Source organism: [Clostridium] scindens (assembly GCF_019597925.1).
In the GTDB taxonomy this organism is placed as follows: Bacteria; Bacillota; Clostridia; order Lachnospirales; family Lachnospiraceae; genus Clostridium_AP.
Genome location: NZ_CP080442.1, coordinates 222,672 through 338,014 on the forward strand (window position 1 = coordinate 222,672; position 115,343 = coordinate 338,014).

Here is a 115,343-nt window from a genome sequence, read left to right on the forward strand (position 1 = left end):
AACTGTCCGACCGGGTTACGGTCATGCGTGACGGGCAGATGATCAAGACGGCTGAGATACAGGATATTACGAAGAATCAGCTGATCTTTGACATGGTGGGACGCGAACTTACCGAGACCTATCCGAAGCGTAATCCCAAATATGGGGATAAGCTGCTGGAAGTCAAAGGCGTATGCGGGCCTTCCAACCAGGAGACATCCTTCTGCGTAAGAGAAGGGGAGATCGTAGGGCTTGCGGGCCTGGTGGGCGCGGGCAGAACCGAGATGGCCAGGCTCATTATCGGAGCCGATAAGAAATATTCCGGCGAAGTCTATGTAAAGGGAAAAAAGGCTGTCATTAATTCGCCCAAGGATGCAATCGAGAATGGGATTGCCTATGTGTCGGAGGATCGGAAGAACCAGGGAGTACTGCTTAAGATGTCCATCCGCTGGAATATTACCCTTCCCATACTTAGGAAACTGTCGAAATTTATATTCATCAGCCAGAAAGAGGAAAATGCGTGCGTAAATAAGTATAAGGATGCACTGCGGATCAAGACGCCATCTGTCAACCAGCTGGTGGGAAACCTGTCCGGAGGCAACCAGCAGAAAGTAGCAGTGGCAAAGTGGCTTGCCAGCGAATCAAAAATATTGATTCTGGATGAGCCCACGCGGGGGATTGATGTGGGGGCTAAACAGGAAATCTATGAATTGATCAATCAGCTGACCCAGGAAGGCCTTGGAATCATCATGATATCCTCGGAGATGGAGGAGATTATGGGGATGTCCGACCGTATGCTGGTAATGGCGGAAGGAAACGTGGTAGGGGAACTGCAGAAAGAGGAGTTCTCACAGGATAAGATTCTTAGATATGCATCGAATATAACGACTTAGGAGGAACGCAAAATGGATAAGTTTAAAAGTTTTATAAAGCAGTATTTCGTATTGGTGATATTAATATTCTTGATTATACTATTTGGCTGCCTGCAGCCGGAATCATTTTTGACGATGTCAAACTTCTTTACCGTAGTCCGGCAGTCTTCTATCATGGGAATCGCCACTATTGGCCTGCTGTTCGTCATGATCGCGGGAGGGATCGACCTGTCCCTGGGATCAGTGATATCATTGGAATCTGTCCTGGCAGCAGTCCTTTTGACAAAGTTCGGGATGGGGCTATTCCCGGCATACGCCCTGGGCCTTCTGGCGACTACGCTGATCGGGCTGGTAACCGGGATCATCATCGTAAAGACCAACATTTTCCCGATGATCGGAACCCTGGCTTTGCAGATCATCTTGCAAGGCGCCGCGTATCTGATCTGCGGAGGAATGCCGGTATCCAATCTGCCAAGTTCTGCCAAGGTGGTTGGGCAAGGCTATGTGGGGATGATTCCTCTGCCAGTGATCCTGTTCATCGTTGTCATTATCATTGCTGGAATTGTGCTGAACCGAACCTACATTGGAAGGCATTTTTACGCAATTGGAAGTAATGAAGAGGCGGCAAGGCTCTCCGGCATCAATACAGGCAAATTAAAGGTGGCCACCTATGCGATCGGAGGATTCCTGTCAGGGCTTGCGGGACTTATCATGCTTGCCAGAATCAGTTCCGGACAGCCTACGGCAGGAAAGAATATGGAAATGGACTGCCTGACAGCCGCGGTAATCGGCGGCGTCAGCCTGACCGGCGGAGAAGGGCGCATCTCTACGGCTGTGTGCGGCGTATTGATCATCGGCGTGCTGACCAACGGCATGACGATCCTTAATATCAGCGAATATTACCAGCTGATCATCAGAGGATGCATCTTCCTTGGCGCGGTATGCCTGGATGGAATCCAGAAGCAGCTGGCGGGCAGGAAGAAAGTGAAGAAGGTGGCCTAGTATGGGAGATTATCGAAAGTATTTGGAACCGGAATATGGGGAAGTAGCACCGGAAGTCGAAATTATGGAGCCGCAGGCCATGGATATGGAGCACAAGAAGGAGTGGCGGACGAAGAGCAACTACGAATCCGTGGCGGCAATGACGGCGGCTTACCAGCGGTGCAGCTGCTATGAGAAGATTATGACGGTACATACGGAAGAGACGCTGCTAAATGGAAACGACGGGCCCATACGCCTTCGGATCTATACGCCGGAAGGGAAGAAGCCGTGCCCGACAGTCGTATTCTACCACGGCGGCGCGTTCTCTATGAACAGCATTGATGTATACGAGTATGTGTGCAGATACCTGGCCTGCTACGGAGGCATGATCGTGGTGGCTCCCGATTACCACCTGGCCCCGGAATACAAGTTTCCGAAGGGACTTAACGAGGCATATGATACGCTCGTATGGACCAGCGAGAATATAAGGGATTACGGAGGAGACCCCAAAAACATCAGCGTCTGCGGCGATAGTTCCGGCGGCAACTTCGCGACCGTAGTCTCCATGCTGGCAAGAGACCGGAAAGGCCCGGCTGTCCGCAGGCAGATCTTGTACTATCCATTGACAACGAATGTGGAGAGCGAGATGACAGATTCTGAAAAACACTATGGCAAGGGGTATTTCCTAGAATATAACTGTATGGAAGACCCGATGGACTTTTATTTTAACAGCGAGGAAGAGAAAGAAAGCCCGCTGGCTTCTCCGCTCCTATCCGGAAATCTGAAAGGACTGCCTCCGGCCTGCTTCATATCTGCCCAGTGCGACCCGCTTCTGGATCAGGGGCTGATGTATGCGGCAAAGCTAGAGGACAGCGGCGTAAGCGTGGAGTACCATATCATGGAAGGGATGGTACATGGATTCCTTAACTGGACGTACGGGAAGACATTCGATGCGTTAAATCATGCTATCCGGTTTATCCATGGGACGGATTGACGGATCAAAGGAGGAATTATATATGTCAGTATTTCAGGAAATCTCAGATTATATAGATACCATATCCGTGATAGATACCCATTGCCATAAACTGCCCCGGCAGGTAGGATTTCCCGCGGGAATCCAGGATCTGGTGGAACATTCCTACCTGGGATGGTGCCACCGCGACTGGGACGGCACGAAGGAGGCTGCTGCGGAATTTGTAAGAGGCTTAAAGCATAATTCCTATTTTTTCTGGATCGAGAAGAGCCTTCAGAAACTGCTTGGTACAGAACAAAGGCTGGATGAAAATACGTACCCTTGGTTTGACCAGAAGATTAGGGAATTCTCTTCTTCCCTTGCATCGGATGATGAATTTCTGCGGAATGTCTGCCATTATGACAAGATCGTCCTGGACGGATATTGGGAGCCGGGGACGAACCTTGGCAATCCCGGTCTGTATACGCCGACCTACCGGATCAACCAGTTTCTGTTCGGATATCAGCCGGATACGGTGGATGATAACGGCAACAATCCCTTCCTTGTATATGGATGGCCCAAAGACCTGGAGTTCGACCAGTATTTAGACAAGATTGAGGAGAAGATCACAGAGAAGATGGCGCAAGGATGCGTGGCGTTAAAGTCATCCCTTCCCTATGACCGTTCCATTCATTTTAAGGAGCGGACCTATGACGAGGCGAAAAGAGGATACCAGAATCCAGATGCCTCCCGGGAGGATATCGTGGCATTCCAGGATTATATCTATTTTTATATCTGCAGGATTGCGGCAAAGTATGATATTCCATTCCAGAACCATACCGGGCTTGGCAATCTGGAAGGCAGCAATGCCATGCTTCTAAAGGAAGTCATCAGCAAGAATCCCAAGACCAGGTTCATCCTGTTCCATGGAAGCTTCCCCTGGACGGACGACGCGCTGGCGCTGATCCACAATTATTCCAACGTGTACGCGGACCTATGCTGGCTCCCCAGCATATCCACTACTACGGCAATCTACTTCCTGAAGCAGCTTATAGAGACCGGAAAGGCAGATGCCATCACCTGGGGCTGCGACTCCTGGACGGTGATAGAAAGCTACGGCGCATATCTGGCTGGCCGCTATGCGGTGGCAAAGGCGCTGGCGGACCTGATCGAAGATGCGTTCATGACCTTGGAGGAAGGGAAGGAACTGGCGGATAATATATTCCGAACAAATGCAAAGAGAATTTATAATATATAAGATATTTTAGGCGAGGCGTGGGCATTCATATAGTGGATGCCTGCGTTTTTTGTGACATACGAAATTTGCTGCCTATATCATAAAAACCCTCCGGGAGACGGGCTGGCATTTTATTGACTTGTACGGTATAATATAGTGCAAGTGTGAAAGGAGTTTTTATGGAAGAGAGAGGATATACGCCACCGTATACTATTTCGGATAAAATTGTAAATCTTATTTCTGATATATCAGAAATTCTAACAGAACTGACTATCGATAATAAAATGAGTCCAAATCCAAGGCTAAGAAGAGATAATCGAGTGAAGACGATCCATGCATCGCTTGCGATAGAAAATAATTCATTATCATTAGAGCAGGTAACGGATATAATTAATGGAAAACGGATTCTGGGAGCGCCAGATGAAATCTGCGAAGTAAAAAATGCATTTGAAGTTTATGAACATTTGCTGGAAATGAACCCTTATTCCAGAAAAGATATGCTCAAGGCACATAAAATGTTAATGCATGATTTAACCAAAGAGGCAGGTGCCTTTAGACAGGGAGGCGTTGGAGTGTTTGCTGGCAAGAGATTAGTACACATGGCCCCTCCGGCAGAAAGAGTTCCGCAGTTAGTGAAAGAGTTGATGGATTGGGTGAAGAAAGATCCGGCCCATCCGCTGATAAAGAGCAGTGTATTTCACTATGAATTTGAATTTATTCATCCATTTGCGGATGGAAACGGGAGAATGGGGCGTATGTGGCAGACACTTCTTCTGTATCAGTGGAAGCCTATTTTTGGATGGCTTCCAATAGAAACCTTGATCAGAGAGAGGCAGGAGGAATACTATAGAGTTTTGGGCGAGGCTGATCATAAGGCTGATTCCAGGGTGTTTATAGAGTTCCTGCTCCAGGCAATTTATGATACGCTTGTAGAGGTCGAGAGCACCGAACAAGTGAGGGTACAAGTGAGCGAACAAGTCCAACGCTTATTGGACGCTTTGGAAAATGATACCTTAACAACAAAAGAGTTGATGGATAGACTGGGGTTAAAGCATAGGCCGACCTTTCGAAAGAACTATCTTTTACCATCAATGAAACTTGGATTAGTTGAAATGACAATTCCGGACAAGCCAAACAGCAGCAGGCAGAAATATAGAAAGAAGGCAGTTATATGACAGAGATTCAGAAGCATAGGGCCGACGAGATGACGCCCGTAGAAAGAAAAAAAGCAATCGAGGAGGGGAAATCCTACGACCGCGTGCCCTGCGTCCCTTTCATGGGAGAACTGAAGGGAGCGCTTAGCGGCATCAGCGTGTGGGATCTGTCCCATGACCCGGAGAAGATGGCGGAGGCGGAGATCATTCCTTTCAACCGCTATGGATATGACCGGATGGATATCGGGCCTAATTCCAGAGGGATCACAGAGGCTCTGGGCGGCAAGGTGATCTATCCCGAGAAGGGAGTTCCCTATATGGATGCGCCGCTCATCCAGGATTATGGAAGGCTCGACTCTATGGAACCAGTAGATGCCCGGACGAATGCCAGAATCCGGGACTTTGCCCGGACGGCGCAGATTCTTGCAGATAAGGCGCTTCCCATCGTCCCTGTGGAAATGAGCATCGGCGGCCCGCTTACGATTGCATCCAACCTGCGGGGCGTGGAGCGGCTGCTGCGGGACTTAAGGAAGTGCCCGGACGACGCGCTGAGGCTGATTAGGCTGGTTGCGGACAGCGAGAGAAGCTGTATCGATCTGGCGGCGCAGTACGGCATGGGGATTGCCATGGCTGACCCGGTGGCGAACCCCGCCCTTATCGGCCCTAAGATGTATGAGCGGTTCGTATATCCATTTACGAAGGAACTGACGGATTACGCGTATGAAAAGACCGGGAAGAAGGTATCGCTGCACATGTGCGGGCAGACGGAGCGGATTTGGGACTATTTTAAAAAATATGAACTGAATGAGGTAAGTCTTGATAATATCGTTGATCTTGAAAAGGCGGCGCAGGAATTAGGCCCGCATATCCCAATCGCAGGAAATGTAGACCCGGTGGAGATCATCTTGAACGGAACTAAGGAAGAGATTACGCAGGCGGTCAGATCCTGCATCAGCGCTGGCCTTAAATCCCGGAAGGGGTATGTTCTGGCATCAGGCTGTGATATTCCAGAGACCACCAGGCCGGAGCAGATTGACAGTTTCATGGAGGCGGCGAGAGCATATTTTCGCAGGAAGGAAGCGCGATGATTTCTAGTTTGAAAGACAGCCCCTTATTCCGTGGCATGACGGGGGAGGATATCGAATGCTGCTTGAAGTGCAGCCATGCGCAGTCAGTCAGGTATGACAAGGATGAGATGATCTTCTGCCAGGGCGATGCTCCGGAAAAACTCTCGGTGCTTATAGATGGAGCGGTGGCAGTATGTAACGATTCCACGGATGGGAGGCGGAGCATTGTGGCATCCATTGAAAAGCCCGGGGAATTATTCGGAGAGGTCTTTGTATTCCTGGGCCAAAAGGAGTATGAGCACTATGCCCAGGCGGCGGTTCCCTCAAGAATCCTTCATATCCCCAGGGAGTATTTCTACTCTACCTGTGGGAAAGCCTGCGTCTATCATGCGAAATTAATTGCCAATATGCTGGCGATCTTCGCGCAGAAGGCATACTATCTGAATCAGAAGATACAGATTATCTCCTGCGCGACGCTTCGGCAGAAGATTGCGAAGATTCTGCTGGAGTATGGCAAGGCAGGCGAAAGTCCGGCCATTACCATGAACCGGGAAGAGATGGCGGACTTCCTGAATGTAGCCCGTCCGTCACTGTCCAGAGAGTTGATGAGGATGCAGGAGGAAGGACTTGTCAAGGTGACAAAGAGAGGCATCTTTGTCCCAGATTCGTTGGCATTGCGGAAAATTTTATGATTTTGCGATCCGTAACATATGTTACGGATTTTTTTTGACATTATTGGTAGCATTAGGACATCAAAGCAAACCAGCCATTCAAAAATCAAGGAGGAAATTACTATGGAGAATAAAATGTTCTGTTACCAATGTCAGGAAACCGCAGGCTGTGCGGGCTGCACGCAGATAGGGGTCTGCGGCAAGAAGCCGGAGACTGCAGCCATGCAGGATCTGCTGGTCTACTTGACGAAGGGGCTGTCGGCAATTACGACGCAATTAAGAGCCGAAGGCAAGGAAGTGCCTGCGGATGTAAACCATCTGATTACTTTGAATCTGTTCATTACCATCACCAATGCCAACTTTGACGAGGAGGCAATTGTGGAACGTATCGATAGGACCCTGGCAAAGAAACGGGATCTGCTGGCGCTTACAGGCAGTAAAGACTCGCTGCCAGAGGCAGCCCGATGGGACTGCAAGGGACGTGAAGGCTATATGGGCAAGGCAGTCCAGGTAGGGGTATTGTCTACGAAGGATGAAGATATCCGCAGCTTGCGGGAACTGATTACCTATGGATTAAAGGGGCTATCCGCCTACAGCAAGCATGCCAATGCACTGCTTGAAGAAGATGAGGAGGTGGACGCATTTCTCCAAAGCGCCCTGGCTAAGACGCAAGACGACAGGCTGGGCGTAGAGGAACTAGTGGCGCTTGCGCTGGAAACCGGGAAATACGGAGTCAGCGGCATGGCGCTTCTGGATAAGGCCAACACATCGGCCTATGGAAACCCAGAGATGACCAAGGTAAATATCGGCGTCGGTACCAGACCCGCAATCCTGGTGTCCGGCCATGACCTTAGAGACCTGGAGATGCTGCTTGAGCAGACGAAAGGGACAGGGATTGATGTCTATACCCATTCTGAGATGCTGCCGGCCCACTATTATCCGGCCTTTAAGAAATATTCCCACTTTGTAGGCAACTATGGAAATGCATGGTGGAAGCAGAAGGAAGAATTTGAAAGTTTCAACGGGCCCATCCTGATGACCACCAACTGTATCGTTCCGCCGAAAGACAGTTATAAGGACCGCCTGTATACCACCGGCGCTGCAGGTTATCCCGGCTGCACGCACATTCCGGGAAAGATTGGAGAGGAAAAGGACTTTTCTCAGATCATCGCCCATGCCCGGACGTGCCAGCCTCCGGTAGAACTGGAACGCGGAGAGATTATCGGCGGATTTGCCCACAATCAGGTGCTGGCTCTGGCGGATACGGTAGTGGAGGCAGTCAAGTCAGGCGCGATCAAAAAGTTTGTCGTGATGGCAGGATGCGACGGCCGGGCCAAGTCCCGCAACTATTACACGGATTTTGCGAAAGCGCTGCCAAACGATACGGTAATCCTCACGGCCGGATGTGCAAAGTATAAGTATAATAAGCTGGATCTGGGCGATATCGGGGGGATTCCACGAGTGCTGGATGCAGGGCAGTGCAACGATTCCTATTCTCTGGCGGTGATCGCCCTCAAGCTCAAAGAGGTCTTCGGCCTGGATGATATCAACGATCTGCCGATTATTTACAATATTGCCTGGTACGAGCAGAAGGCGGTCATCGTCCTGCTGGCTCTGCTTTACCTGGGTGTCAAGAACATCCATCTTGGGCCTACGCTTCCCGCGTTTTTATCTGAGAATGTGGCAAAGGTACTGGTAGAGAACTTTAACATCGCAGGGATAGGAACTGTGGAAGAAGATATGCAGCTTTTCTTTGGAGAGGAACGTTAGAAAAAGCCTGGATAGAACAGGTTCGTAATTATAGAAACAATCAATAAGTACGATTATTTATAGCAGTTAGCAATTTGTGCGCGGCAGCATGCCAATGGTAGAATGTTCTTGAACAGTATAATAAAATGATAGGGAGAGGACGAAAGATATGAAAAAGAAAGTCATTAGCATGCTGCTGGTTTCCGCCATGGCCATGACATTGATCGCCGGCTGCGGGAATAACGGGGCGGATGAAAAGAAGTCCGAGGGAGACGGAAAGACGCTGGAGGTGTGGGTCGCTCCGCTGGACGACGACACGGTGAACAACTGGAAGCCCCTTCTTAAGGATTGGGAGAAGGAGAACGACTGCACGGTTAACGTAAAAGTAGTGCCCTGGGACAGTTATGAGGAGACATATACGACAGCGCTTAACTCAGGCGAAGGACCGGACGTGGGATATATGTATAATGAGATGTTCCCGTCATATATCGATTCCGGAGCGGTTGTTGATATGTCAGAATATGTTACCGATGAGGACAAAGAAGAGTATAAATATCTGGAAAACGGATATATGATGGATGGACAGTATGGCTGGCCGCTCGTGACGGGAGTGCCTTTCGTGCTGTACTATAATGAAGACATTCTGGCAGACCTGGGAGAGACAGCTCCCGAGACTTGGGATGATTTCGTAAGAATCTGCAAAGCGGCAACCAAGGATACGGATGGCGACGGCAAGATTGACCAGTACGGCTATGCAGCTGGAATGAGCACCAGCGATGTGGGAGCCATGCAGGTGCTGAACGCATACTATTACAGTGCGCTGTGGCAAAACGGCGGACAAGTCTATAAGGATGACCTGAAGTCCGTAGCTTTTGCTGATGAAGCCGGAACGGAGGCATTGACATGGATCAAGGCTCTGACCCAGTATATGAATCCTGATTTCATGTCCCAGTCATGGTCAGAGGCATTTGCCAATGTGTTTGGAGAAGGCAAGGCGGCATTCGGCGTATACCGCTCATCCCAGACGGATGAAACCATGTTTGCCGAGACATATCCTGACCTGAAATGGGACTATGTGACTTCCCTTAAGAATGTGGACTATGGAACATTCGGAGCAACCGACTGCCTGACGCTGATGTCCGCGGCAGATGATAAAGACCTTGCAATGGATTTCATCAAATACGTGACGGGTGCTGAATTCATGAAGCAGTACCATGCAAAATGCCCCGGCGCGGCACTTACCGTCAGCGAGCCATATGTAGGCGACGAGAAGATGGAGCGTATCTATACAGAGGACATTGATAAATGGCATGGCCTTCAGGTAGGCCCCTGCGGAGTGGACATCTTAACGCAGCTTTCCGCTGACTTCCAGGGCGTGATGACGGACGAGATGACGGTGGAAGAGGCACTGAAGGAGGCCGAAGATTACGCAAACGGCCTGCTGGATGATTACTGGGCAGATAAAGAATAATCAATGAGATACAAAAAATGTCCGCTTTTATTGCGGGCATTTTTTTGAGAGGAACGGTATGGAAAAGAGAAAGACAGGAATCAAAAACATAGCGCCATATGCTTATATTACGCCAATCACCCTGATCCTTGTGACATTTGTAATTGGCTCCGTCATCATATCCGTCGTGCTTGGGTTTACCAAATATAATATTATGACGGAGCCGGTTTTTTCGGGACTTGACAATTATAAAAGGCTGCTTACTGACAGCAAGTTTATTAAGGCGCTGAAAAATACGCTGGAACTGATCGTCATCATTGTTCCGCTGCAGACGGTGTCGGGCATCCTGGTATCTTCCTTCCTGGTGGCAAACCGCAAGAAGGTGCTTGGGAAGCTTGCCAATTGCATCGTGTTTATTCCGGTGCTCTGCGCGGATGCGGTGGCCGGAGTCGTATGGAGGGAATTTCTCAATGGAAAACTTCCGGTGGTGGAACACTTCTTTGGATTATTCGGGATAGAGCCATCCATGCTCCTGGGCGATGCCAAAAAGGCGCTGATCGTCGTGGGGCTTGTGGCAGTCTGGAAGTATATGGGTTATTACGTGGTCATCTATTCTTCCGGCCTGCTATCCATATCCGATACCTATTATGAGGCGGCAAAGGTAGATGGGGCGGGCAGGATCCGCTGCTTTTTCAGCATCACGCTTCCAATGTTGAAGCCGACCATAATACTGGCTGTGTTCTTATCCCTCACCAATTCTCTGCGCTGCTTTGATCTGATCTTCAACCTGACAGGAGGAGGACCTAATAATGCCACGACAACGCTGGTGCTGTATGCATACTCCTCCTGCTTTGGAAGCAGCAAGGCAGGCTATGCCATGGCAATATCCAACATGCTCTTTCTCGTGGTGCTCTTGATCGCATTGATGCAGAGAACGTTGATGAGAAGAGATGTCTCGGAACTATAGGGAGGGAATATGAAAGCAGTAGCAAAAGGTTTAAGAAATGGAATAGATTCCATATTGCTGATTGGAATTATCGTGGTGAATGTGGTGCCTTTCGTGTACATGTTCATGATGTCATTCAAGTCAACGATCAATGCACGCGACTTTGATTTTTCGCTGGATAAGCTTTCTTTCGTCCAGTACCAGAAGATATTCGCGATGGACAACTTTGAACGGTATATCTTCAACAGCGTCTTTGTGGCAGTGGCCGGGGTGATATTGACGGTGACGGTGTGCTCCTTGGCGGGCTATGCATTTGCGAAAATGAATTTTAGGGGAAATGACCGGCTGTTCCTCTTCCTGATACTGACCATGATCGTGCCGTCGGAGGTGATAATCGTGCCCCTGTTCCTGATTACAAAGAGCCTGGGGTGGCTGAATACATTTCGGGCCCTGATTCTGCCTCTTCCCACGGCATTTGGCATATTTATCATGCGACAGGCAATACTGGATGTGCCGCAGGACTTGATCAATGCGGCGAAGATTGACGGCTGCGGAAATATCAGGACATTTTTTAAGGTGGTGCTGCCGATGGTAAAATCATCCGTGCTGGCATTGTCTATATTTACCTTTGTGGGCGCATGGAACAACTTTATCTGGCCCCTGGTGGCGTGTACCAAGCAGGAGATGAAGACCCTGCCTCTGGCGCTGAGTCTTATGAAGACCCAGTTCAATACGGACGTAGGGCTTACGATGGCCTGCGCTGTGGTGAATTTCCTGCCGCCCTTTATCTTCTACATTTTTATGCAGAGTAAGTTCAAGGAAGGCATTGCGCTCAGCGGCATAAAGGGATAAAGTAGAAGTATGTCAAAGATTATATACGTAAACGATATTCCGATAACAATTGAATACAGGAAAGTAAAGAATATCAATCTCTATATCAAGCCGCCGGATGCGCATGTGCTGATCACCGCGCCGCGACAGGCAGCGGAAAGCAGAATCCGCGAATTTGCCGAAGGCAGGGCGCAGTGGATTGAAAAGAGCAGGAAGCGTATGCTGGATTCCAGAGAGAAGATGGCGGACGAACTATCCGGAGCCATCACGAAGGAGCAGATGGAGAGGATTACGGAAATGGTGGAAGCGTATGCACGCAAGTGGGAGCCGGTGATGGGCGTGCACGCTACCCACTGGACCTTCCGGTATATGAAGACCCGGTGGGGCAGCTGCACGGTGAATACCGGGCGTATCCGAATTAACACGAGGCTTGCCTACTACCCGGACGAATGCCTGGAGTATATCGTGGTGCATGAACTGTGCCATCTGATAGAGCCAAGCCATAACAAGAGATTCCATGCATATATGACAAAGTATCTTCCAGACTGGAAGGAAAGAAGGAAGAAGCTTTGTGAAAAAGGAAGTGGGCAGGGACGGTCCTGGAACTGAAGGGACAGCCCCACGCCCACTTCTTTTATTTCCATATGCTTCATCATCTCTGCCTTGGCTCTTAAGGAGACGCAGTGGCAGGGATACATAGATTCTACAGAGGACGATTCTAAGAAGTCTATCGTCTTATAAAGACGCGCATCTGCGTCAAATAAATGAAATCCCCCGATAATGCCGGCGATCCGGCTGCAGCCAAATACTTGCCTCGCATATTCTACGATGTTGCAGATGCCGCTGTGAGAGCATCCGGTGATGATGAAAAGCCCTTTCCCGGTCCGGCATACGACGGCAGAGTCATCCAGGACGCGATCCGGCACTTCTTTCCCGTCCAAGAGAACGGTTCCGGTGCCGGGACGTTCTTCAAACGGGTTCGAAGATGGAATCTCGCCTAAAAAGCAGCAGTTTTCAGATATGTAGCAAGGCGTCCGGGAAGGCTGATACAGGCAGAGTTTGGCAATCTCTTCTTCGGAGAAGGGCGAGCCGATGTAGCGGCCCTGCTCCCACCTGGGCGCAAAGCAGCCCGGGTGCGCGACCAGCGTCGCGTTTGGCAGGCTGAACTGGCTAAACAGGTATTTCAGCCCTTTGCTGTGGTCATCGTGGCCATGGGACAGTACAATATGCGTGATCTTTTTCAAATCCACTCCCAACGAGTGCGCGTTTCGAATCATAATATCGGAGTATCCGGCATCGAATAGGATCTTCTTATCATCAATCTCCACATAATAGCTGACGCCTGGCTCTCCCAGGTAATAATGGTCAATGTAGGTGTTATTGTCTACCAGAACTTGCAATTTCATAACGAATTCCCCCTTTTCATCCGGTATCTATGCATAAGCGCTTTATCTGTATAAAGTATATCAGATTCCAGAGGGAAAACATAGACAAAAGGAGGGATATATAGGGACATATTGAGTTTTGAACTTGATTATGATATAATACTGAAATATATGTGGACAGAGTTTGGGGTCAGTCCTTGGATGGGAAATTAGAGGAGAATACGTCATGAAGAAGAAAATAATGGCAATTGCGGCAGGAGTCCTGGCTTGCGCACTGATAGCCGCCGGATGCGGTCGGAGCGGCGAGGTCGTAAGCTACGACGCGCAGGAGGAAGAGGTCACGACCATTACCTTTTTCGGATATAAATACGAGCCGGAGAATGTGAAGGTCATCGAAGAGATCATCTCATCGTTCATGAAGCGGAATCCGGATATCCGGGTCTCTTATGAGAGCCTGAAGGGAAATGGCTATTACGATGCCCTTGCAAAGCGCATGGCTTCAGGGAAAGGTGATGATGTGTTCATGGTGAATCATGATATACTGCTTGATCTGGAAGCCCAAGGCCAGGTGGCGGATCTGTCCGATCTTGATACGATAGAGGAATATACAGGCCAGATGCTCAGCCAGATGCAGGATGAAGGCGGAATCTATGGTGTGCCGACCATTGTCTCTGCATTCGGATTATACTGCAACCTGGATCTTTTGAAAGAGCATAAGCAGGAAGTTCCCCGGAATCTGGAAGAATGGAAAGAAGTATGCGAATATTTTAAAAAAGAAGGGATTACGCCCATTATCGCCAACAATGATATTTCCCTGAAGACATTGGCGATCGGACGAGGGTTCTTTTCTGTGTATCAGCAGGAGCGCCAGGAGGAAGTCTTTGCCCGGCTCAACAGCGGGGAAGAGAACATAAGCCAGTATTTGGAGCCGGGATTTGCCCTGGTGCAGGAACTGATTGATGAAGAATATATAGATGCAGAAAAAACGCTGGATACGATGAAGACATCCGATGATCTGGAAGAATTCGCAAAAGGCACGTCGCCCTTTATGCTGACAGGCGCCTGGGCCGCCGGACGTATGGAAGGAATGGAGTCGGACTTTGCGTTCGAGGTTGACCCGATTCCCGCGCTGGAAGATGGCGGATTTCTGGTTATTAATGCAGATGTGCGTCTGAGCGTAAACGCGGACAGCAAGCACATGGAGGCTGCCAAAAAGTTCGTCGAGTATTTTACGCAGGAGGATAATATTCAGAAGTTTGCCGGCCAGCAGTCATCCTTTAGTCCGTTAAAGAGCGGAAAGGCTTCGACGGTGAGCGAGATGCAGCCCTTGGTGCCATGCTATCAGGCAGGGCGCACCGTGATAGGCGCGGATGGACTTTTGAACCTTCCCATCTGGAATCTGACGGCAGAGGCCTCGCAGATGCTGCTGTCAGGGGAAAGCCTGGATGAGACGCTAATGTGGCTGGATGAGCAGGCAGCGCAGGAAAGGAGAATGCCAGAATGAAAAGCGGGTCTTCCGGAAAGATAAAGAAAAAGATTGCCCTGATGGCCATAGGTGTTGGAGTTATTTTAAGCATGATCGCCATTATCTTTGTCCAGGGAGTAAGGGAGCAGCTGTGGCAGCAGTCTGTCAGCACGATAATGGAAAGTACGCAGCAGGGCTGTAATACGCTTAAGGTACAGCTGCGTGATGAATATGAGTCCATGAACTCGGTGGTAGGATATGTAAAGGAAGTTCCGGCAAATCAGAAGGAGATGCTGGAAGACATAATAGGGGACTATGGAAAGGTCGACTCAGGCATCAGCCTGTACCTGGCGGATGGCAGCGGCTACCCTTCCGGCATCGGGCTGGATGAGGAGGTGCAAGAGGCGTTGGTGGGCGGCGGCAAGGAGAATGGGATTATCAATCCTCATATCAGCAGCGTTACAGGCATCAATGTATTTGATCTGTATGTAAAAGCAAACTTGCAGGATGGAACAGAAGGCTACCTTGTAAAGGAATATGAGATCAGCCACATTGTAGATACGTTCAGCCTGTCATTTTATAATGATTCTGGTTTTTCGTATGTCATTGACGATGAGGGGAGCGTCCTTATCAGGCCGCCTCATCCGAACAGCAATAAGACGGTGAAGAACCTGTTTGATATGCTAAAGGAGTCCGAGAACGATTCGGCAAGCCTTGAAAAATTTTCAAAAGCACTTAAAAATTCCAAGAGAGGGTGGGCGGTCTTTGACTATCAGGGGGAGGAGACCGTATTCTGCTACACGCCTCTGCAGCTGGAGTCCAACTGGCTTGTTGTATCCATCATCCCTAAGAAGGTGGTTGATGAACAGACCAACCAGATACTGGCCCGTACGCTGATCCTGATCGTGTGCATTCTGATGGGGCTCGCCCTCTTGGCTGCTTATTATCTGCGCTATGCCAGCCGTACGAACCGGAAGCTGCGTAATCAGGCGGAGTATATCGGCCACCTGTATAATGCAGTGCCGGAAGGCGTCGCGCTGGTGACGGTAGAGCAGCCATACCGTATTCTCCAGTTAAACCAGGAGGGACTCAGGCTTCTTAACTACCCTGAGGATGCGCTGAATGACACGCCAAAAGGAAAGAGCCTTGAAGAAATACTCCATCCTGATGATTACGGCTCGATTGCAGAGATTTTCTGTAATGCTGCCGAAACGGAAGGAAAGCATATATACGAGAGCAGGCTTAATAAGGAAGACGAAAGCCTTTTCTGGGTGTCGGGAATTGTCGAAAAGACACGAAATGAGAATGGAGACCCGATCCTGATCGCCACATTCCATGACATCACAGAAGAGAAGCTGGCAGAAGAAGCGGCAGAAAAGGAAAAGCAGCAGGAGCGGATGATGCTGGTGGGCGCAGTCTCTAATATATATCCTGTCATTATCAGCATTAACCTAAGCAAGGATACGTTAAAGTTTATCTATATCAAGCCAGGGCTCATGGCAAGTCTTGGGCAGCAGGAATCCTATACCCAGCTGTACAGGGAATTTGCAGGGATCGTGCACCCGGATCATCTGGGAGAATTTGAACACAGGTTTGAGCCGGACTGCCTCAAGGCCGCCTTGAATGGGGGCAGGGAGGAAGTATTCCTGGAAGCCAAGCAGATGCTGGAAGATGGAAATTATCATTGGACATCCACACAGATCATCCATGTGGACAATCCATATTCCGAGGATAAGCTGGCAATCCTGATATCCCGCCGGATTGATGAGCAGAGGCATGAAGAAGAACAGCAAAGACAGATGCTGCAGAGCGCCCTTGACAGCGCCCGCGCGGCCAACGTTGCAAAGAGCCAGTTCTTGTCTAATATGAGCCATGATATCCGTACGCCTATGAATGCCATTGTGGGCATGACTACGATTGCAGCGACGCACCTTTATGACCTTGACCGGGTAAAAGAATGCCTTGGCAAGATCGCTCTTTCCAGCAAGCATCTGCTGAGCCTGATCAATGATGTGCTGGACATGTCCAAGATCGAGAGCGGAAAACTGTCGCTGGGAGAAGAGCCATTCAACTTTGCGGAACTGATATCAGATGTCGTGGAATTAATGCGTTCCCAGGTGGATTCGAAACGGCTTATGATGGATGTCCATATGTCGGTGCTGGAGAACGAGAAAGTAATCGGGGATCCCTTGCGTATAAGGCAAGTTTACATTAATATATTAAGTAATGCAGTCAAATATACGCCTGCGGGTGGAAGCCTGCATATAGAAGTAAGCCAGGAAAAGAGTTCCATTAGAGGGCGGCAGAAATATATATTCAAGTGCTCGGATACGGGAATCGGCATGAGCCAGGAATTTTTAGATAAGTTGTTCCAGCCTTTTGAACGGGCAAAAGACTCTACGATCAGCCGGATTGCCGGAACCGGCCTGGGAATGGCCATCACCAGGAATCTTATTGATCTGATGAATGGAGATATCACCGTAGAGAGCGAGCCAGGCAAAGGATCTGTATTTACAGCGTCTATTCCGCTTGAAACTCAGGATGCCCGTCAGGAAGATATCCCGGAAGAGTGGCTGGGGGTCCACAGCCTGATTGTAGATGATGACAGGCAGACCTGCGAGAATGTGACGGACCTGCTCAAGGATATGGGGCTTCGGGCACAGTTCGTTACAGATGGGGCGTCTGCTGTTGAGAAGGTAATAGAGGAAAAGGATACGCAGGATCCTTTCCAGCTGGTAATCATTGACTGGAAGATGCCGGATATGGATGGCATTGAAGTGACCAGGCGCATACGCAGGGAAGTGGGACCTGACATTCCTGTAATCATACTGTCTGCCTATGATTGGGGAGAGATCGAGCACGAGGCGAAGATGGCCGGTGTCAATGCATTTCTTGCCAAGCCGTTCTACCGTTCCAAAGTGTGTTATCTTCTTCAGGGGCTGAGTGAGGAAAAGAAGCCTATGGAACAGATGGAGGACCAGAGCGGGCAGTTAGAGTTTAAGGATAAGCGGGTGCTTCTCGCAGAGGATAATGCCATGAACCGGGAGATTGCCCATACGCTGATTGAGGAGATGGGCGTTCAGGTAGAGGATGCCTGTGACGGGGAAGAAGCGGTAAAGATGGTGGCCGCATCCGGGGAAGGCTATTACCACCTCATATTTATGGATGTCCAGATGCCAAATATGGATGGCTATGAGGCTACCAAGGCAATCCGGGCATTAGACAGAGAAGATGTTTTAAAGATGCCAATCGTGGCTATGACGGCCAACGCTTTTGAAGAAGATGTCCGGGACGCCTTAAGCGCAGGGATGGATGCCCACTTTGCCAAGCCCATCGATATTCGGATATTGGAGCAGATTCTCTATAAATATCTAGGTTCCCCATCCTAAAATACAAAGGAAAAGTTACTGGAGAAAGAAGCATATGAAAAAGGATACAGGATTCTATGGAATCGTGCAGGAATATTTTGAGACAAGGATTCTATATGGATTCTACGTGTATGGAGACAGGCTCCCATCAATACAGAAACTCTGCGTCATCTTTGCCATGGCGCCGGCCACCATCCGGTCAGCGCTGGGACAGCTGGAAAAGCAGGGATATATAAAAGTGGATGCAAGAAAGGGATCAGAAGTCATCTATCAGGCATCGCCCGCTAAGTTCAGGGAAAATGCGGCAAGATATTTCGGTGTCAGAAGGGAAGGGATCGCGGATCTGTTCCAGTCGGCCGAACTGCTTTTTGAGCCTCTGTGGGAGACGCGGATCATTATGAGCAATGGCCTGGCGCAGAATCTTTACTGGGAGGTCATACGATATCTGCGGTTTCCGTATCTCATGGATATAGAAAAGCAGAGGGTCATCTGCGAGAATCTTATGAAACGGTCAGTAAGCGACATCATCGCCTATTTGAGAAATGAATTTGAAAGCGCTTACAGGCCGGCGGCAGAAGAGATTCTGACATTTATTGAGGAAGCCTGCAAGGAGTATCCCCTGGATGAGGAAGAACCGATTCCGTTCTGGTGGAGCATCTACCGGCAAAGGCCCCAGATACGGTATACGCTGGTGTCCGATATCATAAGGGATGTCATAAGGGGGCGATATCCACAGGGCTCTTATCTGCCATCTCTTCCGCGGCTTGCGGATCAATACCAGGTATCTGTGAATACTATCCGCCGCGCGCTGGATATTCTGGAGGGGCTTGGAGTGGCCAGCTCTCTCCAGGGAAAAGGGACGCTGGTACGAAAGGAACCGGGGGAAATCAATATGGAGAAGACGGAAATACAGGAGGGAATGCGTCTGTTCCAGGACAGCATGGAACTGCTGGAAGCCACGATCCGGCCGATATCCGTCTATACGCTTAAAGCGGCAGGGGGGGCAGAAAAAGAGAAAGACTGGCAGAGAGGCTGGAGAGGCTGGAGCGAGAAAAAACTAGTTATGTATGTTTTGAGGCGTATCTGTCGTTTATAGAAGAAGAATGCCCATCCGGCGTCATTAGAGAATGCTACAGCAAACTCAGGGAACTGCTGGTATGGGGATATCCATTTGCTGTAATCCGGGCAAGGAAGCGGGGGCTTCATGAAGAATTCCGGGAGGTCATCAAGCAGATGGCAGCATTCCTGAGGCAGGATAAGATTGAAGAATTCGCGGATACTTGGGAGCGGCTGATTCAACATGAAGAAATACAAAAAAGGTCTTGAAGTAAAACTTCAGGACCTTTTGTTTAAATAATCTAGAGATTGGATTAGGAATAGCAAAATCTTGGGGGTGCTTCTAAAGCATATTTTGTATTCCAAGAACAATATATCACGGAGAAACTTCTTTGAAAATAGTTTTATGTTACATAAATTAGTAAAAAAATTGTGCCTGAAGCACAAAGATGCTATAATAATGCGGACGAAAGAAATGAAAAGACAGACAGGCGGGTGTATATACGTGGCAGTAGAATTGAAGGAACTTTATGCAAAGATCAGTCCGCAATATGACGTGAAACTGCATACGACAGGGTGCTTTGAAAAAATGATTGGATGGGTCCATATGGTGGAGGATCCGGAATTTGCAGAACTGCTGCATGGAGATGAACTAATCTTTAACTCAGGCCTGAACTATACTTCGGATGAATGGCTTCGCAGATTCGTGGAGGCGCTGAATAAGGTTCATGCAGGAGGGCTGATCGTATCCCTCTGGGGGACGAGGACCATCTCGCAGGAAATCATTGATTATTGCAATAAGATAAAGTTTCCGCTTTTTTCTGCATCGTGGAAGACGCCTTACATCGACATTATGCGGATGTTCTCCGTGATTCTCCTGAAAAACGAGCAGAGGGAGACGAATCTGATCGCTGCATTAAAGAACGCCATCTACTATCCGGAGAATGAAGAACTGTATCTCAGCCATTTTGAGAGAAATGGATTCTTTCGGGATATGTCCTATACGATCGTCATACTCAGCTGCCATGCCTACGATACGGACAATGGGAATGAAAGGCTGCTGAGGATAGAGAAGTCTCTCCATTATATCCTGAAAAATGTGATCGTATATGAAGAGAAAGGCTGCCTGATCATCCTCGCCGCAGGCTACTCTCTTTCAAAGATCCGCTCCGATTTCCAGCGGCTGTGCCAGAGAGATTCTAACATATACGTGGGAATCGGCACGACAGCGGATCAGATCCGGGATATCCACAAGTCTTATCATAACGCCAATACAGCCTACCAGCTGACTAAGACAGCCATTCCTAAGAATCTGCTGGATTACGACGAGCTGGGCATCTATAAGATATTGGCGGATGTAAAAGAGGTATCCATCTATCCGGCGTTTGTAAAGGAGACCCTGGGGGCTTTGATAGACTATGACAAACAGAATCAAAAGGAGTATATGAAGATTCTGGATGAATATTTCCGCAATGATTGCAGCGTCATTGAGACCTCAAAAGCGCTGTACTGCCATAAGAACACGCTGACCTACAAGATTCATAAGATCCGGGATATTCTGGGATATGATATTCATAGCAACGAGAACCGTACAAAGATTATGATAGCGCTCTATATCATGAGGCTGGGGGAGATTGGAATATAACACGCATTTAGAACTGTCTGACTTTTAAATTTGTGGTATAATGTTGGGAACAGCAAGATAAAATACATAGGAGGCGGATGCAATGAATGAGAATCGGATAAAACGGAATCAATTATTAGGCGGGCGTATCGTTCAGGGACTGAAGTCCCGCAATATGAATGGCTATTACGCCGAGACGAAAGAAGACGCGCTTAAGAAAGCGCTGGAGTGGATACCAGAAGGAAGCACGGTCGCCTGGGGCGGCTCTATGTCGATTGCAGAGATCGGGCTTAAGAAGGCAATCTGTGAAGGCAATTATAAGGAATATAACCGCGATGACGCCAAGAATCCGGAAGAAAAGCGTAAGATCGAGCTGGCAAGCTATGACTGCGACTTTTTCCTTACAAGCGCCAATGCTATAACGGAAGACGGAGTGATGGTCAACATAGATGGCTTTGGCAACCGGGTATCTGCCATAGCCGCAGGCCCGCGCAATGTCATCATGATCGTAGGGATGAACAAGGTGGTAAGGGATGTAGAGAACGCTGTATCAAGGGCCAGGAATGAGGCTGCGCCGATCAACGCGCAGAGATTCGATATTGATACGCCTTGCCACAAGACAGGAGCCTGCTTTGACTGCAAGTCTCCTGACACCATCTGCTGTCAGATGCTGGTGACAAGATTCTCCAAAGTTCCCGAAAGAATAAAAGTTATTCTGGTAAATGAAGAATTAGGCTTTTAAGATGTTGACTAAATCCCGGGCATTTGTTATAATACAAATGCTCGATAAGGCGCCATAGCCAAGCGGTAAGGCAAAGGTCTGCAACACCTCTATCACCAGTTCGATTCTGGTTGGCGCCTCTACAATAAGAAGCCTCGGAGACTTAATGTTTCCGGGGCTTCTTTCATGAATTTCTTTTTTAGGCGATGGAGACGTCCATGTCATCCAGCAGCCTTCTTATGCCTGCGATATCCAGATTCGTCTCTGCCGCGAGGAATTCCACCTCTTCGGCGGTCAGATTGTCAAATCCTTTATCCTTGACGTTCATCTTTATATACTTGCGGCGCATCTCATCCATGTCAACAGGAATTGTACGAATGTCCTGAGGCGTGGCTGGAATGATGATGTTCGTGCCTGGAATCTCTTCTTCATGCTGCCCGATCCTGACATCTACGCCGTGATCTTCCGCAAAGGTCAGCTGGGCGGTGTGGGCCTTTCCGGCTCCTGTATATTCAGATTCCTCCACCACTATGATCTGATCCTCATCCATGGTGCGTGCGAGGCTGATCGCCGCTGCAAGCCCGGTATTTCCTGCCGGTCCTCTCTGCAGGCCTTCCAGCTGGTTGAGAAGTTCGGTAGCATAATAGACTTCGCCTTGGGTGACCGTGTAGAATTCGTCCATGTATCTTAACGGCCTCGCTGCATTCAGCGGCACATCCACGCTCTCCGGGTTATAAAGGGATGGGAATCCATAGCCTGTATGCCCGGTGGAGAAAGACTTTCTGGCAAATACAGCATCGTCATGGGAGTCAAGATCTGCCAGATTGACGGAAACGCCCACCATCTTTCCGGTGTAGCCGGACTTGCGCAGGCCTCTTGCAGCACCGGTAAAGTTACCGCCTCCGGCGTGAGTTACCAGGACGACATCCGGCTGGCGTCCAGCCTGCGCTTTGGCCTGCTCCATGATCTCTGCGCCGATGGTCTCGATTCCGGCGATGCTAAAGGGGAGATACAAAGAAGCGCTGAAGTAGCCAAGGTCATCCAGCAGTTTTAATATGACATAGGTAAATACTTCCGGGCCGACGGTATATTGCTGGACCTCTGCCCCGTATGACTCGCATGCCCGCCCCTTTTCCAGGGATTCGGGCTGCCCATTGCCGGCATCATCGTAGACTTCCTGGCAGATGATAGCCTTTAAGCCGCGGCGGGCGGCCTGAGAAGCTACGGCAGCACCGTAGTTGCCGCTTGTAGATGCGATGACTCCGGGGTAGCCGGATTTTTTCGCCTCATAGACAGGAAGCAAGGCTCTGCGGTCCTTGAAGCTTCCTGTTGGGTTATCGGCCTCGTCCTTTAAGAAGATTCTGGCGCCCTTGCCCTTGGGGGAAATGGAGCGGACCAGCCGGTTGATATTGTTGAGTTCGATCAGCGGAGTGCTGCCCACGTAAACTTCGGCTGCAATTTTGCGTATCTCATCCATGGAAAGGCCAACAATGTCCATGAATTTCTCATAATCCCAAGCCAGGCGCCCGGATTTGAATTCATCATAATTAATATTGACTGAATGGAACAAAATGTCTTTGTTCTTGCATGTAATATCGGAAACTGCCTGATTACTCATTCTTATTCGCCTCCTTCATAATTTTGCGTACTTCATTTCCGGCGTGCATCAGGGTTGGCTGCTGACGCCCGAAACTGTGATCATACTGGGGCCACAGCTGGTAGAGCGTGCCGCTAACCACACGTCCGGCCAGAGTCTCAATGTTCACCGTATCCCCGATTGAGGCCGACTCATCCATTAGGAATCCATTGATCCAGCATTTCAAAGGTACCTTTCTGGTGCTCTCCGGCAAGGATTTAAGCCGTTCCTCCGGGGTCAGGATGATCTGCATGATTCTGACCCAGTCATTTTTTTTCGCAACTTGTTTCATATGATTATTCTCCTTTCATAGTAGTATCGTTTGCTTGCTCCTTCTTTCCGGGACGTTTAATTACCGTCTTATAGAAGCCTACCGCCATAATTACGAGGCCAAGATAGCCGAGCAGCGGATATACAGTTCCTACCAGCTTGCTGAATGGAACCAGCCCAGCCACGAAAGCCACGCATCCTGCTACGAGCGTCAATATCTTGAACTTGGTAGTTCCATCCTCAGCGAACCTGACAGAAAACCCATACAGGATGGGGACAGAAGTGGTATAGACGGCAAAGAGCAGGATGAATGCAAAGATACCGCCTATGACAGGACTCATCTGTCGGGCAACTTCCAAAAATGGCACCTCCATGGCAGATACATCCACGATTCTGGATAAGGTGGCCAGAACCATGAACAGAATCGCAACGCCAAGAAGCGAGCCTCCGAGAATGCCGGATTTGCGGATTAGTTTTTCATCTTTCTCCCCGTTGCCGATGGAAGCCAGCGCTGGAACTGCTGGCAGTACGCAGTAGGAGATGTAGATGAATGCGGAAGACCACCAGAAGGGGGTTGCCTTGGCGATCGTAAGCCCCTGCATATTAGCGCCTGCCTGCGAGATGCCTGAGAGATTCGTGCTAATGGTTCCAATGGATATGGCCAGTGTGGCGATAATGATCAGCGGAGATAAGAATCCAAGCGCATTGAGGGCGGAATTGAATCCCAGGATTACGGTTCCGACGGTGAGGACGGCGATGATGACTCTGCCAAACATCAGATTGATTCCGAAATACTGGTTCAGCGATGCGCCCCCGCCGGCAATCATGATTGACAATACGCCGAACAAGAAAAATACGAGTATCCAGTCAAATACTGCTCCTACCTTCGGCCCGCACAAATAAGTAAAGACTTCTTTGTGCGAATTGGTATGCAGCTTATGACCAAGTTCCATAAACATCGTCCCGTACCAGGCGAATAATACGACTGCTATGATCGTGCCCACGATGCCTATGTATCCGTAACTGACGAAGAACTGCAGCGTTTCCTGCCCGCTGGCGTAGCCTGCTCCGATAATCGCGCCTACATACATGCCTGCGTAACGAATGCAGTTTATGATCCATTTGTTTGCATGGTGCTGTTTCGTTTCCATAGATTCCCTCCTCTTTCAGAACTTTTTATAGTCGCTTTCAAAACGTTTTGAGTGATATAAGCGTAAACGATATAAGAGTAAGGTGTCAAAATTTAACCCGGATCTGGCCAGAGAGAAGAAATTGGACGGCAAAATGAGCAGAAACGACCGGTTTTAAAAAAGTTGGATTTATGTAGAGACTATTTTGTGCGATAATTTATTAAAACAGGGGGAATATATTGCTGATTTGGATGAGTTTATAATAAAATTGTGACTGTTGGCATACATTGTGCTATTATTATGACATTATAAGAAGTCAAGGGAAAGGAGGAAATCCGATGAATAAACATGAACTAGATGAAATGCTCGCAGAAAATCCGTTTTTAGTATTGAGCGATGTCATCTACCAGTCTCTCTATAATGACATCATACAGTTGAAGATGCCCCCGGATTCACGACTGAACGAAAGCAAGATCGCGGAAGAACTAGGGATAAGCAGAAGCCCTGTAAAGAGCGCCTTGTCGAAACTTGAGAAGGACGGGCTGGTATATAAGAAAAGCGGCAAGATACTTGCGGTATCCTGGATGACGAAAGAGGATGGCTATAGCCTTTATGAGGCGCGCAGCGCTTTGGAAGGGTTTGCCGCCTCCCTTGCGGTAATTCGGATCACTGCAGAACAGATGAAGGAACTGGAAGAATTGACCAGGCAGTATGTGGCGGTATGCAATGGCAGTAACAAAGAACTGAATCCGAATGACTATGCGGATATCGACCATAAGTTCCACTCTCTGATTGTAACGGCTTCCTGTAATCCTTACATCATGCGAATGTACAGAAGCCTGGAGGGCTATCTTCTGCACTACAGATACTGCCTGTATTACTCGCTTGGACCGGAGAAGCTGCAGCGGATACTTTATCAGGCAGGAAAGCGTCACCAGGCTATTTTCAATGCCTTCCAGATGGGCTTTACCGATATCGTCCGGCACGAGGTGGAGGAGGATGTCCACAGCATGCTCAATGCCTTCAACCAATGGGAATAGATGGGATACGGCCGATGACAAAAAATGCCGAAAAAATGTAATCTTCTTTATTCTTAAAATGGGAGACAGTATTAAAAAAGCACGGTGTCCGTAAAAAGACGAAACCGTGCTTTCTTATGCTTATGCGGAAATACTCTATACATCCAGGGGCGGCGCAGCCAGGCCGCGGCTCTGGTAAACGGCGTCCCGGTTGGCGATGGTAGTATCATAGTGCGTCTTGTCTGCCATTTCTTTATAGTTGTGAAGCAGTATCCTCCAGGCACTGTCGCAGAACTGGTCGACCTCAAGCGCCAAGGAAGCCTGCTGTGCGGATTCTTCGTATTTCCCGATGGATGCGTAGTAGGAGGCCAGCGCAACGCGCAGGCTGGCATAGCGGATATCATACTGATCCCGCAGCAGATTGGCCCAGTCGCACTTGACGTCCTCAAAGTATTTGCCCCGGTACAAGGAGGCTCCATAGAGGATGGAGTCAAGATTGCCGGAAGTGATGGAGCCGGCCTGTTCTTCGGCATCCGCGAACAGATCGGCATCACAGGTGACGCTTCCAAGATCCAGGGAATAGTAGCCGCTTTTATACTTTAAAGAGATATCAGTTCCGGTCTCTTTCAGAAACTGGCGCAGGTAGTAGTTGCAGGTGTTGAGATTGGACAGGGCCTTTTCTTCTGGAAGGGTGCTAAAGAGAGTATCCAGAAGATTCTTCCGGAAAACGCCGTGAGGGCGGTTCTGGAGATAAAGCGCGAATAATTCCCGCACCTTTGCGGTCCGCCACTCCGGCTGTGGCGCGCCCGACCCGGTAATCTCAAGTTTTCCGAACGCATGAAGCATAGGGGAAGAAGACGGTACTGCCTGCGGTGCTGTGGACAGGGCACCCAAAGTATTCTTGATGCGGTGAATGGATTTTTGAAACCGTTCTTTGCTGACTGGCTTTAACAGATAATCGGTGGCATCTAAGTCAAAGGCCGATACGGCATATTGGTCAAAAGCGGTTACAAAGATGATCTCTATCTTATCTGCAAGCCTGGACTGAAGGTCCGAGGCCAGTTCCATGCCATTGCGCCCGGGCATGGCGATATCAAGGAAGGCCACCTGAGGCTGCACCTCCCTGACGGATTCCAGGGCATCATCGGCGTTATCGAACGAGCCCACCAGTTCAAAGTCTTCATAATCTTTCAGCAGATAACTTAATTTGGCCAACGCAGGCGGCTCGTCATCCACGATGATGGTGCGGTATTTAGGGGTGCTGTTGATTGCTGCTATATCCATATTCTAGTTCATCCTCCTGAAATTTTGAATTCAGCGGTATGCGAATCAGGATTGTGGTGCCCGCTCCCGGGGAAGTCTGAATATCCAAAGGAATGCCATAGTGGAGCTTCAGGCGCCGGCTGACATTGCGAAGGCCGATGCCGCCCTGATATCCATCCTGTTCTTCGTTTAGCAGGTTGGCGATCTTTACCGGCTCGATTCCGACTCCATTATCCTGAATCTCAATGTGAATGTATTCATTTTTTTCTGTAATCGTTACCTGGATCTGAATCTCCTGGTAACTGTCTAATGTGGCATGGCGTATCGCGTTCTCCACCAATGGCTGTATGGTAAGCGGCGGAAGAGAGAAGCTGCGCCCGGTTTTTTGGACCAGTTTAAATTGCAGCCGTCTGCCAAAGCGGGCCTGCTCGATATGGACGTAGGAATTTACGATTCCAAGTTCCGTGTCAATCGTGACAAGTCCGCGGTTTACGTCGTTGCCAAAGCATCCTCGAAGATAGATTGCCAGATCATCGATCAGCTCGCTGGCTTTGACGCCGTCCGTAAGCGCAATGGCGCTGATGGTATTAAATGCGTTGTACAAAAAGTGGGGCCTGATCTGAGCCTGAAGGAACAGCATCTCATTATCAAGCGCGGATTTGACAGACTGCTTCAGCGTAATCAGGCTGAAAACCCTGGTGCGAAGCTCGATCCGGTCGGCCGGCTTTACCACATAATCATTCGCCCCTGACCAGAAGCCGGTCAGGATTTCCTCCGCCCCATCGCAGGCGGTAAGCAGAAGCACCGGAAGTTCGAAGTGAGAGTAGCGCTTCCGGATGATCTGGCACAATTCAAACCCGCTCATCTCTGGCATCATTACATCTAATATGATGATATCATAAGAAGATTTCTCAAGCAACTCTAATGCTTCTTTTGCACTCTTTACGCAATCCATGGAAAAACTGCAGTCTTCGAAAATGGTACGTATGATATTCAGGTTATCCTCGTTGTCATCTACGACCAGAAGGGAGGCTGACGTTCCTTTGAAGTCCTCCAGATAATTCTGGCTTTTGTAGGCAGAACCGGCCTGGGCTGCTGCTGCGTTTTCCATGGAATTGTGATCTGGCGTGCAGGCATCCAGACAGAAGGTAATGCAGGTCCCCTGCCCCGGCTTAGTCCATTCCACGTACACGCTTCCGTTCATCTGCTCGGTCAGCTGGCGGACCAGGTATAGCCCTAGCCCTACGCCCTCTGCTTTCCGGGCGGTATCATCCAGACGCACGGACTTGTCAAAAATCCGGCTGATATCTTTAGCCGACATGCCAATCCCGGTATCAGACACAGAGACGTATACCTTCCCATTCATGCGCTTGCTTGAAATGGTAATGGTGCCGGAATCCGTATATTTTACGGCGTTTCCAATGATATTGTTCAGGACTTCCCACAATTTTGACTCGTCCGCGTTCACCCACAGGGCGTTTTTGGAGAGATTGTTTTTAAAGATCAGCTTCGTATTATCGGAAGTATAGTAGAATACTTCGATTACGGCATTTACCTCAATGTCCAGGTTGACGGGCTTTAGGCTTACGCTTCTGTGCTCGGAGGAATAGAACCCGTACAAGTCGTTCAGGACACTGTTCAGTTTCCTGGCAAGCATTAGGGCGAGACTTAACTGTTCTTTGGCGGTATCCGGCTCTCCAAGCTTGGAACTGGCGGATTCGATAATGTTGATAATGCCATGCAGAGGCGTCCGCAGTTCATGGGACGTTGCGGATATGAACTCGCTTTTAAGCTTGTCGGTGACTACCATCCTGCGGGCAAGCCTTGCATTGCCGGTATAGATCCGGGAGACCTTGAGGGCCACGTAGGCAAGCTGGGATGTGACATAGGCGACCAGGAGGAAGATGTAGTTGCTGGCATATGCGTCTGCAGAGACCATTCCCCGGCTGTTAAAGTATAGGAGCGCGAAATAGCTGGAGCAGAAGGAGAGCGACAGCATCAGCATCAGCGCGCTGTAACTCTTATTCCAGATCCGCCCCAGGAGGATGATGGAAGTATGAAGGAGGGAGGCGGCAAAGTAGGTTCCGGTCAGGATCTTCATCATTGGCAGATACTTTCCTGGGCAGAGCAAGGTAAGGACCAGAAGAAACGGAATGATATACAGGTATATCTTCAAGGTCCTTTGCAAGATGCCCTTGGTGTAGCAATTCTGCCTGGCAAGAAGGATCATGCACAGTCCCATCAATGCAAAAGACAGGACGTAGATCTTGGTAAATATGGCATAAGTCCACGACTGTACCGGCTGGGTCAGCAGGTTATTGCTGGAATAGACCAGATGGAAGGAAAGCATAATAGTGAACAGGAGCAAATAAGCGGTGCTGCCCATCTGAACCTTAAAAAACAAAAGGAAGATCAGGAGGATCGCAAGGATTCCTATACTCATAAGCCCAACGGATTCAGCGAACTTAAACTGAGAGGCAAGGCGGTAGCCGTCTATCTGGGTGCCAAAATATATGGGGCTTGTAATGCCGGTATGATAATTGCTGAAATTCGATACCTGGATGATGATCTCATGGGTCTGCCGCATAATGTCCAGCGGAAATACGATATACTGGTTGTCCTTTTCCGTCTCGGAACTGGCCTTTAAGGAAGAAGTAAATCCAATATCCGACAGAAGCCTTCCATCCACATAGATGCGCGCGGTTCCCTGTACTCCGGCAAGGCGCAGGGAATACAGGTCGGTGGTGCCAAGGAAGGTGAAGGTAAGCCGGTAGGTGCCATAGCCGAAGGTGTTCGGAAGGGTTCCCGGAAGCTTCCGGTATTCGGGTGAATAATGTTCCGCGCTGGATGCGGAAAAGTCGGAGGAAAACAGGAAGCGGCTGTCATAATATTCCCACTCCCCATTCAGCGCCACTGGCAGCCTGTTCTCGATATAGGCGGCGTTCAGCCTTCCGGATCTTGCCTTGCCGGCGTAATCCGGATTGATGATAAAGAGTGTAAAAAGCGCCAGAAGCGATACGACAGACAGGACCCATATATGGAAAGGAGCCAGTTTCCTGCCTCGCAGACGGTTGATTGAAGAAGATAGCCTGTGATTTGATTTGTCCATAAGTACCTCCAGTCAGATATAATGTCACATTTGGTAATATTATAGCATGTGTCAGTTAAAATGAAAAATTGATTGTGCAATTTTGATAAAAAGGTTGTGCGCGAATTGTCTAATATGTAGATGTTTAGTAAAATGTTTATTGTTATATTGACTATTCTGTATATTATTGTATAATGAAACCATCAAAAATACAAGGAGGAAAGAAAATGAGAAAGGTAAAAAAGTGGTGTGCCCTTCTGATGGCCTCTGTCATGCTGGCCGGCACCCTGACCGGATGCGCTGTAGATGAAAAGACGCAGGAAAATGGCAGCGAGCAGGCGGGAGACGAAGGAAAAAGCGACGAAGGCGGCAAGATTACAAAGAGCGAGAAGGAAGGCAGCTTCAAGGTAGGCATCGCAGCCAGGGAGATTACCAATGACTACAACCGCAACATCGTATCAGCTTCCCAGAAGATGATCGAAGATGCAGGCGGAAGCGTAGTCATCGCGGATGCCCAGGCAGATGTGCAGAAACACAATGAGAACATCGAGAATCTGATCAATTCCGGAATTGACGGCCTGATCGTCCATCTTGGAGACCCGGAGCAGATGGCTCCTTTGATGGAAGAGGCTGAAAAGAAAGGAATCCCGGTCATCACCAATGGCGTAGGCTCTCCGGTAGCGCATACCATCGGAGATGTAAATGGAGATGATCCGCTGATGGCAACCCTGGCATCCGACGCGCTGCTTGCAAGCATCGGATATGCAGGAGACGTATACGTTGTGTGGGTTCCGGGAGCGCCGCTTCTGGAGACGAGAAAGAGAATCTTCGAGGCCGTTGCCGCTGATTATCCGGATGTTAAGATCCATGAAGTGCCGGCAGAGCATAATCCTGCAAAAGTGCAGACGCAGATCGAGGAGATTCTGACAGCAAACCCGGACGAAGGCAGCATCGCAGGCATTTTTGGAACGTATGACCAGCTGGTATCCGGGGCAAGCGAAGCAATCCGCCGTGCAGGAAGAGGCCAGGAGATCAAGATGGTAGCCATTGACGGGGACGTGCTGGGATTCCAGATGCTGTTCCAGGAAGACAGCCCATTCATCTCTACCGTTGTAATGGATACGGAAAGCATTGGCAAGCAGTCTGCGGAACTTCTGCTTGGCGTGATGGATGGAAGTGTAGATCCTAAGACGATTTCTCCAAAGATTCCTGCCAGCTGCTATGTAGCAACAAGAAAGAATGGCGTAGAGGCAGCAGAGATGAAGTGGGGCAAGAATTTCTGGGAAGATGCCGGACTTGTGAAAGAAGATGTAGAAAAGCAATTCCCGAAAAAGGAAGACGTGATCGTAGCGCTTCCAAGTATTCCATAGAGACTTGAGGATTCGGGCGAGAGTAATCTCGCCCGTAGCAATTTGAAGGCATATATAGAAGGCATATATTTAAGAAAGTTGGTGAACGAATGGAGGAAAACCAGGTATTACTGGAATGCAGGGGCATATACAAAAGCTTTGGCAAGAATAAGGTGCTCCAGGATATTAACCTGCGGGTAAGAAAAGGCGAGGTTCATGCCCTGCTGGGACAGAATGGGGCGGGGAAATCAACATTGGTAAAGATTATTACAGGCGTGTATTCCATGAATGCAGGGGAAATATTCATGGACGGCGAGCCAGTTCGGATAAATTCTCCCAAGGATTCGGAAAATGCGGGAATATCAATCATTCATCAGGATCAGCAACTGGTTCCATTTTTCGATGTTACCAGGAATGCGTTCCTGGGCTCGGAGATCAGAGGAAAAGGCGGGAAGCTGAACTTTAAGAAGATGAAGGAACTGGTAGACGAAAAACTGAAGCTGATCGAATCTGATTTCACGTCAGACCAGCAGATATCCTCCTTAAGCGTTGGGCAGAGAGAGCAGGTGGCCATCGTCACGGCCCTTCTGCAGAATCCGAAACTTCTGATCCTGGATGAGCCGACGGCATCCCTGAGCAGCCGGGAAATCGAGAAACTATTCGAGGTCATCGGGAAACTGAAGAAGGAAGGCGTAACTGTCATCTACATATCGCATCATCTGGACGAGATCTTCCGGATTACAGACAGCATAACCGTGCTGCGGGACAGCCGCATGCAGGGGACATTTTCGACAGAAAGCATCTCCCGCAAGGATGTGGTGAGCCTGATGATCGGTAAGGAACTGAAGGATTTCTATCCAAAAGAAGAAGCCGTGATTGGCGATACGGTCCTGGAGGTAGAAGATGTCTACTCAGGAACGCTGGTAAAAGGTGCCAGCTTCAAGCTTCGAAGAGGCGAGATCCTGGGACTTGCGGGCTTGGTGGGCGCAGGGCGTACGGAGACGATGCTGGCTATGTACGGAGTAGAGAAGATGAAGAGCGGCCAGGTAAAGATTGACGGTAAGCCGTTTGCTCCCAAAACGCCGCTGGAAGCGTGCCGGGCAGGAATCGCGTTTATCCCAGAAGACCGAAGGAACGAGGGGATCGTATCACAGATGGACATTGCAGAGAATCTCTCCCTTGCTTCCACGGATCTGTGGGCCAGAAAAGGAATCATTGACAAAAAGAAGGAGGGCAGCAGGTTTGAGGAGATCCGGGATGCGCTGAATATCGTGTGTACCGGACAGAAGCAGCTGGTGGGCGAACTCTCCGGTGGAAACCAGCAGAAGGTAGTTATCGGAAGATGGATGACGGGCGACTTCAAGGTGTTTATCTTTGACCAGCCTACCACGGGAGTGGATATCGGGGCGAAGACGGAGATCTATAAGCAGATGGTCGCACTGGCGAAAAAGGGCTGCGGCATCATCTTTATTTCTTCGGAAAATGAAGAACTGATGGGGATCTGCGACCGCATTGCCGTGATGACAAAAGGAAGGATCGTCAAAGAGTTCGATGCCGGAAATGTTACAGAGCATGACATCCTGTACTGGTCGGCAGGCGGAGAGGAAGAAGAGAAAAAGGAGGCAGGAAATGTTGGACAAGAAGAATAAATCTAATTCGGCAAATATCGGGGCGCTTCTTCTCAGCAGGGGAACCGGCCTTGGAATGATTGTCATATTGTGCCTGCTGGGACTTAGAGCGCCGCTGTTCTTTGAGATGACGAATATCATGACGGTACTGAAGCAGGGAAGCGTGCTGACGATGATCGCGCTGGGACTCACGGCAGTCCTGATCGGGGGCGGGTTCGACATGGGCGCAGGGGCTCTGGTGCAGCTTACCTGCAACCTGGCGGCAGGACTGCTGATTGCAGGCACCAGCGTGGCGGCGGCAATCACATCAGGGATCGCGGTAGGGTTTCTGGTAGGCCTCATCAATGCGTTTCTGGTGATCATCGTCAAGATACCAACCTTTGTGGCGACCCTTGGAACGATGTTCGTCATGCAGGGGGTTACGTCCTGGTATAATGACGGAAAAGCGCTTACCATCAAGGCAATCCCTGGATTTTCCGTACTGGGGCAGGGCAGGATCGCCATCATACCGGTAATTTTCCTGATCGTCATTGCCGTGTGCGCTGTGCTGCATTATTTCTTCAAGCACACCAGAACGGGGCTTCGGATGTATGCAACCGGCGAGAATCCGGCGGCAGCCACCCTTAGAGGATTGAATACGAAGAAATATCTTCTTCTGTCATACCTGCTGTCGGGGCTGATTCTTGGTTTTACCGGGGTTCTTCAATGCTCTTACAATTATGGCGCGTCCGCTATCACCAGCGGAATGGATTTCCTGATCCAGGCGCTGTCGGCGGCATACCTTGGAAGTACATTTTCCAAGACAGGCGAGTTGAGCGTGATTGGAACGGTCATTTCCGGCATGTTTATTGCGGCGCTATCCAATGCGCTGATCATCAACGGGATATCCAACCAGCAGATATCGGGAGTACTTGGAATCATTCTCATCCTGTCAATCTTGCTGACGGTAATCAAGAAACGCGAAATTGGACAGGTAACGATATTCTAGAAGGGAGGGACAGACGGTGGAACAAGTAAAGAAAGAGACATCTTTTTCAAAAGAAAAAGTGTTGGCATTCATAGCAAGACATGGCGCGATTATAGGTATCTGCTGCGTGTTGATCGCATTTCAGATCATCGAGCCAAGATTTATGAGGATAGACAATATATTGGGCGTGCTTAATTCCAGTTCCTTATTGATCGTTATGACCTTTGGAATGACGATGGTAATGGCGGTTCGGGGGATTGATCTGTCCATCGCCCAGGTGGCGGACGCGGCGGGCGTTGTTGCGGCAATGCTGATTCTGTCGGGCAAGAATTTCATAGTCGCGATTCTGGGAGCCATGCTGTTTGGCCTGCTGGTGGGCATCATCAACGCAGTGCTGATCTCCTACCTGGGGGTTCCGGCGATCATCGGGACGCTGGGCATGATGTTCATCGTGCGGAGCGTGGAACTGACCCTGACGGATGGGGCGCAGCCCCAGATACTTTTTACCCTCCCCACGGAGAGAGTAAAGAACTTCTTCTTCATCGGCCAGGAGAGTGTCGGCCCCATCTCCATCCTGATCTTGCTGACGATTCTCATCATCGTTGCCATGTACTTTGCCAAAGAACGTTCTACATTCGGAAGGCATATGGACGCGCTGTGCGGCAATGTAAGGGCGTCGCTTCTTGCGGGAATCAACGTGCGCAAGGTATTTGCGGCAACCTTCATCATAAGTTCCCTGCTGGCGGCGCTGGCAGGCGTCATGCTGGTATCCCGGTCGGGAAATGCGGTGCCGCGCGGCGTGGAGACGTATCTGACGGATTGCTTTGTGGCGGTCTACATCGGGACCCTGGTGTCGGCCAGGAATAAGTTCAACATCATCGGAAGCGCCATCGGAGCGCTGTTCGTAGGCTTCATCAGCAACTTTATTACATTGATGGGCATGGGGATCGCATATAAGAATATTTTTAACGGCGTGTTTATTATCTTAGCCGTGGCACTGGGCGTATTAAAGAGCAAGGTAAATTCATAGGAGGGATGACGGATGCTGAAAGTAGATGCACATTCGCATGTAGGAAAAGGGGCCGCGGTCTGGAGCGGCCAGGATGTAGTGAACCGGATGGATACCATGAAGGTAGACAAGACCATCATATTTCCGTTTACGGAAGGATACTTTAACAATGACGAGATCATGGATTACGTGAATGAAAATCCGGACCGGCTGATTCCGTTCTGCGCGGTAAATCCTTGGAACGGGCAGGAGGCACTGGACGATCTGGAGAACTGCTTCCAAAAAGGATTCAAAGGGGTGAAGCTGCACCCTACGCTGTGCGGATTCCCGCTCAGCAATAAGAAGCTGGTGAACCCGATCTTCGAGATTGCCCAGGCCTATGACGCGGTGGTGATCGTGCATGGCTCGGCGGATCTCTATAACTGTCCGCTGGAATTCGACCGGATGGCCAGGAGATTCCCGAAGGTACCGTTGATCATGGCGCATTGCGGCTTCTTCTGGGAGTGGGAGCTTGCTATCGAGGTAGCCATGGAGAATGACAACCTGTACCTGGAAACTTCCAGAGTACCGGGATTCGAGACCAGCAAAGTGATTCAGAAGCTAGGCGGAGACAAGGTGATCTGGGGAACGGACGGGCCGTTCTGCGATTATGAATGGGAGTTCAACAAGATCCGCCGCTATGCGAAAAACGCGGAGGAATTTGATAAGATCATGGGAGGAACGGTGCTGAGTCTTCTGAGGAAAGAGTAATACAGATTAAGGAAAAGATGAAACAGCCCCTTCCCTGCATTTTCAGCGGGGGAGGGGCAAGTTGGTATCCTGGCCGGCCTGAAATCTATGGCTGGCTTTCCAGTTTCTTAAGTACTTTTTCTACGAATACTTTGGCGTGTTCTACATCCAGGCTGTCGGGATGGGTGATGGCCTCGTCGAAATTATGGATATACATGTCCATCTGGCCGGCGTTCTGGTCATTTTTCATGGATTCGTATTTCTGGCGTACCTTCTGGGGCATCTTGCCCTGGCAAATGAAGGAGCCCAGATAATCGTTGTCCGTCTCGATCCAGGCGCTGACGCTGTTCTCGATCGCCTTATAATATTCCGGCGCGTTTCCCATTCCGCAGGTGCCGAAAAGAGCGATCTGCTTGCCGCTTAAGTCATTGATAAAGTCGCTGACCGCCATGCTGCAGGTTCCCCGGTGCACGCAGAATCCGATGAAATAGACCTCGGCTTCCGGGATAGGCTTATCGGTGGTAATGTCAATCAGGTCTTTGGAGTTGCCGGGAAGGTGCGAGAAGATAGTCGCGGCTATTTTCTTGGTGTTACCGGTCTCGCTCTGATAAAGAACTAAATAATCTAACATATCAATCATACCTCGCTTTCTTAAGAGGCAGCGTTCCTGATCAGGACTGTCTCATGATTATATATATCCTCCGGGGGCTCCGCCACCGCAGCATAGGCCGCTTCCGCCGCAGCACAGGTTGCATACGATGTTGGCGATGCACAGCTTCATGCACCAGCTGCTCCCGCCGGTAAATGTGGTCTGGTAAGGGCCTTGCTGCTGCTGGTACCAGGTTCCGCCGCTCTCAAAGCGGTTTACCAGCATCTGATACTGTATGTTGTCCGGGTCCAGACGAAGCGCCTCTTTGGCGTGCTGGAGGGCAATCACATTATTGCCAAGCCCTGAGTTGGCAAGGGCACTGTAATAATACCACTGGGCATTGCGCCCGGACATGCCGTTTAATAGATTCAATGCTTCCTGATAGTGTCCGCTGTTGATAAAGTTGGCCGCGGCACGCATATGGAGGTCCTCTTCATTTTCCGTAGGGTTTGGGCCAGCCTGCTGGTATTGGCCCCGGAAGCCGCGGAAGGTGCCGAAGTCGCCGAATCCTCCAAATCCGCCAAAGTCCCCGAACGGGCCATAGCCGCCGGATGAGCCGTATCCGCCGGAAGTGCCATAGCCGCCGGATGAATAGCTGCTGTCGGCTGTTCCGTATTCCCGCTCGTGCATGATCTGCTGGTATGCCTGCTGGATTTCCTTGAACTTGGCCTCCGCCTGGTCCTTATTCGGATTGTTGATGTTGGCGTCCGGATGGTATTTTCTGCTCAGGTTTCTGTATGCCTTTTTTATTTCTTCGTCTGAGGCGCTTCTTGGGATGCCTAAGACGCTGTAGGGATCTATCATAATTTATACTCCTGTATCTGAATTGTCGCGGTCAGAGTCGGCTGTGTCCTTTGGACTGCTGCTGCCAGAACCTGTCACATTCTCTGCGTCATTGCAGCCAGTATCTGCGCTTTCGCTGGATTCCTGCCGCTTGGCGGTAACTGCCGTATAGCGGCACCAGACGCCGGAATATAAGACGTTTCGCAGGATCTCCGCATGCAGAAGAATTGGCAGCTTTTCGAATTCCCTGGAACACTCTGCCATCATAAGTGTCAGCAGTCCCCGGCAGTTTCCGGCAAAGTCGCTGTCATTTACGAACGCTTCTTTCAGAGGATTGTAACTTCCCGATGCGATATCTTTTTCTACATCTTCATAGGCATCCATCAGATAGATGAATTTGCCCAGGAAGAATCCGATCTTGCGAAGAGAGGCCTCCCATTCGTCGGGCTGCCATGCAAAGATCTCCGCCATAATATTGCCAAACAGTCCGGCCATCAGGTCGATATTCTGCTCATTTTCCTGCTCCAGAGACGAAAGGCGCTTCAGATTGGAAGCGATGCCGGCTACCTTTTCCGGATATCTGCCGCGAATGGCTTCCACTTTCGGCTTCAGCATTCTTGCCGCCATATACCCCTTCCTGCTGCGCTCGTCGTCCCAATCATCCTTGCATTTATAATAAGTAAGGACAATGTTGACGGCAGCGGCGTAATCGGTAAAATGATTGGTCCGCGCAACATGCTTTTCGAATGGATGGGCTATGCAGTTTACGACCTCCCGCTGGGTCTGCGGCTCGTAGAGGCCGGTGAGAAGTACGATGAGAAATGTCATGTCAAAGGATAAAGTCATCTGACCTCTTATACCATAACATTCTTTCAGACATTTGCAAAGACCACAATAGTACGAATGGTACATATCATAGTCTTTGAATTTCATCTCGGCTTTATTGATTGCAATATATCCAAACATAAGAATTCCCCGCTAGCTGTTCTTGATGAATGTGGTATTACATTTGGGGCAGCGGATCTCTATACGGCCTTTTCCTTTCGGCACGCGGATCTTCTGCCGGCAGGTAGGACATTTGTAGATGTGGTGCGTCTTGCGCTGGGCCATCATATTTTTCTGGCGGGCGAAGAAGCAGCGGAGCTTGTAGGTCTTATTCAAATACCATTGGTTCTCGGAGGAACGCTTGTAGATGTTCCGGGAAAACATGCGGAAATATGCGTATATAATGCAGAACCAGGCTACCAGGGAAAGGATAAAGCTATTCTTCCAGCCCGCGATCAACATGACGATCAAGCCTGCGATGATCGTGAATTTCCCCAGGGAATCCATCCCATATCTTCCATACATAAAACGAATCAGTTTTTCTTTCAAAATAATCACCTTCCTAATATATTTACAATCATACGCTATCGCGCCCATAAGTCAATAAACTGCCGATTAAAAATATATAAAGTTTTTGAGGCTGCATTCCCATATTTTATATAAATATGATATAATACCGACAGGTATTGCCTGCGTGTGCGGGTATGTTTGCCAGGTTCAGGAAAGGCAGGGAGCATCCATGAGAGAATTAACCAGGTTGATTAAAGAAGATATGAAGCCGGCGCTTGGAGTGACGGAGCCGGGGGCCATTGCCTATGCGGTGGCGAGCGCAAAATCCCATGTGAACGGCGAAGTGAAGAAGGTTCATGTGGCATTGAATTCCGGCATGTATAAGAACGCATTTACCTGTGGAATTCCGAATTCGTCCCGGTTTGGCAATCTGTATGCCGCAGCGCTTGGGGCAGTGGCGGCCGACGCGGCTAAGGGACTGGAATCGCTTGCGGATATTACGCCGGAGGATGATGAGAAGGCTTCAAAGATGGTGGATGACCATAAGGTGGAAGTGGTGCTGGATCATATTGGATCCGAGATTACAATAGATGCCACGGTGGAGACGGAGACAGACTCCTGCACGGTACATATCCGCCATAGCCACACCAATATTGTTTCGATAGAAAAGAATAACGAGATTATATATCAGGCGGATGCGGGTCGTGCATCTGAAGCCCAGGCGGAAGATGAGGTGCCTGCGATCCACCGCTATACCTTGAAGGAACTCCTTCAATATGTCAGGGAGGTTCCGGTATCCGAGATAGACTTTATCCGGGAGGCATTTTCCATGAATATGGATCTGCTGGAAGAAGGCATCCAGTCAGACCGGACAACGATCACACGGCAGCTTCTGAAGGAGAACGGGCACAAGATTATCTCCGAGGATGCTAAAAGCACCGCCCAGCTGCTGTGTAACGGCGCCATCGAGGCACGGGTGCTGGGACTTAGCCGTCCGGCCATGAGTATTACCGGAAGCGGGGCTCATGGAATTATTGCGACGATGCCGCTGTTTGCCTATTATCAGGTGAACTACGAAGTAGTGGATGACGACATTCTTCTTCGGGCCGCCGCCTTAAGTTACCTGATTACCATGTATATCAAGGAATATTCCGGGAAACTGTCCGCATTCTGCGGATGCGGGATCGCGGCAGGGACAGGGATGGCCTGCGCGCTTGCGTTCATGAGGAACGCGGATGAGGAAGCGATCACGATGGTGATCCAGAACATGGCAAGCGGCCTTACGGGCATGATCTGCGACGGCGGGAACCATGGGTGCACCATGAAAGGAATCGTGGCGGTAGACGCGGCGTTTCGTGCGGCAGACATGGCGATGGATGGCGTATGCATTGAGGACATCCATGGAATCAACGGGCGTACCCCGGAGGATACCATGAGGAATATGGGACTTATCGCGTCTCCGGGAATGGTGCAGACGGAAAAGACGATCGTGGAAATTATGGAACAGAAGTAAACGAGCGAGAGGGTTGGCATGAAGGAAGACAAGAAGCACGGAAGCAATAATAATAGCAGTAGAAACAATAACGGCGGTAATAAGAGCGGCAAAAATAGCAGCAGCGTAGACCGCATGAGAAATGATGAAGGCCGGGGAAGGGACATCCGGGATAAACGGTATCATAGAGGAAGAAAGAAAAAGAAGAAGAAAGCAGGGATTTTCTCTACGATCATATTGGTAGTCGCGCTTGCCGTATTCTGCTTTTCGGCGTTCCAGCTCTTCAAGATCCTGAAGGGCTATCATGACGGCAGAAGCGAATATGACAAAGTCCGGAAACTTGCGGTGGAAGAAAAGAAGAGCGATGGGGAAGATCAGTTCAGCGTCAATTTTGACGAGCTGATGAAGATGAATCCAGATACCATCGGGTGGATAAGATTCCATCCGGAGCCGTCCCAGATCAGTTATCCGATCGTAAAAGGAAAGGATAACAGCGAATATTTGAAGAAGACATTTTCGGCAAATGAGAATACTCTTGGGGCAATCTTCCTGAATGTCGATAACAACGCGGACTTTATGGACAAGAATACCATCATCTACGGACATCGCATGAAGGATGGCTCCATGTTCCGGCATTTGCAGGATTATGAAGAAAAGTCTTTCTGGGAAAGCAATCCATATTTTTATATCTATACGCCAGATGGCAGGGAGATTACGTATCATATTTATTCAGCAGGACAGGTAGAGGATACTTCAGATACCTATCTTACGTCCTTTGAGTCGGAGGAGGCCTACCAGTCGTTCCTGAATATGACGAAAGAAGCGTCCCTGTATGATACAGGGATGGAACTGAATGCGCAGAGCGCCATCGTGACTCTGTCCACCTGTACCAGCGCCAGCGACAATCACCGCTTCGTGGTACGGGGAGTAAAAGAAAAAGAGGTGAATCTGAAGGAGCAATGAAAAATGGGTATATCTATGAGGTAGGGGACATCGTAACCATGAAAAAACCACACCCTTGCGGGAGCAAGGACTGGGAAATCCTAAGGGTCGGAGCGGACTTCCGGCTGAAATGTACAGGGTGCGGGCACCAGATTATGATCGCCCGCAGACTGGTGGAAAAAAATACTAAGGATTTAAAGAAAAAGTCTTGAAACAAGCACCGAATTATGCTATCATATTAACTTGTGATACATTAACATCCGTAGGCTTTAGCCAGCGGATATCCTTGCTCCCACACAAGATGAGCGGGGGCCAAAAGACCAGAAGGAGGTGCAAGACGACATGAACAAATATGAATTAGCAGTTGTTGTCAGTGCAAAAATCGAAGATGACGAGAGAGCACAGGTTATCGAAAAAGTTAAAGCATTAGTTGAACGTTTCGGTGGCAAGATCTCTGACGTCGATGAATGGGGTAAGAAGAGATTGGCTTACGAAATTCAGAAGATGAAAGAAGCATATTACTATTTCATCCACTTCGAATCTGAAGCTGATGTTCCAGGCGAGATCGAACAGAGAATCCGCATTATGGACAACGTGCTCAGATATTTATGCGTTAGACAGGAAGCATAAGCAGGAAGTAGAGGTAATTATATGAATAAAGTAATTTTGATGGGACGCTTGACAAGAGATCCTGAAGTAAGATATTCGCAGGGAGATAATCCAATGGCAATTGCCAGATATACGCTGGCTGTTGACCGCAGATTCAGACGGGGCAACGACGGAGACCAGACAGCAGACTTTATCGGATGCGTGGCATTCGGAAAAAGCGGGGAATTTGCAGAGAAGTATTTTCGCCAGGGCCTGAAGGTTATCGTAACCGGACGTATCCAGACGGGAAGTTATACGAACAAAGACGGACAGAAGGTATATACCACCGATGTCGTAGTCGAAGACCAGGAATTTGCAGAAAGCAAGGCTGTAAGCGATGCTAACGCAGGCGGATTCCGTGCAGCGGCTCCCACACCGGCACCAGCACCAGCATCTGACGCAGGTGACGGCTTCATGAATATTCCAGATGGAATTGATGAAGAATTACCGTTTAATTAGGTTCTGCTAAGTAAAGCAAGGCAGAATCTCATCAGATTATGAAAGGAGAATTGTGCAATGGCTTACGATAAAGGAAATCGTCCGGAAGGCGGCTTCAAGAGAAGAGGCGGCGGACGCAGAAGAAAAAAAGTTTGCGTATTCTGTGGCAAAGAGAATAACGAGATTGACTACAAGGATGTAGCAAAGTTAAGAAAATACATCTCTGAAAGAGGTAAGATTCTTCCTAGAAGAATTACCGGAAACTGCGCTAAGCACCAGAGAGCGCTTACTGTAGCAATCAAAAGAGCACGCCACGTTGCTCTGATGCCATACGTACAGGACTAATGATAGACTGTTACTATGAGAGAGTGTTGAGGATGTCCCGACGAGGGACATCCTTTTTGCGTTGTATGGCGTTTGGGTGTATGATAATAGGAAAGATAAAAGCAGGCAAGATAAAAGCAGCTGTCCGCGAGCCTTGGAAGAAAGCATACTGCCACCGGTGAAGAACTTGACAGGCAAAGGATAGCCGCTGGATGGCGAAATGGCTGAAAGGTGGTGGATGCTTCTGAAGGCGAGACTATTTATGGGAGTAAAAGTGTTTGCAGTGCTTTTGACAGCCTTGTGCGCGGGCGTTTCGCTGGCGGGCTGTGGCCGCGTGGATTCTGCGCAGCCTGACTCTGCGCATTCTGACTTAGTACGCTCTGATTCGGATTACGCTGAATTGGAAGATGAGAAGATGCAGGGAAAGGATTTAAAGAAGATTTTGGATGAAGCGGCCCGGCAGTACCTGGAGGAAAATCAGAAGAGTTATGAAAGCCGGGAACAGGTTGAGTTTCTATCCGCTGGGAAGAAAGGCGGGGAGGACGGCAGTGACTCGGCGGCCATTATCGTATCGAGAGTTAGCATTGATAAAGGCGCAGGAGTCGTTCGCTATGAGCAGCAAGAAGAGGGCGAGGAGCAAAAGGATCTGGTTTTCTACACGGAGGATGGATATTATTATTTTCAGGCTATGGAGGAAAGTACCGTTTGGTATAGAATGCCATCAAAGGATGTGGGGATAAACTATGAGGAGATAGCCTGCCTGCCGGATGCGCTGTATAAAGATGATGCCAATGTGAAGTATAAGAAGATAAACTACCGGAAGGATTTGGAAGAAGGCGACAAGGAAGAAGATAACGAGAATCAGAAAATCGAGGTAGAAGGCTCCTATTTATACCAGGATAAAAACGTAAATTTTACGGACATCTGGTGGATTAAAAAGGCGGAAGGCAACCTTGTAAAATGCGAGTCGTGGCGTACATTTGATTCGGGCCAGGAGTCGCATGCAGTAATCTCTATACGGATGGGGGAGGATTGTGAAAAGATCCAGGATTTCCCGGAAAGTTATCTGGAGACTACAAAAGAAGATTTAGAGAATGGAGAGTTTGGACTATGAAACTGACAATATTAGGGACTGGAAATGCTGCAGTATCGGAGTGCTATAATACCTGTTTCGTTCTATCTGATAAGGAGGAACATTTTCTTGTGGATGCGGGGGGCGGTAACAGGATTCTGAAATTGCTGAAGGACGCTGGAATTGAATTGGAAGATATTCATGATATTTTCGTCACCCACGAGCATATTGACCATGTGCTGGGAGTGATCTGGCTGATCCGCATGATCGGACAGCGCATGAACCAGGGCAGATATGAAGGGGACCTGAGGATATACTGTCATGAGGAATTGGCGGAAAAGATACAGACGATCGCCAGTCTGACTATCCAGAAAAAAGTGTGCAAGCATATGGGAGAGAGAATCCAGTTCGATATAGTGGAATCCGGCGAGCAGCGGCAAATCATGGGATGTCCCGTAACCTTTTTCGATATTGCGTCCACAAAAGCAAAACAATTTGGATTTACTATGAAACTTAAAAATGGCGAAAAATTCACCTGCGTGGGAGATGAGCCTTATAACGAAGTGAATTACGAATATGTGAAAGGCAGCAGTTGGCTTTTGCACGAGGCCTTCTGCCTGTATTCAGAGGCAGATAAGTTCAAGCCATATGAAAAACATCATAGCACCGTAAAAGAAGCCTGCCAGTTGGCAGAAGAACTGGGAGTTCCGAATCTTTTACTCTATCACACGGAAGAGACCCATTTGAAAGAGAGAAAAGAACTCTACACAGCAGAAGGGCGGGAGTATTACCATGGAAACCTGTACGTCCCGGATGATATGGAAGAGTTTATAATATGCACGTAACAGTTTTCACATTTACACGTAACAAAATGCAAAAGTGTTACGTGTCCTTCCTACACAACTGGTGTGTAAAATCGCAAGAACTCCTGTGTAAGAATGAAAAAAGTGGTGTGTTAAAAAGAAAATAGTTAACGAAAAGGCGATATATCAAGAAGCGAATGTTAGGATTCCAGATATATCGCCTTTTTAGTTGTCCTTTAATTTTTACTAATACCTAGTAACGTTTTGCAACGGATAATTTTCAATCTGACATGGGGATTAAGTCAGTTTTACGCACCAGTTGTGTAGGGTTTACACGTAACACTTTTGCATTTTGTTACGTGTAAATGTGAAAACTGTTACGTGTTACTTTTCCCCTTTTCCCTTTTCCACCGTATCTCGCAGGGCTCCAGGGTTACTGTCTCGCAGTTGCCATCGCCGTCGTAGAATTTTGTGGTCTGTGTCTCGTTGGAGTTATTCAGAATCGCGTATTTGCCGCTTTCTGGATACGCGTTGACCTCGCAGTTCAGGTTATCTGCGTACCATACGTGGAAGGCGTCTTCTTTGTGCGCCGCATAGTACATGGCTCTCATGAGAAGGCGTGTGTTCGCGTAACTGTATGGAAGTCCGGAGATGTATACGCCGCGGCCTTTTCCGTAAGCGTTGGCCGCCATGTGGACTTCGTTGTTGGAGTATTCGATGATTTCCGTGTCTGCGGACAGGGCGTAGATATCGTGCTTTACTTCTCCGAATTCGCAGCAAGCGGTGCGGTCTTCGGTGATGAAGTGGCTGTCTAGCGCCTTGGTGAAATACTTGTCTGTGGAGAGGGTATAGCCCAGTTCCTTGTCAACGCCCAGGATATCGGCCAGCTGGAAGAAGCGCCCGCCGTGGTGTACGGCAGTTGGCTCCCCTACGCCAATAAAGCCGCCGCCTTCGTATACCCATTTGCGGATGGCGGTAACCAGTGTTTCATCCAGCCACTCCTCCCCGCCGGAGAAGGCAGTGCCCGCATCGCCGGCGTTGATGATGACGTCCACATCGGCAGGCACGCCGTTTTCGCGGATATCGTCGAAACTCAGGAATACGACGTCAACGGCAGCGCCGCTTAAGGATTCCAGAATTCCAAAGTAAGAGTAGGTCTGCTTGTACCACAGCGCATGAGCCACCATGTAGGCCTGCCAGGAGCGCAGTTTCCCCCAGGAGTTGAGGATGGCTACTTTCAGTCCGCAGTAAGGCTTTTTGCCCTTTACGTTGTCGTAGATCAGGCGGAATTCATCCGTTACTTTCTCAATATAATCCACGAATTTCGGGAATTTATAAGCCAGGCTTAAATAGCCGCCGTATCCGATTCTGTCTACCGGGTTGCGCATCAGGGCACGCCTTGCGCTGAGCCAGTTGTCGATGGCTTCGATGCAGGGGTCGTTGCCCTCGTAGAAGGTATCCGGGAAGAAATATGGAAGGAAGCGTCCTTCTGTATATTTTACTCCTGGAATATCGGAGATGAGACGCAAGGTGGCGCCGCCGCCTACGCTTCCGACTACGGCGTCAAGCCCGATGCTTTCAAAATACGGCCCATAAGGCTCGGTTCCGATCCAGTTGTCTCCCAGGAACATCATAGCCTCTCTCCCCGCCTCGTGGGTGAGGTCAACCAGTTCTTTTGCCTTTCTGGCAACGAATCTCTGGATGAAATCCATATACTGGCGGTAGGCTTTGGTGGGCACACGGAAGGTGGAGTTGTAATAGCCATTATCCACGATATCCTCCGGCCTCAGCGCATAGCCATACTCCTGCTCGAACTCTTCCAGCGCCTTGATGGATACGGTAGCGCCATAGCCAAACCAGTCTACGAACTTTTCCTTCCGGTCGGCGCCGAATACCAGCGTAAAGTGATAGAAGAAGGTGGTGAACCGCACGACATCGGTATCCGGGTTGTCAATCAGCCACTGCTTCAAGTAGTCTTTGGCAAATGCCCCGGAATTTGCCTGGCGTACATCAAAGGGGATGTCATGAGGCTTGTCTCCCCAGTCATTGGTGATATGGTTATACATCTGTGTGGGATCCCAGATGGCATATACGAAGAAGGACACCGTGTATTCATGGAACGGCACAGCCTTCCCGATCGTGACAAGATCCTTCTCCTGGTCAACGGACCAGTCGGATGCCGGTACGACATCTCCTGTGGTACGGTCGATTACCTCCCACCATTTCTTCGGGTCGTGTACATAGTCGGCGATCACCTGCTCGCGGTAATACCCGTCCAGGAAATCAATGGTAACAGAATTGGATGTCGCAAGATTGTGCTTGGACATCAGAAGCATCTGCTGGCACTCATCCATGTGTTCTTTCGCAAACTCATTGTGCCCCCTGGCTACAAAATAGGTTGTATATATCTTTGCATCCAAAGACTTAATTTCATCATCAAGCTTCGTGCCGTCGCTGTCCCTGAGGGCATCGGCACCCCAACGGTCAAGCATTTCCTTTGTCTCTTCCAGAAAATTTGACTCGCTTGGCAAGGTTACTCTTCCTTTTGTCTTTGACATAATTCTCCTCCTTTTATAAATATCTATCTCTGAGTATATGCAATACTGCCCAGGATTTCAATAGCACGATTGTTGACTTTTTTTGTACTTTTGTGAGTTCACATTTGCACAATCTTGTTTTTGCCAGCGTTTTTTGGTATATTATAATTAGCGGACAGCGGGCAAATGGCAGAAGTTAACAAAAATAAAATAAGGAAAAGGAGTTGGCAAGGGTATTGTCTATGAAGGTCGAGGTAATTAATAGCGCCAAGGAGTTGGAGGAGTTATCACCGTTTCATGTGGAGTGTCTTCTGTGGGGGACGAAGGAAATACCGGCTACATACGGATACATGGGATTTGTTCCGGGAGATGGCTTCTATATCAAGATGGTATGCGAGGAGAAGGACCCTCTGCGTGCTTATGAAAACGATTTGGATCCGGTATACAGGGACAGCGCGATGGAAGCGTTTTTCATGTTTGAGTCAGAGAAAGAGAGGAGCGGCCTTGCAACTTATTTGAATTTTGAAGCGAATGCCAATGGGGCGCTGCTGGCTGCATATGGAAAAGACCGGACCTACCGGACTTGCTTTACCAAAGAGGAATTAAAAGGCTTTGCGTGCGAGGCTCAGATACTGGAAGACCGGTGGACGATCCGTTTCCGGATCGGAATAGATATTCTGGAGAAGATATACGGACCACTTCATCTGCAGGCGGGAAGCACCTTTACCTGCAACTTTTATAAGATATCCGAGGCAAAGGAGATCGAGCATTATGCTTCCTATTCGCCGATCAAGACGACGATCCCAAGCTTCCATCTGCCAGAATTCTTTGCCATGGCGGAGATTGTCAAGAGGCAGGGCCGTAAACGAAAGAACAAGTAAATCAATATAAATATGTATGTCAAGGAGGATGTATTATGAGAATCATCAAAGCAGCAGATTATCAGGATATGAGCAGAAAGGCAGCGAATCTTATCTCTGCCCAGGTTATTATGAAGCCGGATTGCGTATTAGGGCTGGCAACAGGCTCTACGCCTATCGGAGCATACCAGCAGCTGGTGGAATGGTGCAAGAACGGGGATCTGGACTTCTCAGCCGTGAAATCTGTGAATCTGGACGAATATAAGGGACTTCCAAGAACCAATGATCAGAGTTACTATTATTTTATGCACGAAAATCTGTTTGACAAGGTAAATATCGATCCGGCTAATACGCATCTTCCGGATGGCACAGAGCCAGACAGCGATAAGGAATGCGCAAGATATGAAGCGCTGATCCAGTCTCTTGGCGGGGTAGACCTCCAGCTTCTGGGACTTGGCCACAACGGTCATATCGGATTCAATGAGCCGGCAGATGAATTTGACAAAGTTACCCACTGCGTAGATCTGCAGGAGAGCACCATCGAGGCGAACAAAAGATTCTTCGCTTCCGCGGACGATGTGCCGAGGCAGGCATACACCATGGGAATCGGCACGATCATGCAGGCAAAGAAGATCCTGGTGGTAGTGAGCGGAGAAGATAAGGCTGACATTGTGGCAAAAGCCTTCTTTGGACCGGTTACCCCACAGGTTCCTGCATCCATCCTTCAGATGCATCAGGATGTTACGCTGGTGGCGGACGCTGCGGCTTTGTCCAAAGTGCCTCAGGAATAAGGAGCGCCGGACCCGGAAGAAGGGAACTGGAATAAAAGGCAGGATATTGAGATATAAGAGCGAAAAGAATGGCAGAGGAAAGTCAGAAGCTTCCCTCTGCCATTGCTTTAATGGAAGAAGCGTATTCGGATGGCGTCATTCCGGTCACCTTCTTGAATTGCCTGGAAAAGTAGTGGATGGACGTGTAGCCTAAGTGCTCGGATATCTGGGTAAAATTCATCCGATTGGTCCGGATCATCTCTTTTGCGGCATTGATCTTAAGAAGAGAAAAATATTCGATAATGCCCAGGTTGCAGTGCTCCTTGAATATCTTCTGGAGCTGGGAGCGTCCGATCAGGTTGTCCCGGCAGATCTGCTCAATGGTCACGTGGGAACTCAGGTTGCTCTCCAGGTAATCCACCACCCGGTTGAAAATCTCCGTGTCACTCTTGCTCTTGGTTGCCTTGGGCGGCTCGATCTTAGGAAGCCGCTTTCTCACCACGATTGGATTGGAGTATCTTCGGATGAGGTGGATGAGGAAATGCTCCAGGTATAAGCGGATCAACTGCTCGGCACCAAACATATCCGGGTCTTTCTGAGGCATATTCTGGAGATAAGGGTCGTCCAGACGGCAGTCAAAGCATCGCCTTGCTTCTATTATAATGTCTGCCAGGAGATTTCGTTCCGTCTCATCAATCCTTAGAATCCGCTTCTTGAAGAAACGCATCGCCTCGTCCTCGCATTTGAATGATATGACCACAAGATTGGGCGCGGTCTCTCCGGTAGCCTTTACATTGTGGAATTCATTTGGCTGGTGGAATGCCACGTCCCCTTTCTTAAGCACGGTAAATGTCTTGCCCGCGGTTACCCCGACCTCTCCTTTGTCTACGCAGATGAATTCCCAGAAATTGTGGGATTCTCCTTCGAAGGTGAAGTCGCTCATATATTCAAAGTAGTGTATGCTGTATATCTTGCTTACGGATATTGAGTTCCTGAGATTGATTCCATTATATCCCATATCTAAACCTCTCTTTTGTGAAATGTGTAAAAAGTCTGAGAAATTATTTTGGTCATTCTTACTAATATAATACCTTATTTTTTGTATAAAATCAAAACAAAAATGCAGATAGTGCAAATTAAGAATATTTTCAGATAAAGATTTTTGTGCACCTTTATAATACAATGGATACAAGCAACAAGATAATCTTTATAGGAGGTAAAGTATTATGAAAAAGAAAATTGTAAGTGTGCTGTTGTGTGTAGCGATGGTTGCAACAATGGCAGTTGGCTGCGGCGGAAAGAAAACCGACGGAGACAGCGGAAGCAGCAAGGGCGGAGACAAGCTTGTTTACTGGGCAATGTGGAGCGAGGATGAGCCACAGGCAAAGGTAATCAAAGATGCCATCGCTAAGTACACAGAGGACACAGGCGTGAAGGTTGATGTTCAGTTCAAGGGCCGTAACGGACAGCGTGAAGGACTTCAGCCAGCACTGGACGCAAAGCAGAACATTGACTTATTTGACGAAGATGTTAACCGTGTAAACGGAACATGGGGCAAATATCTGATGGATCTGGAAGACATGGCAAAAGACTATGAGGCAGAGCACGGCAACGAGACACTGTTTAAGATTGCACGTAATGCATATGGACAGACTCATGACGGAGATGACACATTACATACGATTCCTTATCAGCCATCTATCTTTGGATTCTTCTACAACAAGACATTATTTGATAAAGCAGGCGTAGAAGGAGTTCCTACAACATGGGAAGAGATGGATGCAGCGTGCGCGAAGTTAAAAGAAGCAGGAATCACACCGATCACAGCTGATGATGCTTATATGACATCCTTCATCGGAATGCACCTTGCAAGATATATCGGACAGGACGGCGTAAAGTCTCTTGTTACAGGCGAGGCATCAAACGATGTAACGGTTACATGGGATGACCCGAAGGTTCTTGCAGCAGCAGAAAGTTTTGCTGATTTTGCAGATAAAGGCTACTTCTCTAAGAACATCGCAACAAATAAATACCCTGCAGGACAGAACCAGGAATTCGCTCCTGGCGAAGCTGCAATCGTAATCTGTGGATCTTGGCTTCCGAACGAAGCAAAAGAATCTGTAGCAGACGATCTTGAGTGGGGCTACTTCAACTATCCATCAGTTCCAGACGGAACAGATGACAGCACAGCCAACAACATTGCAAACCAGGTATTTGCAATTAACAAAGATTCTAAGATGGCTGACGAAGCATTCGAGCTGATTACTTATATCACTACTGGCGAATTTGACAAGAAGATGACAGAAGAAGCTCTTTGCATCCCGACAGACAAGGCAAATTCTGATGCTTGGCCGACAGAACTGGCTGGCGTGAAAGAAGGCTTTGATGCAACTACAACATACTATGACTGGGCAGCAGGCGTTGAAAGCAACAACGACCTTACACCAGTACTTCAGCAGAATACGCTTGACCTTGCAGCAGGCAAGATTGATGCGGCAGGATTTATTAAAGCAATGACAAAGGCTGCTGGACAATAAGAACTAGAAAAGTTATACTTGTCAGGTAAGACAAGTGCACAATATGGTGGCAGGGCGGTACACTACGCTGCCACCATATTTTATAGAGAGGAAAAGGAGGGCATAGCAAATGAAGAAGAATAAGAAAATGATAATTGGCTTTATTGCGCCTGCGGTTATCATCTTCCTCATTGTATTCTTGTATCCCATTATCAGGACAATCATGATGAGTATGTATAAGATTGAGTCTGTAACGGATACCATGGAATATTGGACATTCGTCGGAGTACAGAACTATCAAAAGTTATTTACGACAGCGATTTTCAAGACAGCAATGTTTAATATTTTCAAGATCTGGGCCATCGGCGGAGCAATTGTATTAGCAGTATCCCTGCTGTTTGCAGTAATCCTTACCAGTGGAATCCGGGGAAAGAAAATATTTCGTGCAATTATATATCTGCCGAATATCGTCAGCGCGGTTGCACTTGCAACCATGTGGCTGCAGTATGTATACAGTTCCAAGTTCGGCTTGCTAAAGTCATTTTTGGATGCCATCGGCCTTCATAAGCTGGCTGATACTCCATGGCTTGACACGGGCCATAAGTTCTGGGCATTGCTGTTTGCCTACTGCTTTGGCATGATCGGATATCATATGCTGATCTGGATGAGCGGAATTGAAAGAATCAGCCCGGAACTCTACGAAGCAGCAACCATTGACGGCGCAAACAAGCCGCAGCAGTTCCGTTTTATGACACTTCCTCTCTTAAAAGGCGTGTTTAAGACCAACATTACCATGTGGTCAGTCAGTGCGGCGGCATTCTTCGTATGGTCTCAGCTGTTCTCCACCGTTACGGCGGATAAGGCCACGATCGTGCCGGTACAGTACATGTACATGCACACGTTCGGAGCCGGTAATGCGGTGACAGAGAGAAATGCCGGATACGGCGCGGCGATTGGTATTATTCTGTGCTTATGCGTCGTAATTATATTTACGATCTGTAACAAACTCATCAAAGATGACGATCTTGAATTTTAGAAAGGAGGAGCGGTTATGGCTAAGGAAAAAGAAAAAAAGGTTAGAGAAAAGATTAATTGGAAAAAAGAATTTAAACTGGCTCCCGGATATATCGTCATCATCTTATGGGTAATATTTACATTCATGCTTCTGGGATGGATACTTGCGGCCAGCCTGTCAACTACGGCGGATATCTTTGCAGGCAAGGCGCTGAAGTTCCCTACGGGACTGCATTTTGAGAATTACGCGCAGGCATGGGGCTCCGGAGGTGTCGCTACGTTCTTCATGAACTCATTGCTGTATGCGCTGGTATCCTGCGTGCTGCTGATCCTGATCTGCGCACCCGCGGCATACGTGCTGTCGAGATTTACCTTCCTTGGAAACAAGGTGATTCAGACCAGTTTCGTGTCTGCGATGGGAATTCCGATCACAATGATCGTACTTCCGCTGTTCAGTATTGTGGCCAACATGGGAATTCTGAATAACATATTTGCCAGCAAGGTTACGCTGATCTTCTTATATATAGGAATCAACATTCCATATACTACGATCTTCCTGCTGACATTCTTCTCAAACCTGTCGCGTACATATGAGGAGGCGGCAGCCATAGACGGATGTCCTCCGACGAAGACCTTTTGGAAGATCATGTTCCCAATGGCGCAGTCAGGCCTTGTAACGGTTACGATCTTTAACTTCATCAATATATGGAACGAATATTTCCTGTCATTAATATTTGCAAACAACGACGCTCTGCGTCCGGTTGCCGTAGGACTCTACGGAATGCTCCAGTCTATGCAGTACACAGGAAACTGGGCAGGCATGTTCGCGGCAGTTATCATCGTATTCCTGCCGACCTTTATCCTGTACATCTTCCTGTCAGAGAAGATTATCGGAGGCGTTACCGGAGGTATCAAGGGCTAGTCGTTTGAACATTACATACATATTTATAAGCTTGGAGGTAGAACAATGAATAAGCCAGTATTGGTTATCATGGCGGCAGGAATGGGAAGCCGCTATGGTGGATTAAAGCAGATTGACCCAGTAGACTCAGATGGACACATTATCATGGACTTTTCCATGTATGATGCGAAGCAGGCAGGATTTGAAAAAGTAATCTTTATCATCAAGAAAGAAAATGAAGCAGACTTTAAAGAGGCTGTGGGGGACCGTATGGCAAAATATATGGACGTATCCTACGCGTACCAGGAACTTGCCAGCATTCCGCAAGGCTATGAAGTTCCGGAAGGCAGAGTGAAGCCATGGGGAACGGCGCACGCAGTCTTAAGCTGCATCTCTTTGATTGACGGGCCGTTTGCGGTCATCAATGCAGATGATTATTACGGGCAGGAAGCATTTAAATTAATCTATGATTATCTGGCATCCCACCAGGATGACGACAAGTACCGTTACACCATGGTGGGCTACCATCTTGGCAATACAGTGACAGACAATGGGCATGTTGCCCGCGGAGTCTGCGATATGAATGAAAAGGGCGAACTGATCGCGATCAACGAAAGAACCAGGATCGAGAAGCGCGATGGCGGCATTGCCTTTACGGAAGATGACGGAGAGACGTGGAACTTTGTTCCGGCGGATACGACGGTATCTATGAATATGTGGGGATTTACCAAGAGTATACTCAAAGAGATAGAAGAAGGCTTCCCGGCATTCCTTGACAAGGGACTTAAAGAGAATCCAATGAAGTGCGAGTACTTCCTGCCAACGGTTGTCAGCAATCTTCTGGGAGAGGACCGGGCAACCGTTGCAGTCCTCAAGTCTGCGGATAAATGGTATGGAGTGACTTATAAAGAGGATAAGCCGGTGGTAGTGGAAGCCATCCAGAAGATGAAAGATGAGGGACGCTATCCCCAGCATCTTTGGGAGGAAGCATAATGGAACACGTGACACAGAAGCAAAGAGACGAAGTGATCGCGCACTTTAAGTATGAGGGAATACTAATTGATGAGCGTCCTTACGGAAGCGGCCATATCAATGATACATTTCTGCTGACTTTTGAGATTGCGGAGATGGGCCAGCTGAAGGTGATCTTACAGAGAATGAATAAGGAGGTATTCTCCAATCCGGTAGAACTGATGGAGAATATCATGGGAGTCACCTCTTACCTTAGGGAGCGGATCATTGAAAATGGCGGCGACCCGGAGAGAGAGACCCTCAATGTCATTCCTACGGTGGATGATAAGCCTTACTACCTGGATTCCTATGGCGACTATTGGCGTTCTTACAAGTTTATTACGGATGCCACCAGTTATGACCAGGTGGAGAATCCGGAGCATTTCTATCAGAGTGCCGTTGCATTTGGCAATTTCCAGAGACTGCTGGCAGACTATCCTGCCGATACGCTTCATGAGACGATCGTAGGATTCCATGACACGAAAGCGCGATTTGCCACATTCAAGAAGGTGGTAGCGGAGGATGTCATGGGAAGGGCAGCGTCTGTACAGAAGGAGATCCAGTTCGTGCTGGATCGGGAGGACATCGCGGATTATTTCTCTGACCTTCAGGCCAGTGGAGAGATCCCGCTTAGGGTTACCCACAATGACACAAAGCTTAACAATATTATGATTGATAATAAGACGGGGAAAGGAATCTGCGTGATCGACCTTGATACGGTCATGCCGGGGCTTGCCATGAACGATTTTGGGGATTCGATCAGGTTTGGCGCCAGCACGGCCGCGGAAGACGAGCAGGATCTGGATAAGGTATCCTGCAGTATGGATCTGTTTGACCTGTATGCAAAGGGCTTTATCGAAGGCTGCGCCGGAAAACTGACGAAGAAAGAGATAGACCTGATGCCCATGGGAGCCAAGACGATGACGTTCGAGTGCGGAATGAGATTCCTGACCGACTATCTCCAGGGGGACGTTTACTTCAAGATTCACAGGGAGGGACACAATCTTGACAGGTGCAGGACGCAGTTCAAGCTTGTTGAAGACATGGAGAAAAAGTGGTATACTATGCAGGACATCGTTAAGAAGTATAGTAACAGCTAGGAGGTAGAAGAATGGCGAAAATATTGATTACAGGCGGAGCAGGCTATATAGGAAGCCATACTGCGCTGGAACTGCTGGAAGAGGGCTACGAAGTTGTCATCTATGATAATCTTTCCAATTCTTCCAGGGAATCAGTCAAGAGAGTAGAAGAACTGACAGGCAAGTCCCTGAAGTTCTATGAAGGCGATGTATTGGACGCAGACGCGCTGGAAGCAATGTTTCAGGCAGAGGGTATCGATGCTGTCATCCATTGTGCGGCGCTGAAAGCAGTTGGGGAATCTGTACAGAAGCCATTGGAATACTACCATAACAATATAACCGGAACATTGACCTTGATGGGCGTGATGGACAAAGTGGGCGTGAAGAACATCGTATTCAGTTCTTCTGCCACGGTATACGGAAGCCCTGAGATTATTCCGATCACAGAAGAGTGTCCGAAGGGACAGTGCACCAATCCATACGGATGGACTAAGTCCATGATGGAGCAGATCATGACGGACCTTCAGAAGGCTCATCCAGAATGGAACGTCATCCTGCTGCGGTACTTCAACCCGGTAGGCGCGCATAAGAGCGGGCGCATCGGAGAGGATCCAAAGGGAATCCCGAATAATCTGATGCCTTATATCTCCCAGGTTGCGGTTGGCAAGCTGGAGAGGCTGGGCGTATTCGGCGATGACTATGACACGCCGGATGGAACGGGCGTGCGTGACTATATCCATGTAGTGGATCTGGCGCGCGGCCATGTAAAAGCCATCAACTATATCTTTACCAATCCGGGGCTTGATATCATCAATCTGGGAACCGGCGTTGGTTATTCCGTCCTTGATATGGTAAAGGCATTCGCCAAAGCCTGCGGCAAGGAGATCCCTTATGAGATCAAGCCGAGAAGAGAAGGAGATATCGCCATGTGCTATGCAGACCCTGCAAAGGCGGCGAGAGTCCTGGGCTGGAAGGCAGAGCGGGGCTTAGAAGAGATGTGCGAGGATACCTGGAGATGGCAGTCCCAGAATCCAAACGGCTACAAAGATTAAGAGAAATGATGCAGCAGACAGGAATGTCTTCGGAATGGAAGAGATTCCTGTCTTTTATTTTGCGCGAAGAAGTGGTATAATATTTGCGTACATTGTGTTTTGTGAAATGGGAACTTTATTAATTTTGAGGATGAAGTTATGTCAGAAAAGCAAAAAGAGAATGGAAAAGTGCATTTGAAAGGACAATTAAGGCTGTACATGCAGTGGCCCGCGGTCATGGCGCTTCTGCTTGTGGCTATGAATATCTGGATCTACCGGATCGATCGTCGCGCTGGATCCCTGATGTTCGTATTTGTCCTGATTTATATTATGATGGTGGGCATTCTGTATCTGTATAGCAAGTCCATTATTATGAAAGATTTGGTAGAGTTCGCCGCCCAGTATGGGATCGTGCAGAATACGCTGCTCAAGGAGCTGGCCGTACCCTATGCCATTCTGCTGGATGACGGGAAAGCCATCTGGATGAATAACCAGTTTCAGGAGATACTGGGAGGAAAGCCCAAGGGAGAATCTTACATCAGCAAGTATATACCGGAATTGAATAAAAGCATCTTTCCAAAAGAAGTGAATGATACGGTAGAGATGGATGTCTATTACGAGGACCGGGAGTATAAGGCGGAACTTCGCAGGGTATCCGTGGAGGGATTCAGCGATATGGAACAGCTGCTGGAGATGCCGATGGAGAAGGAATACTTTATCGCCGTATACTTAAGGGATGTGACGGAACTGAACCGTTATATCAAGCAGGCGGAAGAGCAGCGGCTGATTGCGGGACTGATCTATATCGATAACTATGATGAGGTCATGAGCAGCGTGGAAGAGGTGCGCCAATCTCTTCTGGTGGCTTTGGTGGACCGGAAGATCAACCAGTATATCGCCAAGGTGGACGGCATCGTTAAGAAGATGGAGAATGATAAGTACTTCATCGTCTTTAAGAAGCAGTATTTTAAGCAGCTGGAGGAGGATAAGTTCTCTCTGCTTGAGGACGTAAAATCCGTCAATATCGGAAATGGAATTCCGGCAACGCTGAGTATTGGCCTTGGCCTAAGCTGCGACGCCTATGCCCAGAGTTATAACTATGCCCGTGTGGCGATCGATCTGGCGCTGGCAAGAGGCGGAGATCAGGCAGTCATTAAGGATGGAAAGGGCATTACCTATTATGGAGGAAAGCGCGAGCAGACTTCCAAGAATACCCGCGTGAAAGCCCGTGTAAAGGCAGAAGCCCTGCGGGAGTTCATCACGGTCAAGGATAAGATCTTCGTGATGGGCCATAAGCTTACGGATGTGGACGCGCTGGGAGCTGCCATCGGAATCTACCGGGCGGCGGCGTCTCTGGAGAAGAAGGCTTACATCGTCATCAACGAGGTGTCCGCGTCCCTGCGCCCTCTGTATGAAAGTTTCGTGCGGGATCCGTCCTATCCGGACGATCTGTTCCTCAACTCGTCCCAGGCCATTGATCTGGCCGACGAGAATTCTATGGTGGTGGTGGTAGACACGAACCGCCCTCAGATGACGGAGTGCGAGGAACTTTTGAAAAAGTCCAAGACGATCGTGGTACTGGATCATCACAGGCAGAGCAGCGACAACATCGATAATGCGCTGCTGTCTTACATCGAGCCGTACGCGTCCTCAGCCTGCGAGATGGTATCAGAGGTACTGCAGTATATCGTGGATGATATTAAGATTCCAAAGATTGAGGCCAGCAGTCTTTATGCCGGCATCATGATCGATACCAATAATTTCGTGAACCGTACAGGCGTGCGGACATTCGAGGCGGCAGCGTTCCTGCGCCGCTGCGGAGCGGATATCACGCTGGTTCGAAAGATGTTCAGGGATGATATGGAGTCTTACCGTGCCAAGGCCGAGATTATCAGCAGCGCGGAAGTTTATCTTGAGAAGTTTGCTATCGCAAGAGGCGAGAATCTTCATATAGAAAGCCCTACGATCATAGGGGCCCAGGCGGCCAATGAATTGCTGGATATTAATGAAGTCAAGGCAAGTTTTGTGCTGACGGAGTACAATGGGAAGATTTATATCAGTGCCCGCTCTATCGACGAGGTGAATGTCCAGATTATTATGGAGCGGCTCGGAGGCGGAGGCCATATGAACGCGTCTGGCGCGCAGTTCAATCATACGGATATGGAGGAAGCCGTGGCATCTTTGAAACAAGTAATCAATGATATGACAGAAGGAGGAGACATCTAGGATGAAAGTAATATTGACAGAAGACGTAAAATCCCTTGGAAAGAAGGGTGAAATCGTAGAGGTAAGCGACGGTTACGCAAGAAACTTTATTTTAAAGAAGAAAAAGGGCCTGGAAGCCAATTCCAAGAATCTGAATGACCTGAAGCTTAAGAAGGCTAACGAAGACAGGATTGCCCAGGAGCAGTATGAAGCGGCAAAGGAATTGGGAAAAGAGATCGAGGCAGGAAAGATTGAAGTATCCATCAAGACGGGAGAAGGAGGCAAGGCATTTGGCTCTGTATCTTCCAAGGAAATCGCCGCGGAGGTTAAGTCACAGATGGATCTTGATATCGACAAGAAAAAAATACAGCTGAAAGAGCCAATCAAGACGCTGGGAACCCATACGGTATCCATAAGGCTGCACCCGAAAGTTACGGCAGACCTTAAGGTGGTCGTGACGGAAGAGGCTTAGGAGGAGACTTAGCATGGAAGAGGCGCTCATTAAAAGAGTAATGCCACACAGCGTAGAGGCGGAGCAGTCCGTCGTAGGCGCGATGCTGATGGATAAGGATGCGATTACTACGGCGTCTGAGATTATCTCCGGCAACGACTTTTATCAGAGTGCCTATGGAATTATCTTTGATTCCATGGTGGAACTATTCAATGAAAGCAAGCCGGTGGACTTGATCACGCTGCAGGAGAGGCTGAAGGAGAAGGACGTCCCGGCAGAAGTCGCCAGCCTGGAATTCGTCAAGGATCTGGTGACTGCCGTGCCTACGTCGGCGAATGTAAAGTACTATGCGCAGATCGTGGCGGACAAGTCCATGATGCGCAAGTTGATCAAGTTAAATGAAGAGATCGCGAATACCTGCTATGCGGGAAAGGAATCCCTGGAGGCAGTGCTTGAGAAGACAGAAAAAGCAGTGTTCGATCTGCTGCAGAAGCGTAACACAGGCGAATATGTTCCCATCAAGCAAGTCGTGCTCAATGCCCTGGACAGGATCGAGAAGGCATCCAAGAATAAGGGAACGGTTACCGGAATCCCTACCGGGTTCATCGACCTGGACTACAAGCTCTCGGGGCTGCAGCCCTCAGATCTGGTTCTGGTGGCAGCCAGGCCGTCTATGGGAAAGACCGCGTTTGTCCTTAACATCGCCCAGTATATGGCGTTTAAGAAGGATAAAGGCGTTGCGATCTTCAGTCTTGAGATGTCGAAGGAGCAGCTGGTGAATCGTCTGTTCTCCCTGGAATCCCAGGTAGATGCCCAGGCCTTAAGGACCGGCAATATGAAGGATTCAGACTGGGAGAAACTGATAGAAGGTGCAGGAATCATCGGCAAATCCAACCTGATCATCGATGACACGCCGGGCATCTCGGTGTCCGAACTGCGGTCCAAGTGCAGGAAGTATAAGCTGGAGCACGGGCTGGATATTGTCATCATCGACTACCTGCAGTTGATGACGGGTAGCGTGGGCAAGAATTCCGAGTCCAGGCAGCAGGAGATCTCAGAGATCTCCCGTTCTCTAAAAGGACTGGCGAGAGAGTTGAATGTACCGGTGGTAGCGCTGTCCCAGCTTAGCCGTGCGGTGGAGTCCAGGCCGGATAAGCGGCCCATGCTGTCAGACTTGAGAGAGTCGGGGGCCATCGAGCAGGACGCCGACGTAGTTATGTTTATATACAGGGACGAGTATTATAATAAAGATTCAGAATTTAAGAAGCAGGCGGAGATTATCATTGCAAAACAAAGAAACGGCCCTGTAGGGACCGTTAATCTGGCTTGGCTTGGCGAATACACGAAGTTTGCCAACCTAAGCAGGCAAGAATAATTTCTTCAGTTTTTCCACTGGGCCGGTTCCCGCTGCAGACTTCCGAAAGGATTGCTGCTGACGGATGAGCTGGTCCAGTTTTCTGAATTCCTCCTCCTCCTGACGTTCTTTGGCGTCCAGAAGGAAGGACATTTCTTTGCTGATCATGGACAGCAGGACTTCATTGTTGTTCTCGAGCATCCGCTTGATATGTAATTGCTCCCTTGTCCTGCGGATATCCGGAATCAGCGCCTTTAATTCGGAGAAAGGCACTCCTTGCTCGTACAGTTCCTTGATGCAGCTGTAAAGCTTGGCATCATCTTTTGTCTCCCTCTTTAATTGTTCTAATGCATTGCTACCCATAGTCTATACCCCCTTATCACAACTTGTCCTTCTGGGTTTCTATATCATAGCATGGACGCAGGAGAAGAATCCGTCATAACCCGTCGAGGATAACGGATATCTTTAAATTCTTAAGGACAAAAACCGCTAAGATAAGGACGATTTTTTGGCAAAAAAAAGAATTGCATGTCCACAATTGTGACATGCAATGTCTCTTTTAAAATGTTATTCGCATATCTGACTAGCCCTGAGAGATTGCTCCTGTAGGACACTGAGCAGCGCAAGCGCCACAGTCAACACAAGCGTCAGCATCGATCTCGAAATGATCTGCTCCCTGAGAGATTGCTCCAACTGGACATTCTGCCTCGCAAGCTCCACAGCTTACGCACTCATCACTAATTACGTGTGCCATAATATGTACCCTCCTTTTGATTATATAGATAGACATAAACCAAATTTAGTCTATCCATATCATAATACAAACGGTCAAAATATACAAGGGGTGACGCGCCATTTTTAATATTAGTACATTCTGCCCGGTCCCCGCCTGCAGGCCAAAAAAAATTCCGGTAAAAATTAAGAAAAATTTCAACAATTATTCACCGTTTTGGTGTATAGTGTAATTTGTTGAATGTGAATATTAGAATATGGGAGAGAATGCATAATGAAAAAGAGAAGTAGTATCATAGCCATTTTATTGTGTGCAGCGATGCTTACATGTGCATGCGCGGCTCGCAGTGACGATAAAATAGAGGAGCCTGTACAGGCAGAGAAGCAGAAAGTAAAAGTGAAGGAATACCAGGGGAAGCTGGATATCATAGAGCCGGGCGCATATAATAACGTGAACGGCCTGAATCTGGAGCCCGGCTCCTATATCTCCGTGATCGGCAAGGCTGACGGCGGACAGTTCTGGGACGAAGTGAAAAAGGGCGTGGACCAGGCGGCGAAGGATATCAATGAATATCTGGGGTACGAGGGCAAAGACAAGGTGAAAGTGACCTATAGCGGCCCGGCAGCGGCAGATAATGTGGATGAGCAGGTCAATATCCTGGATGAGGAACTGGCGAGATATCCGGTGGCTCTTGGCATATCCATGGCAGATGCCAAGGCGTGCGAGGTACAGTTTGACCTTGCGGCGGAGAGCGATATCCCGATCGTGGCTTTTGATTCCGGGAGCGACTACCAGGGACTTATGGCCACAGTCGCCACCGACAATACGGCGGCATCCAAGGAAGCGGCATCCAGGCTTGCGGAGATTATGAAGGAAACCGGAAAAGTCATCATCTTTGCCCACGATTCAAAATCCAAGGCCGCGATTGACCGGGAGAATGCATTTAAGGAAGAGATGCAGCAGAACCATCCAGGCATTGCCATTGGCGACGTCTACCATCTGGACCAGCTGGCAGACCTGCAGAAAAAGGTGGCAGAAGAGATCAACGCAGGAACCTACAAGAAGGGCGGCGAGGCTACAGGCGTGAAGTTGGAAGAGCAGGATGAAGTCACGCCGGACAGCATTACGGAAGACGACGTGGTTGATTACGTGCTGGCTAAGAATCCGGATGCGAAGGGCTGCTTTGCTACCAACAGCGATGCGATGAAAGTGGCGCTTAATGGCTTGAACCGCATGGAAGAGGAAGATATCGCGCTCGTGGGATTTGACGCGGATAAAGAAGAACTAAAGGCTCTCTCAGATGGGGAGATTGACGGCCTGATCGTCCAGAATCCATTTGGCATGGGCTATGCGACCGTCATAGCAGCCGCAAGGGCAGCCCTGAAAATGGGGAACGAAGCGGTCGTGGACACAGGTTATACCTGGGTGACAAAGAAGAACCTGAAAGACGAGAATGTAGCGAAGATGCTGTATTAGGTTGATTATGGCGATATAAAGAGTAAGCAAGTTGGAAGCGGACGGCACGGGGAGGCGTTCCGGGCAGCGGGGCGGACGACTTGCTTTGCCGGGAAAGTATAAGTGAAAAAGGCCTGGTTTTAAGGAGACCGGACATATTCGGCGTGAAATCCTGAAAGGATTTCGCACCTCAGATGTCCTTTCGGATTTTGTTTGAGACAAAATCCTTACACCTTAAAACCAGGCCTTATTCACTAACACTTTCCATACGACTCGCGCGACGCCCGCCCCGCTGCCTGGAACGCCTCCCCGCGCCTGACATCTTTTTATGCCGTGGATTTTATATCAGCGGGAGAAATCCAGAAGAAGTGCGGCCCGGGAGGAGATGGATATGTTGGGAGAACAATAATCTGCTTCATAAAGGTGTACATAAACGCGATCACTCCACCCAGGGATTGCCAGTAGATTGCCGGGAGCGCATAGCGTGTGGGGGCGGGAGGCGCAGGTTAAGTGGAGGCGACCGGAGGATCCATCCGCAAAATGTTAGAGCCTGGGACAGGAGGCCATATGCCGACTGTCCCAGACTCTTACAGTTTGCGAGATTAGCCGCAGGCGCCGAAACGTCGGAGCATCCCGCCCCCACACGCTATGCGCGGTGCCAATCCACGAAATTCCACACATCAAGCCTTCGGCAGCGAGAAAATAAACTCTGTCCCCACGCCTTCCGTGCTCACGACATTGATATTTTCCCCATGGGCCTGTATGGCTTCTTTGACGATGGCCAGTCCCAGCCCGGTTCCCTTTTTGTCCTTGCCCCGGGAGAGATCGGTCTTGTAGAAACGTTCCCAGATCTTATTCAGCGCGTTTCTTGGGATTCCGATGCCGTAATCCTTGACGGAGGTATAGATCTTGTCGCCTCGCTCCGTGGTCTCGATGGTGACGGTGGAATCCGTCTCGCTGAATTTGATGGCATTGTCCAGCAGGTTGTAGAGGACTTGCTGGATCTTGCGCTTGTCGGCAGTCACGTTTAAGTACTTGGTGGCAAATAGTAATTCTATGGATATTTTCTTCTGCGTGCAGGTGCCTTCGAAGGCAGCGGCCACGTTCTTGATCATCTCATGAATATCAAAAACTTCCTTGGTCAGAAGAATATTTTTCGTATCAAATTCGTTCAGGGTCAGGAGATCCTGGGTCAGGTCTGTCAGCCGCTCTGTCTCAAAGAGGATGATCTTCAGGTATTTTTCATGCATTTCCGGCGGTATGGTTCCGTCCGTCATGGCTTCTACATACCCCTTGATGGAAGTGAGAGGAGAGCGGAAGTCATGGGATACGTTGGCTACAAACTTCTTCTGGTAGTCTTCCATATCTTTCAACTGGGAGGACATGTAGTTTAAAGAGGCAGACAGGTAGCCCATCTCGTCCTCCGTATCTACGGGGATCTCGTAATCCAGATTGCCTGTGGCATACTGGGTAGCAGCCTCCGTAATCTTGCGCAGGGGCCGGTATACGAAGAACTGGAATCCCAGAAGGATGATAAAGGACAGCAGGAAGATGACGATCAGCGTTATGTAGGCTGCCTGCATGAGAATCTTCTGAACATCTTCCAAGTCGGATACATACTTGTGGATCAGCAGATAGCCATTGGGGGAATAGCCGTATACGACAGGCGCAACGACGGTGATGACGTCTTCCTTGAACATATCGTGATAAGTGCCTATCTGGTACTGGGAGCCTCCGCCCTCTGCCGGGTCAAAGTCCTCGATGACGGCAGGGGAGAGAGGATAGGTCTCTGACTGGGCAGAACTAATAACCTCTCCGTTGCGATCCACGAACCAGACGGATGCGCCTAACTGGGACTCGATTCCTGTCAACTGCAGATGGACGTCGGAGGCGGTTATCTGGCCGGTAAAATATTTGGGCAGATAATCCGCGGCCACCAGGCTGGCCTCCCGGTACATGCTGGAAGAGACATTTTCCTTTAACGGGCCGCTCGTCAGTCCGGCCGTCAGCGTGGCAACGGTAAAGAGGCTGAGAAAGCCGAATATGATATACATGATGATGAATTTTAGATATAAAGTGCTGCGCATGAAGGTTCCTCTTTATCTATTTGACTTCAAATTTATAACCAATGCCCCAGACGGTGCTCAGGCTCCAGTCGCTGTGATCCTTGATCTTCTCACGGAGACGTTTGATATGTACGTCCACCGTACGCGTATCTCCGATGTATTCATAGCCCCAGATCTGATCCAGAAGCTGTTCCCTGGTAAAGACCTGGTTGGGGGAGGCGGCAAGGAAATACAGCAGTTCCAGTTCCTTTGGCGGCATATCTACCGTTACTCCGTCCACGATGACAGAGTAGTTGGTAAGATTGATGGTGATTCCCGGATATTCCACGCATTTTCCCTTATCCTCGCCCGGAATCTCCGGCTTAGGGATTGCCTGGTAGCGGCGAAGGACCGCCTTCACCCTGGCTACCAGTTCCTTGGAATCAAAAGGCTTCATCATATAGTCGTCAGCCCCCAGTTCCAGTCCCAGCACCTTGTCAAATACCTCTCCTTTGGCGGAAAGCATGATGATAGGCACATTGGACTTGGCCCGGATCTCCCGGCATACCTGATAGCCGTCGATGCCCGGAAGCATCAGGTCCAGAAGAATCAGGTTGGGCTGGTAAGTGTCGTAGGCAATCAAGGCCTTTTCCCCGTCGTGGACCATCATCGTATCAAAACATTCCTTGGTAAGATACAATGAGATGAGCTCGGCAATGTTCTCGTCGTCGTCCACAATTAATATTTTCTGCTTATTTACCATGTTGCTCCTCCTTATAAATGTCCTCTATATTAATCTACTTTAGTTCTACAATGGTCACGCCGGCATCGCCTTCCCCAAATGCGCCCAGCCGGAAGGACTTGACGTGCTTCTGCCGTTTGAGATAACTGTGGATTCCGGATCGGAGGGCGCCGGTGCCCTTGCCGTGAACCACGCGGACCGTGGACAGGTGCGCAAGGCTTGCGTCATCCAGATATTTATCCAGTTCTGCTACGGCTTCATCCACCGTCTTGCCCAGAAGATTGATCTCAGGGCTTACGGAGAAGGATTTGCCCATCTTTAACTTGCCTTTTCCCGTCTTTTGCATCTGCTTGGCAGTGTAGGAAGGCTTCTCCTCAATAATCTCCAAGTCAGAAATATGGACCTGGGAACGCAGGATGCCCATCTGGACGGTTACATTTCCCTTAGAATCCGGGAGGGAAGTAACAGATCCCGTCAGATTAATGCTTAAGACCTTGACGGATTCGCCAAGCTTGAAGTCGCCGGGCTTATGCTGCTTGCGCGGCTTCTGGGGCTCCATCTTCATGCCGGAACGGGCTGCGTCCATCTTCTTGCGGAGACGTTCCCGCTCCTTCTCCATCTCTGCTGCGGATATGCTTTCCTTGCCAAACTTGCGGAAATTGCGCATGGTCTCGTCGGCCGTCTCTTTGGCGTCCGCAAGAATAGAGTGTGCCTTTTCGTTGGCCTCCCGCAGAATCCGTTCGCGCTGGGCTTCCAGCTTCTCCTGCTTTTCCTTGGTCTCGGCCTTGAGCCGTTCCAGTTCCCGGCGGTATGCGGCAATCTCTTCCTGCTCTTTCTGGATCGTCCGCTTGCTGGTCTCAAGATCTGTCAGCAGATCCTCAAAGGATTCATCCTGCTCCGTCAGATGGGTCCTGGCCTCCTCGATGATATAGTCGGGCAGCCCTAACTTGCCTGCGATGGCAAATGCATTACTCTTGCCGGGAATGCCGATCAACAGATGGTAGGTGGGCCGCAGGGTCTCCAGGTCAAACTCGCAGCAGGCATTTTCCACGCCAGGAGTGGACAGGGCGTAGACCTTCAACTCGCTGTAGTGGGTGGTTGCCATCGTGCGGATACCTCTCCCATGCAGATGGTTCAATATGGCGATGGCAAGAGCGGCGCCCTCGGTAGGGTCGGTTCCTGCACCCAGTTCGTCAAACAGAACCAGGGAGCGCTCATCCACCTGCTTTAAGAAGGAGACGATATTGGTCATATGGGAAGAGAAGGTACTGAGGCTCTGCTCGATACTCTGCTCATCCCCGATATCTGCATAAACGTCATGGAATACGGCCAGTTCGGAGCGGTCCAGCGCAGGGATGTGAAGCCCCGCCTGGCCCATCAGCGTAAAGAGGCCAACCGTCTTTAAAGAGACGGTCTTGCCGCCGGTGTTGGGGCCGGTGATGATTAAAAGATCAAAGGCATCACCCAGCATGACGGTGATCGGAACCACCTTCTTCTTATCCAGAAGGGGATGGCGTCCCTCGCGGATATAGATGCGCCCGTCCGTGTTAAAGAGGGGCATGGAGGCATTCATATCCAGCGCAAGGATTCCCCGCGCGAAGATAAAGTCTAATTCCGTAAGAACGGAGTAATCCGTCCGGATCGCATCAATATATTCAGCCACGTCCACGCTGAGACGTGCCAGGATTACCTGGATCTCTTCCTGCTCCTTGCCGTAGAGTTCCTTCAAGTCATTGTTTAACTTGACCACGGACATCGGCTCGATAAAAAGCGTAGAGCCGGTAGAAGACTGGTCGTGGATCAGTCCCTGGACCTGGCTTCGGTACTCCGCCTTTACCGGGATGCAATAGCGGTCGCCGCGCATGGTAATGATGGGATCCTGCAGATACGTGCGCAAAGACCCGTTTACCAGCCCGGATAGGGTGGCGTGCACCTTGTCGTTGATCTGGCCCATGGAACGGCGGATGTGCTTAAGCGCCGGGCTTGCGTCGTCGCTGATCTCATCCTCGTCCAGGATGCACCGCCGGATCTCGGCGGACAAAGGAGCCACCGGCTCCAACTGCTGGAACAGCGCATCCAGGCAGTCCTCGGACTCATCGCTGGTCTCGTGCCTTCCATAAGATTTAACGCGCCCCGCGGTTTCCAGCAATTTGCAGATGCGGAGCAATTCGCCGCTTCCAAGAGCGGCGCCCACCTCCAGACGCTTCAGAGAGTCTCCCACCGGATGGCATCCACTAAAAGAAGGCCTGCCCTTCTTGACGATCCGCGTAAATGCGGCGGCGGTTTCCTCCTGGGCAGACTGAATGTCTGGTAAAGATATCATAGGCTTTAACTTCCGGCAGCGTTCTTTGCCGCTGAAGGAAGAAGCCTGTTCTGTTAAGAGTTCAATTATTTTGTTGTATTCAAGTTTTGTCAATGTTTTTTTATTCATGTTATTCACCTAGACTTATTCTACCCTATTTGCCCCATAAAGAAAAGGATAAATATTGAACATTTGAGCGCCATAAGGTATACTATAGAAAGGATTGTAAAGGAGAAGGATGCGTCTATGGAAGAGCATAAAGATCCAGGAGAAGAAATAAATCGGGAAGAAGAAAAAGAGCAGGAGTATTCCTTTCTGCAGGAAACGATTAAAGATGAGACAATCAGCAAGAAAAAAGTAAAAAAAGATATCTTCCGGATGGCCGGACTAGGCCTGGTATTTGGTCTGGTAGCCAGCCTTAGTTTCAGTGCGTTCAAGCCATGGATGGACGAGTTATTTCAAAGCAATCCGCAGAAAGTCACGATTCCCGAAGAGGAAGAGGAAGAAGACGAAGCCACGCCGGAAGACGAGCCGGAAGCGACCCAGCAGGTTCTGGACGCAGAAAGCTATAGGCAGATGCAGCAGTCTCTGACATCGGTGGCCTCCGAGGCCAACAAATCGGTGGTGGAGATCGCCGGAACCACGGGCGATCAGGACTGGATGACCGATTCCTATGACCATAAGAACAGCACGGCAGGGCTGATTATTGCAGACAATGGGCAGGAACTGCTGGTATTTGGCAAGACTTCTATTATAAAGGAAGCAGGCGATGTTCATATTATATTTTCAGACGGGCACAGTTATAAGGCTAACCTGAAGAAAAAAGACGGCACCCTGGACTTTGGAATCTACGCGGTAAGCCGGGGGGATATCCAGGATACGACCTGGTCCCAGATCAAGGCGGCAACCCTTGGCAGTTCCAACTCCGTGTCCAAAGGCGACCCGGCCATCGTGCTAGGAAGCCCGTTTGGATATGCGGGCGCAGTAGGATTTGGAACGGTGGCCTCCAGCAAGAATTCGGCAGAGTTCGCAGACGGGCAATACCGGCTGATCTGTACGGACATTGCAGGGGCAAGGAACGGAAGCGGCGTCATCGTGAATCTGAAAGGCGAGATTATCGGCATCATAGACCAGAGCATTTCCGAGGAAGACAGCATGAACCTGGTGACCGGGTTCGGTATCTCGGACATCAAAGAGATGATGCAGTTTTTGCTAAATGGACAGGGCGTCCCTTACATTGGAATCCGGGGCGTGGATGTTACCCAGGAGATCGAGGCCCAGGGTATTCCCAAGGGCGTCTATGTGAAGGAAGTGGAGACCGATTCTCCGGCTATGACGGCCGGGATCCAGTGCGGCGATATCATTACGAATATCAATGGCACGGATGTGGCTACGGTGGCGACATACCACGCCGCGCTTATGGACTTGGAATCAGGCAAGAAGATTAAGATCAGAGGGCATCGCCAAGGCGCAGGCGGCTATGTGGATATAGACTTCGGCGTGACGATCGGCAGCAAAGAATAAGATAAGTTAGAAAGAGGCAAACATATGAGGTACATCAACACCCTCTGCGAGGGAGAGACTATTAAGAACGTATACCTGTGCAAGGGGAAACGTTCTGCTGAAACGAGGAATGGAAAGCCATACGACAATCTGATCCTGCAGGATAAGACAGGGACGCTGGACGGCAAAGTCTGGGACCCCAATTCCAGCGGAATCGCAGATTACGACGAGATGGATTTTATAGAAGTATATGGAGAAGTGATCAGTTATAACAACAACCTCCAGCTCAATATCAAGCAGATCCGCAAGGCGCAGGAAGACGAGTATGTGGCGGCGGACTACATGCCCACCAGCGAGAAAAGTACGGAGGGAATGTACCGGGAACTGCTTGGCTATGTAAGCCAGATTGAAAATACCTATCTGCGTCAGGCAGTAGAGTATTATTTTGTAAATAATGAGACGTTCATCAAGACATTCAAGGGACACTCCGCGGCAAAGACCGTACATCACGGGTTTGCGGGAGGACTGCTGGAGCATACGCTGAGCGTGGTAAAGTTCTGCGAATACATGGTAGGCGCTTATCCGATTCTCAATAAAGACCTGCTGTATGCGTCAGCGATCTGTCATGATATTGGAAAGACCAAGGAACTGTCCACCTTTCCGGAAAATGACTATACGGACGACGGACAGTTACTGGGCCACATCATCATCGGAGTGGAAATGATGAGCGACGCGATCCGTACCATCCCCGGATTTCCGGAGAAGTTGGCGAGCGAGTTGAAGCACTGCATCGTGGCCCATCACGGCGAACTGGAATACGGTTCTCCGAAAAAACCGGCCCTTGCGGAGGCATTGGCCCTGAACTTCGCGGATTGCACGGACGCGAAGATGCAGACCCTGACGGAGATCTTCAAAGACAAGAATACCAATGAATGGCTGGGCTACAACCGCCTGTTCGAGTCAAACCTGAGGAAGACGAGTATATAAAAAGGGACGTAACACTTTTTAAAAGGGGACGTAACATTTTTCAAAAGTGTTACGTCCCCAATTGCAATTAACCCTGTCCCCAATTGACGAAATGGAGTATGTTTATGCAGAAAAATGAATTGGTTACGGTTACGATCGAAGATATAGGAATTAACGGAGAAGGCATCGGAAAGGTGGATGGATACACGCTGTTCATTAAAGACGCCATCATCGGCGATGTGGTGGAGGCTAAAGTGATGAAGGCCAAGAAGAACTACGGCTATGCAAGGCTGATGAATATTCTTACGCCATCTCCATACCGGGTAAAACAGCCGAAATGCCCGATGGCCCGCAAATGCGGCGGTTGCCAGATCCAGGAGATGGAGTATGACCGCCAGCTGGCTTTCAAAGAAGACAAGATCCGGGGAAACCTTATGCGTATCGGAGAAGTGCCGGCAGAAGTGCTGGATCAGGCGATGGAGCCGATCGTAGGCATGGACAACCCATTTCACTACCGGAACAAGGCGCAATTTCCCATCGGAACGGACAAAGAGGGACACATCATAACCGGATTCTACGCCGGAAGGACCCACAGCATCATCCCCAATACCGATTGCGCATTAGGTGTGGAAGTAAACGAAATAATCCTGAAGCAGATTCTTGCATTTATGGAAGAGTATAAGATCAGCGCTTATGACGAGACGGAGCATAAAGGCCTGGTACGCCATGTGCTGATCCGGTACGGATTCGTCACGAAAGAGATCATGGTCTGCCTTGTGATCAACGGAAATCATCTGCCCCACGGGGATATCCTGGCAGAGCGCCTGGCAAAGATCGAAGGAATGACCAGCATTACCCTGAGCATCAACAAAGAAAAGACGAACGTTATCATGGGCAGCCAGATCGAGCCTCTGTGGGGGAAGACCTACATTACAGACTATATAGGAAATGTAAAGTATCAGATCTCGCCGCTGTCCTTTTACCAGGTAAATCCAGTCCAGACGGAGAAACTATACGGACTGGCGCTTGAGTACGCCGGGTTTACCGGCAAAGAGACGGTCTGGGACCTCTACTGCGGCATCGGAACCATATCCCTGTTCCTGGCGCAGAAGGCCAAGGAAGTCTATGGCGTGGAGATCGTGCCCCAGGCCATTGAGGACGCCAGGAATAACGCGAAAATCAATGGGATCGAGAATGCCCGGTTCTATGTGGGCAAAGCAGAAGAAGTGCTGCCGGAGTATTATGCGCAGTATGAGAAAGAGCATGGGAGGAAGGCCCACGCAGACGTGATCGTGGTGGACCCGCCGAGGAAAGGATGCCAGGAATCGCTGCTTCAGACCATGGTGGATATGGAGCCGGAGCGGATCGTGTATGTGAGCTGCGACTCGGCGACCCTGGCCCGGGATGTGAAGTTCCTGAGGGAGAAGGGGTATGAACTGGTTAGGGGGAGAGGCGTGGATCAGTTTGGGCATACGGTGCATGTGGAAACCGCCGTGCTTCTCGTGCGGAAAACTTGATTCTAGGCGGATTTTCGGGATTTTTAGCAGGAAATGGAGTTGTGTTTTTGCGGATGGTGAGATGGATAAGTTTCCGCAGATAGGGGGACGGGGATAACGCCGGATGGTTTGAAAATGAGGATTTGTTGAATAAGAGATACAATTTGGCAAAACCCTTAGATTAAAATAATTTTCGATACTATAAATATGAAAAAACGTAAAAGGTGTTCGGAGCTTCATTATAGATATTATTATGCGGTGTGAAATATTGTAAAGATTTAAGTAAGGGGAGTAGTAGGATTATTAAAGGTGTTGAATAGAATTTAATACCAATTTTAAAATAAAAATGGATGGAGACAACTATATGGATATATTATCTCAGTTTAATGGTATAAGTACAATAGCAAGGTTGATTTGTGAAAGAAATATAATTCCTGTTTTTGGGGCCGGATTTTCAATGAATAGTTGTGCTTATAATGGTACTGTGCCTGATGGAAAAAGTGCAACAAAAATGATGAAAGAATTATTAATAAAGCATTGTCCTAAAATATGTGAAGATGATATTAAGGATATTGATTTCAATGAAACATCGGAATTATTTATAGAATTAGTTCCTAAAGTGATAAGAACAGAATTTTTTAAAAATTATTTTACAGAAGTTCAGATTGGTACACAGCAAAAGGAATTATTAGAAATTAACTGGCCCTATGCATATACACTTAATATTGATGATGCCATTGAAAATACAACTTATTTCAAACCGATTATGCCCTATAAAAACCTAAATGCACCGAATACATCAATTAAATTATTATATAAATTGCATGGAGATGCATTTTCGGAAGTTACATATTTAACTGATGAAAATATAGTATTTAGTCATAAGCAATATATGCAGTCAATAACATCTAAAGAAAATAAAGATTTTTTACATAATTTGAAAGCAGACTTTTCAACGAGTAATATGATATTTATTGGGTGTAGTTTATTAAATGAACCAGATTTAAAATATGTATATGGTACAGCAGAACACACATCAAGCACGCTAAAAATTCTATTACGTGAGAAAAAACCAACATTTCGTGAAGAAGTCGGACTTAAAGATTACGGAATAAATACAATTGTTTTGGTAGAGGATTACTCCTATTTTTATAGGGAATTAATCAAAGAAGTACGGAGATTAGCGGCAGAAGAAAATTTGGCCAATTACAAATTTAAAAGTCCATCAGTGAATGCAATGGATAATAAGGTAGATACAATTAAACTTTTGGCAGGAAATCCAATTTTTGATGAAAGCCAGAATGCCTTCTGTAAAGGTGGAATGCATGTTTTGAGGAACTGTATTGAAGAAGTAGAGAATCAATTAAAAACCAATAATTGTGTTATAGTTAAAGGCAGACGTTTTAGCGGAAAAACATTTCTATTATGTAGTTTTTGTGAAAGACAGAGAAGGAATACAATTTATTTCTTTCCATCTACTACATTTGTGGATGAACAGTTAGTATATTTGCTTTTAAATAATGAACATAATAGTTATTTTATATTTGATAGCAATTCAATTTCGAGTGGATGTTATAGATTGCTGGCAAATAGTTATGAGTTGTTAAAAAAGAATTTAAATAAATTGGTTATAGCGGTTAATTCAAATGATAACTTTATTATGGAGTCTTTACAGGCTGTTTTTGTTGAGATACAAAGTACTTTTGAAGGACATGAATTAGAGCAGAATTTAGACAAAGCAAACACTTATGGATTGATTAAACGCTATGCAAACAATACTAATATGGATTATCTAGAGAAGCTGTCACAGAAACAGAAAATAGATATTCCAAATTTAAATATTTTTCCCAAAACGTTATCATTTAATGAAAAAGTTTTACTATTATTATTGACGGCATCTGATAAAATTTATATGAGTGATGTTATGGCGTTAGATATACCTTTGTTAGAGGTGGCAGAATTTAAGAAACATTTTCCCCTTATAATTGAGGAAGTTCCTGTTGATATAAACGAACGAGCAAATTATTCAACAACAAAATTAGTTCATAATAGTAAAGTAGTTCTGATGAAACTTTTAGATAGAATTGATAGAGAGGATATTATAGATTGCATTATTCATATTGTTGAAATGGTGAAAAATGATAGAACACGATATAGAATATATATAGATATAATACTTTTCGATACTTTAAACCAATTATTTGGAGGAAAAAAGGGGGCCGGACGCCTAATCTTTGAAGTTTATGAAAAGTTAGAATACTATTTGAGCGATAGTTTACATTATTGGTTACAACGAGCAAAAAGTATATACAGACTTTTTTACGGTGATCCAGTTAAATTGAAAGAGGCATATTCATATTCGGTAAAAGCATATTTTGATGGTGGTTATGCAATAAAATCAAAGGCAGCGTTAACATCTTCGTTAATTAGTTGCTTGATTAGTGATTTGGAAAAGGACAAGGGGGAAAAACAGTATTATTTAGAACAAGCAATTGTATTGGGATATGAGGCTGTAAATTCAGATTATTACAGATTTAATAAAGGGTATCTCAATAACGAGTTAAAGCCTAGAAAGAGAATGAACAGCTATGAGTTAATGAAAAATACATGTAATGAATATGTTGAATATTATTGCGATACCGACATTTTAGATAAGGCCAAGAAATTGGTTGCTAAGTTGGAGGATATGGAAAAATCATTTGTAAGAACTATAAAATCTTAATAATAAGACTCCTTGACAAAAAAGCAATTTAGGGCAATTACTGGATAACAAAACTATAAAAGCAGTTATGTTAAATGACAGAAGAACAGAAACATACAATTGTGCGCTTCAGAAGGATGGGGGTTGGATATAGGAAGATGGCGATAGCCTTAGGCATTTTGAGAGACAAGGTACATAATTACTGCAAATCACAAGACATAGATACGAAAACATTTCATGAGAGCAAAGAATGGGAAAAAATGGAGAAAGTGCGCTAGTGATCTATATACATACAGTGCGGCTATCCAAATGAAATCAACCCTGAGAGATTGAGGCGCATATACCATTCGGAAGAGTACAGTAGGAAATGGGGTAATGGCATTTCACTTTTTAAAAACAGGATGTCTGTTTTGTGGCAAAGAGTTTAAAAGCAGTGCCAGCGTGAAAAAAATTGTAGCGGGGATTGTTATGTGAGGAACAGGTTTTGGAGGTAAGGAGCTACAGAAGAAGTCGTGAAATTGCCACTTGCAGGGAACAGGGTTCGGAGGTTTCTAAATGAATGACAGAATTACTTGGTGAGTAAAGTGCAGATTCTTGTTCCGTAACGCAAAATGTGAATGTGGTAAATCTATTACGTAGGGGTAAAAATTTCTGAAAAGGGGTGAAAAACTGCTGGAAGGGGTAACTCGGTGATATAGTGTAATCCATGGAAAACCCCCGTAATATTAGGGGAGATACTTTTGCTATGTAGTATAAAAGACACCTTTCACCGCATGTTGAAACCGTCGTATTGCTGGAGAAGAAAACCCAGTAAATCAAAGGGTTTGGCGGTTTTGACGGTGATATGTAGGTGTGCTTTTATGTTTAGATGAACTGAAATTTGTTTCGTATTACCCAGGTGAGGTAAGAAAAATGAATGTTTTGAAAATAAATAATATATTAATATTTTTAAAATTAATAGTGGAGGGAAAAATGAAAAAAATTAGTGAATTAAACTTAGGATTTTCGGATGCTCAGAATTATGCACGTAGAGATAATAAAAAAATGTTCAATGACATTTTTGTGAAAAATTATTTTCTTGAAAAGCTTATTAACCCCAATATATATTTTTTAATTGGAGAGAAAGGCACAGGCAAAACGGCATATTCGGTTTATCTAAAAAATAATAACTATAGAGAAAATAAAACTGTTTTATCATATATATCAGCAACCGATTATGATAAATTTTACAATATAAAGAAGCAAAAAAACTTAGAATTGACTGATTTCGTTGGCATATGGAAAGTAATATTATTACTATTATTAAGTAAAAATATAACGGATGATGATAAAGTTGTTTCAATATTTAATAAAAGTAATCTTGATAATCTGGTTAAAGCTATAGATGAATATTATTTAAATGCATTTACGCCAGAGATTATTACAGCATTAAGAATTGTTGATGAAACAGAGCTGGCAGCAAAATTAATATGCAAATACTCGGAAATATCTGGTAAGAATGGCACAACACTAGAGTTTACTGAGACACGCTTTCAAATGAATTTATTTTATATTGAAAAACAATTTAGTGATGCAATTAGGAACTTAAAGTTAAATAAAAATGTTAACCTTTTTATAGATGGTATTGATATAAGACCTAATGTTATTCCATATGACGATTATATTCAATGTATTCGTGGCCTTGCAGATGCGTGCTGGGCATTAAATACGGAATTATTCCAAAATGTTAAAGATTCTAAGGGGCATTTAAAAATTGTCTTGTTATTGAGACCAGATATATATTCAGCATTAAATCTTCAGAATGCGACTAATAAATTAAGAGATAACGCAGTATTTTTAGATTGGAGGACAACCTATAAAGAATATAAAACTTCAAATTTGTATAAAGTCTCAAAAAGGATATTAGAGTATCAACAAGAGAAAATAGAAGAAGACGATTTATGGGAAAAATATTTACCGTGGACTTTTCCAACTACAAATCAAAGCCGAGAATTTGATACAGCATTTATGGAATTTATAAGAATTTCTTTATCCCGTCCTAGAGATATAGTAGTTATATTAAAAATTTTACAAGAACATATGTTGAAAAACGGTAAAGAAGATGAAATAGAATTCTCAAAGGATATTTATCAAAGTGATGATTTTCAAAATGCATATTCAGAATATTTTATGAGTTCACTAAAGGATCAATTGTCATTTTATTATTCGGTTGATGATTTTAATCATTTTATAAAATTTTTTGATTATTTTAAAGACAGTAATTTTAAATATGAAGAATATAGTGCAGTATATGAAAAATTTACAGATTATATCTTGGGCAATGCAGATGATATCCCTGAATTTGTAGATGATCCTAAAAAATTTTTGCAGTTATTATATGATAGTAATGCAATTGCTGCAATTGAAGATAATGGAGATGCAAATACATATTATCATTTTTCATATAGAGAGAAGAGTATCTCTAACATTGAACCCAAAGTACCTATTGACAAAAATATTTCGTACAAATTTCATTATGGATTATACAAGAGAGCTAAATTTGGAAGATTTTGATTGGAGCGATGGGGTAATTAAAGATTTTTATTATGTAGTATAATACTTTCATTTTACTGCAAGTGGAGTCAATTGTAATTCTGGTGTGATAATCCTGTTATTAGGTGGGATTGTTAAATACAAAGGAATTATGTTTTAGGAGAGAAAAGATGGATAAGTTTCTTGGTACGTAGGATAGGATAACTCCATGTGACTATGGAAAGAGATTTTGTCTAGTAAAATCATGGGGCTTAACCTACATTTGTTGACAAAAGATAATCTTTTTAACAAGAGTTATGCCTCTTAGAAAAAATAAAAAATTTATGGGAAAGAAAACCAAGGCACAGGAAAATTATAATAGATTCTAGTTGAGTAGAGTGGTTATTTCTGTTATATTTAGCAGTAGAGATATTAAATGTATCAACTTTTAGAGTATAGGAAATTAGTTTGAACAAAGGAAATACTTGGTGAGTATGGATGGAAATATACAAAAATTATAAAGAATATAATCAAGTTACATTACACAATGGGGATTGTTTGGAGTTGTTAAAAAGCCTTCCAGATGAATCGGTTGATTTGGTAGTAACATCACCGCCCTATTGTATGGGAAAAGCCTATGAAGATCCTCATGATGATATTGAAAAATTTAGAAAACAGCATGTTAACATTTTTAATGAGTTATATAGGGTCGTAAAAAAGGTGGGAGCGTATGCTGGCAGGTTGGATATCATGTATCTGATAGATGTGTAATTCCACTGGATTGTATTATATATAATATTTTTACATGTATGAGTGAAGAGTTAGAATCCCCATTTGTTTTACGAAACCGAATCATATGGACATTTGGTCATGGGTTGAATAGCGTAAATAGGTTTAGTGGAAGACACGAAACTATTATGTGGTTTACTAAAGGGGATCAAACTGTTTTCAATTTGGATGAGGTACGAGTACCACAGAAATATCCTGGGAAACGCTCATATAAAGGTCCGAATAAAGGGCGATTGAGTGGTAACCCATTGGGAAAAAATCCTTCAGATGTATGGGATATTCCTAATGTTAAGGCAAATCACGTAGAAAAAACAGATCATCCCTGTCAATTTCCTGTTGCTATTCCACAAAGACTAATAAAAGCTTTAACTGCACGAAATGGATTGGTTCTGGATCCGTTTATGGGTTCTGGATCAACAGGGGTAGCAGCGATTGTAGAGGATCGAAGATTTGTAGGTGCTGAAATTCAAAAAGAATATTATGATATTTCAGTAAGTAGATTAAAGGATGCAGCAGATGGAAATGTAAAGATAAGAGAGGATAAGCCTGTAGTTGAACCTAATAAAAACTCTGCCGTAGCCAAATTACCAGAAGAGTTTGTGCGAGCAAGAGGAGAACTGTTATGATAAATAAAGTGGATAAGAAAAAGAAGAAAAAAGTAATAACAGAGGCACAAAAAAAAGAGCAGCTTCGCAAACGACATGTAACTGCATTCAGGAAAAAGATACGTAGTACATTTACGAATATGGGATTTGTTAGTATTTCTACGGCTAATAAACATTTTAAAATTGGATATCGTGTAGTTGAATTGGATTATCTTTTTATTTATGAAAATGTTCTAATAATTGCTGAAGATACATGTAGTAAGGGAAAAGATAAAAATCATATTCGTAAAAAAAGTGAGGCATTTAATGAGATAAAAGGTAATATGACAGATTTTATTGCGTGAATACAGGAAAAATTCCCGGAAGAGAAAGAATTTGTAGAAAAATATCGTATAGATAGAATGAGACTTTATTATATATATATTTCTCAAGCACAATTAGAACTTACAGAGGATGAAAAATCTTTGTATTCTAATGTGATTTTTTGGGAGCCAGATACTCTTGCATATTTTAATAGAATGTCACAATGTATATATTACACTGCTCGATATGATTTATTTAGATTTTTAGGGCTTACAAATGATCAGATCGGTTCAAGTGGAAGCGCAGGAAATAAGACAGTAATTAAGGCACCTATTATTTATCCAGATGATATTACTGGTATTCGCAATGGTGTAAGAATTGTTTCTTTTATGATGTCTGCTGAAAATTTATTAAAGACTAGTTATGTGCTTAGAAAAGATAATTGGGAAGAATCAATATGGTTATATCAGCGATTGATTGAGAAAGAGAAAATAAAAAAGATCAGAGCTTTTTTGGCTGATAAAGGATCAGCATTCTATAATAATATTATTGTTGCTTTGCCAGATAGTGTGAGATTTGAGGATGAATCAGGTAATGTTGTTAAAGCAGAGATGATAGGAGATTTCCAACGTTGCTCTCTCGTTTTACCTGATGAGATGAATACCGTTTGTGTAATTGATGGACAACATCGTATTTTTGCACATTATGAAGCGCCGGCAAACGAAAAATACGAATTAACAATTGCGCCGCTGAGAAAACAGTTACATTTGTTGGTAACAGGATTAATTTTTCCAGATGGTATGAAAGAGGCGGATCGTAAGCAACTTCAAAGCGAAATTTTTTTAGAGATTAACTCCAATGCGAAAATGGTTCCAGCCGATGTACTACTTCATATTGGAATGATAAAAGATCCGCTTTCAGATATTGGAATTGCACGGCGTGTGGTGGAAAAATTAAATAGGTATAGAACATTTCTTAATCGATTTGAACTGTCTGCCTTGGATGAAGGAAAGATTAAAGTAGCGTCTATAATAAAATTTGCTTTGCGTTATTTAGTAACAATTACACCAGCAGAAGGCAAAACAAGTTTGTATGATTTTTGGAACGGTGATAAAGAGGCTCTGTTAGTAAAAGACGAGGAAGCATTGACGAAATATATCGATTTTTGTGCAGAAAATATCGATTTATATTTTTCTACAATCCGGGATACATTTAAAGAAGCATGGAATAATCCAACATCTAAATTAATATCTGTTATTGCGTTGAATGGTTTTATTATTGCGTATAATAGACAATTATCAAAAAATGGAATTAAGGATTATGGTTTTTATAATAGTCATTTAAAGAATTTGAAGGTGGACTTTTCTAAAGAGGCATTTCCTTATGCTTCTAGTCAATATAGGAAGTTCTCATCACAGATACTTACAGAGGCATTTGATTTTACCGATGAGGAACTAGAGATTATTTAAGGATCAATATTTCTTCAATATCTACAAGGTGTAACGAGCATTTTAAAATTATGTTCGCATCGATAATAAATTGTTTCATAATTTCATCATCATCTTTTTCTGCAAATAAGTTTGTTTTTCGATATTTGGTGACAAGTTGTTTTAATAGAAGCAATTGATTTGAAGAAAAAGTATTAAAGAAAAAATATGTTTTACCTCGTATAGAAATTCCTATTAATGAATTCATTTTATTACACCTACCTTATAAATATATTATGCAAAAGTCTGTTGAATTTATGCAAAAATTTCAAGGAATTCGGATATAGAAACTACCAAGGTCAAAATAGAATTAAATGATGATAATATAATTATTATGAACAAAGAAAATAGAATAGAAAAATATTTGTGGTCGGAAACTAGAATCATATGGAAAGTAGAGGTATGGCTGTATTTGAAATATCTCTTAAGGGTCAAAAAGGAAATTGTAATTTATCATTATTTTTTATTAATATAAGATAAAAGTTTTCCATAAATGGTGAACAAATAAATATTTTTTGTATTAAAGATGCTTTTTTTTCGGAGAAAGTACCGATGGTACCTAAATGGATAAAAACTGTTGGTGGTATGATAAAACACATATACTTGAGAATTAAGAAAGTTGTAGAGGAGGAATTTCAACGAAAGAGAGAGATAAACTAAAATCAAGTAATTTATAACAGAACAAAGGTGGAAATTTTTGCTATAAGGTATAGAATTTCTTATCCACCGAAAGTGAAAACTTTGGTAATACTGAAAGCCTAATAATTCAAATACCACTAGGCTTTGGACAGGATTTGAGGCCTATACCGTAGATGATTTTAATAAAACATATTAGTTTATCATGATAAGTTAAGAAAATATCCAAAGCCAATCTATTGACTCTAATTATAGTTTTTAGAGAATATAAATAATATTCTCATTTACAAGTAATTTGATGAATCAAGTAGTGAAGGCAAGTTAAAAAACCAAACATTTTTTCTGGTAATAATATTTTAGTTACATTGTATAGCCTAATTTTTTCCTGATGAAATCACAAACACATTATCTTGACTGCCAGCAAAAACCCTAATGATCATAGAAGCAGAAAAAGAATGCTTCTACCAAGACAAAACCAAAGATACCAAAACAAAAACCAATACACCCCAATCACCTACCAATATCAAAAAACCAGGAGGAAAATCAAATTGAAAACACCCCACAACATCCTTATCATCCTCACCGGAGGTACCATCTGCTCATTCGCCGACAAGGCAGGCAAGCGAGACTCTGATGCAGAGCGTGCGCATACGCTGATCGAAAAGAAATTCAGAGCCTCCGGTTCCCGCTATGCTTCCGAGGAATGCGTATCATTTGACAAAGAGAAGCCCCTTGACATTCTGAGTGAGAATATGACTACTGGTAATTGGAACATCCTTATCTCTAAGATGAGAACGTATGACTATTCAAAATATGATGGCGTTATTATCCTGCACGGTACGGACACTCTTGCTTATACAGGAGCGTTGCTTTCGATTCTGATGGCGGGCACTAAGATTCCTGTGTTTCTGGTTTCCAGCCAGCTTCCGCCGGATGACGATGAGGCCAATGGCAACGCGAACTTCAAGGCTGCGGTTGAACTGATCGTCAATGGGATAGAGCCTAATATTTATGCTGTGTATAGAAATACAGAGACTGACGGGGCCGGGGAAACACAGCGTATGTATATTCACTATTGTTCTCATCTGCTGCAGTGCGCCAACCGTTCTGAGAATTTTTACAGTCCGGATATGGCTGAGGTAAGCCAGGAGAACGCTGTTTTTAAGGGGAAATCCTCCGGCGAAGAGAAGATGTACTTGTATCACGACTTTGAACTCTCGTCTTGTGTTCTTCGGATCATTCCTTATGTTGGGATCGATTATGAGCATTACTGCATGAAGGGGGTCAAGGCGATTCTTCACGGCACCTACCATTCAAGCACAATGGCGGTGACTCCATACAAGGACGACGAATCGAAGCGGTACACCAGTCAGGCCATTCTGTCGCTCAAAAAGCGATGTGATGAGTGCGAGCCTCCGATCCCGCTATTTCTTGAGCATTGCCACAGAGACGCGTATAATTACATATCTACAGGCATCATTTTGAAGTGTGGCGCCATACCGGTATGGACGATGACTTCTGAGATGACTTATGTAAAATTGCTGGTTGGCTGCTCGCTTGGCTACGAAGGGGAAGAACTGAAGGAATTTATGAATAGAGAAATCAACGATGAATTCGTTTATAGAGATTAGAGCCGTATGAAAGCTTAGGATTTGGAGACACTAGGAAAAGTATATTTTTGGTTGACTTAGCCAGGAATGTTTGCTAGTATAAAAACGGAGACTCAGCTTTTGGGGAAATTCTAACAGGGAGAACACGTCGTCGACTGGAAGCGTGTTTAAGAAGAGTAGTAAGTTTGGGAACGCTCCATGTAATGATCAAGTATAAAATCAGATATTAAAAGAGGAAGCTTTCGCTTCAAAACGGGTGGCACCGCGGGTTACTTTGTATACTCGTCCCGAGAATACGTATTATATATTGGATATGTATTCTCGGGATTTTTTAATTTAATTTAGGAGGTAGAAATCAGATGTATAGGACTCTTTACTGTAATGATATCCGTGAGGAGCATGTCGGGCAGACGGTTCAGCTTGCGGGCTGGGTAGATGCGATTCGTGATCACGGAGGAGTAATCTTTGTTGACATTCGCGATTATACGGGCGTGACGCAGACGGTAATCCATAACGAAGAATTATTGAAAAATGTGAATCGGGAAACGGTGATCTCTTTAAAAGGGGTTGTTGAAAAGCGTGACCCGGACACGGTGAATGAGAAGATCGCAACAGGTATTGTCGAGTTGGTGGTAAGCGAGCTTGTGGTTTTAGGCAAATCAAAAAATATGCTGCCTTTTGATGTCAGCAGTTCCAGAAATATTAAGGATGAATTACGCCTTAAGTATCGCTATCTTGATCTTCGGAATCCGAAGAATCATGACAATCTTGTGATGCGTTCCAAGATTATCCGTCATTTAAGGAACAAGATGGAGGATAAGGATTTCCTGGAGATCCAGACGCCGATTCTTACCGCGTCATCTCCTGAAGGCGCTCGTGACTTCCTGGTTCCAAGCCGCAAGCATCCGGGCAAGTTTTATGCGCTTCCTCAGGCGCCGCAGCAGTTTAAGCAGCTTTTGATGGTTTCTGGATTTGATAAATATTTTCAGATCGCGCCTTGCTTCCGTGACGAGGATGCGAGAGCAGACCGTTCCCCGGGCGAGTTTTATCAGCTGGACTTTGAGATGGCGTTTGCTACGCAGGAAGAAGTCCTGAATATTTGCGAAGACGTGATTTATGATACATTTGTAACTTTTTCGGATAAGAAGGTTACAGAAAAGCCTTTCAGGCGTATCACTTATGCGGATGCCATGATGACATACGGCTCGGACAAGCCGGACTTAAGAAATCCGCTATTAATCTGCGATTTAACCGCATTTTTCGCGGATGTGGCCTTCCCTGCATTTAGAGGAAAGCCGGTTCGTGGTATCGTGGCTGATTGTAGAGGCAAATCGAAGAAATTCTTCGAAGATTCACTGAAATACGCGATGTCAGATGAAGTGGCTCTTGGCGGATTGGGATATATTACTCTGAAAGAGGGAGTATTTGCGGGTCCTATCGCAAAATTCCTGAGTGATGAAAAGAAAGCGGAGATTACCTCCCTTACCAATATCAAAGAGGGAGAGACCTTGTTCTTCATCTGTGATGATAAGAAGAATGATACAGAGAAGAAGGCAGGCTTGATCCGTACCTGGCTGGCGAAAAAGGAAAACTTAGATCTTATTAGAGATGACGCGTTTGAATTCTGCTTTGTTGTGGATTTCCCGATGTACGAGATTGATGAGGAGACGGGAGAGACTATATTTACGCATAACCCATTCTCTATGCCGCAGGGCGGTATGGATGCTTTGCTTGGCAAAGATCCTACAGAAGTGCTGGCATACCAGTATGACCTGGTATGTAATGGGATCGAGCTGGCATCCGGCGCCGTTAGAAATCATGACATTGATATTATGAAGAAGGCATTTGAAATCGCCGGATATGATGAGCAGGAACTGAAAGAGCGTTTCAATGCATTGTACACCGCATTCCAATACGGTGCGCCGCCGCATGCGGGCATGGCGCCGGGCGTTGACCGTATGGTAATGCTTCTTACGGATGAAGAGAAGATTCTGGACGTCATAGCATTCCCATTAAATGGAAATGCGCAGGATCTGCTGCTTGGCGCGCCGAGCGAAGTAACGAGCCAGCAGCTTGAGGATGTCCATCTATTAGGGAATTCCAACGCTTTGGCAAAACATGCTTTCGCAGGAAGCGGCGATGGAAAGTATGCGAAGGGAAAACGCTCTACATTTTCCAATGCGCAGCAGTTGAACCAGATATCCCTTACAGAGGAAGAAGACACGGAAGTACAAGGCATTTTTGACCGGATGAAGAAAAAAGAAGAGATTCTCTTGCAAGTCGATACGGAAAATGTCGAGGAAATGGTTCATGTAATGCCTATGAACAATGTATTGCGTGAGGATGTCAGAGAACAATTGTTTACAAGAGAAAGTTTACTTGAAGGCGCGCCTATGCACAACGAAAATAGTTGGCAGGTTCCAAGACTTGTAAAGTGAGGTGGATGATATGGAATATTATGCAGCAAAAATAAATGAAAACGGCACCATTGCCGTGGATGATAGCATTCTTGTGAAGGGTGCCGAGTCAACGTATGGCTCGAAAATTCTGATGGGATTCAAGCCTTTATTCAGCGCTGAGGCAGTAGAGCGCCTGGAGAAGAACGGATACCTGGTATCCGGGAAATGCCATGTAGGCGAGTTCGGGCTGGATCTGGTGGGCGAATTTTCCCACTATGCGCAGGAGGATACGAAACTGGAAGGCGCGGCAGCAGCGCTGGTAGCAAAATCCGATGTGAAAGCAGCGCTTGGAGTGGATGTAAATGGCGCGCCGAGACGTGCGGCGGCTCTTGCGAATGTAGATTTCCTTAAGCCCACCTACGGTACGGTGTCACGTTATGGAATCATTTCAACAGCGGCATCTGGCGAGCAGGTAGGCGTATACGCGCCTGACATCCAAGGCGTAAAAGAAGTGATGGGTGTGATTGCAGGCCACGATGATAAAGATGGAACAAGTCTGAGGACCCAGACCTATGAATATCATACAGACGAGGATATCGCTGGCAAACGTGTCTGCATCGTCAAAGAATTATTAGAAATCGCAGATGCGGACACGCAGGAAAACGTGAGAGCGTTTGCCAAAAAACTCACGGACAGGGGCGTGACCGTGGAAGAGATTTCTTGCGACTTTTTTGAGATGGCGAATACGGCATGGCAGATTCTCATGTCCGCGGAAACCTGTAATAATATATCCAGGTTTGATGGCGTAAAATATGGACGTCGTGCAGAGAACTATAAAAATATTGATGAACTGTATGTAAATTCCAGAACGGAAGGGTTTAACTTCCTTACGAAGGCAGTCATTTTATATGGCTCTGACGTTCTTTCCAAGAACCGGTATAAGGATTGTTATGATAAGTCGTTAAGAATCCGCCGTGTCGTGGCAGAAAAGTTTGCGGCGCTCATGAAAGAGTACGATGCGGTTCTTACGCCTGCCTGCAGCAAAACAAGTTACGAGCGTTATGATATTTATGCGGCCTTTGAAAAGGTTTATGAAGAAAGCATATTTACCTCCGTGGCAAATCTGATCGGGATTCCTGCCCTGGTTAGCCGCAAAGTTCAGTTAATGGGCGGACATTTTAGCGAAAGCATTCTTTTAAGTATGGCTGGAGCCGTTGAAAAGGAAGGTGAATAAGTATGAATTATGAAGTTGTAATCGGGCTTGAAACGCACGTTGAATTAAAAACCGAATCTAAGATATTCTGCTCCTGCGGGGGCCATGCCGCGGCGAAGACTCCGAATGACTGCGTATGTCCGGCCTGTTCCGGCATGCCGGGCATGCTTCCGGTAATGAATAAGCGAGTGGTAGAGCTTGCGGTTCTTGCCGGCTTGATGTTAAATTGCGAGATCAGCAGATATACGACATTTGACAAGAAAAACTATTATTATCCGGATCTGCCCTGCGCATACCAGGTCACCCAGATCAACCATCCGATCTGTACCAATGGCTGCGTACAGGTAAAGACGTCCGCAGGCGTCCGCGACATTCACATCAAGCAGATCCATATGGAAGAGGATGCGGGAAAGCTGGTTCATAGCGGCAGCTACTCTTATGTGGACTTTAACCGTACCAGCGTACCGCTTATTGAGATCGTAACCCAGCCTGACTTTAGAAGTGCGGAGGAAGTTATCACATACCTTACAAATTTAAAATCCATGTTCCGCTTTAGCGGCATCTCTGAATGCGAGGAAGGCGCGATGCGCTGCGATGTTAATATTTCGGTTCGCGAGGAAGGAAGCCAGGAGTTTGGCGTCCGGACAGAAATCAAAAATATGAGTTCTTTTGAAGCGATCGAAAAAGCCATCAATTATGAGGCGCAAAGACATATGGACGCGATCGAGTATGAATTAGAAGAACTGGTTCAGGAAACAAGACGCTATGATGACGCGAGCGGCAAGACCTTTGCTATGCGTAACAAGGAAACAGAAGCAGATTATCGTTATTTCCCGGATGCCAACCTGATGCCAATCATTATTGATGATGAGTGGATTGAGGAGATTAAGAAGAACAGGCCGGTGGAGATTAACGATAAGGTGGTGGAATATAGCGAAGCCGGCATATCGGAAAAAGAAATAGACATGATCATAGCCAATCAAAATATTTCCCAGCTTCTGGATGGGGTTGTCGCGCTTGGATGTAACGCCAAAGATGCGGCGTCCTGGATTCTCACAGAGAGCGTAGGCCTCTTGCGCAAAGAGGGCAAGACCATAGATGAACTATCCATTTCGCCGGAAAAACTAGCGGCAATCATCAAAATGGTAGATGCGGGCGAGATCAACCGCGTATCCGGCAAAAAAATCCTGGTGGCTGTACTTAAAGAAGACGTAGATCCTGTCGCGTACTGTAAGGAGAATGGCTTTGACAAAAAAATTGATATGGCTGTGGTTGATAAGGTCATTGATGAGGCGATCCAAAATAATGCGCAGGCAGTCGCGGACTATAAGAATGGCAAGGCGAAGGCGATCCAGTCTGTATTTGGCGCTTGCATGCGCGAATTAAAAGGCATCGTCGAGCCTGCAGTCATCAAAGAAATGTTAGAAAACAAATTAAAATAAAAGGTTTTTTCGACAAACAGTGGTTGTTGGTTCAGAGTACGAAAAGTGGTGTTGGAGCAAGAACTCCGACGCCACTTTTTTAAGTTATATCTGAGAAGAGTAACGCAAAGACCGGAAGATAACGAACAAAATCATCAGATTCCCGCATTGTGAAACTGTCGCTTCAACTATAAAATAAAGAAAACATGACATCATGACGTCATAAAGACGCGCCAAGTACATGATACAGAGGGGGATTATATGGGAAGAGGCAGGCCATATTATCAGCAGATGCGGGATGATATTAAGAAGAAGATACAGTGCGGAGATTATAAACGGGGGCAATATCTGCCCTGCGAAAAGAAACTGGAAGAAGAATATGGAGTCAGCAGAACGACGGTGAGAAGCGCAATCAGCGAGCTGGTGCAGGATGGCTATCTCTATATTGTCCGGGGCAAAGGAACAAAGGTTGCATATTCAAGACTGACCGATAATAATCCAAATCTGCTGAGTTTTACAGAGATCGTAAAGAGTCATGGATATGAGCCCCAGATACTTCAGCGGTCTTTTGAGATTATAAGGGCAGATGAGAAGCTTGCGAAAAAACTCGGAATCGGGGCCGGAGAGGAGGCAGTACACATTTATCGCGTGCGGGGCACGGATGATGAGCCAGTGTCGATCAATGATTCTTATCTGCCGGGGAAGATCCTGGGAGAGCAAGGTGCAGAGTTTTTGCTTGACGGAGAGTCCATGTATGAGAATCTGAAGAGACATTATCATATAGCAGTGACAGAAGTAAAGGAAGAAATCTGGGCAGTCTCGGCAGGCAAATATGAAGCAGAGACACTGGATGTAGAAGAGAATGCGCCTCTTCTGGCATTTGAGAGGGAATCCTACAGCCAGGAGGGAACCCTGGTAGAATACAGCAAAGTGATATACCGATCCGACCGCTACAGACATGCGGTCGTGATGCGAAGAAGAGAGGAATGAGGTGGGAATTGTGGACAGAGCGAAAAAGGTGGTCGTGATTGGGGATGTATTTGCGGACATGATCTCTAAAGTACAGGGATTTCCAGAAACGGGAGGCAGAACATTCGGAACCTCATTTATGAGGAACAGCGGAGGGACGGGCGGCAATATTGCGGCAGGACTTGCGGTTCTCGGAATGGATACTTCCATTGTATGCGGTCTGGGAGATGATGAAACCGGAGAATTTTTGCTGGAAGAATTAAAGCAGTCCGGAGTAAATACAGAGCATGTGAAGGTTACTGCCGGCTTGAAGTCCGGGGCAGTGCCGATAATGGTGGATGAGGACGGAGAGCGGGTAATCTATGTACTGGTCAAAGGGTCTGCGTTTGAAGCCATAGAGCCGGAAGATCTTTTGTTTTTAGAAGAGATGAATCCCGATGCGCTTTGTTTTACCGGAGTGATCATAGGCGCGCATCCGGTGGAGGAGTCGGCCATTCTGGCGGCAAGAAGATGGAAGGGCAGGGCAAAGCTGTATTTTGATCCGAATCTCTGCTATCCGGCAGACCAGGTTCCGGAAGAGATCAAAAAAGCGACAAGAGAACTGGCAGATCTGTGCGACGTGGTGCTTACCGGGGAGACAGAGATGCGTGCGCTTGGCCTTTCTCCCAAGAAAGGGCAGTGCTATATTGTGAAATGCGGAGGAAAAGGATCAAAATGGATGGATGAAAAGGAGGTGGAGAGGTATCAGATTCCGGCGACAAAACACCGTCCGACGGATACGACCGGTGCCGGAGATACATTCATGGCAGCATTTGTCGCAGCAGAGGCCGAAGGGGCTTCGGTGGAGAAGGCAATGCGTTTTGCGTCTGTGGCTGCCGGAATTGCGGTCACAAAGACAGGGGCGAGAAACATGCCAAGGAAAGGGCAGATTCTGGAAGCCCTAGAAGAGTACGAAAAAGAACTGGAAGAAAAAAATGAGAAAAAGACAGGACGACAGGAGGAAGAAAATGGGAGATTGGAATGAGTATTATTTTCCACAGGAAGTATTGGAACAGGCAGACGCAGTCAGAAACAGCATGGCTGAACTGGAAGGCGAGATAGAAAAACTGGCCGAAAAATACAGGGACGTACAGAAAGTATATATTGTCGGTTCCGGCGACTGTTACTTTATCAGTCTGGCTGCGGCAGAGGCGTTTCGGAAACTGGCGGGAACAGAGGCATACGGTTATGAGGCTTATGACTTTTTTTTGGAGAAGCCAAAGGCTGACGGACAGACGCTGGTGATCCTATTCAGTTCCTCTGGAAAATCCTTATATGTCCTGAAGTCTCTGGAATACGTATTGGAAAATGGGGGTATTGCTATTGGCGTGACCAATCATCAGGACAGTCCTCTGGGAAGAGACAGCAGCGAAGTGCTGCTCACAACTTCCATAGGAGTATCCAGAACATTTCCGACAAAGACGACAACAAGCGCCCTTGCGCTGATGTATCAGCTGGCTGCTGTGCTTGCGGATAAAAGAGGGACCGTTGATGGAAAGACGGCTGCACATTTAAAAAAAGAACTGATGATTCAGGTGCCGGAGATGATAGAACGGATATATAAGGAAGAAAGAGAACTCCTTCGCCAGGGCGCCCAGGCTTTTCTGGAAGCGCGGTGCTATACCTATGTAGGAAGCGGCCCTTCAAGAAGTGCGGCGATGGTGGGGGCGGCCAAGATCGTAGAGACCTCCCGGGGACATGTGACATTCTGTAACGCAGAGGAATACATGCATCTGCATGGATTTTCAGTAAAAAGTTCCGATGCGGTGATCATCATTGCAAATAACCGCTCCAACCACAGGGAAATACAGGTGGCAGAATATGCGAAGGATCAGAGGGCAAGAGTGTTGGCTGTGGGAGATGTCCCCTGCGGCAAGGCTTCAGAGAATTTTATCAGTGTGGCACCATATTTAAAGGAACTTACAGAATGGGGCAGCAGCATCTGCGCAATGGTCGTTGTTCAGCTTTTTGCCTGCGAACTGTCCCGGCTATCCTATAAAGACCCGGATGCGCCTCACGATGTCAACCTGAAAAAGGTGATTGACCTTTTATATACAGGCCCGGTTGCAGGATGGAATGTATAAAGGATAGGGAGAAAATATGGAAGTATTAAAGATTCAATCAGATCAGCACGGAGTGCTGGACCTTACCAGCATGGTAAAAGATATTGTAGAAAAGAGCAGCGTGTCGGAAGGACTCTGCTGCGTATTCGTACCTCACACGACAGCCGGTCTTGTGATCTACTCGGGGATTGATCCGAAGGGGCTTCTGGATTTAAACGATACGGTGAAGACGATGGTACCAGTCAGGACGGATTTTCATCACCAGTGCGATCCGCCGTCAGATGCCGCGGGACATATCAAGTCCGCATTGTTTGGCAATTCGATCACGTTTATTGTCCATGAGAATGAATTGGTGCTCGGCGGCTCTCAGTACCTGTATTTTTATGAGTTTGACGGGCCGAGGGAACGGCAGGTATTGGTGCAGGTAACCGGCACGGCAGAAGAATAACTGGGAAAGTACGCAGAAGAAATGGAGAGGGTTATGTTTGCGGAAATATTTAACAGCAAAAAACCGGTGATAGGTATGGTACATTTAAAGGCGTTACCAGGCAGTCCGGGGTGCAAGGATTCCTGGGAGGAAATTCTTGAGGCCGCGCTTGCGGATGCGGAAGCATTGTGTGACGGGAAGGTAGACGGATTGCAGATTGAGAATCAGTTTGACTGGCCGTTCCTTCTGCCGGAACAGATTGGTGCGGAGACTACGGCATTTCTGACTGCGGCAGGATGCGCGGTCCGCAGGGAACATCCTGAGGTTCCCTTGGGGATTAACATCCACCTGAATGGGGGAATCCAGGCGGTGGCAGCAGCTAAGGCATGTGGTGCAGACTGGGTTCGGGTGTTTAATCTGGCGAATGGGTACATCTCGAACAGCGGCTATGTAGATGCGATCGGCCCAAGGCTTCTGCGGTACCGCAAGGCAGTTGGCGCAGAGCATGTGATGATATTCGGGGATTTCCAGGTGAAGCATGGAAGCCATGCAGTTACGGCGGACCGTACCCTTTGGGAAAAAGCCCATGACGTGGAGATGAGTATGGCAGATGCGGCTGTGATTACCGGAAGCGCCACTGGAACAGCGCCGGATGTACAGAGTATCCTTGCGGTAAAGGAGCACCTCTCCATACCGTTGTTGATTGGAAGCGGCTTGAATGAAGCGAATGTGAAGGAACTGTGGCCTTATGTTGACGGAGCGGTGATCGGCAGTGGATTTAAGAAAGGGGCAGACCTAAAGCAGCCAGTCGACCGGGAACTGGTCACCCGGTTTATGGAGACGGTCCATCAGCAAGGTTAAAGGAAGAAGAATGAGTATGAAGAAAATATCGGTAATGATTGTGGATGATGAAAAACTGGTGCTGGAAGATTTAAAAACATTGGTCGACTGGGAAGCGCTGGGTTTTGAGATTGTAGCAACGGCTTTTAACGGGAAACAGGCTCTTGAAAAATTCAAAACCTTTCTGCCGCAGGTTGTTTTTACTGATGTGAGGATGCCGTTCATGGATGGGCTGGAACTGATCAGGAAGCTCCGGGAGACGGCACCGGAAGTGTGCATATTTCTACTGACAGCATATGAGGACTTTACATATGCCAGGACAGCGATCAAATATGGGGTAAAGGATTATGTGATAAAAAGCACGTTGGACGAAGTTACATTTGCGCAGCTTCTGAAGAAATTATTCGAGGATATCAGCAGACAGAATAAACTGCGGGATATGTTAAAGACGAAACAGCTTTTGGAATATCTGGAACTTCCTGACGGGGAGGAAGGCGCGGATTATTCCGGGATGTACCGGAAGGCTTATGCGTATATCGTTATCGAGCAGGATCTGCCGGTTGTATTTACGGATGACACAGTTCCCGAGGAGATGATCTGTTCCGGGAAAAAGATCGCATCCATCGCAGTACCGGAGTATATGGATGAATCTGAGATGGCTGCGGTCAGTGATCTGCCGGGAGGGAGGACGCTGGTGATTCTGGATATTCCGGAAGTATCCCAGAAAAAAATCACAGAGACAGTGCAGGCTTATGCCAGAGAAATCAGGCAGAGGCTTAGGACAGCCCTGGGATACTCTTTTACCGTATATGTGGCGGATCGCAAACAGACGATCGCTGAACTGAAACGGCTGTACCGCGGCGCAAAGGAATGCTTCCGGAGAAAATATCTGCTTGGCAGCGGCGGAATCTATTCTATGATATCCCTGCCATATACGAAGGGGGAGCAAAAGAATCCGGCAGTAGATACCGGGCTCATCCAGAATCTGACTGACAGCAAAGATATGGATGGGATCGCGCAGTATCTGGATGTAATCTACAAAGAGGTGGAGGGCAGCCTTGATTACCATGGCCTGAAACAGATATCCAGGGAATTATTTATGCTGCTGAAAAAGAATTATGCCCATCTGCCGAAACAGATGGGACAGGATTTTAGCACTGCCTCTAATTTCTCGGATTGGCTGGACAGCCGGCATATCAGATCGTGGTTCCAGCGTCAGTTTGAAACTTTAATCTCCGGAAAAAAGAAGATGCAGCTGGGGGAATATTCAAGGCCTGTTGTTCTGGCTATGGAATATATCTTTAAGCATTATCAGGAGAATACGCTTTCCATCAATGAGATTGCGGACAGTGTTCATTTAAGTATCGGCCATCTGTGCGGGATATTTAAAAAAGAGACACAGAAAACAGTAAAAGGTTATATTACAGAAGTCAGGATCGAGGAGGCAAAGAAACTTCTGGAAGAAGGCGAGCTGAAGATTTACGAAGTCTCGCTTGCGGTTGGATATCAGTCAAGCCAGTATTTCAGCCAGATTTTCTATAAAATGACGGGGACTTACCCTACAAACTGGCAGAGAGATAACAGGAGGCTGTAGATTATGAAAAAATCGATCAGAGAAAAAATATCAGGACGCATTATCATTGTCGGAGTAATGATGTTCTTTGCGTCCGTCGCGCTTTCTTACGGCCTGTTTATTCCGAAGATGGAGCAGGATGCGGTAAATGGGGCTGGAGATACAAATGCGGAGGTCATCAAGACAATCGACAGGCAGATTGCCTTTGTCCAGGATTATACAGAAAATCTCGCACTATCTGTAGCGCAGAATCAGGAGATTCTGCGCTATTTTGAAATCCCGTCTACACAGGCGAAAAATGTCGCCTCCCTGCATTTGAATAACCTGATCAGTTATGAAGGAACGGTACGCTGTGTATTGATTGCAGATGAGAGCGGCGTTATGCTGGATTCCCTAAACAAAGTTGAGAAAGAGGACAGGGAGCTGGTGAAATCCAAGTGGTATAAAAAACTTCGGAGTACAACCTATGGAAGAGGAGTATCCGAGGTATATCAGGTGGATATTAATAATACAAGCCATTACACGGCCGCCTATCTTAAGAACTTTTATTACGGCAATAAAAAATATACTTATACCGTATTCATGGACTTAAATGACATGATCCGGGATTTTCAGGTGCTGGCAGGGAAACAACTTGATTATGCGGCGATCGCGGACAGCGAAAAGAAGATCTTCATATCGGTGGGGGATAAGAAATGGGAGAAACAGGCCGTAGTGGCGGCGGCATCAGATCAGATGAATACGCTGGAAGCGGTGGCAGGAGGAACCGGTTTTGTAAAAACCTCGCTCAACAGCAAATGGCGCGTCATCTCTTATGTCGCGGACAAGACTATTTTTATGTCTTTTTCCTTTTATGTCGTTGGGATTATGACGGTACTCTTTTTGTTTACGCTTGTGACTCTCGGAATACTGTCTAAAGCAATCGGGAATATACTGAAACCTTTGAGCGAACTTTCAGGCAGTATGGAAGAGGTCGCAAAAGGGAATCTGGACTGTAAGCTTACGCAGTTTCCGGAGGATGAGATCGGTATGCTGAGCCGGACCTTTAATCAGATGACGGTAGACTTAAAAGACAGCCTGGAACTGCTCGCAAAGAAAGAGCGGCAGGAACAGCAGATCAGATTCAGCCTGCTGATCAGCCAGATAGATCCCCACTTTATCTACAATACGATTAACAGTATCAATTATCTTGCGAGAAGAGGCCGGTGTAATGATGTCATCAAAGTAAATTCCGCCCTGATTTCGATTCTTCAGGACCGGCTGAGAGTCAATGACATCCAGGTGACGGATACAATAGCCAATGAAAGAAAAGTGGTGGAACAGTATCTTGTCATCGAGAGATACATGTATGACGGAGATCTGGAAGTGTCTTGGAAGATTGAAAATGAACTTATGACGGAGCAGATCCCAAAGAATATGATTCAGCCGCTTGTGGAGAACGCATTGTTTCATGGCCTGATTGATGAGGAGAGCGGAGAACTGAACGGGAAAATCGAGATAGAGATTCAAAGGGACGAAAAGGATCTGATCCTAAGAGTAAGCGACAATGGAATCGGGATGAGCGAAGACCGGCTGAAGGCTGTGAGAGAAGAGATATACCAGCCGGAAGAAAGAGGCAAAAAGATCGGACTGTCTAATATCGGCCGGAGACTTTATTATCTGTATGGAAGCAGCGACGGTATCCGCATAGAAAGCGGGGAGAATGAGGGGACAAGGATTACTCTGAAATTTAAAGGAGAATATTTCGAAGAGCATTGATGGATGGGGTAATGTGCACAATAAATTTGTGAAAACGACATAAAAAACAGACAAGATATTCAAAAAACGAACAAAAAATGAAGATTGTGACGGTGCGTATTCTTTTTCAGAATTCTATAATAAATACAAGAAAAAGATAAAGGTGTGAGGAATACGGATGGGTAATAATTATTTATTTAAAGGAGAAGGAATCAGCAAATCATTCGGCAGTACCCAGGCATTAAAGAACGTCACGATCACAATTAAAAAAGGAGAGATCCAGGGGCTGATCGGTGAAAATGGATCCGGCAAATCTACGTTTTCATCCATTTGCGCCGGGATCCAGAAGGCCGACAGCGGGACAATGTACCTGGAGGGAGAAAAATATGTGCCGAATGGGTCCATCGACGCGATGGATAAAGGCGTCAGCATGGTGGTACAGGAACAGGGAACGGTCGGGAAAATCACGGTTGCGGCGAATGTCTTTTTTGGAAAAGAAGCTGATTTTGTTAAATTTGGCGTATTAAATGTAAAAAAGATGAATCAGGAAGCAAAACGGATGCTGGAAAGTATCGGCGTGACAGAGATTGATCCAGGCGCAGTCATTGATACTCTGACATTTGAAGAACGTAAGCTTGTCGAGCTGGCCAGAGCGTTATATACCTCGCCGAAACTGTGGATCGTAGATGAGACGACGACAGCCCTGACGGTAAACGGTAGAGAAATTCTATATAAGCTGATGCAAAATATCCGTGACCAGGGCGGAGCGGTCCTGTTTATCTCCCATGATATTGAGGAGATTATGAAAATATGCGATTCCCTGACCATTTTAAGGGACGGCGTGCTGACAGCAGAACTTTCGAAGGACGAATTCGAGGAGGAAAAAATCAAGCAGCTGATGATCGGCCGTGAGATGTCTGCGCATTACTACCGTGAGGATGAGAAAGAAAGTTATCAGGAAGAGGCAGCGCTTGAGACAAAGAATCTTTGCTGCCAGTCCTTAAAGGATATCGATGTGGTGCTGCACAAAGGAGAAATCCTGGGCGTGGGAGGACTGAGCGACTGCGGAATGCATGATCTTGGAAAAGCAATGTTCGGCCTTCTGAAACCGGATCAGGGACAGGTGCTGATGAACGGCGCAAACAAGGTGAAAAGCGCAAGATGGTCTGTGGAGCATGGAATCGCATACCTTTCAAAAAACCGCGACAGAGAGGCATTGATGACCATCTGCAGTATCAAAGATAATATCTGTCTTCCTTCGCTTAAAAATCTGGCTAAAGGAGGAATCATAAGCCGGGGAAGCGAGAAAAAACTTGCCCAGAAATGGTCCGGGGAGATGGAAGTGAAGACAGAGTCAGTGGAAAAGTTCTGCAATACCTTAAGCGGGGGCAACAAACAGAAAGTAGTCCTGGCCAAGTGGATGGGGAAAGGATCAGAGATTATGATTCTAGACTGTCCGACCCGGGGGATTGACATTGGAACGAAAGCCTCGATCTACCAGCTGATAGAGAAATTAAAAAGTGAGGGGAAGTCGATTCTTCTGATTTCTGAAGAATTGCCGGAACTGATCGGGATGAGCGACAGGATAATTATATTAAAAGACGGAAGGCTTTCCGGAGAGTTTTTAAGATCCGAAGGTTTGACAGAGGCGAAGCTGATACAAAAAATGATATAGGAAGGCAGTAGGATGAAGATGGGTTACGCAAAAAATCGTGTCAGAAATTTTATGGGCAGTTATTTTTCATTTATCGGGCTGTTGCTCGTAGTCATTATATTTCATGTGCTGACAGAGGGAAGGCTGATCAGTTCCAGAAATATGATGAATATTTTCAACAATTTTTTCAGCATTGGACTGGGTTCTGTCGGAGTCATGTTTTTGATGTCGCTTGGGGAACTGGATTTATCTGTGGGGGCAATTCTGGGATTCTCGGCCGCCATCGGAGCCTTTTCGGCAGAGATACATACCGTATGGATACTTCCGGCATGCCTTTTTACAGGACTATTGATCGGTTCATTAAACGGAGTGCTTGTATCAAGGCTTAAAGTAGAATCTTTTATTGGAACACTGGCAGTCTCATTCATCGCGAGAGGCCTTACCACATATCTGCTAAATGGATCGGTGGGGATTCCGCTTACGCAGCGGATATATGACAGAAGCGCGGTTAAGATCACCGTATTTATCATCGCTGCGGTAGTATTTTATATTTTGTTTGATTATACATCTTATGGAAAGGCGTGCCGGTCGGTGGGGGCGTCCGCTGATGCGGCAAGGCAGTCGGGAGTTGCGGTTGAACGAGTAAGGATGACCGCGTTCATGATCTCAGGACTGCTCTGCGGGCTTGCAGGATTCTTCAGCCTTGTCAGGACATGCACTGCTTCATCAAAGACCGGGGATGCCTTTGAATTCGAAGTACTTCTGGCGGTACTGTTTGGCGGCATGCCTCTTTCGGGAGGATGGTCTGTAAAGTTCCGGGCCGCAATTGTCGGAAGTATTGCTATGGCTGTGATGCAGAACGGAATGTCGCTGATGGGCATTGACGGGCTTACCCAGCAGCTTGTGCAGGGGATCATCCTGATTGTCGTGGTAGTGATCTCATTTGACAGAAAAAATACGGTAGTGATCAAGTAATACAGAAGATATTTTACAGGGAATCTTATCCTGTGAAAATAAAAAGAAAAGGAGAGAAGAACTATGAAAAAGAAAAGATGGAGGCTATTGGCAGCCGTGCTGGCGCTTGCCATGGTTATGGGAATGGCAGCGGGATGTTCCGGCAAAGGCGAGAGTGAAAAGAAGACGGCTGACAGTGGGAAAAAGGGAGATGACCCAAAAGCATTTACGATCGGGTTCCCATGGCAGACTTCCTCTACGGATCCGACATTCGTATCCATTGAGAACAATGTAAGAGCAGCGGTAGAGGCGGCAGGAGGAGAGATTGTCGTTGTGGAAAGCGATCTGTCCGCAGATGACCTGATCAACAATGTGTCTGACCTGATCAGCCGGGGAGTGGACGGAATTATTATGATGCCGGCGTCAGATTCCATGCTTGCAACAGCGAACCAGATGTGTTCGGACGCAGGCGTGTATTTCGGAACGATGTTCCGGACGATCAATGATGAGGAGATTAAGAAAGAGGTCTATGATTCTGAATATTATGCAGGCGGATGCAATGAGGAAGATGAAGAAGCAGCATATAATATTGTAAAGAATATGGCAGGACAGGGAGTCGGCAACCTCTGCGTGATCAATATTGCAAAAGGAGATACGTCTTCTGACTTAAGAGATAAAGGCGTGGAAAAAGGGGTAAAAGAGACAGGCATTAATCTTTTAAACACGACTTATGGAATCGCGGCACAGACAGATATGACAAAAACAATTGAAAGCTACATTGCGGCTTATCCGGAACTGGACGGCATCCTTCTGGCAGGAACCTATTGCGACGCGGCGCTTCCGACGATCGAAAAGGCCTTGTCTGATCATGGAATGGCCGGTAAAGTAAAGGTAGGAAGGATTGATTTTGACTTTACTATGGGCGAGTATCTGAAAAACGACACGTTCCATGTCGCTTACGGCGGTCAGCAGCAGATTGACCCGTTACTGTCAACCGTCATTCTTGTAAATAGAGTGATCGGAACTCCGATCGTAGAGGACAAGCCATTTAATCTGATAACAAATTATCTGGAACTGACTTCCAGCGAAGAGGCGGATGAATATCTGAAATACTTCCTTGGCAAAAATGCGGTATTTACTTCGGAAGAGATCAAAGATACTATGATCAAATATTATGACGACAGCATCAACGAAGATACATTTAAGGAAATAGTGAAGAACTTTACAGTGGCAGATGTTGCTGCAAGACATGAAGGAATGGAAGATTAGGGATTAATATGAAAGAAATCATGAAGAAATGTGGAAAAACATTATTGCTTCCGGTAATTGTGTATGGAGTTTTTCTGATCATCTGTTTTAAAAGATTTAATAATCTGAACTGCGTATATACGATTTTCCTGCAGTCAATCGTGCCGACGATCACGGCCTATGCCTATGCATTTATCTACATGAGCGGGCTGTTCGATTTTACCATTGGTTCCAGGATCATCATCGGCGGACTTGTCGGAGGCATTGCCTCCGCCAGGTTCGGGATGGCGGGACTTCTGATTGGGGCGCTGGTGGCAAGCGTCCTGGTAGCGGCGCTCACAGGAATCCTGAACTGGATCTGCAAGATTCCTTCCCTGATTCTTACGATGGCTTTGACAATGATTTTTGAGATCATGGGGAAGAATATTTCCGGGAAGTTCAGTTTTGTGAGCATCGACTATAAATATGCGGCGCTTGGATCTGCGCCATATATTATTATTGTACTTTTCGTATCAGCGGTTGTGTTCTATTTTATATTTAATCATACAAAGTTCAGCTATCATATGAGGGCGGTCGGGAGCAATGAAGCAGTATCCAGAAATGCAGGGATACACGTACAGAGAGTAAAGGTATTGTGCTTTGTGATTGGAAGTCTGTTTGCCGCAGTATCGGCAGTGCTGACGATCAGCCAGTCAGGCTCTATGGGGGCACAGACGAATCTTGGGAGTGCGGCGCTTTTATTCAAGCCTTTGATGGGAATTATCATCGCGGTGGTTCTTCAGCCGGTGTGTAATATGACCATCGGCATCTTTATCAGCCAGTTTACCTTGAATACGATTTTTATCGGGCTGATCGCCGCTGGATTTCCGGATACATTCCAGAATATATTCCTTGGTATTTTCCTGCTGATTGTTATGGTTTTTACAAACAATGTCGAGGGACTAAAAGAACTGCTTCACAAGAAACCGGCGTTAAGGGCTGAAGCGTCCTAATAATGTATTAGAGAAGGGAGAGACGACAGATGGAATTTCCTGTAATTACCGAGGAAGAGAGAAGAAGGCTGCTGGCACCTCCGTCAGGAAAAGTGGAAATGGTGCTGGATACGGATACTTATAATGAGGTGGATGATCAGTTTGCACTGGCTTATGCGCTGATGTCGCCAGAGAAACTTGATCTGAAAGCAGTTTATGCGGCCCCTTTTTCTTCTGAATTCTTTGACCGCCAGTTAAAGAGCAAGAAAGAACGGGTGACGGTACCAATGACCAGCGACCTGAAAGAAGGGCTGGAACTAAGTTATAAAGAGATTATCAAAATATTCAATATGCTGGACCGCTCGCCGGATGGCAGAGTGTTCCGGGGATCGGCAGAGTACATGAAGGAAAAGGGGGTGCCTGTGGAATCAGATGCCGCAAGAGATCTTGTCAAGCGGGCCATGGAAAGCGAAGATATTCTTTATGTTGTGGCAATTGGGGAGATCACGAATATTGCTTCGGCAATTCTGATGGAGCCGGAGATCATCCGGAAAATTGTGGTAGTATGGCTGTCCGGACAGCCGATGTACTGGCCTCATACGCTGGAATTCAATATGGGACAGGATGTATTGGCCTCCCAGTTGATATTTGACTGCGGCGTTCCGCTCGTATTGATGCCGTGTATGACGGTAGCCTCTCATCTGACGACAACGGCTGCGGAACTCAAGGAAAGATTGATGGGAAGAAGCAGGATCGGAACGTATCTTTCTGACATCGTCATCAGCCAGCTGAGTCCGCAGGCAGCGGACAATATGCTTTCCCTATTCCGGCTTACCTATCTTCAGGAAGCGGATGACTATCCGGACTATCCGCTGGACGATACAGGATTTCAGGCTATGGCCCCTTCCAGGATTATCTGGGATATCTCCACGATCGGCTATATGGTGAATCCACGCTGGTGTCCGTCTCTGCTTGTACCGGCGCCACGTCTCACTGACGACGTCAGGTGGGAGCACGATCCGAGGAGACATAAAATCCGTGTATGTAATTTCGTATACAGGGATGGGATCTTCGGAGATATGTTTGAAAAACTGGGCAAAGCGCCAAAATAAAAGAACCCCTGCCCTTCAGGATTGAAGGGCAGGGGAACGGAGGGTGTGCTTAGCACACTCTTTTTTGCTGTGACTGTTATGATAAATACTTAGACAGGCTAAGCGAGGCTCAATCCGCGGATTCCCTTGCAACCAGCGGCACCACCGCTCCTTTTTCAACATCAACCAATCCGCAGTCCGTCAACTTGAGCGCGGGACTTACTGGAAGTCCCAATGTACACAATGACATGATCGGATTATAATGGCGGTATCCCAACGTTTCCAGGCTTTCTTTTACGCCGCCCAGCATCCGGCCAATGTCATCCGCGGGCAGTTCGGACAGGATTCCGCACACAGGAAGCGGGAGTTCGGCCAAAATGTGTCCGTGCTCTACGGTACAGATTCCGCCCTGTAATTCGATCAGCCGTCTGGCAGCAGTTACCATGTCGTCCACATTGGAGCCGATTACCATAAGGTTATGGTGGTCATGATAGTAGGTGGTTGCCACGGCTCCCTGCTTCAGGCAGTCGCCGGTTACAAAGCCATAGCCGATATTGCCGTTCTTTCCATGGCGTTCCAGCACGGCAGCCAGCATGCAGCCGCTGTCCTGCCATTTCAATCTATTATTTTCCACTTCCATGGAAACCAGTTTTTCTTTGGTCTGCGTACGGCCGTCGGCTACTTCGATCACGCGGACCTGCACTTGCTTCTGATCTGTGGAGACCACAGGTTCCAGATCCTTGGCCTCAATCTTGTCCAGATGTACGGAGTGGTAGAATTCCTCCGGGAAGTGGTAAGCGCTCAACGTGCGTTTGGCCTCCCCTTTCCAGAAGATTTCCTTGCCATCTTTGAACACGGCGTCTGGCTCAAACCTATGAATTTTAGTTTCTTTCACCAGTTGGAAATCGGCTTTCCTTCCCGGAGCCAGGGCGCCTCGGTCTCGCAGGTTCATGCGCCTGGCGGGAGTATAGGACGCGCAGTAAATGGCCTGTGCAAGCGGAAATCCCATTTCGACCGCTTTTCTTACGATATAATTGAGCTGGCCTTTTTCCAGCAGCGCGTCTGCCATGGTGTCGTCGGTGACGAAGCAGCAGTGTTCATAGAGCTGGTTCTCGGTGATATATTCCAGTATCTCAGGCTTCAGCATTTTTTCCTGGATTTCCACAAACATTCCATTGGCGAACCGCTGCCGGATCTCTTCCAGGGAGTGCTCGGTATGGTCGCCGTCGATCCCCTGATAGAGGAATTTCGCAAGATCCAGGCCCACCAGAGAGGGACAATGTCCTTCGATGACTGCTTGGGGATCTTCTTCCCGGAGGTAAAGGAGGAATTTGGTGATCTCCATCTCAGTGCCCTTTACGATCTGGCGGTAGTTCATGACTTCTCCCACGCAGACGACGCCGTCTTCCTGCATCAGATGCTTCATCTCATCAAAGCCGATGACGCCCCCGGTGGTCTCCAGATCTTCGTTGGTCGAAGGAACGCTGCTTGGGATTCCGTAATAGATGTCAATAGGGGAGTCTTTCGCCCCGTTGATCATCTCATGGATTCCCTGCACCCCCATGACGTTCGCGATCTCGTGGGGCTCGGAAACCAGCGTAGTGACTCCGCAGGAAGCCGCCCGCTCTCCGAAGGAAGCAGGGGTCATCATAGAACTTTCTATATGCATGTGGATATCGATAAAGCCTGGGAGCATGTAATATCCGCTGCCGTCAATTACCTTTTTGGCGTTGATATTACCTTCCTGAGCCGTATCCACAAAATAGATCCTTTCCCCCAGTATATACACATCAGCGGGCGTGAACATTTTCAGATAGGAGTTATACAGTTTCGTATTCTTGACTAATAGATCTACGTTCTCCACTTGGCACCTCCTTCCTACAGAATGGAATAAAAGTAAAGCAGGCAGACGGCCACCAGAATCCACATGACCGGACGGATTTCTTTTATTTTGCCGGCTGAGATCTTCATGATCACATAGGTGGGCAGTGCGGCACAGATGCCGTTTGCAATGTTATTTCCGAAAATGGTGAATACGATGCACACATAAGCCGGGAAGGCTTCGGTGAGATCGTTGAATTTGATGTTCCGCATTGCCCCCAGCATATTGATGCCGATGTACATGAGCACAGGCGCGGTGGCGGCTGATGGGATCATCAGAGCGATCGGCGCGAGGATCAGGGCGAGCCCAAAGAAGATGGAAGTAAACACGACGGTCAGTCCGGTCTTGCCGCCTGCCTCCACGCCAGCAGAAGATTCCAGATAGGTCGTCATGCTGGGCATGCCGAATAATGCGCCAAAACTGGTAGCCACAGCATCCACCTTGAAGCATTTGTCGATTCCCGGAAGATTGCCGTCTTCATCCAGATATCCAGCCTTCGCCCCAACGCCAAGTACGGTTCCAAAGGTGGAGAAAAAGTCCGGAACGAATAAGGCGATCAAAAATGGAATATAGGCAAAGTTTAATGCGCCCAGAAAGTCAACATGTAAAAACTGGCCGCCTATATTTGCAGGCATGGTAAACAGGCTCTCCGGCATCTTTGTGACGCCGAATGGGATGCCAACCAGCGTAGTGAGGGCGATTGCCAGAATCATATCTCCTGGCACGCTTCTTGTCTTCAGGACCAGCAAGATTACGAATCCGATGACAGCGACGATCACCGTAGGGGCGGTCAGATCGCCGAATCCTAGACTTTTTTTCGCTTCGTTTGCGACGATCAGGCCACAGCTTTTTGCGCCCAGCAGTGCGATAAACAGGCCGATACCGGCACTTACGGCATGCTTTAGGCTGACGGGGATTACTCTTACTACAGCTTCGCGAAGGCCTAAAAAGGAGATTACGATAAATAATACGCCGCTCCAAAAGATCACGCCGGCTGCCACATCCGGTGCAATGCCGTCATTGGCGATCATAGCGGTTACGATTCCTACGCTGCCAAGTCCCGGCGCCAGCGCAAATGGACGGTTCGTATAGAATGCCATGGCGCAGGTCGTAAGGATTACGAGCAGAATCAGCACGGTAAACATGACATGCTTGTCTAATCCTGCGGACTCCATCATATTCGGTACTGTTGCCAGCACGTAGGCCATTGTTACAAAGGTAGTCAGGCCGGCCAGAAGTTCTGTCCTGACATTTGAATGAAACTCTGACAATTTAAACTGTCTTTCCAACCACTGTTTCATATAGATTGTTCCTGCCTTTCTCTGGAGTGCGTCCAGAAAGGCGCGCACTCTGTTGTATTTTCTTGATTCTTTCCTTTTTACATTGTATGATAACCATAACGGTAAGTCTAATTCATGTTAATCATCAATCCTATTCCATTTTGGAATAGCCCGGAGGGAACTTATGAACATACACGAGTTGAACTATGTACTCTGCATAGCCAAGCATCAGAATATGACGAAGGCGGCCCGGGAACTGTATATCTCCCAGCCGACGCTGAGCAAGCACCTGGGCAAGCTTGAGCGGGAACTGGGAATCAAGCTTTTTAACCGGGTGGACAATTGCTATATCCCGACTTACGCAGGCAGGCGTTACATGGAATATGCCAGCCGCGTTCTGGAACTGACCCGGAATTGGGAAAAGGAGCTGGAGGACCTCCGGTCCTTGAATGACGGCGAACTGAATGTGGCATTCCCGCTGATGCGAAGTTCCTGCATGATACCATGGATTCTGCCCGCGTTCCGCCAGCTGCATCCAAATATCCGCCTGAATTTTCTGGAGGAGACTTATGCCATCCAGGAACGCCTGTTAAATGACGGTCGGATCGACTTTGCCATTTTCAGCGGAGGCGACCCGAACCCCAAGCTGGAATACGAGGTGCTGGGGCAGGAAGAGATCCTGCTGGCCGTGTCGGCGGACAATCCCCTGGCAGAGGATGCTGCTTGCGATCCTTTAAAGGAAGGCGGATATCCGATTGTGGACTGGTCAAAACTTCATAACGAGAAGTTCATCCTGCATCATCCGGAGCAGAATACGGGAGCGATCACCGCGCATCTTCTGAAAAAGCACGGAATCACGCCCACTGTACCGTTCTATACGCGTAATACGCAGGCGGCGCTTCTTCTGGTCCAGCAAAATGAGGGGATTTGCTTTGCGCCGGAAACGTATATCCGCAACATGACGTTTCATACGCCGCCGGTCTGCTTTTCCTTAAACGATCCCGAAGCGTTCGCCACCACCATGATCACCTATCGGAAAGGGGCGTATCTGTCGGCGTATGCACAGGATTTTATTCGGATAGCGAAGGAGTATTTTATGGGGACCTCGTTATGACTTGGGCACGAAGAAATGTTGTTGAAAAATTATGATTTTTTATCAGTTCCCGGTTTAGAATTGTAGAAAATGCACAATATGAATATTGACAATTTTCACCACAATGCGTACAATAACTTTAGTACACATATGAGGGCAAAACAGATGAAAATCTGTGACGTAAAACTATAGGAACTGTTAAATTGTAGCCAACGGATACTTACAGAATGCATTGCTTTAATATGAGCAATGCATTTTTATTTCTTAAATAAAAGATAACTTTTAGAGTGACATTTTCTGTCCTTCTGATTTGATATAATACAAAAAAAATAAAGAATGACGGTGAGTTTGTGGAGGAGATAAAGAATAACAAGATAGAACGTGTTTTGGGGCTATACACGAAGTTCCTGAATGGAAACATTGTAAATAAGGCTGAAGAAGCACTTAATTACAATGTGAATGAGAGAAGTATACAACGGGATATTGATGACATAAGGAATTATCTGGAACTTCAGGCAGAGCATTCCGGATTCGTGAATAGCATAGTTTATGACCGAATCGATAAAGGATACCGCTTAGAGCAGGCATACAAATCAAAACTTACAAATGGAGAGATACTGGCGCTTTGCAAGATATTGCTAGACAGCAGAGCGTTTACAAAGGATGAGATGAAAGAAATTGTTGGAAAACTGGTTGACTGCTGTGTTCCAATGACGAATCAGAAAGCGGTATCTGAACTTCTTGAGAATGAGTTATATCACTATGTCGAACCAAGGCATAAGACCAAATGTATCAATACAATCTGGGAAATAGGACAGGCAATTCGAAATCGTAGTTATTTGGAAATAAAGTATTACCGTATGAAAGATAAAAAGACGGTGGCCAGAAAGGTTAAGCCGGTTGCGATTATGTTTTCCGAGTACTATTTTTATCTGACAGCATTTATAGACGACAAGGACGTAAGAAAAGATTTCCAGGTGCTTAATGATTCTTATCCTACAATATATAGGTTAGACAGAATCAAAAAATATAAGGTGCTGGACGAACATTTTCACATTCCTTACAGCAGCAGGTTTGAAGAAGGGGAATTTCGGAAACGAGTACAGTTTATGTATGGCGGAACTCTTAGAAAAGTGAAGTTTAGATATCTGGGAAATGATTTGGATTCAATACTTGACAGGCTTCCGACCGCGCAGATTATTTCGGAAGAGGATGGGGTCTATACATTAAGCGCGGAAGTGTTTGGGACAGGAATTGATATGTGGCTTAGAAGCCAGGGAGATAACGTTCAGGTTATATAAAGGGAGGAAGGAAATGAAGATGCAAAATGGGATGAAACGATTCTTTGAGGAGAGGGCCAGGTATTGGTATATTGTGGCGGCGGTTTTTGTAGTATTGGGAATTGCTGACTATGGGTTCTTAAGTATAGTGATACCGTTATGGGCCTGTAATATTATTATGATTGTCTTAATCATCCTGGCAACGGTGTACATCGCGATTATGTATAATTATTCCAGACAAAAATGCAAGGCTTATATGGCGGACAGGCAAGAAAATCTATTTGATCGTATCAATAATCTGCAGAAGCACATAGATGAACTGGAAGAACAGTTATCTGAAGTCCTTAAGAGGTCAATAGATGAAAATACTGCAAAAGCCATCACGGAGATTCGTGGAGCAATTGAACTGACGGATGCAAGCCTCAAGAGAAAAGTGGAAGAGGCTGCTGAATCACAGACAAAGGAACTGTCATCAAATATTATGAGCACGCAGAGCCTGATCAAAGACGAGGCCAGGAATCTGGCAGATAATGCGCGCAGCAGTACGGAACAAATTGCCACGCTTGTATCAGTTGCTGGAAAACAGACGGATGCAGCAATAGCAGAAGCAGTAGAGCGGATGATCTCAGATGCAGCAAAGAACCAAAAGGCCAGTGAAAGCCGGGATGATGCGAATAGAGCGAATCAGGAAAAGGCCCAGCTGCAGATCCGGAATATGATTGAAGAATCAGACAAAGCAACGGCGACGCTTGCGGCAGATATTGCACAGACGCTCGCTGGAGTCAAGACATCCACAGTCCAGGATACAGAACGTATCGTCCAATCCATTAGCGATATAGGAAACGCCATTGTTACAAAGATTGTCGAAAAGAACGAGGGTGATGAGCAGGCTTATGAGGATGTCAGGAGGCAAATCATATCTTCAGAAAAAAACATTATCAGCAATTCAAATGAGATTGGAGAGAAAGAAGCCTCTAATTTGAAAGATATCCAAAGTCAGATTGGAGAATTGGAGCAAAAGGTAGACGATTCGGTAGATAATACCAACAATTGTACAATACAAATTGTGGATAAGATTGAGCAGTCTGATACAGAACAGAGGAAAACGGCGTCTGTGGCAGAGGGACATATCATTTCCAAAGCTGACGAGGCCTTTGCGTATGTTGGAGATAGACTGGAGGGAATATCGGAAGCCATTAATAATGGCAGCTTGGCCTGTGAAGAAAGAATTGGCGATGCAGAAGCTAAGCTTACAAGCATGATCAGCTCTGCTGCTGCCAGCGGAAAGGCTGATATGGAGGCTAAGGCTGAAGAGTTGAGCAATAAAGCCTCTGTAATGCAGAATGAACTTGCCAGATTAATGATACAGTTATTAGATGATCAAGAAGAGGATGCTCAAAAAGCGAAGAGCGCTTCTGATGGAATATTTAACCAGATCGTGCGTTTTTCAAATGAGGCAAGAAGGCAGATTGAGTCGATTCAGGGTAGCCTGGATACAAGCGTGCGGGCAATCGAGACCATTAAGAGCGCGATTGATGCCTCAGCAAATGAGCAATACAGCCAGACCTCTCTTATAAACGATAAAGTAGATACCTACTCAAAAACAGCCGGGAATTATCAAAAAGTGATTTTTACACGGCTTGATCGTCTGCAGGATCAGGTTGCAAATCTGAATTCGCTTTCGGATGTGATAAGGAATTTTGCGGCTGTGCAGCAACAGGCTGGACAGGCTGCGGCTTCGGAGAAAAAAGAACCTGACAGGACGGAGGAAATAAGAGATCCGGAAACTGGCATCACAGTATTTAATCATTATAAGAATAATAAATTGATTTCCAGCGAGATGCGCAAAGGAAGGCAAAAAACGTATGAAGTCGAATATGACGCGCAAGGCAGGATTATTCATAGCCGGAATTTTGATGCAAATGGCCTGGTGTCTACAGACTTACAATTCTATCCAAATGGACAGGTTAAGACGAGAACCGAAAGAGTAACCGTCGATGGGAAAGTAATGACTGTAACAAGCCAGTTTGATGAACAGGGCAATAAGAAAGGATAAGGAGGAAAGTAGCATGTTTTTAAATCTGCTGAATGAAAAGGAAGGAAAGAATTTTTTGGAACTTGCCAAAATCGCGATGATGGTAAACGGTACGGTTAAGGAAAGCGAACAGGCTGTGTTTGATACTTATCGGATGGAATTAAATCTACCAGATTATGAAATTCAAGACGTAGAGTACAGCAAACTGGCAACTGCGTTTCAGGCAAGTACAAAAAAGGTGAAGAAGGCCATTATTATCGAACTGGCAGGTGTTCTTGACGCAGATGAAGAAATTGATCCTAATGAGGAGACATGGATTAAAAAGTTAGGATCGGACTGGGGGTTCCGAGATTCCGAGGTGAAGAAGATGGTACGATGGACGCAGGATTTTAACGATCTGCTTGGAGAAGCATTTGACTATATTAATAAGAGATAAAGGGGGGAGCCGTTATGGGAATTTTCGGGGGCTTTGTTGGAAAGGTATGGAAAGCAGTCAAGGCCGGAGGAAGTAAGGCTGTCAAAGGAATCAAGAAAACAGGAAGGGCTATTAAACACGGAACGACAAACCTTTGGAATAAGTTTAGTGGGAAAAATAAGTTTGAGGAGGCAGATCAACTGTATCAGCAGATCTCGGAACGGTATAGATCGAAACGACGGCAATTTGATGCCGATGTGGGGAGTCTTACCGACAAGATAGAATCCCACGTAGCGATAATTAATCAAAGCAAGGAGAAGATAAAGACAGAATTATTTCTGGAGATGGCCCAGAAGATGGAAAAGATTAAGGATATAAATGTAGCGCAAGATTTTTCTGTTGAAGCGTATATAGCCGAGGCCTTGGCACTTGACAGCGTGAGAGCAAAATCCCAACTCTATAAGATTGATTTTAATAAGCATAAGTTTAAAACCTCTATGCAGGCAATATTTACCTTTGGGATATACACTAGAAAGAAAGCAAAAGAAACGCTCTATGCAGTACAGGAAGAAGAAAGAAAAGTAGAGGCGGAAATTGCCAAGATGGAGGCGGAATGTGTTAAGCTAAGGGCAATTGAAGAGTCTCTTGCAAATGTGGAGCATTACTTTGCTTCTCTGATTGAATTATATGAGAACCTGTTGATCAGGCTCGATAATTCAGTCAACTATCTCTATGTAAGATGCATGTCATTTGCCCACCACCTGGTACATACGGAAATGAGCATAAGAAGGCTGCCTAAGATGCAGCAGAAAGAGGTTGAGGCTATTATTACCGCAAGCAAGATCCTGAAGGCGATGACCGATGCACAGATAACATCTGTAGAGGATCAGGAAAAGGTCAATTGCTATAGCACGAATCTAAAACAGCAGTATGAAGAAATGAGCGAAGTATATCAGGCAGCCTAGGAGGTGTTTGGAATGGATGAACAAAGGAAAGAAGCAGTTGGGCGATTAAAAACGGCATCTCCGTTAGAGGCGACACAGATTTTACAGCAGATGGAACTTTATGATGCGAAGTCTTCTCAGGAAGTCATCGATGAGGTGTACGTGCAGTTCAAGTCTGGTGAAAATATGAAAGATGAAGTGCTTAAGCCGGTCTTTATGTCTGTGGTTGACGGCCTTCTGGAGGCTACGGCAGGAGGGCGCGCCGCGCGTAAAAAGGGGCTGACTGCCTCCCGGGTCCTGCAGGAGTGCGAGCGTTTTTCCTATAATAATGAACCCAATAATGGTACTTATGTAAATGGCTATACAGAGTATAAAAATGCAAAAGAATTCGATGATGTGAATCCGAATATGACTCAGCAGTATAATGGCGAGAGTAGAAAAAAAGTTTTGAAGATAAGGCCGCTATGGATAAGTATAAGCGGGATAGACTTAAAGGTGAGAAAACATTGCATGACGATTATACTGGCAAAGATAATCTCTATCTAAGGCAGGATAATCCAAATAAGCGTTATAATGACGAAACACATAGAAAACAGGCTCAGCCGGATCATATTGTGCCGTTAAAGCAGATACATGATAAATTCAAGTCTAATTATGCGCTTGATGATTCTGACATAAAAAGAATCGCCAATATCGAAGACAACTTTGCCGTTACCTCTGCTGAGATTAACCAGGTAAAAAAGGAGATGTCGAATAAAGAGTATATCAGATGGATGGAAGAGCATGGACAGCAACTGGATGCACAGACAAGAAAGAACATGCTGGAACTTCAGAAAAGTGCCGAGAAGGCCGTCGATTCAAAGGCCAATGAAACTGTGGCGAAGAACCTCATGGGCAGGGGAGAAGTCAATAATGAAACTATGAAGGCCGCGATTGAGAGGTTTAAGCAAGAAAATGGCGGCGAGGCACCGACGAAGGAACAGCGTCAGGAGATAGAAGAACAGCTCCGCAAGGAAAAGACAGGCCAAATTCGCGGCACGGCTGCGAAGAATGCTGCAAGCCAGGCAAAGGACTATGCGGTCGGCAATCTAATCTTGTTTATAGTAAAGCCGATCTATTACGAAATCGGCGATATCTTTAAAAATGGCTTGCAGGAAGGCGTTGGAGCAGGTTCTGGCATGGAAGCGCTTAAGATACGTTTTGGACGCGTTAAGCATCATGTCCTGACTCACGCGAAAGGATTCCTGGGGGATAATATCTGGGAATTTGTGAAAGGCTTTGTATCGTCGTTGATCGAGGGCATTGTAAGCCTATTTGTAGGAGTGTTCAAGCAGATTCTTAAAGTCATTAAGGAAGGCATTAAAATTTTCGTACAATCAGCAAAAGTACTTTTTGGCGAGGACTCAAAAGAGATGACGCCTGCCCAGAAGGGAGATGCCATCATTAAGATAATTGGAGGCAGCGTATTGGCGATATCAGGAGTCGCAGTCGAGTCGTTGCTGAATAAGATTGGAATCGGCGAGCCATGGTCGGTTGTTCTTGCGACAATGATATCAGGCATTGCATCCGCGTTATTTATGTATGTTCTTGATAAAGCGGATATCTTTAGCGCCAAAGCGGAGAACAGAAGGGATCGGATTATTGAAATATTTGATGAGCGGATCAAAGATATAAATGAAGCGGCTGAGACTTGCAATATCGTTGCTATCGAGACCTTTAAGAAGCAGAGAGAACAGTTCGAGGAAATTAATGAAGAGATTGAGGAAGCATTAAAAACTAAGGATGCCGCCGCGATCAATGAGGGCTTATATCGTATGGCGGACTTCATGAATGTCGATCTTCCATATTCTAATACGGATGAATTTTGTGATTATATGGACTCTGATGACGCAATTTCTCTTTAAAGTTAAAAGAGGAATAGGCAACTTGAGGTTACCGGAAGTTGAGACTAATTTAAGTACAGGTTCGACTTCCGGATTTTTCAAGTATAAGTTTTAAAAGTTTATAAATTATTATTTTTTCTTGTATACTAGAAGCAAAAATAGATAGAGAAAGAATGGGCATTTAATTTATAAATATAATTTTATAAAAATGTATAGGAGTTTGTGGGAATATGAGAATATTTTCGTATGAAGAATTAGAAGATGCACCACTTATAATTGATGCAATATATAAGGGAGGTTCAGAGGGAAATATTAAGGATGATCCGCTTAGTAGATTGCTTCCGAGGACATCGAATCAGGGCGGATTTCGAATTACACATAGGGCAGATGATCCAAGTATGCCAGCTTATGTTGTGATTTATACATCTTTTTCTGAGATTGAATGGCCTGATTTTTTAGATATGGAAAATGGTGTCTTTCGTTATTATGGAGATAATAGAAAACCGGGAAGAGGTCTACATGAGACTTGGAAAAAGGGAAATTTGCTTCTGAAAACTGTGTTTACATGGTTAAATGAGAATGGCGAAAGTTTAAAAAAGATACCGCCGTTTTTGATTTTTAAGAAAGCGGAAGAAGGGAGAGATGTACAATTTTTAGGACTTGCAGCACCAGGCAATAATAATCTTCCCCCAGATAGGGAACTTGTTGCTTTTTGGAGAACGAATAAGCAACAAAGGTTTCAAAATTACGAAGCGTATTTTACAGTATTAGATACTGGAGATGAGGAAATATCAAAAAAATGGTTAAATTCTTTGGTTTATGAATATGAAAAGAATATTGAATATGCTCCCAGGTGCTGGCGATATTTCATTGAGTTAGGGAGATTAGGTGTTAGAGCATTGAAGGCACCAAAAGTAACGATGGTGCGCAAGAAAAGTGAACAAATTCCCAATACAGTTGAGGAAATGAAACTGATACAATTTATTCATGATTACTATATTAATAATCCTTACGGCTTTGAAAAATGTGCAATAGAAATTATGCGTTTAATAGATAAAAATTTTGTTGATTTTGATTTGACGCGGCCATGGCGTGATGGTGGCAAGGATGCAATGGGGAAATATCGAATAGGAACTGAGACGAACAACTTGCATGTTGAATGTGCGCTCGAGGCTAAGTGTTATAATCAGAACCATGCTGTCGGAGTGAAAGAAATGTCCAGGCTAATATCAAGAATTAGATATAGACAATTTGGAATTATGGTTACAACAAGTTATATTCATGAACAGGCCTATAAAGAAGTTGTTGAAGATGATCACCCTATACTAATAATAGCAGGTAAAGATATTGCAGATGTTTTAAGAAATAATGGAATAGATTCTCAATCAATAGGTATTTGGTTAGATTCTATAGGTTAGATATATTGCTTGTGCATATGAATTGTGATTAAATCTTAATGAACGGATAAAGAATGCAAAGTCTGCTATATTATATAGATATTTTATAGAAATCTACAAAAAGGAGGATGCCCCCATGTACTATGCAACAGACTACATATCGCCCCTGGGCCGTGTCAAGCTCGCCGCTGATGGCGAAGCCCTGATAGGCCTGTGGCTGGAAGGACAAAAGTACTTTGGCGGGAAAGTCAAAGAAGAATTCGTGGAGAATAGAAGCCTCCCGGTTCTGGAAAATGCGAAGGACTGGCTGGACCGGTATTTTGCGGGGAAGAAGCCGAAGATATCCGAACTGCCGCTTGCGCCGATGGGAAGCGCATTCCAGCGAGGCGTATGGGAACTTCTCTGCGAGATTCCCTATGGGCAGGTCACCACTTATGGGGAGATCGCGAAAAAGATAGCGGCGAGGATGGGAAAAAGCAGCATGTCCGGCCAGGCGGTCGGAGGGGCGGTCGGCCACAATCCGATCTCTATCATCATTCCCTGCCACCGGGTTGTAGGCGCAAACGGGAGCCTGACCGGGTATGCAGGCGGGATTGAGAAAAAGGTAAAACTGCTGGAGCACGAAGGCGTGGATCTGCAGAAATTTTTTATTCCCCAAAAGGGGACGGCACTATAATTTACAGCAGACCAGTATAGAATAGCAGGAAGGAGGAAGAGAGCATGGGGATTTGGACAGAAAAGCACTAGCAGCAAGGCGTTAGTGTTTCGTACGCCTTGCTGATCAGGGAACTAAGGGACAGACCAATGATTAGGAGGCAAACGATGTCATATTTTTATTACCAGTCAAAAAGGATTTATTACACCGAATCAGGAAATGGAGCACCTGTATTATTTTTGCATGGCAATACTGCATCTTCCAAAATGTTTGAATTATTATTGCCCTTATATGAAGAACGGTTCCATGTGATTCTCATTGATTTCCTGGGGCATGGGAGATCAGACCGCCTGGAGAAGTTTCCGGCGGATCTCTGGATGGAGGAGGCCAGACAGACCACTGCGCTGCTTGCGTATCTTAAACTGGGTAAGGTGAGCCTGGTGGGAACCAGCGGAGGCGCGTGGGCGGCAATCAATGCGGCCTTGGAGCGGCCAGACCTGGTTGGCAAAGTAGTGGCGGATAGTTTTGACGGCCGGACGCTGGCGGATGATTTCGCAAGGAATCTTGTCCTAGAACGGGCAAGCGCCAAGAAGGACGAGATGGGAGTCGGATTCTACAAGTGGTGTCAGGGAGACGACTGGGAGCGCGTGGTTGACATGGACACAGAAGCCATGATCCAGTGCGCTGAAAAGAAACTGCCGTTATTCATTAAGCCGTTGAATGAATTAAAGGTACCGCTTCTTCTTATGGGCAGCGAGGAGGACGAGATGTGCAGGAAGGATTTTCTGGAAGAGTATGATGCAATTGCGAAAGAAACCGGCGCGCAGATTCAGGTATTTCCTACAGGGAATCATCCGGCGCTCCTTTCCAATGCAGAGCGGGCGGCGGAAGCCATTGGCAGATTTCTTAAATAGTATGAATTAAGAGAAGGGATGGAACATTTGGATGTTCCATCCTTTTTGCGGTTATAGGAAAAGCAAAACAGTAATATTGACATACAATGGTTTTGGTGCTATGTTTTAGGTAATTCGAAGGAAGGGAGGAAGAAAGATGGGGCATAAGCTGAAAGTAATTCTTACAGTCATCTTAATTGCAAGTTTGGGCATTTTTCTATCTTCCGGTCTTCAATTCTACGACACGGATAATGACGCAGGCAGTTCTTTGGGGCAGGAAAGGCGGGGCACATTATCCCAGGCGGACTATACGGACGGCAATGGCATGCATGTCTTAGACGGAGGCTGTATAAGCACGGAAAAAGAGACAGAAGCGGTCTGTTCGCAGATATTCCAGAGCCTCAAGAATCTTCAGAGGCTGCCAGTCTGGTTTTACGCATTTATCCTACTCTCTATATGCATCTGGCAGAAGAGGGCATTTTTGTCATATCTGCAATTCTATTTATTTCCTTTGGCACGATTCTTGTGCGAACTGTGTATCCGATTAGAAAAAGACGGGAAGAAACGGGACTTTGCTTTCTAACTCTTATATTTATAGAAAGAAAGCAGGGAAGAAATGAAGAATAAAAAATTAAATATTTGGATTGCTCTTGGGGTAATCTTTCTTTTTGTGTACCTCGCAGTCTTCGGCTGTGGGGGCGGCATCAAGGGAATCCGGGATATGCGCTTTGGCATAGATATCCGGGGCGGCGTGGAGGCCGTATTTGAGCCGGCAGGAACGAAGGAAAAGCCGACAAAGGCGGAACTGGAAATGGCAAGGGAAGTCATCGAGACCCGTCTGGATGCCCAGAATATTCTGGACCGGGAGGTGACGGTGGATGAAAAGGCAGGCAACATTATCGTCAGGTTCCCATGGAAATCCGATGAAAAGGACTTTGACCCGGAAACCGCTATTCAGGAATTAGGCCAGATGGCAGAGCTAACGTTCCGCGGGCCTGACGGCACCGTGTATGTAAAAGGCTCGGATGTAGCCAGAAGCCGGGCGGCGCTGGATGAGCAGAAGCGAAACATCGTGGAACTGGAGTTTACCAGCAAGGGCGCGGAAAAATTTGCCGATGCCACGGAGGAACTGGCAGGGCAGAATATGGGAATCTACATGGATGAGGAGATGATCTCCAATCCGATGGTGAATGGGAAGATTACAGGCGGGAAGGCTGAGATCACAGGGATGGCCTCCAAGGAGGAGAGCCAGGATCTTGCGGATAAGATTAATTCCGGGGCGCTGCCATTCT

At 46.8% G+C, this 115,343-nt stretch carries 96 protein-coding genes, 1 tRNA gene and 2 pseudogenes (2 of these 99 cut by a window edge); 80 read left to right on the forward strand and 19 right to left on the reverse strand.

The annotated features are described in order from the left end of the window. The 12 genes from K0036_RS01005 to K0036_RS01060 all read left to right on the forward strand — a co-directional run. On the forward strand, nucleotides 1-872 hold the 3' portion of the coding sequence (locus K0036_RS01005; protein WP_220430498.1) for a sugar ABC transporter ATP-binding protein. Its footprint begins 613 nt before the window's first position; 872 of the gene's 1,485 nt are visible here — the last part of the coding sequence; its start codon lies off the left edge, out of view; it ends in the stop codon at nucleotides 870-872. A gap of 12 nt (nucleotides 873-884) precedes the next feature. Further along, on the forward strand, nucleotides 885-1,853 hold the full coding sequence (locus tag K0036_RS01010; protein ID WP_025646043.1) for an ABC transporter permease: 969 nt from the start codon (nucleotides 885-887) through the stop codon (nucleotides 1,851-1,853). A gap of 1 nt (nucleotide 1,854) precedes the next feature. Then, a complete protein-coding gene (locus tag K0036_RS01015) occupies nucleotides 1,855-2,826 on the forward strand; it encodes an alpha/beta hydrolase (RefSeq protein WP_220430499.1) in 972 nt (323 codons plus the stop codon). A 22-nt stretch (nucleotides 2,827-2,848) separates the two neighbouring features. Further along, nucleotides 2,849-4,042 (forward strand): amidohydrolase family protein, encoded by a 1,194-nt coding sequence (locus K0036_RS01020; RefSeq protein ID WP_220430500.1) that lies wholly within the window; start codon nucleotides 2,849-2,851, stop codon nucleotides 4,040-4,042. A 158-nt stretch (nucleotides 4,043-4,200) separates the two neighbouring features. Continuing rightward, a complete protein-coding gene (locus K0036_RS01025; RefSeq protein WP_220430501.1) occupies nucleotides 4,201-5,196 on the forward strand; it encodes a Fic family protein in 996 nt (331 codons plus the stop codon). After that, complete coding sequence (locus tag K0036_RS01030; RefSeq protein ID WP_220430502.1) at nucleotides 5,193-6,263, forward strand: uroporphyrinogen decarboxylase family protein; 1,071 nt, start codon at nucleotides 5,193-5,195, stop codon at nucleotides 6,261-6,263. Before K0036_RS01025 ends, K0036_RS01030 begins: the two co-directional genes overlap by 4 nt. Further along, nucleotides 6,260-6,934, forward strand: coding sequence for a Crp/Fnr family transcriptional regulator (locus tag K0036_RS01035; RefSeq protein WP_220430503.1), 675 nt, complete (start codon nucleotides 6,260-6,262; stop codon nucleotides 6,932-6,934). The genes K0036_RS01030 and K0036_RS01035 overlap by 4 nt, the downstream gene beginning before the upstream one ends. Before the next feature lie 102 nt (nucleotides 6,935-7,036). Further along, nucleotides 7,037-8,683, forward strand: a complete 1,647-nt coding sequence (gene hcp, locus K0036_RS01040) for a hydroxylamine reductase (protein ID WP_220430504.1) — start codon at nucleotides 7,037-7,039, stop codon at nucleotides 8,681-8,683. 148 nt (nucleotides 8,684-8,831) lie between these two features. Then, nucleotides 8,832-10,133 carry an ABC transporter substrate-binding protein gene (locus K0036_RS01045; protein ID WP_220430505.1) on the forward strand — a complete coding sequence of 434 codons (1,302 nt, stop codon included), beginning with the start codon at nucleotides 8,832-8,834 and terminating at the stop codon, nucleotides 10,131-10,133. Nucleotides 10,134-10,191: 58 nt separating this feature from the next. Beyond that, nucleotides 10,192-11,079, forward strand: coding sequence for a carbohydrate ABC transporter permease (locus K0036_RS01050; RefSeq protein ID WP_220430506.1), 888 nt, complete (start codon nucleotides 10,192-10,194; stop codon nucleotides 11,077-11,079). A 9-nt stretch (nucleotides 11,080-11,088) separates the two neighbouring features. Further along, a complete protein-coding gene (locus K0036_RS01055) occupies nucleotides 11,089-11,910 on the forward strand; it encodes a carbohydrate ABC transporter permease (RefSeq protein ID WP_220430507.1) in 822 nt (273 codons plus the stop codon). 9 nt (nucleotides 11,911-11,919) lie between these two features. Continuing rightward, the gene (locus K0036_RS01060; protein WP_220430508.1) at nucleotides 11,920-12,498 is read left to right on the forward strand and encodes a M48 family metallopeptidase; all 579 of its coding nucleotides are present in this window, start codon (nucleotides 11,920-11,922) and stop codon (nucleotides 12,496-12,498) included. On the opposite strand, the pseudogene K0036_RS19485 reads toward K0036_RS01060, so the two are convergent. Beyond that, a pseudogene (locus K0036_RS19485) lies at nucleotides 12,498-13,295 on the reverse strand (MBL fold metallo-hydrolase); the annotation flags it as partial. The gene K0036_RS01060 and the pseudogene K0036_RS19485 overlap by 1 nt on opposite strands. Nucleotides 13,296-13,500: 205 nt before the next feature. Between K0036_RS19485 and K0036_RS01070 the strand changes: the two are divergent. From K0036_RS01070 to K0036_RS01095, 6 genes are all read left to right on the forward strand, one after another. Next, nucleotides 13,501-14,778 carry an ABC transporter substrate-binding protein gene (locus K0036_RS01070; RefSeq protein ID WP_220430509.1) on the forward strand — a complete coding sequence of 426 codons (1,278 nt, stop codon included), beginning with the start codon at nucleotides 13,501-13,503 and terminating at the stop codon, nucleotides 14,776-14,778. Beyond that, complete coding sequence (locus K0036_RS01075; protein ID WP_220430510.1) at nucleotides 14,775-18,128, forward strand: response regulator; 3,354 nt, start codon at nucleotides 14,775-14,777, stop codon at nucleotides 18,126-18,128. Before K0036_RS01070 ends, K0036_RS01075 begins: the two co-directional genes overlap by 4 nt. Before the next feature lie 34 nt (nucleotides 18,129-18,162). After that, on the forward strand, nucleotides 18,163-19,203 hold the full coding sequence (locus K0036_RS01080; RefSeq protein WP_220430511.1) for a GntR family transcriptional regulator: 1,041 nt from the start codon (nucleotides 18,163-18,165) through the stop codon (nucleotides 19,201-19,203). 435 nt (nucleotides 19,204-19,638) lie between these two features. Further along, the gene (locus tag K0036_RS01085; protein ID WP_227066820.1) at nucleotides 19,639-20,808 is read left to right on the forward strand and encodes a PucR family transcriptional regulator; all 1,170 of its coding nucleotides are present in this window, start codon (nucleotides 19,639-19,641) and stop codon (nucleotides 20,806-20,808) included. An 82-nt stretch (nucleotides 20,809-20,890) separates the two neighbouring features. Further along, nucleotides 20,891-21,529, forward strand: a complete 639-nt coding sequence (locus K0036_RS01090; RefSeq protein ID WP_025646014.1) for a lactate utilization protein — start codon at nucleotides 20,891-20,893, stop codon at nucleotides 21,527-21,529. A gap of 48 nt (nucleotides 21,530-21,577) precedes the next feature. After that, nucleotides 21,578-21,648, forward strand: a tRNA-Cys gene (locus K0036_RS01095). A 59-nt stretch (nucleotides 21,649-21,707) separates the two neighbouring features. Here the strand turns inward: K0036_RS01095 and ortB are convergent. From ortB to K0036_RS01110, 3 genes are read right to left on the reverse strand one after another with little or no spacing between them, the layout of a single operon-like run. Then, a complete protein-coding gene (gene ortB, locus K0036_RS01100; protein ID WP_220430512.1) occupies nucleotides 21,708-23,126 on the reverse strand; it encodes a 2-amino-4-oxopentanoate thiolase subunit OrtB in 1,419 nt (472 codons plus the stop codon). Further along, entirely contained in the window at nucleotides 23,119-23,436 is a 318-nt protein-coding gene (gene ortA / locus K0036_RS01105) for a 2-amino-4-oxopentanoate thiolase subunit OrtA (RefSeq protein WP_220430513.1), read from the reverse strand. Before ortA ends, ortB begins: the two co-directional genes overlap by 8 nt. 4 nt (nucleotides 23,437-23,440) lie before the next feature. After that, nucleotides 23,441-24,565: a beta-carotene 15,15'-monooxygenase gene (locus K0036_RS01110; protein ID WP_025646008.1), complete on the reverse strand. Its 1,125-nt coding sequence runs from the start codon at nucleotides 24,563-24,565 to the stop codon at nucleotides 23,441-23,443. Nucleotides 24,566-24,882: 317 nt separating this feature from the next. Between K0036_RS01110 and K0036_RS01115 the strand changes: the two genes are divergently transcribed. Then, nucleotides 24,883-25,584, forward strand: a complete 702-nt coding sequence (locus K0036_RS01115) for a GntR family transcriptional regulator (RefSeq protein ID WP_025646006.1) — start codon at nucleotides 24,883-24,885, stop codon at nucleotides 25,582-25,584. Nucleotides 25,585-25,719: 135 nt separating this feature from the next. On the opposite strand, the gene K0036_RS01120 is transcribed toward K0036_RS01115, so the two are convergent. Together K0036_RS01120 and K0036_RS01125 are read right to left on the reverse strand one after the other, a co-directional pair. Beyond that, on the reverse strand, nucleotides 25,720-26,847 hold the full coding sequence (locus tag K0036_RS01120) for a response regulator (protein ID WP_220430514.1): 1,128 nt from the start codon (nucleotides 26,845-26,847) through the stop codon (nucleotides 25,720-25,722). Further along, nucleotides 26,816-29,935, reverse strand: a complete 3,120-nt coding sequence (locus K0036_RS01125) for an ATP-binding protein (RefSeq protein WP_220430515.1) — start codon at nucleotides 29,933-29,935, stop codon at nucleotides 26,816-26,818. Before K0036_RS01125 ends, K0036_RS01120 begins: the two co-directional genes overlap by 32 nt. A 206-nt stretch (nucleotides 29,936-30,141) precedes the next feature. Between K0036_RS01125 and K0036_RS01130 the strand changes: the two genes are divergently transcribed. From K0036_RS01130 to K0036_RS01150, 5 genes are all read left to right on the forward strand, one after another. After that, nucleotides 30,142-31,284, forward strand: coding sequence for a substrate-binding domain-containing protein (locus K0036_RS01130; protein ID WP_025645999.1), 1,143 nt, complete (start codon nucleotides 30,142-30,144; stop codon nucleotides 31,282-31,284). A gap of 89 nt (nucleotides 31,285-31,373) precedes the next feature. Further along, nucleotides 31,374-32,912: a sugar ABC transporter ATP-binding protein gene (locus K0036_RS01135; protein WP_025645997.1), complete on the forward strand. Its 1,539-nt coding sequence runs from the start codon at nucleotides 31,374-31,376 to the stop codon at nucleotides 32,910-32,912. Continuing rightward, nucleotides 32,893-33,879 (forward strand): ABC transporter permease, encoded by a 987-nt coding sequence (locus K0036_RS01140; protein WP_025645995.1) that lies wholly within the window; start codon nucleotides 32,893-32,895, stop codon nucleotides 33,877-33,879. The genes K0036_RS01135 and K0036_RS01140 overlap by 20 nt, the downstream gene beginning before the upstream one ends. Nucleotides 33,880-33,895: 16 nt before the next feature. Then, complete coding sequence (locus K0036_RS01145; protein WP_025645993.1) at nucleotides 33,896-34,888, forward strand: ABC transporter permease; 993 nt, start codon at nucleotides 33,896-33,898, stop codon at nucleotides 34,886-34,888. Between the two features lie 12 nt (nucleotides 34,889-34,900). Then, complete coding sequence (locus K0036_RS01150) at nucleotides 34,901-35,617, forward strand: amidohydrolase family protein (RefSeq protein ID WP_025645991.1); 717 nt, start codon at nucleotides 34,901-34,903, stop codon at nucleotides 35,615-35,617. Between the two features lie 85 nt (nucleotides 35,618-35,702). On the opposite strand, the gene bilS is transcribed toward K0036_RS01150, so the two are convergent. Genes bilS through K0036_RS01170 form a run of 4 tightly spaced genes read right to left on the reverse strand, consistent with a single transcriptional unit; the run spans nucleotide 35,703 to nucleotide 38,402 of the window. Beyond that, entirely contained in the window at nucleotides 35,703-36,227 is a 525-nt protein-coding gene (gene bilS / locus K0036_RS01155) for a flavodoxin family protein BilS (RefSeq protein WP_220430516.1), read from the reverse strand. 57 nt (nucleotides 36,228-36,284) lie between these two features. Then, nucleotides 36,285-37,049 (reverse strand): J domain-containing protein, encoded by a 765-nt coding sequence (locus tag K0036_RS01160; RefSeq protein WP_220430517.1) that lies wholly within the window; start codon nucleotides 37,047-37,049, stop codon nucleotides 36,285-36,287. Nucleotides 37,050-37,052: 3 nt separating this feature from the next. After that, the gene (locus K0036_RS01165; protein WP_220430518.1) at nucleotides 37,053-37,994 is read right to left on the reverse strand and encodes a DUF5685 family protein; all 942 of its coding nucleotides are present in this window, start codon (nucleotides 37,992-37,994) and stop codon (nucleotides 37,053-37,055) included. 12 nt (nucleotides 37,995-38,006) lie between these two features. Further along, on the reverse strand, nucleotides 38,007-38,402 hold the full coding sequence (locus K0036_RS01170; protein WP_025645985.1) for a hypothetical protein: 396 nt from the start codon (nucleotides 38,400-38,402) through the stop codon (nucleotides 38,007-38,009). Nucleotides 38,403-38,592: 190 nt separating this feature from the next. Here K0036_RS01170 and K0036_RS01175 point away from each other — a divergent pair, with 190 nt between their 5' ends. From K0036_RS01175 to K0036_RS01215, 8 genes are all read left to right on the forward strand, one after another. Further along, nucleotides 38,593-39,876, forward strand: a complete 1,284-nt coding sequence (locus K0036_RS01175; RefSeq protein WP_173694306.1) for a serine dehydratase subunit alpha family protein — start codon at nucleotides 38,593-38,595, stop codon at nucleotides 39,874-39,876. An 18-nt stretch (nucleotides 39,877-39,894) separates the two neighbouring features. Further along, on the forward strand, nucleotides 39,895-40,818 hold the full coding sequence (srtB, locus tag K0036_RS01180) for a class B sortase (RefSeq protein WP_220430519.1): 924 nt from the start codon (nucleotides 39,895-39,897) through the stop codon (nucleotides 40,816-40,818). Beyond that, nucleotides 40,815-41,009: a DUF951 domain-containing protein gene (locus K0036_RS01185; protein ID WP_004607928.1), complete on the forward strand. Its 195-nt coding sequence runs from the start codon at nucleotides 40,815-40,817 to the stop codon at nucleotides 41,007-41,009. Before srtB ends, K0036_RS01185 begins: the two co-directional genes overlap by 4 nt. A gap of 130 nt (nucleotides 41,010-41,139) precedes the next feature. Further along, complete coding sequence (gene rpsF / locus K0036_RS01190) at nucleotides 41,140-41,427, forward strand: 30S ribosomal protein S6 (RefSeq protein ID WP_025645979.1); 288 nt, start codon at nucleotides 41,140-41,142, stop codon at nucleotides 41,425-41,427. 21 nt (nucleotides 41,428-41,448) lie between these two features. Beyond that, nucleotides 41,449-41,904: a single-stranded DNA-binding protein gene (locus K0036_RS01195; protein ID WP_025645978.1), complete on the forward strand. Its 456-nt coding sequence runs from the start codon at nucleotides 41,449-41,451 to the stop codon at nucleotides 41,902-41,904. 57 nt (nucleotides 41,905-41,961) lie between these two features. Next, entirely contained in the window at nucleotides 41,962-42,228 is a 267-nt protein-coding gene (gene rpsR, locus K0036_RS01200; protein WP_004607925.1) for a 30S ribosomal protein S18, read from the forward strand. Between the two features lie 199 nt (nucleotides 42,229-42,427). Beyond that, nucleotides 42,428-43,321, forward strand: a complete 894-nt coding sequence (locus K0036_RS18915) for a hypothetical protein (protein WP_259283361.1) — start codon at nucleotides 42,428-42,430, stop codon at nucleotides 43,319-43,321. Further along, entirely contained in the window at nucleotides 43,318-44,124 is an 807-nt protein-coding gene (locus K0036_RS01215) for an MBL fold metallo-hydrolase (protein WP_220430520.1), read from the forward strand. The genes K0036_RS18915 and K0036_RS01215 overlap by 4 nt, the downstream gene beginning before the upstream one ends. Before the next feature lie 335 nt (nucleotides 44,125-44,459). On the opposite strand, the gene gnpA is transcribed toward K0036_RS01215, so the two are convergent. Continuing rightward, complete coding sequence (gene gnpA, locus K0036_RS01220; protein ID WP_220430521.1) at nucleotides 44,460-46,640, reverse strand: 1,3-beta-galactosyl-N-acetylhexosamine phosphorylase; 2,181 nt, start codon at nucleotides 46,638-46,640, stop codon at nucleotides 44,460-44,462. Nucleotides 46,641-46,843: 203 nt separating this feature from the next. On the opposite strand from gnpA, the gene K0036_RS01225 reads away from it, so the two are divergent. Both K0036_RS01225 and nagB read left to right on the forward strand, forming a co-directional pair. Beyond that, nucleotides 46,844-47,500, forward strand: a complete 657-nt coding sequence (locus tag K0036_RS01225; RefSeq protein ID WP_256184108.1) for a carbohydrate-binding family 9-like protein — start codon at nucleotides 46,844-46,846, stop codon at nucleotides 47,498-47,500. Between the two features lie 35 nt (nucleotides 47,501-47,535). Beyond that, nucleotides 47,536-48,270, forward strand: coding sequence for a glucosamine-6-phosphate deaminase (gene nagB / locus K0036_RS01230; protein WP_025645968.1), 735 nt, complete (start codon nucleotides 47,536-47,538; stop codon nucleotides 48,268-48,270). Between the two features lie 82 nt (nucleotides 48,271-48,352). On the opposite strand, the gene K0036_RS01235 is transcribed toward nagB, so the two are convergent. Beyond that, complete coding sequence (locus K0036_RS01235) at nucleotides 48,353-49,267, reverse strand: AraC family transcriptional regulator (protein WP_025645966.1); 915 nt, start codon at nucleotides 49,265-49,267, stop codon at nucleotides 48,353-48,355. Between the two features lie 208 nt (nucleotides 49,268-49,475). Here K0036_RS01235 and K0036_RS01240 point away from each other — a divergent pair, with 208 nt between their 5' ends. From K0036_RS01240 to dnaB, 9 genes are all read left to right on the forward strand, one after another. Then, nucleotides 49,476-50,786: an ABC transporter substrate-binding protein gene (locus K0036_RS01240; RefSeq protein WP_025645964.1), complete on the forward strand. Its 1,311-nt coding sequence runs from the start codon at nucleotides 49,476-49,478 to the stop codon at nucleotides 50,784-50,786. A gap of 109 nt (nucleotides 50,787-50,895) precedes the next feature. Beyond that, nucleotides 50,896-51,801, forward strand: a complete 906-nt coding sequence (locus K0036_RS01245) for a carbohydrate ABC transporter permease (RefSeq protein WP_025645962.1) — start codon at nucleotides 50,896-50,898, stop codon at nucleotides 51,799-51,801. Between the two features lie 15 nt (nucleotides 51,802-51,816). Further along, the gene (locus tag K0036_RS01250; RefSeq protein ID WP_025645960.1) at nucleotides 51,817-52,701 is read left to right on the forward strand and encodes a carbohydrate ABC transporter permease; all 885 of its coding nucleotides are present in this window, start codon (nucleotides 51,817-51,819) and stop codon (nucleotides 52,699-52,701) included. A gap of 45 nt (nucleotides 52,702-52,746) precedes the next feature. Next, the gene (locus tag K0036_RS01255) at nucleotides 52,747-53,673 is read left to right on the forward strand and encodes a nucleotidyltransferase family protein (protein ID WP_025645957.1); all 927 of its coding nucleotides are present in this window, start codon (nucleotides 52,747-52,749) and stop codon (nucleotides 53,671-53,673) included. Then, nucleotides 53,673-54,791 (forward strand): phosphotransferase enzyme family protein, encoded by a 1,119-nt coding sequence (locus K0036_RS01260; protein WP_025645955.1) that lies wholly within the window; start codon nucleotides 53,673-53,675, stop codon nucleotides 54,789-54,791. The genes K0036_RS01255 and K0036_RS01260 overlap by 1 nt, the downstream gene beginning before the upstream one ends. Before the next feature lie 11 nt (nucleotides 54,792-54,802). Continuing rightward, nucleotides 54,803-55,822: a UDP-glucose 4-epimerase GalE gene (galE, locus tag K0036_RS01265; protein WP_220430522.1), complete on the forward strand. Its 1,020-nt coding sequence runs from the start codon at nucleotides 54,803-54,805 to the stop codon at nucleotides 55,820-55,822. Between the two features lie 138 nt (nucleotides 55,823-55,960). Continuing rightward, complete coding sequence (locus tag K0036_RS01270) at nucleotides 55,961-58,027, forward strand: DHH family phosphoesterase (RefSeq protein WP_220430523.1); 2,067 nt, start codon at nucleotides 55,961-55,963, stop codon at nucleotides 58,025-58,027. Between the two features lies 1 nt (nucleotide 58,028). After that, complete coding sequence (rplI, locus tag K0036_RS01275) at nucleotides 58,029-58,478, forward strand: 50S ribosomal protein L9 (RefSeq protein WP_025645951.1); 450 nt, start codon at nucleotides 58,029-58,031, stop codon at nucleotides 58,476-58,478. A gap of 13 nt (nucleotides 58,479-58,491) precedes the next feature. Continuing rightward, nucleotides 58,492-59,832, forward strand: a complete 1,341-nt coding sequence (dnaB, locus tag K0036_RS01280; protein WP_004607909.1) for a replicative DNA helicase — start codon at nucleotides 58,492-58,494, stop codon at nucleotides 59,830-59,832. Here dnaB and K0036_RS01285 read toward each other — a convergent pair. Together K0036_RS01285 and K0036_RS01290 are read right to left on the reverse strand one after the other, a co-directional pair. Continuing rightward, entirely contained in the window at nucleotides 59,815-60,174 is a 360-nt protein-coding gene (locus K0036_RS01285; RefSeq protein ID WP_004607908.1) for a hypothetical protein, read from the reverse strand. The genes dnaB and K0036_RS01285 overlap by 18 nt on opposite strands. Nucleotides 60,175-60,394: 220 nt before the next feature. Beyond that, nucleotides 60,395-60,565 (reverse strand): DUF362 domain-containing protein, encoded by a 171-nt coding sequence (locus K0036_RS01290; RefSeq protein ID WP_009247925.1) that lies wholly within the window; start codon nucleotides 60,563-60,565, stop codon nucleotides 60,395-60,397. A 252-nt stretch (nucleotides 60,566-60,817) separates the two neighbouring features. Here K0036_RS01290 and K0036_RS01295 point away from each other — a divergent pair, with 252 nt between their 5' ends. Further along, on the forward strand, nucleotides 60,818-62,020 hold the full coding sequence (locus K0036_RS01295; protein ID WP_220430524.1) for a substrate-binding domain-containing protein: 1,203 nt from the start codon (nucleotides 60,818-60,820) through the stop codon (nucleotides 62,018-62,020). Nucleotides 62,021-62,679: 659 nt separating this feature from the next. Here K0036_RS01295 and K0036_RS01300 read toward each other — a convergent pair. Genes K0036_RS01300 through K0036_RS01310 form a run of 3 tightly spaced genes read right to left on the reverse strand, consistent with a single transcriptional unit; the run spans nucleotide 62,680 to nucleotide 67,217 of the window. Continuing rightward, a complete protein-coding gene (locus K0036_RS01300; protein WP_025645945.1) occupies nucleotides 62,680-64,086 on the reverse strand; it encodes a sensor histidine kinase in 1,407 nt (468 codons plus the stop codon). Between the two features lie 16 nt (nucleotides 64,087-64,102). Then, nucleotides 64,103-64,807, reverse strand: a complete 705-nt coding sequence (locus K0036_RS01305; protein WP_025645943.1) for a response regulator transcription factor — start codon at nucleotides 64,805-64,807, stop codon at nucleotides 64,103-64,105. Between the two features lie 34 nt (nucleotides 64,808-64,841). Beyond that, complete coding sequence (locus tag K0036_RS01310) at nucleotides 64,842-67,217, reverse strand: endonuclease MutS2 (protein WP_220430525.1); 2,376 nt, start codon at nucleotides 67,215-67,217, stop codon at nucleotides 64,842-64,844. Nucleotides 67,218-67,334: 117 nt separating this feature from the next. On the opposite strand from K0036_RS01310, the gene K0036_RS01315 reads away from it, so the two are divergent. The 24 genes and pseudogenes from K0036_RS01315 (at nucleotide 67,335) to K0036_RS01430 (ending at nucleotide 100,315) form a co-directional block, all read left to right on the forward strand. Beyond that, nucleotides 67,335-68,612, forward strand: coding sequence for a S1C family serine protease (locus K0036_RS01315; RefSeq protein WP_220430526.1), 1,278 nt, complete (start codon nucleotides 67,335-67,337; stop codon nucleotides 68,610-68,612). Nucleotides 68,613-68,636: 24 nt separating this feature from the next. Continuing rightward, nucleotides 68,637-69,578, forward strand: a complete 942-nt coding sequence (locus tag K0036_RS01320) for a 3'-5' exoribonuclease YhaM family protein (RefSeq protein ID WP_220430527.1) — start codon at nucleotides 68,637-68,639, stop codon at nucleotides 69,576-69,578. Between the two features lie 104 nt (nucleotides 69,579-69,682). Next, complete coding sequence (gene rlmD, locus K0036_RS01325; protein WP_220430528.1) at nucleotides 69,683-71,074, forward strand: 23S rRNA (uracil(1939)-C(5))-methyltransferase RlmD; 1,392 nt, start codon at nucleotides 69,683-69,685, stop codon at nucleotides 71,072-71,074. Nucleotides 71,075-71,417: 343 nt separating this feature from the next. After that, a complete protein-coding gene (locus K0036_RS01330; protein ID WP_220430529.1) occupies nucleotides 71,418-73,775 on the forward strand; it encodes an SIR2 family protein in 2,358 nt (785 codons plus the stop codon). Between the two features lie 951 nt (nucleotides 73,776-74,726). After that, nucleotides 74,727-76,307, forward strand: coding sequence for a P-loop ATPase, Sll1717 family (locus K0036_RS01335; RefSeq protein ID WP_220430530.1), 1,581 nt, complete (start codon nucleotides 74,727-74,729; stop codon nucleotides 76,305-76,307). A gap of 582 nt (nucleotides 76,308-76,889) precedes the next feature. Then, a pseudogene (locus tag K0036_RS01340) lies at nucleotides 76,890-77,680 on the forward strand (DNA-methyltransferase). Further along, nucleotides 77,677-78,003, forward strand: a complete 327-nt coding sequence (locus K0036_RS01345) for a DUF896 domain-containing protein (protein WP_220430531.1) — start codon at nucleotides 77,677-77,679, stop codon at nucleotides 78,001-78,003. The pseudogene K0036_RS01340 and the gene K0036_RS01345 overlap by 4 nt, the downstream one beginning before the upstream one ends. Nucleotides 78,004-78,123: 120 nt before the next feature. Next, on the forward strand, nucleotides 78,124-79,431 hold the full coding sequence (locus K0036_RS01350) for a DGQHR domain-containing protein (protein ID WP_220430532.1): 1,308 nt from the start codon (nucleotides 78,124-78,126) through the stop codon (nucleotides 79,429-79,431). Between the two features lie 1,202 nt (nucleotides 79,432-80,633). Then, a complete protein-coding gene (locus K0036_RS01355) occupies nucleotides 80,634-81,716 on the forward strand; it encodes an asparaginase (RefSeq protein ID WP_259283362.1) in 1,083 nt (360 codons plus the stop codon). 338 nt (nucleotides 81,717-82,054) lie between these two features. Then, nucleotides 82,055-84,133 carry an aspartate--tRNA ligase gene (gene aspS, locus K0036_RS01360; protein WP_025645922.1) on the forward strand — a complete coding sequence of 693 codons (2,079 nt, stop codon included), beginning with the start codon at nucleotides 82,055-82,057 and terminating at the stop codon, nucleotides 84,131-84,133. 10 nt (nucleotides 84,134-84,143) lie between these two features. After that, nucleotides 84,144-85,328 carry an amidase family protein gene (locus tag K0036_RS01365; protein WP_220430533.1) on the forward strand — a complete coding sequence of 395 codons (1,185 nt, stop codon included), beginning with the start codon at nucleotides 84,144-84,146 and terminating at the stop codon, nucleotides 85,326-85,328. A gap of 2 nt (nucleotides 85,329-85,330) precedes the next feature. Beyond that, the gene (gene gatB / locus K0036_RS01370) at nucleotides 85,331-86,749 is read left to right on the forward strand and encodes an Asp-tRNA(Asn)/Glu-tRNA(Gln) amidotransferase subunit GatB (RefSeq protein ID WP_049947307.1); all 1,419 of its coding nucleotides are present in this window, start codon (nucleotides 85,331-85,333) and stop codon (nucleotides 86,747-86,749) included. A gap of 240 nt (nucleotides 86,750-86,989) precedes the next feature. Beyond that, entirely contained in the window at nucleotides 86,990-87,718 is a 729-nt protein-coding gene (locus K0036_RS01375; RefSeq protein ID WP_220430534.1) for a GntR family transcriptional regulator, read from the forward strand. 10 nt (nucleotides 87,719-87,728) lie between these two features. Continuing rightward, on the forward strand, nucleotides 87,729-88,721 hold the full coding sequence (locus tag K0036_RS01380) for a carbohydrate kinase family protein (RefSeq protein WP_220430535.1): 993 nt from the start codon (nucleotides 87,729-87,731) through the stop codon (nucleotides 88,719-88,721). Next, entirely contained in the window at nucleotides 88,705-89,820 is a 1,116-nt protein-coding gene (locus K0036_RS01385) for an SIS domain-containing protein (RefSeq protein ID WP_173694274.1), read from the forward strand. The genes K0036_RS01380 and K0036_RS01385 overlap by 17 nt, the downstream gene beginning before the upstream one ends. 16 nt (nucleotides 89,821-89,836) lie before the next feature. After that, nucleotides 89,837-90,247, forward strand: a complete 411-nt coding sequence (locus tag K0036_RS01390) for a secondary thiamine-phosphate synthase enzyme YjbQ (protein ID WP_025645910.1) — start codon at nucleotides 89,837-89,839, stop codon at nucleotides 90,245-90,247. 33 nt (nucleotides 90,248-90,280) lie between these two features. Continuing rightward, nucleotides 90,281-91,087: a BtpA/SgcQ family protein gene (locus K0036_RS01395; RefSeq protein WP_220430536.1), complete on the forward strand. Its 807-nt coding sequence runs from the start codon at nucleotides 90,281-90,283 to the stop codon at nucleotides 91,085-91,087. Nucleotides 91,088-91,097: 10 nt separating this feature from the next. Continuing rightward, entirely contained in the window at nucleotides 91,098-92,660 is a 1,563-nt protein-coding gene (locus K0036_RS01400; protein ID WP_220430537.1) for a response regulator transcription factor, read from the forward strand. A 3-nt stretch (nucleotides 92,661-92,663) separates the two neighbouring features. Continuing rightward, nucleotides 92,664-94,397, forward strand: coding sequence for a sensor histidine kinase (locus tag K0036_RS01405; protein ID WP_025645902.1), 1,734 nt, complete (start codon nucleotides 92,664-92,666; stop codon nucleotides 94,395-94,397). A 157-nt stretch (nucleotides 94,398-94,554) separates the two neighbouring features. Further along, nucleotides 94,555-96,051 (forward strand): sugar ABC transporter ATP-binding protein, encoded by a 1,497-nt coding sequence (locus tag K0036_RS01410; protein WP_220430538.1) that lies wholly within the window; start codon nucleotides 94,555-94,557, stop codon nucleotides 96,049-96,051. A 12-nt stretch (nucleotides 96,052-96,063) separates the two neighbouring features. Beyond that, nucleotides 96,064-97,005: an ABC transporter permease gene (locus K0036_RS01415; protein ID WP_220430539.1), complete on the forward strand. Its 942-nt coding sequence runs from the start codon at nucleotides 96,064-96,066 to the stop codon at nucleotides 97,003-97,005. A gap of 63 nt (nucleotides 97,006-97,068) precedes the next feature. After that, complete coding sequence (locus K0036_RS01420; RefSeq protein ID WP_220430540.1) at nucleotides 97,069-98,253, forward strand: sugar ABC transporter substrate-binding protein; 1,185 nt, start codon at nucleotides 97,069-97,071, stop codon at nucleotides 98,251-98,253. Between the two features lie 8 nt (nucleotides 98,254-98,261). After that, nucleotides 98,262-99,224, forward strand: coding sequence for an ABC transporter permease (locus K0036_RS01425; protein ID WP_220430541.1), 963 nt, complete (start codon nucleotides 98,262-98,264; stop codon nucleotides 99,222-99,224). A 29-nt stretch (nucleotides 99,225-99,253) separates the two neighbouring features. Beyond that, entirely contained in the window at nucleotides 99,254-100,315 is a 1,062-nt protein-coding gene (locus K0036_RS01430) for a nucleoside hydrolase (protein WP_220430542.1), read from the forward strand. A 109-nt stretch (nucleotides 100,316-100,424) separates the two neighbouring features. Here K0036_RS01430 and K0036_RS01435 read toward each other — a convergent pair whose 3' ends face one another. Together K0036_RS01435 and K0036_RS01440 are read right to left on the reverse strand one after the other, a co-directional pair. After that, nucleotides 100,425-102,158 (reverse strand): adenine deaminase C-terminal domain-containing protein, encoded by a 1,734-nt coding sequence (locus K0036_RS01435; protein WP_220430543.1) that lies wholly within the window; start codon nucleotides 102,156-102,158, stop codon nucleotides 100,425-100,427. Nucleotides 102,159-102,172: 14 nt separating this feature from the next. Further along, nucleotides 102,173-103,477: an NCS2 family permease gene (locus K0036_RS01440; protein ID WP_025645886.1), complete on the reverse strand. Its 1,305-nt coding sequence runs from the start codon at nucleotides 103,475-103,477 to the stop codon at nucleotides 102,173-102,175. A 163-nt stretch (nucleotides 103,478-103,640) separates the two neighbouring features. On the opposite strand from K0036_RS01440, the gene K0036_RS01445 reads away from it, so the two are divergent. The 12 genes from K0036_RS01445 to secF all read left to right on the forward strand — a co-directional run. Continuing rightward, nucleotides 103,641-104,570, forward strand: coding sequence for a LysR family transcriptional regulator (locus tag K0036_RS01445; RefSeq protein WP_220430544.1), 930 nt, complete (start codon nucleotides 103,641-103,643; stop codon nucleotides 104,568-104,570). A 329-nt stretch (nucleotides 104,571-104,899) separates the two neighbouring features. Next, the gene (locus K0036_RS01450) at nucleotides 104,900-105,850 is read left to right on the forward strand and encodes a helix-turn-helix transcriptional regulator (RefSeq protein ID WP_173694265.1); all 951 of its coding nucleotides are present in this window, start codon (nucleotides 104,900-104,902) and stop codon (nucleotides 105,848-105,850) included. 13 nt (nucleotides 105,851-105,863) lie between these two features. Next, nucleotides 105,864-107,885, forward strand: coding sequence for a hypothetical protein (locus K0036_RS01455; protein ID WP_220430545.1), 2,022 nt, complete (start codon nucleotides 105,864-105,866; stop codon nucleotides 107,883-107,885). A gap of 13 nt (nucleotides 107,886-107,898) precedes the next feature. After that, nucleotides 107,899-108,300, forward strand: a complete 402-nt coding sequence (locus K0036_RS01460; protein ID WP_173694263.1) for a hypothetical protein — start codon at nucleotides 107,899-107,901, stop codon at nucleotides 108,298-108,300. Between the two features lie 14 nt (nucleotides 108,301-108,314). Continuing rightward, on the forward strand, nucleotides 108,315-109,244 hold the full coding sequence (locus K0036_RS01465) for a DNA repair protein (protein ID WP_220430546.1): 930 nt from the start codon (nucleotides 108,315-108,317) through the stop codon (nucleotides 109,242-109,244). A gap of 12 nt (nucleotides 109,245-109,256) precedes the next feature. Continuing rightward, nucleotides 109,257-109,769 carry a hypothetical protein gene (locus K0036_RS18920; RefSeq protein ID WP_259283363.1) on the forward strand — a complete coding sequence of 171 codons (513 nt, stop codon included), beginning with the start codon at nucleotides 109,257-109,259 and terminating at the stop codon, nucleotides 109,767-109,769. Beyond that, nucleotides 109,730-111,127 (forward strand): DNA repair protein, encoded by a 1,398-nt coding sequence (locus K0036_RS01470; protein ID WP_259283364.1) that lies wholly within the window; start codon nucleotides 109,730-109,732, stop codon nucleotides 111,125-111,127. The genes K0036_RS18920 and K0036_RS01470 overlap by 40 nt, the downstream gene beginning before the upstream one ends. A gap of 209 nt (nucleotides 111,128-111,336) precedes the next feature. Continuing rightward, nucleotides 111,337-112,524, forward strand: coding sequence for a restriction endonuclease (locus K0036_RS01475; protein ID WP_220430547.1), 1,188 nt, complete (start codon nucleotides 111,337-111,339; stop codon nucleotides 112,522-112,524). 115 nt (nucleotides 112,525-112,639) lie between these two features. Beyond that, nucleotides 112,640-113,179: a methylated-DNA--[protein]-cysteine S-methyltransferase gene (locus K0036_RS01480; protein ID WP_220430548.1), complete on the forward strand. Its 540-nt coding sequence runs from the start codon at nucleotides 112,640-112,642 to the stop codon at nucleotides 113,177-113,179. A gap of 146 nt (nucleotides 113,180-113,325) precedes the next feature. Next, on the forward strand, nucleotides 113,326-114,072 hold the full coding sequence (locus tag K0036_RS01485; RefSeq protein WP_025645877.1) for an alpha/beta fold hydrolase: 747 nt from the start codon (nucleotides 113,326-113,328) through the stop codon (nucleotides 114,070-114,072). A 136-nt stretch (nucleotides 114,073-114,208) separates the two neighbouring features. Then, complete coding sequence (locus K0036_RS01490) at nucleotides 114,209-114,634, forward strand: hypothetical protein (RefSeq protein ID WP_220430549.1); 426 nt, start codon at nucleotides 114,209-114,211, stop codon at nucleotides 114,632-114,634. A 33-nt stretch (nucleotides 114,635-114,667) separates the two neighbouring features. Beyond that, nucleotides 114,668-115,343 carry the 5' portion of a protein translocase subunit SecF gene (gene secF, locus K0036_RS01495; protein WP_220430550.1) on the forward strand. 1,502 nt of this gene lie beyond the right edge of the window, so 676 of the gene's 2,178 nt are visible here — the first part of the coding sequence; its start codon is at nucleotides 114,668-114,670; the stop codon falls past the right edge of the window.

Excerpts from the sequence above, each read along its gene's own strand:
- aspS (WP_025645922.1), top strand. The coding sequence starts at position 82,055 with ATGTATAGGACTCTTTACTGTAATGATATCCGTGAGGAGCATGTCGGG.
- K0036_RS01125 (WP_220430515.1), bottom strand. The coding sequence starts at position 29,935 with ATGGACAAATCAAATCACAGGCTATCTTCTTCAATCAACCGTCTGCGA.
- K0036_RS01120 (WP_220430514.1), bottom strand. The coding sequence starts at position 26,847 with ATGGATATAGCAGCAATCAACAGCACCCCTAAATACCGCACCATCATC.
- K0036_RS01115 (WP_025646006.1), top strand. The coding sequence starts at position 24,883 with ATGAATAAACATGAACTAGATGAAATGCTCGCAGAAAATCCGTTTTTA.
- srtB (WP_220430519.1), top strand. The coding sequence starts at position 39,895 with ATGAAGGAAGACAAGAAGCACGGAAGCAATAATAATAGCAGTAGAAAC.
- K0036_RS01475 (WP_220430547.1), top strand. The coding sequence starts at position 111,337 with ATGAGAATATTTTCGTATGAAGAATTAGAAGATGCACCACTTATAATT.
- K0036_RS01020 (WP_220430500.1), top strand. The coding sequence starts at position 2,849 with ATGTCAGTATTTCAGGAAATCTCAGATTATATAGATACCATATCCGTG.
- K0036_RS01480 (WP_220430548.1), top strand. The coding sequence starts at position 112,640 with ATGTACTATGCAACAGACTACATATCGCCCCTGGGCCGTGTCAAGCTC.
- K0036_RS01455 (WP_220430545.1), top strand. The coding sequence starts at position 105,864 with ATGAAGATGCAAAATGGGATGAAACGATTCTTTGAGGAGAGGGCCAGG.
- K0036_RS01425 (WP_220430541.1), top strand. The coding sequence starts at position 98,262 with ATGAAAGAAATCATGAAGAAATGTGGAAAAACATTATTGCTTCCGGTA.
- K0036_RS01140 (WP_025645995.1), top strand. The coding sequence starts at position 32,893 with ATGTTGGACAAGAAGAATAAATCTAATTCGGCAAATATCGGGGCGCTT.
- K0036_RS01070 (WP_220430509.1), top strand. The coding sequence starts at position 13,501 with ATGAAGAAGAAAATAATGGCAATTGCGGCAGGAGTCCTGGCTTGCGCA.
- K0036_RS01300 (WP_025645945.1), bottom strand. The coding sequence starts at position 64,086 with ATGCGCAGCACTTTATATCTAAAATTCATCATCATGTATATCATATTC.
- K0036_RS01445 (WP_220430544.1), top strand. The coding sequence starts at position 103,641 with ATGAACATACACGAGTTGAACTATGTACTCTGCATAGCCAAGCATCAG.
- dnaB (WP_004607909.1), top strand. The coding sequence starts at position 58,492 with ATGGAAGAGGCGCTCATTAAAAGAGTAATGCCACACAGCGTAGAGGCG.
- rplI (WP_025645951.1), top strand. The coding sequence starts at position 58,029 with ATGAAAGTAATATTGACAGAAGACGTAAAATCCCTTGGAAAGAAGGGT.
- K0036_RS01315 (WP_220430526.1), top strand. The coding sequence starts at position 67,335 with ATGGAAGAGCATAAAGATCCAGGAGAAGAAATAAATCGGGAAGAAGAA.
- K0036_RS01375 (WP_220430534.1), top strand. The coding sequence starts at position 86,990 with ATGGGAAGAGGCAGGCCATATTATCAGCAGATGCGGGATGATATTAAG.
- K0036_RS01075 (WP_220430510.1), top strand. The coding sequence starts at position 14,775 with ATGAAAAGCGGGTCTTCCGGAAAGATAAAGAAAAAGATTGCCCTGATG.
- ortA (WP_220430513.1), bottom strand. The coding sequence starts at position 23,436 with ATGAAACAAGTTGCGAAAAAAAATGACTGGGTCAGAATCATGCAGATC.
- K0036_RS01310 (WP_220430525.1), bottom strand. The coding sequence starts at position 67,217 with ATGAATAAAAAAACATTGACAAAACTTGAATACAACAAAATAATTGAA.
- K0036_RS01110 (WP_025646008.1), bottom strand. The coding sequence starts at position 24,565 with ATGGAAACGAAACAGCACCATGCAAACAAATGGATCATAAACTGCATT.
- K0036_RS01405 (WP_025645902.1), top strand. The coding sequence starts at position 92,664 with ATGAAAAAATCGATCAGAGAAAAAATATCAGGACGCATTATCATTGTC.
- K0036_RS01285 (WP_004607908.1), bottom strand. The coding sequence starts at position 60,174 with ATGGGTAGCAATGCATTAGAACAATTAAAGAGGGAGACAAAAGATGAT.
- K0036_RS01490 (WP_220430549.1), top strand. The coding sequence starts at position 114,209 with ATGGGGCATAAGCTGAAAGTAATTCTTACAGTCATCTTAATTGCAAGT.
- K0036_RS01160 (WP_220430517.1), bottom strand. The coding sequence starts at position 37,049 with ATGATAGATCCCTACAGCGTCTTAGGCATCCCAAGAAGCGCCTCAGAC.
- K0036_RS01195 (WP_025645978.1), top strand. The coding sequence starts at position 41,449 with ATGAATAAAGTAATTTTGATGGGACGCTTGACAAGAGATCCTGAAGTA.
- K0036_RS01245 (WP_025645962.1), top strand. The coding sequence starts at position 50,896 with ATGAAGAAGAATAAGAAAATGATAATTGGCTTTATTGCGCCTGCGGTT.
- gatB (WP_049947307.1), top strand. The coding sequence starts at position 85,331 with ATGAATTATGAAGTTGTAATCGGGCTTGAAACGCACGTTGAATTAAAA.
- K0036_RS01345 (WP_220430531.1), top strand. The coding sequence starts at position 77,677 with ATGATAAATAAAGTGGATAAGAAAAAGAAGAAAAAAGTAATAACAGAG.
- K0036_RS01365 (WP_220430533.1), top strand. The coding sequence starts at position 84,144 with ATGGAATATTATGCAGCAAAAATAAATGAAAACGGCACCATTGCCGTG.
- hcp (WP_220430504.1), top strand. The coding sequence starts at position 7,037 with ATGGAGAATAAAATGTTCTGTTACCAATGTCAGGAAACCGCAGGCTGT.
- K0036_RS01235 (WP_025645966.1), bottom strand. The coding sequence starts at position 49,267 with ATGGGATATAATGGAATCAATCTCAGGAACTCAATATCCGTAAGCAAG.
- K0036_RS01390 (WP_025645910.1), top strand. The coding sequence starts at position 89,837 with ATGGAAGTATTAAAGATTCAATCAGATCAGCACGGAGTGCTGGACCTT.
- K0036_RS01135 (WP_025645997.1), top strand. The coding sequence starts at position 31,374 with ATGGAGGAAAACCAGGTATTACTGGAATGCAGGGGCATATACAAAAGC.
- K0036_RS01440 (WP_025645886.1), bottom strand. The coding sequence starts at position 103,477 with ATGAAACAGTGGTTGGAAAGACAGTTTAAATTGTCAGAGTTTCATTCA.
- K0036_RS01055 (WP_220430507.1), top strand. The coding sequence starts at position 11,089 with ATGAAAGCAGTAGCAAAAGGTTTAAGAAATGGAATAGATTCCATATTG.
- K0036_RS01035 (WP_220430503.1), top strand. The coding sequence starts at position 6,260 with ATGATTTCTAGTTTGAAAGACAGCCCCTTATTCCGTGGCATGACGGGG.
- K0036_RS18920 (WP_259283363.1), top strand. The coding sequence starts at position 109,257 with ATGGATGAACAAAGGAAAGAAGCAGTTGGGCGATTAAAAACGGCATCT.
- K0036_RS01395 (WP_220430536.1), top strand. The coding sequence starts at position 90,281 with ATGTTTGCGGAAATATTTAACAGCAAAAAACCGGTGATAGGTATGGTA.
- rpsF (WP_025645979.1), top strand. The coding sequence starts at position 41,140 with ATGAACAAATATGAATTAGCAGTTGTTGTCAGTGCAAAAATCGAAGAT.
- K0036_RS01090 (WP_025646014.1), top strand. The coding sequence starts at position 20,891 with ATGAATGAGAATCGGATAAAACGGAATCAATTATTAGGCGGGCGTATC.
- bilS (WP_220430516.1), bottom strand. The coding sequence starts at position 36,227 with ATGTTAGATTATTTAGTTCTTTATCAGAGCGAGACCGGTAACACCAAG.
- K0036_RS01415 (WP_220430539.1), top strand. The coding sequence starts at position 96,064 with ATGAAGATGGGTTACGCAAAAAATCGTGTCAGAAATTTTATGGGCAGT.
- K0036_RS01430 (WP_220430542.1), top strand. The coding sequence starts at position 99,254 with ATGGAATTTCCTGTAATTACCGAGGAAGAGAGAAGAAGGCTGCTGGCA.
- K0036_RS01260 (WP_025645955.1), top strand. The coding sequence starts at position 53,673 with ATGGAACACGTGACACAGAAGCAAAGAGACGAAGTGATCGCGCACTTT.
- K0036_RS01030 (WP_220430502.1), top strand. The coding sequence starts at position 5,193 with ATGACAGAGATTCAGAAGCATAGGGCCGACGAGATGACGCCCGTAGAA.
- K0036_RS01010 (WP_025646043.1), top strand. The coding sequence starts at position 885 with ATGGATAAGTTTAAAAGTTTTATAAAGCAGTATTTCGTATTGGTGATA.
- nagB (WP_025645968.1), top strand. The coding sequence starts at position 47,536 with ATGAGAATCATCAAAGCAGCAGATTATCAGGATATGAGCAGAAAGGCA.
- K0036_RS01465 (WP_220430546.1), top strand. The coding sequence starts at position 108,315 with ATGGGAATTTTCGGGGGCTTTGTTGGAAAGGTATGGAAAGCAGTCAAG.
- K0036_RS01250 (WP_025645960.1), top strand. The coding sequence starts at position 51,817 with ATGGCTAAGGAAAAAGAAAAAAAGGTTAGAGAAAAGATTAATTGGAAA.
- K0036_RS01295 (WP_220430524.1), top strand. The coding sequence starts at position 60,818 with ATGAAAAAGAGAAGTAGTATCATAGCCATTTTATTGTGTGCAGCGATG.
- K0036_RS01385 (WP_173694274.1), top strand. The coding sequence starts at position 88,705 with ATGGGAGATTGGAATGAGTATTATTTTCCACAGGAAGTATTGGAACAG.
- galE (WP_220430522.1), top strand. The coding sequence starts at position 54,803 with ATGGCGAAAATATTGATTACAGGCGGAGCAGGCTATATAGGAAGCCAT.
- K0036_RS01025 (WP_220430501.1), top strand. The coding sequence starts at position 4,201 with ATGGAAGAGAGAGGATATACGCCACCGTATACTATTTCGGATAAAATT.
- K0036_RS01330 (WP_220430529.1), top strand. The coding sequence starts at position 71,418 with ATGGATATATTATCTCAGTTTAATGGTATAAGTACAATAGCAAGGTTG.
- K0036_RS01335 (WP_220430530.1), top strand. The coding sequence starts at position 74,727 with ATGAAAAAAATTAGTGAATTAAACTTAGGATTTTCGGATGCTCAGAAT.
- K0036_RS01050 (WP_220430506.1), top strand. The coding sequence starts at position 10,192 with ATGGAAAAGAGAAAGACAGGAATCAAAAACATAGCGCCATATGCTTAT.
- K0036_RS01060 (WP_220430508.1), top strand. The coding sequence starts at position 11,920 with ATGTCAAAGATTATATACGTAAACGATATTCCGATAACAATTGAATAC.
- ortB (WP_220430512.1), bottom strand. The coding sequence starts at position 23,126 with ATGAGTAATCAGGCAGTTTCCGATATTACATGCAAGAACAAAGACATT.
- K0036_RS18915 (WP_259283361.1), top strand. The coding sequence starts at position 42,428 with ATGGCTGAAAGGTGGTGGATGCTTCTGAAGGCGAGACTATTTATGGGA.
- K0036_RS01215 (WP_220430520.1), top strand. The coding sequence starts at position 43,318 with ATGAAACTGACAATATTAGGGACTGGAAATGCTGCAGTATCGGAGTGC.
- gnpA (WP_220430521.1), bottom strand. The coding sequence starts at position 46,640 with ATGTCAAAGACAAAAGGAAGAGTAACCTTGCCAAGCGAGTCAAATTTT.
- K0036_RS01080 (WP_220430511.1), top strand. The coding sequence starts at position 18,163 with ATGAAAAAGGATACAGGATTCTATGGAATCGTGCAGGAATATTTTGAG.
- K0036_RS01150 (WP_025645991.1), top strand. The coding sequence starts at position 34,901 with ATGCTGAAAGTAGATGCACATTCGCATGTAGGAAAAGGGGCCGCGGTC.
- K0036_RS01270 (WP_220430523.1), top strand. The coding sequence starts at position 55,961 with ATGTCAGAAAAGCAAAAAGAGAATGGAAAAGTGCATTTGAAAGGACAA.
- K0036_RS01015 (WP_220430499.1), top strand. The coding sequence starts at position 1,855 with ATGGGAGATTATCGAAAGTATTTGGAACCGGAATATGGGGAAGTAGCA.
- K0036_RS01240 (WP_025645964.1), top strand. The coding sequence starts at position 49,476 with ATGAAAAAGAAAATTGTAAGTGTGCTGTTGTGTGTAGCGATGGTTGCA.
- K0036_RS01185 (WP_004607928.1), top strand. The coding sequence starts at position 40,815 with ATGAAAAATGGGTATATCTATGAGGTAGGGGACATCGTAACCATGAAA.
- K0036_RS01410 (WP_220430538.1), top strand. The coding sequence starts at position 94,555 with ATGGGTAATAATTATTTATTTAAAGGAGAAGGAATCAGCAAATCATTC.
- K0036_RS01085 (WP_227066820.1), top strand. The coding sequence starts at position 19,639 with ATGAAAAGACAGACAGGCGGGTGTATATACGTGGCAGTAGAATTGAAG.
- K0036_RS01175 (WP_173694306.1), top strand. The coding sequence starts at position 38,593 with ATGAGAGAATTAACCAGGTTGATTAAAGAAGATATGAAGCCGGCGCTT.
- rpsR (WP_004607925.1), top strand. The coding sequence starts at position 41,962 with ATGGCTTACGATAAAGGAAATCGTCCGGAAGGCGGCTTCAAGAGAAGA.
- rlmD (WP_220430528.1), top strand. The coding sequence starts at position 69,683 with ATGCAGAAAAATGAATTGGTTACGGTTACGATCGAAGATATAGGAATT.
- K0036_RS01320 (WP_220430527.1), top strand. The coding sequence starts at position 68,637 with ATGAGGTACATCAACACCCTCTGCGAGGGAGAGACTATTAAGAACGTA.
- K0036_RS01460 (WP_173694263.1), top strand. The coding sequence starts at position 107,899 with ATGTTTTTAAATCTGCTGAATGAAAAGGAAGGAAAGAATTTTTTGGAA.
- K0036_RS01485 (WP_025645877.1), top strand. The coding sequence starts at position 113,326 with ATGTCATATTTTTATTACCAGTCAAAAAGGATTTATTACACCGAATCA.
- K0036_RS01290 (WP_009247925.1), bottom strand. The coding sequence starts at position 60,565 with ATGGCACACGTAATTAGTGATGAGTGCGTAAGCTGTGGAGCTTGCGAG.
- K0036_RS01400 (WP_220430537.1), top strand. The coding sequence starts at position 91,098 with ATGAGTATGAAGAAAATATCGGTAATGATTGTGGATGATGAAAAACTG.
- K0036_RS01165 (WP_220430518.1), bottom strand. The coding sequence starts at position 37,994 with ATGTTTGGATATATTGCAATCAATAAAGCCGAGATGAAATTCAAAGAC.
- K0036_RS01130 (WP_025645999.1), top strand. The coding sequence starts at position 30,142 with ATGAGAAAGGTAAAAAAGTGGTGTGCCCTTCTGATGGCCTCTGTCATG.
- K0036_RS01420 (WP_220430540.1), top strand. The coding sequence starts at position 97,069 with ATGAAAAAGAAAAGATGGAGGCTATTGGCAGCCGTGCTGGCGCTTGCC.
- K0036_RS01305 (WP_025645943.1), bottom strand. The coding sequence starts at position 64,807 with ATGGTAAATAAGCAGAAAATATTAATTGTGGACGACGACGAGAACATT.
- K0036_RS01045 (WP_220430505.1), top strand. The coding sequence starts at position 8,832 with ATGAAAAAGAAAGTCATTAGCATGCTGCTGGTTTCCGCCATGGCCATG.
- K0036_RS01255 (WP_025645957.1), top strand. The coding sequence starts at position 52,747 with ATGAATAAGCCAGTATTGGTTATCATGGCGGCAGGAATGGGAAGCCGC.